Below are 96,793 nucleotides of genomic sequence, written 5' to 3'. Positions count from 1 at the left end.
CCCCGGGCCGGTCGCGGGGGGGGCGCCCCCGGTCCCGGGTGACCCGGGGGTCGGGGCTGCCCTGCGCGGGGGCGGCCCGGCCCCCCCCCCCGCCGCTACTTCTGCAGCACCGACAGGTCTTCGTCCGCGTTCGGCACCGAGACCGTGCCCCGGTCGTCGGGGAGGGTCTGGACGGTGAAGGCCGCCACGTCGTCGTCCGAACCCGTCAGGGTGCGGGACGCGTGGACGGGACCGCCCGAGACGGTCTCGACGGTCAGCGCGTAGGAGCCCTTGAGCCCGGCGGGAACCGGTGCGTCGACGTTCTGGGTCGTGCCCGCCTTCACCGTGTACGTCTTGGTCGCGGTCGTGCCGCCCTCGGTGCCCGCCGACGCCGTGACCTTGACCTTCGCCGCCTTGCCGGGCGCGGAGAGGGCCAGCGTGGTGCTCTTGGCGCGGTTGTCCGCGACGGTCGCGCGCGCACCGACCGGGTCGGAGGCCGGGATGAACGCGGACTCCTGCTCGTCGCCCTTGCCCCGCACGACCCGGACCGCGGCCACGACCGGCACGGACCGGTCCGCCGGCGTCAGCACCAGCGAACCCGCCTCGCCGCGGGTGACCTCGCCGAGGTCGACACCGGTGGTCATACCCGCCTTGACGTGCACCGTCTCATGACCGGCGGGCGTGATCAGCCCGGACGGCGAGGCGAGCCGCACCTTCAGGTCGGCGTCCGTGCCGCCGGGTGTGAACAGCACCAGGCGGACGGCGGTGGCGTCCTTCGGGATGCCCGGCAGTACGAGATCGCCCGCCGGGTCCGCGGCCGCGGTCAGCCAGTCGCCGCCGGTCTTGTCGTCCAGGGCCTGCACCGCGGCGCCGAGCCGCCCGCTGCGCACGCCGACGTGCACGGTCAGGTCGGTCTGCTTCACGTCGCTGAGCGTGGACAGCAGGAGGGACTCGCTGCCGTGCGGCGGCACCGTGACGCCCTCCCCCACCGTGGACTTGAGGGCTCCGTCCTTGCCGTACAGCTCGATGTCGACGACGGCCGCCGAGTCGTCGGGGTTCGTCAGGTGCACGTAGTCGGTGCGGCCGGCCGCCGTGCTGGCGCCCGGGAACCAGAACTCCGTGTCCGGGGCGGTGCAGTTGACTCCTTGCAGGCCCCGGCCCGTCCCGGCGGCGACCTCCGTCGTCTGCTGGACCGTCCAGCCGGGCGCGCTGCTTCCCTCGGCGGTGCCGATGAGCGCCGGGGTGTCGGCGCCGGTGGCCTTCCCGGCGACGGGAGTGCCGGGCGCCTTGGGCTGGAGGACCGGCTTGTCCTGCTCGCCGTCCTTCTCGTCCTTGCCGCCCTTCTCGTCGGACTCGCCGCCGTCCTTGCCGTCCTCGGTGGCGTCGGCCGACTCCGCCGTCACGAGGGCGGCGGTGCCCTTCTCGTCGGCACCCTGCGTGACGGGCGTGAAGGACGTGTACGCGGTCTCGGCGAGGTCGGAGGTGCTGGGCGCCGGGCACAGCAGGCCGGTGCGCTCCACGGGCAGCCGGGCGGCCGGTGCGGCCGTGTCCGTGCCGGAGTCTCCCGGGGCGGACACCGCCGCGAACCCGGTGACGGCGGCGAGCGCCGTCGCACAGGCGATCAGGGACAGGGTCGTGCGCTTCACTGCTGGCTCCCGTCGGGACGCTCACTGCCCGTGCCGTGGGGCTGCTGGGGCTGCTGGGGCTGGGAAGGGTCGTACGGCGTGTCGTATCCGCCCTGTCCGTACGCCTGGTCGTAGGCGGGGTCGTACCCGCCCTCCTGACCCTGCGTCGGGTCGCCGTAGGCGTAGGGGTCGTACTGGCCCGCCCCGTACTGCGCGCCCTGACCGCCCTCGCCGCCGTGACCGCCCTGGTAGGCGTCCGCCTGGTACGGGTCCGCCGCCTGGTACGGCTGCTGTCCGTACGCGCCCGGGTCGTACTGCTGGGCGCCCTGGTACTGCTCACCGCCGTAGCCGCCGTCGTAGGAGCCGTAACCGGCGCCGGTGTAGCCCGTCGCGTCCCATTCGCCGTACGCCTGCTGCTGCGGGACCGGCACGGGGGCCTGCACCGGTGGCTCGGGCACCGCGGCGGCGTCACCCGCCGCCTCGGGGTCCGGCTCCGACTCCGCGAAGGCCCCGGCCCCGGCCTCCGCTTCGGCCTCTGCCTGGGCCCGCAGTCGCCGGGCCCGGCGTCCTTCGCCCTCGACGGGCTGGGCGGGGACGAGCGGTTCGTCGGGCAGGTCGTCGTCAACGTCGCGGCGCCTGCCCGGCAGGGCGAGGACGACCAGGACGACGGCGAGGAGTCCCTGGGCCCACAGCCAGACCGTGTGCGTGAACGGGTCGTCGTAGGTGACGTCCAGCCGGCCGCCGGAGGCGGGGAGTTCGAAGCCCTGGGCCCAGCCGTCGACGGTGGTGCGGGCCAGCGGCTTGCCGTCCAGGGTGGCCGTCCAGCCCTCGGCGGCGGTGTCGGCGAGCCGCAGCACCCGGCCCTCGGTGCCCGCCTCGATGTCGGTGTGGATCTCCACGGGTCCGGCCGCCACGGGTTCGGGCCCGCCGCCGCCGGACTTCCCGGCTCCGGCCTTGTCGCCGGTCACGATGGTCGCGCGCGCAACCTCCTGGTCCACCCGCCACAGTCCGCTGCCGTCCTGCTGGCTGAGCCTGCTCAGTCCGGGCGTGGCGTCCAGCACGCGGGTGACCTCGCGGGGGGCGCCCTTGTGCACGAGCACGTAGCGCACGGCGAACCCGCCGAGCTGGTCGGCCTGGTCGGCGCCGGAGCCGGCCACGAGGTTGGCGACGACCTTGTCCAGCGTGCCGTTCCCGCCGTCGCCGGAGGCCAGTTCGCCGTCGCCGAGGCGGGCGCCGGAGCCGCGGACCAGCATGTAGCCCACGTGCGCGGCGGAGTCGCTGTCGAGGACGAGGGTGCGGGCCTGGTCGCGGGTGTGGCTCTCCTCGGCGACGAACGCGGGCACCTGCACGGGATCGCGGCGCTCCACGGGGCCGTCGGCGCCGCCGAACATCCAGCCGGCGGCGGCGATCAGCGGGCCGAGGGCCGAGGCGAGGGCGATCAGGGCGGCGACCGGCTGGCGCCAGCCGAAGCTCTGCTCGGCCACGCGGAAGCGCGCCCCGTCGGCGCCGAGGGTCGCGGCGGACAGCAGGGCGATGCCGTAGACGAGGGTGGCGGGGCCGGCCCAGGCGGACCGGTTGGACAGCACCGAGAAGACCAGGGCGACCAGGGCGACGGCCCAGGCGGTGCGGACGCCCAACTGCCGCTCGGAGCGCAGCAGGGCGGCCAGCGCGGCCAGCACGATGCCGAGGAGGAGCAGCCCGCCCACCGTGCCGGGGCCGCCGGGGCTGGCGCCGAGCAGGTCGAGGGCGGAGGCGGCCGAGGAGCCGTATTCGAGCCCGGCCTCGTCGAAGAAGCCGAACGGCAGCAGCGACAACGACCAGGGGGCGAGCAGCAGCAGCGGGGTGCCGAGCTGGGCGAGGAAGCGCGGCCCGTACGCCGTGATCTCGCCGCGGCGCAGGGCGAGCACCCCGATGCCGAGGACCAGCGCGACGGGCCACACGACGGGCGTGAAGGCGGTGGTGACGGTGAGGAGCAGGGCGTACGCCCAGGTGGCGCGCCAGCTGCCGCGGGCGCCGGAGGAGCCCGACAGGCCGGCCGCCGCGACGCCCGCGCGCGCGATGAGCGGCAGCAGTACGGCGAGGACGGCGGTGCCGATGCGGCCGCCGGCGAGCGCGCCGGTGGCGGCGGGCAGGAAGGCGTAGGCGACGGCGGCCCAGGCGCGCAGCAGCCGGGACGGGACCAGCGGGCGGGAGGCGAAGTACGCGGTGGCACCGGCCAGGGGCACCGAGCAGACCATCAGCAGGGTGACGGCGAGTCCGGTGGAGCCGAGCAGCAGGGAGGCGACGGTGGCGACGATCGCCAGGTAGGGCGGTGCGGAGGCGGTGCCGCCGGTGCCGACCGTGTGCCAGGCGTCCGCGTACCGCGACCACAGCTCACCGGCGCCGGCCGGTGCGGGCAGCAGCGCGCCGCCCGCCAGGGCGCCGCCGCCGAGGAGCGCCCGGCAGGCAGCCAGCGAGACGAGGAGCAGCACCAGGAAGAGCACCGGTCCGGGCTTGCGGGCGATGCGTTTGAGGCGGGCGAACTGCTCGATCTCCAGGAAGTCGGCGTCGTCGCCGCCCGGTCCGGACTCGATGCCGCCACCGTGCCGTCCGGCGCCCGCGGCGGCCTCGGCGTCGGAGCTGCCGAAGAGGTCGCCCGCGACCTGCTCGACGGTGGCCCGGACGGTCGCGCCCGGGGGCGGGAACAGGGGCCGCAGTTCGTCCTTCTCGACCTGCGGGCGGCCGCGTTCGCGACGGCCCGCGATGATCCGCTCGGGCCGCAGCAGGACGCCCAGCAGGCCCCGGATCTCGTCGAGGGCCTGACCGGGGACCTTGCCGACGAGGTAGGCGACGGTGCGCAGCAGCGTGCCGAGGACGACGCGCAGCAGCACCCACGGCAGGACGGCGGTGCGGACGTTGACCAGGAGGGTGTGGACGGCGCCGGCCTTGTCCACCTTGTGCGGTGAGGCGGTGGTGCGCCCCGCGCAGTCGACGGCGCGGCGTTCGCGCGAGGCCGCCTCGGCGTGGCGGACGACCGCCTCCGGGGCGACGAGGACGCGCAGTCCGGCGGCGTGCGCGCGCCAGCACAGGTCGACGTCGTCGCGCATCAGGGGCAGCCTGCGGTCGAATCCGCCGAGCCGCTCGAAGACGTCGCGCCGGATCAGCATGCCGGCGGTGGACACCGACAGCACGGTCCTGACGTGGTCGTGCTGGCCCTGGTCCTGCTCGCGGCGGTCCAGGCCGGTCCAGCGGCGGCCGGAGTTGGCGATGGAGACGCCGACCTCCAGCAACTGCCTTCGGTCGTACCAGCCGCGCAGTTTGGGGCCGACGACGGCGACGTCTTCGCGGCCGAGTTCGTACTCGGTGTCCACGACGCGCAGCAGCTGGGCGAGGGCCTCGGGTTCGGGGGCGCAGTCGTCGTGCAGCAGCCACAGCCACTGGACCGGTTCTCCGTGGGGAAGCTCCGGCAGGTCGTAGGCGTCGTCGCGCCAGGAGCGGGTGACGGGGTCCCAGCCGCTGGGCCGCCTCAGGTACGGCAGGTCCTCGGGGGTGAGGACGGGGGCGGTGCGGGCGGCCTCCTCGACGGCCTGGCCGAAGCCGGTGCGCCGGGCGAGGTGGAGCACGCGGTCGTCGCCGAGGGCTTCGGCAACCAGCCGGGAGGAGTCGTCGGCGCTGCCGGTGTCGGCGGCCACGGCGTACTGGACGGGGCGCTCCTGGCCCAGCAGCCCGGCGAGCGCGTCGGGCAGCCAGCGGGCTCCGTCGTGGGCGACGAGGACCGCGGTCACCACGTGACGCGGGAACTCAGGTGCGGCAGCGAGGTCTTGCTGGGCTGCCGTGTGACTCTGCACGGACATCGAGGTACGGGCCCCGGTTCGGTGGACTGCGGTGGACGCCCGTGCCCGTTGAGGGTGGCGGGGCGTCTCGGACGAGCGCCCACACTATCGGCTGGGCAGCAAGAGGGCCCGCCGCCTGTGGACAACCCACCCGCGACGGGCCGTTCTCGCTGTTCGGGCCGTTTCTGCCGCTGCGTCGGGCGGCGCTTTCAGACCGCGGCCTTCTTGAGGCGGCGGCGTTCCCTCTCGGACAGGCCGCCCCAGATGCCGAAGCGCTCGTCGTTGGCAAGGGCGTACTCGAGGCATTCGGAGCGGACCTCACAGGCGAGGCAGACCTTCTTGGCCTCGCGGGTGGAGCCGCCCTTCTCGGGGAAGAAGGACTCGGGGTCGGTCTGGGCGCACAGTGCGCGCTCCTGCCAGCCGAGTTCCTCGTCCGCGTCGTCGACCAGCAGTTGCTGCACCAGCTCGGTCATGTGCGCCCCTCGTCTGTCTTTCGCGTCCCCGTGATCTAGCCGTTACCGATTCCGGCTGAACGACACGAGTGAAATTACAAGTGTGCTGCTCCGGGCGAGTCAAGCCGAGATCTGCTATTGGGCCCCTTATTCACTCTGCGGAACCAAGCCCATGCAGTAAGTGTTCAAATCGCCATAAACTTCGACATACCAATGAGGTCCACCGGGACACCGGCCCCGATTCGCACCCACACCAGGAAGGACGCCCCGGCGTTCGATCCCGTTCCGATACACGCGCCGAAGCGAACCTGATCACATTCGGATCACGGGATCGCAACGGGGGTTGTGCGCCCCGCTTGTGCGCCATGTGTCCCGGAAGCCGTCTGAGCAAACCTTTCGGCAGGACGATCAACCGGATGAGGTGAAACATGTCCCACATAACGGTCATCGAGTTGACAGTGCCTGTGTGAACCGCTGTCCTTGTGGGCATGCTCGCGAACTTGGCGCTCGCCTCGACCCGCATCGCCGGGTCCCACGGTGCTGCCCGCGCTCGCTGTAGCTGTTGCCGCTGTTCCAGCTGTTGAGCCAACCGCGCTCCGGCTGTCCCCGAGTCCACGCGACTCGACTGCTCCGTTCCCGCCCCACCAGGGCGTGCTCGTCATTCGCTCCGCTCAGCCGCACTCTTCCGTTGAGGAACCCCCGCACCCATGAACAGCGACAGCGACCTCCAGATCGCCGGCGACATCCTCGAAGTCCCCCACCTGCTGCAGGCTCCGCGCGAGCACCCGGCCACCGTCGCCGAGTTCGCCGGCCTGCTCCGCTCCGTCGCCGCCGACCGCTCCGAGTGGGGCCACCTCGTCCGGTACGACGCGACGACCCGCTGGTACCACCGGCTGCGCACCGGCCCCGGGTACGAGGTCTGGCTGCTGTCCTGGGTGCCGGGACAGGGCAGCGGACGCCACGACCACGGCCCCTCCTCCGGCGTGTGGACGGTCCTCGAGGGCACTCTCACCGAACACACGGAGCGCGGCACGCGCGCGTTGGACGCCGGTACGCAGCGCGTGTTCGCGCCGGGGTACGTGCACGAGGTGGTCAACGACGCGCTGGAGCCGGCGGTCAGCCTGCACGTCTACCACCCGGGCCTGACCGAGATGCCCATGCACTCCCCGCAGTGCTCGGCCGCCGCGGCGACGACCGGCTGACGCCGTGACGACCAGCTGACGCCGTGACGACCGGCTGACGCTGTCACGACTGGCTGACGCGCTGTCGTACCCGCCTGCAAGACTGGGGCCATGCGCATTGTGGTTCTGGCAGGCGGCATCGGTGGTGCCCGGTTCCTGCGTGGTCTCAGGCAGGCCGCGCCGGACGCGGACATCACGGTCATCGGCAACACCGGGGACGACATCCACCTCTTCGGGCTGAAGGTCTGCCCGGACCTCGACACGGTGATGTACACGCTCGGCGGCGGCATCAACGAGGAGCAGGGCTGGGGCCGGGCCGACGAGACCTTCCACCTCAAGGAGGAACTGGCGGCGTACGGCGTCGGCCCCGACTGGTTCGGCCTCGGCGACCGCGACTTCGCCACGCACATCGTGCGGACGCAGATGATCACCGCGGGCTTTCCGCTGAGCGCGGTGACCGAGGCGCTGTGCGACCGCTGGAAGCCCGGTGTGCGACTGATCCCGATGACCGACGACCGCGTGGAGACGCATGTCGCGGTCGAGCTGGACGGGGAGCGCAAGGCGGTCCACTTCCAGGAGTACTGGGTGCGGCTGCGCGCCTCCGTGCCCGCCGAGGCGGTCGTGCCGGTCGGCGCCGAGCAGGCCAAGCCGGCCCCCGGCGTCCTGGAGGCCATCGGGGAGGCGGACGTGATCCTCTTCCCGCCCTCCAACCCGGTCGTCTCCATCGGCACGATCCTCGCCGTGCCCGGCATCCGCGAGGCGATCGCCGACGCCGGGGTGCCGGTGGTGGGCCTCTCCCCCATCGTCGGCGACGCGCCCGTGCGCGGGATGGCCGACAAGGTGCTCGCCGCGGTCGGCGTGGAGTCCACGGCCGCCGCGGTCGCCGAGCACTACGGCTCGGGCCTGCTCGACGGCTGGCTGGTCGACACGGTCGACGCGGACGCCGTCACCCGGGTCAGGGCGGCCGGCGTCCTCTGCCGCGCCGTACCGCTGATGATGACCGACCTCGACGCGACGGCGCAGATGGCCCGGGAGGCGCTGACGCTGGCGGAGGAGGTGCGGGAGGCATGAGCGACGAGACGCGCGACGACGCCCCCGGCCGCCGGGGCGGCGACCGGGACGGCTACCGGGTGTGGGCCCTGCCCGGGCTGCCCGAGGTGCGGCCCGGCGACGACCTGGCCAAGCTGATCGCGGCCGCCGAGCCCGCGCTGGCCGACGGGGACGTGCTGCTCGTCACGTCCAAGATCGTGTCCAAGGCCGAGGGCCGGGTCGTCGAGGCCGCCGACCGGGAGGCCGCGATCGACGCGGAGACCGTACGGGTGGTGGCCCGGCGCGGCCCGCTGCGCATCGTCGAGAACCGCCAGGGCCTGGTCATGGCGGCCGCGGGCGTCGACGCCTCCAACACCCCGGCCGGGACCGTACTGCTGCTCCCCGAGGACCCCGACGCCTCCGCGCGCGGCATCCGCGAGGGACTCCGCGACTCGCTCGGCGTGGACGTCGGCGTCGTCGTCACCGACACCTTCGGGCGCCCCTGGCGGGCCGGGCTCACGGACGTGGCGATCGGTGCCGCGGGCGTCCGCGTCCTCGACGACCTGCGCGGCGGCACGGACGCGTACGGCAATCCGCTCGGCGCCACCGTCGTCGCCACCGCGGACGAGCTGGCCGCCGCGGGCGACCTGGTCAAGGGCAAGGCCGCGGGCCTGCCCGTCGCCGTCCTGCGCGGGCTGCCGCAGCTGGTCGCCGAGGACGGCGGCGAGGGCGCGCGGGCGATGGTGCGCGGCGCGCGCGACGACATGTTCCGCCTCGGCACCTCGGAGGCGGTACGCCAGGCGGTCACCCAACGTCGTACGGTGCGGGCCTTCACGGACGAGCCGGTCGATCCCGGTGCCGTACGGCGGGCGGTGGCCGCGGCGGTGACCGCGCCGGCGCCGCACCACACGACGCCGTGGCGGTTCGTGCTCCTGGAGTCCGACGACTCCCGCACCCGGCTCCTCGACGCGATGCGCGACGCCTGGATCGCGGACCTGCGGCGCGACGGCAAGAGCGAGGAGTCCGTCGCCAAGCGCGTGCGGCGCGGCGACGTGCTGCGCAACGCGCCGTACCTCGTCGTCCCGTGCCTGGTCATGGACGGCTCGCACACCTACGGGGACGCGCGGCGCGACGCGGCCGAGCGGGAGATGTTCGTGGTCGCCACCGGCGCGGGGGTGCAGAACCTGCTCGTCGCGCTCGCCGGGGAGCGGCTGGGCTCCGCGTGGGTGTCCTCGACGATGTTCTGCCGGGACGTCGTGCGGGAGGCGCTGGGGCTGCCGGGCGACTGGGACCCGATGGGGGCGGTGGCGGTCGGCCATCCCGCCGAGGAGCCGAAGGCGCGGCCGGAGCGGGACGCGGAGGCGTTCATCGAGGTGCGGTGAGCCCTCTACTCTCGTAAGGGCTCCCTTCTCCTCATTTTCTCTTCCCTTCTCCTCTTTTTCTCTTCCCTTCGCCCAAGTCTTCCTCTTCCCCTTTCGCCCAAGGACCTCACTCGTGGCAGGACGTTTCGCTCCCCGCCCCCCGCGGGCCGTCGTGCGCGACGGGATACCCCGGCAGGCGCTCGCGCCGGGCCGGGTACGGGTGTGGGTGCCGGACGGGCCGCTGGATCTGGGGCTGGTGCTCGGTCCGCTGCGGCGCGGGCCGGGCGATCCGACGTTCCGGACGATGCCGGACGGCTCGGTGTGGCGGGCCGGCCGGACGCCCGCCGGGCCGGGCACGCTGCGGGTCGCCGCGCGCGGCGGCGAGGTACGGGGCGAGGCCTGGGGGCCGGGGGCCGAGTGGCTGCTGGAGCAGCTGCCGCTGATGCTGGGCGCCGAGGACGACCCGTCCGCGTTCGTGCCGCGGCACCGGCTGCTGGCGGTCACGGCCCATCGGCGGCCGGGGCTGCGGCTGACGCGGACCGGGCTGGTGCTGGAGTCGTTGATCCCCTCGATCCTGGAGCAGAAGGTCACGACGCTGGAGGCGTACCAGGCGTGGCGGCTGCTCGTACGGAAGTTCGGGGAGCCGGCGCCGGGGCCCGCACCCGGGCGGATGTGTGTGATGCCGGCGGCGCGGACGTGGGCGCTGATCCCGTCCTGGGAGTGGCATCTGGCCGGGGTGGACGACAAGCGGGCGTCGACGATCCTGCGGGCCGTGCGGGTCGCCGCGCGGCTGGAGGAGGCGGCGGGGATGGAGCCGGCGGCGGCGCGGGAGCGGCTGGAGGTTCTGCCGGGGGTGGGACCGTGGACGTCGGCGGAGACGGTGCAGCGCAGTCATGGGGCGGCGGACGCGGTGACTGTGGGGGATCTGCATCTGCCGGGGATCGTGGGGTTCGCGCTGGGTGGGGACCGGTACGCGGATGACGCGGAGATGCTGCGGTTGCTCGAGCCGTATGCGGGGCAGCGGCATCGGGCGGCTCGGTTGGTGTTGCTGAGTGGGCGGGTGCCGGGGAGGCGGGCGCCGCGGATGGCTCCGCGGGGTATCGAGCGGTTGTAGGTGTCCGGCGTTCCCTTGGCGCCCTGGGTGCGGTGTGGGCGGGGGTTGGTCGCGCTGCCCGGCGCTGACGGGGTGCCGCCTGCGCCCACCCGTGCCGCCCCAGCGGCACGACTGCCCGCAGTCGGGGGGGATTACGTGTCCGGGGAGAAGCGTAGGGATGCCGGGGGGATGTGGGCGTTGCACCAGATTCGGGCGCCGGAGCGGAGTTCGTTGTCGGCGCCGATGACCGCGCCGTCGCCGATGACCGTGTCGGCGAGGACCGAGCGGGTGCCGATGCGGGCGCGGGTGCCGATGAGGGAGTCGGTGATGACGGCCCCCGGCTCGATGACGGCGCCCGGCAGGATCGTGCTGCCGAAGACGCGCGCCCCCTCCGCCACGAAGGCGCCCTCGCCGACCACCGTGCCGCCGGTCAGCTTGGCGTCGGGGGCGACCTGTGCCGTGGGCAGCACGAGGCGGTCGCCGCAGCGGCCCGGTACGGCCGGGGACGGGGCGCGGCCCAGGACCAGGTCGGCCGAGCCGCGGACGAAGGCCGCCGGGGTGCCCAGGTCCAGCCAGTACGTGGAGTCGACCATGCCCTGGAGGTGCACGCCGGTGGCGAGGAGTTCCGGGAAGGTCTCGCGTTCGACCGAGACCGGGCGGCCCGCCGGGATCGTGTCGATGACGGAGCGGCGGAAGACGTACGCCCCCGCGTTGATCTGGTCGGTGACGATCTCCTCGGGCGTCTGGGGCTTCTCCAGGAAGGCGAGCACCCGGCCCGTGTCGTCCGTGGGGACCAGCCCGTACGCCCTCGGGTCGGTCACCTGCGTCAGGTGCAGGGAGACGTCCGCGCCCGTCGTCTCGTGGGTGCGGACCAGCGCGCCGATGTCCAGGCCCGTCAGGATGTCGCCGTTGAAGATCAGCACGGACTCGTCGGGGCCCGAGTGCAGCCGGGACGCCACGTTGCGGATCGCGCCGCCGGTGCCGAGCGGCTCCTCCTCCGTGACGTACTCCAGGTGCAGGCCCAGTGCCGAGCCGTCGCCGAAGTACGGCTCGAACACCTCGGCCAGGTAGCTCGTCGCGAGCACGATGTGCTCGACGCCGGCCGCTTTGGCCCGCGCCAGCTGGTGCGTGAGGAACGGCACTCCGGCGGCCCGGACCATGGGCTTGGGCGTGTTCACCGTGAGCGGGCGCAGCCGCGTGCCCTTGCCGCCGACCAGGAGGATCGCTTCTGTCACCTGTCGTCTCTGCTTCCTGCCGGGACCGGCCGAACTGTCTTTCGGCGGGCCAGTGTATGCAGACCGTTCCACGGTGCCTTCGACGACCGCGCGGTGCCCGCCCTCAGCGGCCCTGGTACTGCGCCGCCTTCGAACGGGCGGTGCCGAGCCTGGCGTAGAGCTTCGTGCCGGGGCAGTTCGTCGCGAAGCCGTCGCGGTGACCGGAGATGACGTTCAGCCGTACCTTCTTGCCCTTTCGGTAGAGGTTGCCACCGCCGGACTTCAGGTATGTCTTCCCGCGCGGATTCATGCCGTAGAGCCCGACCTTCCACGCGGTGAGCCGGGCGATCGCCTTCAGCGCGGCCGACGACGGCTTCTTCGAGCTGTACGTGCCGAGCACGGCGATTCCCATGCTGTTGGAGTTGAACCCCAGGGTGTGGGCGCCCAGCACCGGCTTGGACACGCCGCCGGCCCGGCCCTCGTAGATGTTTCCGCACTTGTCGACGAGGAAGTTGTAGCCGAGGTCGCGCCAGCCCATGCTGCGGACGTGGTAGCGGTAGATACCGCGGATGACCGACGGCGCCTGCGAGCAGCGGTAGTTGTTGCCGGTGGCCGAGTGGTGCACGAAGGCCGTCTTGACCTTCTTCGTGTACACGAACCCCTTCTCGCGCAGCTTCTCGTCGGCGCCCCAGCCGCGGCGCGTGGTGATGTCCGGGCGGGGCCCGATGTGCGGCCCGGCCTTCCGTCGCGCGGGAAGCGCGGGGAGTACGGCGGGTTCCGTCCGGGTCTGCGCGCGGTTCGTCGGCGGCGGGGCGCCCTCGCCGGGGTCGACGAGTTCGAGGCGCAGGCCGGCGGGGAGCGGCGAGGCGGACCGGGCGGTACCGGGCTTGTGCCCGGCCCGTACCCGGACCTCGACGCCGTCGGACTCGCCCACCCACAGCGGTGCGGTGGCTCCGCGGACGTGGCCCGAGGCGCTCTCCGGGGTGCCCGGGTCGGCGGCGTGGTCGGCGTTGTGGGTCTCCAGTTCCTGCCAGCCGGACCAGGCGCCGGTGGCGGTGGCACGGGTACGGATCTCGACCCGGCCGTGGAGTTCGGTGGCGGGGCTGTCCCAGACGACGCCGACGAGCGAGAAGTGCCGTACGTCCGAGCGTCGCAGGCCTTGTTCGGCCGCACCGGGTGCGCCGGGTGCACGGTCGCGGGCGAGAGGGGCGAGGGGCAGGGACTGGGTGCCGCCGGGGGCGTACGCGCCGGGCCGTGCGGTCGAACTCGTCGCGGGTGGGGCCGAGGAGGTGGCGGCTGCCGCGGGCGGGGCGAGCGGGAGGGCCAGGGCCGCCGCGCACGTGACGCCGGTCGAGGAAGCTAGGAATCCACGCATGCCCCTGATACTGGACATGGTCGTACAAATATGTCCATTTGAGATCTGACGGGTCGTAGGGTGCCTTGGTCCGATCCGGTGGTGGCCCGGTCCGCCGTGCGCTCGGTGCGCGTCGCCCGTCCCGCGTACGCTTGTGCGGGTGAACGCGACCGACCGCACCCCTGCCGACCTGCTGAGTTCCGCGCTCGCCGCGGACCCGGGACGCCCCCTGGTGACCTTCTACGACGACGCCACGGGCGAACGCGTCGAACTGTCCGTGGCCACCTTCGCCAATTGGGTGGCCAAGACCGCGAACCTGCTCCAGGACGAACTCTCCGTCGAACCCGGCGACCGGGTGGCGCTGCTGCTGCCCGCGCACTGGCAGACGGCGGTGTGGCTGCTGGCGTGCGCGTCGGTGGGTGTCGTCGCCGACGTGGCGGGGGATCCGGGGGCGGCGGACGTGGTCGTGAGCGGGCCGGAGCCCGAGTCGCTGGAGGCGGCGCGGGCGTGCTCGGGCGCGCGGATCGCGCTGGCGTTGCGGCCGCTGGGGGGTCGGTTCGCGCCGGCCCCGCCGGAGGGCTTCGCCGATTACGCGGTGGAGGTGCCGGGGCAGGGGGACCGGTTCGTGCCGTACGTGCCGGTGGATCCGGAGGCGCCGGCGCTGATCGTGGCCGGGCGGGAGTTCAGCGGGGCGGAGGTCGTGGAGCGGGCTCGGGCGGAGGCGTCGGGGCTGGGGCTCACGGGGCCGGGGGTGCGGATTCTGTCGGGGTTGCCGTACGACACGTGGGAGGGGTTGAGCGCGGGGTTGTACGGGCCGCTGGCCAGTGGGGGGTCGGTGGTGCTGTGCCGGCATCTGGAGCTGGCGGGGGTGGGTGTGGTGGATCAGCGGATCGAGGCGGAGCGGGTTTCGGCGACGGCGCGGTGAGGTTCTGCCGGGTGGTTGGTGAACCGGCGTTGAGGTGACGTCGGCGGGTCGGTGACCGGCGCCGGCCGGTGCTCGGCGTCGGTGCCGGCGCGGGGTGGGGTGCGCGGCCCGGCGCTGACGGGGCGCCGCCTGCGCCCACCCGTGCCGCCCTAGGCGGCACGAATGCCCGCAGCTTGGGCACCTCGCGTGCCCACAGCTTGGGGGCGCGGCGCGTGCCCGCAGCTTGGGGCGCGGCGCGTGTCGGCAGCTTGGGGGCCTCGCGTGAGCGCAGGTTGTTGGCAGGCGTCTTGCGTGCCCGCGGGTTGCGGGGGCGCCTCGCGTGAGCGCAGGTTGCGAGGGGGGCCGCTCGTTCGGCCTACCTGGGTGCTGTCCTTTCGGACTGCTCGGGGCATGGTCGTAGCAGCGTGCGGGTGTGGACGGAGGCAGGTGTGGGCGACGACGCGGGCACGACGGGCTCCGGCGGGGGTCCGGGGGACGGGGCGTCCGCGAGCGGGGTCGGGCTGAAGCGGCGGCGTCGCAGGCGGCGGCTGGGGATCGCCGGGATCGTGGTCGTCGCGCTGGCCGGGGGCGCGGTGGGCGTCGGGTGGGCGGTGTACGCCAAGCTGAGCGGCAACATCACCGCGGACGAGGCGGCCGCGGCCGAACTCGCCCGGTACGAGAAGGAGCGGCCCACCTCGCTGGTGCGCGGCGCGCAGAACGTCCTGCTGATCGGGTCGGACTCGCGGGCCGGGGACGGCAACGCCCGCTACGGGCGGGACTCCGGGACCGAGCGGTCGGACACCACGATCCTGCTGCACCTGGCCGCGGGCCGGGACAGCGTCACCGCCGTCTCCCTCCCCCGCGACCTGATGGTGCAGGTCCCCGGCTGCCACCGGCCGGACGGGTCACTCACCCAACCGGCGCTCCAGCAGTTCAACTACGCCTTCGCCGCAGGCGGTTCGGCGTGCTCGATCCGTACGGTGGAGAAGCTGACCGGCATCCGGATCGACCACCACGTCGTCGTCGACTTCGAGGGTTTCAAGGAGATGGTCGACGCGCTCGACGGCGTCGAGGTGTGCCTGCGAAAGCCGGTCGACGACAAGGACGCCAAGCTGAAACTGCCCGCGGGCCGGGTGACGCTCGACGGGGAGCAGGCGCTCGGGTACGTCCGGGCGCGGAAGTCGCTCGGCGACGGCAGCGACACCGACCGGATGGACCGGCAGCAGCGCTTTCTCGGCGCGCTCGTGAGCAAGGTGCAGAGCAATGACGTGCTGCTGAATCCGGTGAAGCTGTACCCCGTTCTGGACGCCGCCACCTCGTCGCTCACCACGGATCCGGGTCTGGCGAGTCTGCGCGATTTGTACGACCTTGTGCGCGGGCTGCGCGGCATTCCCACCGAGCGCGTGCAATTCCTGACCGTCCCCCGGGAGTCCTACTCGGGCGACGCCAATCGGGACCAGCTCGTGCAGCCCGCCGCGGAGAAGCTGTTCACCCGCCTGCGGACGGACGAGCCCGTGACGGTCACGGCTTCCCGACGGGACTCGACGGACGGTACGGCGAATTCCGGCGAACCCCGGGCCGCCGATTCCCCGGCGCCCACGTTCAGCGGGAACACCGCCGACGAGGACGTCTGCGAGTAAAGCGCATTCCAAGAAGGAGCCACCCGCACGCAAGGCGGACACGAACGCGCGGACAATTGTCCAAGAAATGCGCCGGATTGCCCAGTTGTAAGGTTCGTGGAATGCGTCACTGCCGTCGCCCTACGACGAAGAGGGCGGTTAGTGTGAGCGATCCGGTGTGCCCGGCCGCGGACTTCTGCCCCGGCCACGCACTGAACTGACGTGAGCGAGACCGGGCGCCCGGAGGGGAGGGCGCCGCGTGGCCCCGACGGAGGATTCGGACAACCGTGGACGCGCAAGGCCGTGGGCGGGCGGAGGACATCGACCCCGCAGACCAGTGGGTACTCAATCCGGACACCGGTGACTACGAACTGCGACTACCCCCTTCCGCACCGCAGTCACCCGTCTCCGCACCGCAGTCACCCGTCCCGAGGCCCCGCCGGGCCACCTCCGCACCGGCCCCCGAGGTTCCCGCGCCTCGCAGACGCCGCGCGACGCCCGAGGAGCCGCCGCCGCCCGGCCGGCGCGATCGCCGGCGGCCGGCGAAGAAGAAGTCGAGGGGCAAGAAGATCCTGCTGTGGACCGGCGGCACGATGGCGTTCGTCGTCCTCGCCGTCGGCGCCGCCGGATACCTCTACCTGCAGCACCTCAACGACAACATCGAGTCCCTCCCCGACGACGGCGCGAGCACCGGCGGGTTCAAGAAGGACCAGGCCATCAACATCCTGCTGATCGGCACGGACAAGCGCACCGGTTCCGGCAACGACGGCTACGGCGACAAGGGCAGCGCGGGCCACGCCGACACCACGCTCCTGCTGCACGTCTCCAAGGACCGCTCCAACGCGACCGCCCTCAGCATCCCGCGCGACCTGATCGTCGACATCCCCGACTGCCCGACCACGCAGGAGGACGGGAGCACGAAGGTCATCCCGGGCTCCACCGGCGTCCGCTTCAACACCAGCCTCGGCCAGAGCGGCCGTACGCCCAGCTGCACCATGCGGACCGTCACCGAGCTGACCGGCGTCACGCCCGACAACTTCATGGTGGCCGACTTCAACGCGGTCAAGACCCTCTCCTCGGCGGTCGGCGGGGTCGAGGTCTGTCTGGCGAAGGACATCAACGACCCCGACTCGCACCTGAACCTGTCGGCGGGCAAGCACACCGTCGAGGGGGAGGAGGCGCTCGCCTTCGTCCGCACCCGGCACTCCGTCGGATTCGGCGGCGACCTGAGCCGTATCGAGCTCCAGCAGCAGTTCCTCAGCTCGCTGATGCGCAAGCTGAAGTCCAACGACACGCTCACCAGCCCGACGAAGATGGTGAAGCTGGCCGAGGCGGGCACCGACGCGCTGACCGTCGACAGCAAGCTGAAGAGCATCGGGAAGCTGAAGGACCTCGGTCTGGAGCTGGGCAAGCTCGACACCAAGAACCTCACCTTCGCCACGGTCCCGGTGAAGGACAACCCGGCCGAGAAGACACCGGTGACCGTCGTCCTCAAGGACGGCCCCGCCCAGCAGGTCTTCGACATGGTCAAGAACGACGTCTCCTTCACCGAGGTCAAGAAGAAGGAGAAGGCGAAGAAGGACAAGGAGGACGCCGCGGTCGCCGCCCGCCTGGAGGGCGAGAAGTCCGAGCCCTCCGAGGTCCGCGTCCGCGTCCTCAACGGCGGCGCCTCGTCCGGCAGCGCGGGGCGGGAGCTGACCTACCTCCAGAACGAGGCGGGCGTCACCAAGTCGGAGAACGCGGGCAACGCCCCCGCCGACATCGCGAAGACCACCTTGGAGTACGCCCCCGACCAGGCCGACCAGGCCCGCGCCCTCGCCGAGATCCTCGGCCTGACCGGCGCCGCCATGAAGCCCGGAAAGAGCGTCACCAACTCCCAGGGCCTGCCCGCCATGACCCTCACCCTCGGCAAGGACTTCAAGGGCGCCGGCGTCAAACTCGACGCCACCTCCGCGAAGGCACCGGAGGACCTCCAGAAGTCCACGGCGGACAAGGTCGAGTGCGCGAAGTGACCTGAGGGGCCCCGCACGCGTCTGACAGTACGACAGTCCATCGGTCGACCGGTCCAACCGCGAACAAACCACCGGGCGTCGTACAGCCAACGCGCGGCTTCGTACGTCCAACTGTGCGAACAGGTCGCGTGCGGGAGCACGTTCGCGGGTCCGAGGGTGGGAGAGGCATGACGCAGAGCAGTGTGCGCGGGGAGGGAACGCGACCCGACACGGTCCGGCACGCCCGCGGCAGGCGAGCCGGACGCCGCGGCCGTGACGAGAGCGGAACGGGAACGGGAACGGGAACGGCCGGGCACAGCGGCTCGGACGGCAGCAGCGGCAGCGGCAGCAACGGCGGACGCTCCGGGCGGCGGCGCGCAGGAGGGCGCCGGCGCCGGGCGTTGCGATGGTCCGCGACGACCCTCGCGGTGCTGATACTCGGCACGGCCGGCGCCGGATACCTCTACTACCAGCACCTGAACGGCAACATCGACAAGGGCGAGCGCAGCAGCGGCGACTCCAAGGCGCACAAGGCCGAGCCGAACGCGGCCGGACAGACCCCGATGAACATCCTGCTGCTCGGCTCCGACAGCCGCGCCTCCGACGCCAACGTGGCGCTGGGCGGCGGCAAGAACCACCGCGACAACCCGCCGCTGGCCGACGTGCAGATGCTGATCCACCTGTCCGCCGACCGCAAGAGCGCCTCGGTGGTGAGCATCCCCCGGGACACCCGGGTCGACATCCCGGCCTGCAAGGACCCCGACAGCGGGGAGAAGTTCCCGGCGACCAACGCCATCATCAACACCTCGCTGGCCCGCGGCGGCGCCGGCTGCACCCTGGCCACCTGGGAGAACCTCACCGGGGTCTACATCGACCACTGGATGACGATCGACTTCGCGGGCGTGGTGTCGATGGCGGACGCCATCGGCGGGGTCGAGGTGTGCGTGAACCAGAACGTGTGGGACCGCCCGCTGCCCGGCGTGCCCGGCGGCTCCGGCCTGAAGATGACGGCGGGCCGGAAGAAGGTCGAGGGCGAGCAGGCGCTGCAGTGGCTGCGCACCCGGCACGCCTGGGGCAGCGACCCGCTGCGGGCCCGGGCCCAGCACATGTACATGAACTCGATGATCCGCACGCTGAAGAGCCAGAACGTCTTCACGGACGCGGGCAGGCTGATGGACCTGGCCGAGGCCGCGACGAAGTCGCTGACGGTCTCCGAGGAGATCGGCACCGTGAAGAAGCTGTACGACCTGGGCATGCAGCTCAAGACGGTGCCCACGGACCGCCTCACCATGACGACGATCCCCACCGTCGAGGACCCCGAGGACAAGAACCACCTGCTTCCGGCCCCCGACGCCGACAAGATGTGGGCGATGCTCCGCGACGACGTGTCCTTCGACGACAAGGGCAAGAAGGAGAAGAAGGGCACGGGCACGGGCGACGGCAAGGACGCCGCCGGAGACGACGCCGCCGCGCCGGGCGACGCCGGGCAGCCCTCCGACGAGCCCGCCGCCGACTCCGAGATCGGCGTCCTCGTCCAGAACGCCACCCGCTCGGCCACCCTCGGCCCGGTCACCGGCCGGGCCGGTGACATCGCCGGGACGCTGGTGGACAAGGGCTTCGCCAAGGCGGTCAAGGACACCTCGGCGGCGCTCTCCGAGGAGCGGACCGTAGTCCGGTACCCGGGCGACGAGTTGGCGGGCGACGCGCGGCGCGTCGCCGAGGCGCTGGGAATCCCCGCGAACGCGGTGCGCAAGTCCGCGGACGTGTCCGGGATCACTCTCGTCGTGGGAGCTGACTGGCGCGAGGGGACGTCCTATCCGAAGCAGAAGACGCCCGAGGCAGGAGACCTGCCGGAGACCAGCGACGCCATCAACGGCTCGGACACCAGCAAGTGCATGGACGTCTACAAGCCCTACCGATGGTAGGAGTTCACGAAAATAGGAGGGAATGCCCTGTTGTAGGGGTGACGATCGTGACACCAGAGTCGTTCGAGGCCGAACCGGGCGGATAGTGTGAGCGCTCCGGTGCCCCCGGCCGCGAGGTCCGCCCTGGCGTCCTGCACTTGTTGACTCTTTACCGGGCGCCTTCAGAGGAAGGCGCCGCGTGGCCCCCGACGGAGGATTGGGAGACCGTGGACGCGCAAGGACGTGGGCGGGCAGACGATGTCGATCCCGCGGATCAGTGGGTGCTGAATCCGCGGACCGGTGAGTACGAACTGCGACTGTCCCCCTCCGCACCGGAATCGTCCGCGCCGGAGTCGTCCGCGCCGGAGTCGTCCGTCCCGGGGCCCCGCGCGGAAGGACCCGGCACGGAAGGTCCCCGCACGGCGGGGCGCCGTACGACCGCTCCGGGCCGTGAGGTGCCGCCCCAGCGGCGGCGCCGTCCGGAGCCCGAGGCGCCGGCGCCCGGACGGCGCGGACGCCGGCCGGAGAAGAAGAAGTCCAGGGGCAAGCGGGTCCTGCTGTGGACCGGCGGCAGCATGGCCTTCGTCGTCCTGGTGGCCGGTGTGGGCGGCTACGTCTACCTCAAGCACCTTGAGGGGAACGTCTCGACGACGGACGTGGGCACCGCCGGAAGCAGCAGCTTCAAGAAGGACGAGGCCTTCAACATCCTCATCATCGGCACCGACAAGCGCACCGGTGAGGGCAACGAGGGCTACGGCGACAAGGGCAGCGCCGGGCACGCGGACACCAACATCCTGCTGCACGTCGCCGAGGACCGCTCCAACGCCACGGCGCTGAGCATCCCCCGCGACCTGATCGTCGACATCCCCGACTGCGAGACGACGCTGGAGGACGGGACGAAGAAGGTCATCCCCGGTACCTCCGGCGTCCGCTTCAACCAGAGCCTCGGCGACTTCGGCCGGGACGCGGGCTGCACGATGCGCACGGTGGCGGAGACGACCGGCATCAAGCCGGACCACTTCATGATGGCCGACTTCAACGCGGTCAAGACGCTGACCACGGCGGTCGACGGGGTCGACGTGTGCGTGGAGCACGCCGTGGACGATCCGAAGTCCCATCTCAAGCTGCCCGCGGGCGAGTCCAAGGTCGAGGGCGAGCAGGCCCTGGCCTTCGTCCGCACCCGGCACGCCTTCGGCAACGAGGGCGACCTGGACCGCATCAAGGTGCAGCAGCAGTTCCTGGGCTCGCTCATGCGCAAGATGGCCTCCGGCGACACCCTCACCAGCCCCACCAAGCTGGTGAAGCTCGCCGAGGCCGCGACCAAGGCCCTCACCGTGGACAGCGCCATCGGCAAGGTGGGCACGCTCAAGGACATCGCCCTGGAGCTGAAGAAGGTGCCGACGAAGAACATCACGTTCACCACGGTGCCGGTGATCGACAACCCTGCCGAGAAGGTCAAGGCGACGGTGGTCGTGAACCAGGCGAAGGGCCCCCAGGTCTTCGACATGATCAAGAACGACATCTCCTTCACCGAGGTCGAGCAGAAGAAAAAGAAGGAGAAGGCCGCGGTCGCCGCCCGGCTCAAGGGCGAGAAGTCCGAGCCCGGCGAGGTCCGGGTCCGTGTCATGAACGGCGGCGCCCCCGCCGGCAGCGCCCAGCAGGAACTGGCCCACCTGCAGACCCAGGCCGGGGTCTCCAAGTCCGAGAACGCGGGCAACGCCCCCGCCGACATCGCGAAGACCACCTTGGAGTACGCCCCCGACCAGGCCGACCAGGCCCGCGCCCTCGCCGAGATCCTCGGCCTGACCGGCGCCGCCATGAAGCCCGGAAAGAGCGTCACCAACTCCCAGGGCCTGCCCACCATGACCCTCACCCTCGGCAAGGACTTCAAGGGCGCCGGCGTCAAACTCGACGGCTCCGTCGAGAAGCCGGACCTGGACACCGAGTCCACGGCCGACCAGAAGCTGTGCGCCAGTTGACCTGAGGGGCCTGTCGTACGTCTGACAGGGCGGCGACGGGCCGACGCGGTGGCCCGGGGGCGGGGAGGGACGCGGAAGTGACGCGGAGCAGTGTGCAGGGGGAGGACACGGACGAGGGCGCGGCAGACGCCCCCGAACGTGCGGAGACCGTCCGGAGGGACGGCGACAACGGTGTCGACGGCACCAAGGACGACACCGAGAGCGAGCCCGACGCCCCCCGTCCGCGCAGGCGACGGCGGGTCCTGCGGTGGACCGCGGTGGTGCTCGCCGTGGTCCTGGCCGGCACGGCCGCAGCGGGTTACCTCTACTACGAGCACCTCAACGGCAACATCAAGCAGGACGCCCTGAACCTGGGCGACAACAAGGTCGCCGAGCCGACGCCGAACGCGGCCGGGCAGACTCCGCTGAACATCCTCGTCATCGGCTCGGACGCCCGGGACAGCGAGGAGAACCAGCAACTCGGCGGCGCCCGCGAGACGTTCGGCTCCACCCCGCTGGCGGACGTGCAGATGCTGGTGCACCTGTCCGCCGACCGCAGCAACATGTCGGTGGTCAGCATGCCGCGCGACACCCTGCTGGAGATACCCAGGTGCACCGACCCGGACGACGGTGAGGTGTACCCGGCGAGCGAGGGCCGGGTGATGACCAACCAGAGCCTCGGCCACGGCGGCCCGGGCTGCACGGTGGCCACCTGGCAGGAGCTGACCGGCATACACATCGACCACTTCGTGATGGTCGACTTCGCGGGCGTGGTCTCGATGGCCGACGCCGTCGGCGGCGTCCCGGTCTGTGTGGACGCCAACATCCACTCGCGCGACAACTCGGGCCACGGCTCCGGTCTGAAGCTGGCGAAGGGCACGCACCCGGTCAAGGGCGAGCAGGCCCTGCAATGGCTGCGCACCCGGTACGGCTTCGAGGACGGCAGCGACCTCGCACGGGCCAAGGCCCAGCACATGTACCTGAACTCGATGGTCCGGGTGCTGCGCGAGAACGCGACCCTCAGCAGCCCGAACAAGCTGCGCAGGCTCGCCGAGGAGGCCACCGAGGCGCTCACCGTCGACCCGGGCCTGGACTCCGTCAAGAAGCTGTACGACCTCAGCAACGAGCTGCGGAAGGTGAAGCCCGAGCGCATCACCATGACCACGATGCCCAACCGGTACGTGGGCGCCCGCGTCGAGCCGACCGAGGACGCGGAGCAGTTGTTCCGGCTGGTGCGCGAGGACATCGCGCTGGACGGCAAGGACCCGAAGAAGAAGCCGGACGCCGAGCCCAAGCTCCCGGCCGACCCGGCCGCACCCGACGACGAGATCGCGGTGCAGGTCCGCAACGGCACCCGCACCGACGAGCTGGGCAGCGCCCCCGGCCGCGCGAACACGGTCACCGGGCTCCTGGTGGAGCGGGGCTTCACGAAGGCGGTCGCGGACCCGTCGGTGCTGCCGAGCGAGGACCGTACGATGATCCGCTACCCGAGCGCCGACCTGGAGGGCGACGCACGCCGCGTCGCCAAGTCCCTCGGGATACCGGCGAGTTCGGTGAAGCGCTCGACGGACGTCTCCGGCGTCACGCTCGTCGTGGGCGCCGACTGGCGCGAGGACACGGCGTACCGGGCGCCCGAGAGCGACGACCGGACCCCCGAGTCGGCCGAGGCACTCAACGGCGCGGACGACAGCGCCTGCATGCACGTGAACCCGGCGTTCACCTGGTCCTGACCGCCGTCACCGCGGACGGGGCCGGCGCCGGTACCCCGGCCTTCACCGGCGCTCCCGTTACCGCGAACGGGGGACACGGGTGCGCGCCGCGGGGTCACAGCCCCGGGCAGCAGATCGTATGGGCCTACGGTGCTCACGAATCCCGCGTCACTCCCCTGTCCGGCCGCACGGTCCACGCCCTGGGCCCGTCCCCGCGGAGGTGTTCCCCTTGCCCACGCCGCCCCGCTCGTCCCGGGTCCCGGCCTCGACCAACCGGGGCGGGCCCCCGCCGCAGCGCGGCGGCCCCCGGCCGTCCGGGCGTCCGCCGAGGCCCCCCGTGCGGCGGAAGAAGCCGCGCTGGGCCATGCGGGCGGTGACCGCGCTGTCGGTGGTGGTGCTCGCCTCCGCCGGGATCGGGCACGCGGTGCTCTCCAGTCTGGACTCGGACATCTCGCGGTTCGACGCGTTCAAGGACATGAAGAACCGGCCGCGGGCGGGCGACGGCATGAACGTCCTGATGGTCGGCACCGACGGCCGGGACGAGATCACCGAGGAGGAGCGGCGCAAGTACCGGCTGGGCGGCGCCCCCTGCCACTGCACCGACACGATCATGATCGTGCACATCTCGGAGGACCGGGAGCGCGCGAGCGTCGTCAGCCTGCCGCGCGACTCGTACGCCGAGACGCCCGGCCACACCGACCGCACCACCGGCGAGCACCACAAGGGGCACCCGCTCAAGCTGAACGCGGCCTATGCCGAGGGCGGCCCGCAGCTGACGATCCGCACCGTGGAGAACATGACCCGGGTGAAGATCGACCACTATCTGGAGGTCGACTTCACCAGCTTCATGAAGACCGTGGACGTCCTCGGCGGGGTGCGGATCTGCACGGTCCAGCCGCTCAAGGACAGCTACACGGGACTCGACCTGCCGGCCGGCTCCCACACCCTGATGGGCGGGCAGGCGCTGCAGTACGTGCGGGCCCGCCACCTCGACGGCGCCTCGGACCTGAGCCGGATGAAGCGCCAGCAGCGTTTCCTGGCCGCCCTGATCGACCGGGCGACCTCCTCGGGAATCCTGCTGAACCCGCTGAAGTTCCGCGACGTCACCCGGGCCGTGCTCGGCTCGGTCCGGGCCGACCAGGGCTTCGGCACCGACGAGCTGCTGACGCTCGGGCGGGCGATGCGGAACTTCTCGCCGTCGTCCTCCGAATTCACCACCGTGCCGATCGGGCAGATGGGCTACGCGGTCAAGGGCGTCGGTTCGACGCTGAAGTGGGACCCGGCCAAGTCGGAACGGCTCTTCGACGCCCTGCGCGAGGACAAGCCGCTGGCCGCGCCGAAACCGAGGCCGAAGGGGCCGGCGCCGGTGCGGGTCCCGGTGGACCCGAAGCAGATCCGCGTCCAGGTGGAGAACGGCACCCGCACCTCCGGGCTGGGCAAGCGGGTGGACGCCGCGCTGGCGGCGACCGGGTTCCGCACGACCAAGGCACCGCGGAACGCCAAGGACCGGGCGGTCGGGCGGACCGTCGTCGCCTACGACCCCCGCTGGGACCAGTCGGCGAAGTCACTGGCCGCCGCGCTGCCCGGCAGCGAGCTGAAGCCGGTCAAGGGGCAGGGCGCCACGCTGAAGGTGATCGCGGGCGCCGACTTCGAGAAGGTGGCCAAGGTGCGGCCGGCCGACCCGCCGCAGGAGTCGGGCACCGTGGTGCGGGGCGACGAGGTGGTCTGCGGCGAGGAGTGAGGCGCGCCGGGGTCCACCGGCGCGCCCGGGCTCAGTTGTTGCCGGAGACGGTGACCTTCTCGTCGTTCTTCAGTTCCTCGACGAGCTTCTTCACCTTCGCGTCGTCCCACTTGAGGTTGCCGCCGACGCTGCCCGAGATCGGCATGTTCATCGAGGTGCCCTCGCCGCCGCTGACGCTCTTCATCGCCCAGAACATGCTCGCCAGGTCGAACAGGCCCATGTCCTTGTCGACGACCAGGGAGTCCAGGCCGGCGCCCATGGTCGGGTAGAGCTTGAACGGGTTGAGGATCGTCGACGGGGTGGCCACCTGGCTCGCCAGCGCCGACAGGAACTTCTGCTGGTTCTTGGTGCGGTCCAGGTCGGAGCCGGCCAGCGCGTACCGGGTGCGGACGAAGGCGAGGGCCTCCTGGCCGTCCAGGGTCTGCTTGCCCTTCTTGAGGTCGGCGCCGGACTTCTTGTCCTTGATGTCCTGCGGGATGTCGATCTCGACGCCGCCGACCGCGTCCACGATGTTCGCGAAGCCGCCGAAGCCGATCTCCACGTAGTGGTCCAGGCGCAGCCCGGTGTTGTGCTCGACGGTGCGCACCAGCAGCTCGGGGCCGTCCTCGGCGTAGGCGGCGTTCAGCTTGGTGTGCCGGCCCGTGCCCGGGTACTTCTTGCCGGACTCGGAGCCGACGAAGCTCGGGATCTCCACGTCCGAGTCGCGGGGCAGGGAGATCAGCGTCGACCCGTTGTCCCCGGTGTGCAGGATCATCATCGAGTCGGTGCGCTTGCCCTCGGCGTAGCCGGTGTGCAGGTCCTTCATCTGGTCCTTGGACATGCCCTCGCGGCTGTCGGACCCGACGATGAGGTAGTTCGTGCCCTCGCCGGCCTCGGGCCGCTCGATGACCTTGGACAGGTCGACCTCGCGGTTGAGCTTGGAGTCGGCCCAGAAGTAGGTGCCGACGGTGGTGACGACCAGCACGGTCACCACCGTGATCGCGGTCCACTTGATCCGGCGGCGCCAGTTCGGCGCGGGCCGGCCCGGTGCCTGGCGGCCGGGCCCCTGGCCACCGCCGCCGCCGTAGACCTGGCCGGTGTTGTAGCCGCTGTCGTACCCGTCGCCGCCGTGCCCCTGGCCGTCGGTGTACGACGGCTGCTGGGGCACCCCGGCGCCGTACGGCGGGGCCGACGGGCCCGGGCCGGGCGGCGGCGTCGCGCCGCGGCGGACCTGACGCATCACGCGTGCGCTCTCCGGCCGTGCGCTCGCGCTGCCGCGCCCGTAGCCGCTGCCGCGGTTGTCACCGGACCATCCCTCGGGCCAATCATTCATGCGCACCAGTGTGCAGGGCCGCCCTGTGGGCCTTACAAGGTATGTCGGAAAATCAGGGCAGTGCTGTTGCGAACCCGACACAAAATCAAGCCCGTGTGCCCCCGGCATAAGGTGGAGGCCATGACAGACCAGGCAGAACAGGCCTCGGCCGCGCAGTCGACGGCCCCGGAGATCCCGGGCAAGCCGACCTCGGCGTCCCGCACCACCCTCAGTCACATCATGACGCACAGCGACACCAACCTTCTGGGCACGGTGCACGGCGGTGTGATCATGAAGCTCGTCGACGACGCGGCGGGCGCCGTGGCCGGACGGCACTCCGGCGGGCCCGCCGTCACCGCCTCCATGGACGAGATGGCGTTCCTCGAACCGGTCCGCGTCGGCGACCTCGTCCATGTGAAGGCCCAGGTCAACTGGACCGGCCGCAGTTCCATGGAGGTGGGCGTCCGGGTCCTGGCCGAGCGCTGGAACGAGTCCACCCCGGCCACCCAGGTCGGCTCGGCCTACCTGGTCTTCGCGGCCGTGGACGCCGACGGCAAGCCGCGCACGGTGCCGCCGGTGCTGCCCGAGACCGAGAAGGACAAGCGGCGCTACCAGGAGGCCCAGATCCGCCGCACCCACCGCCTGGCCCGCCGCCGGGCCATCATGGAACTGCGGGAGCGGCGGGTGGCGGAGGGGTACGAGGACTGACCTCCGCCCGGGGCCCCACCCACCCGGGCGTCGGCTGCGTCAGAGCATGAGCAGGAGCCGCGTGTTCGGTACGAGCTTCCGGTTCACGCTCGTGCTCTGCACGAAGATCGTGAATTCGTCGTTGTGGTCGGGCTTGATGCGGACCTCCACGTCCGGCAGGCCGAGCAGGGCGCGGGCCTCGGGCCCCGTGTACACCCGGTCCGTCTTCTTCTCCAGCACCGATATCTGCTTCTTCGGCTGGACCTTCTCCGACTTGCTCAGCTGGTAGAAGGCACCACCGGTGCGGTAGGTGTGCCCGCGCTCGACGACCCAGTCGCGGATCGCCACGTCGCGGGTGACGTCGATCAGCTGGTACTTCGACGACTCCACCGGGGTGAGGCCGGCCGCCCTGATGGTGTCCTTGTTGACCGCGTCCCCGCCCGTGGAGAACACGGCCCGCGACCCGCGGATGCCCTTGGTGCGGCCCACCATGAACTTCTCGGTGGCCTCCTGGATGACCTGTCCGGCCTCCTCCAGGCCCTGGGTGCTCGTGGCGTCCCAGATGGCGATGTTGTCCTTCGGGAACCCGTACTGCATGGCCTCGCGCTTGCCCATCTGGTCCGGCACGAGGACGGCCAGCGTCCAGTTGTCCGCCTGCGTCTCGATCATCCGGGACACGGCCTCGACCAGTGCGCGCGGGTCCCTGGCGGGGGCGTCCGGGCAGCGGTGGCTCACGTTCTCCTGGCCGTCCGTGAGGACGAAGGTCAGGAAGCTGTGGTCGCCGTACAGCTGGGCCGTCTGCGCCAGCTCCCGCTGCGACTTGAGCGTGGCGGCCAGCAGCGCCGTCATGCCGCCGACCCGGTACATCTGCCGCAGCGACGGCATCCGCAGCACGTCCTTGTCGTAGATGACGCACTCCACCTGGTCGGCGAAGACGTACACCGTGACGCGGGTCTCCTGGTCCAGCTCCTGCGACCGGCGGGCCAGGTAGGCGATCTGCTGGTCGGCGACCTCGACCACCTTGTGGCTCAGGCGCCGCATGGACGAACTGGCGTCCAGCACGAGAGCGACGTGGTTGATGTAGTTCTGGCTCTTGGACATGGCGGCTCCCCCTACTACGTACCGATTGCCGCTCGGCGGCTTCCCGACTCGATGGATCCACCGTCTCACCCACCACTGACAATCGGTCACGACGAGCGAGGGGCGCCCGGCCTGCGGACGCCCCTCGCTGACAAGTCCCCGACCGCTACGGCAGGTTGCGCGCCATGACGATGCGCTGGACCTGGTTGGTGCCCTCGTAGATCTGCGTGATCTTGGCGTCGCGCATCATGCGCTCCACCGGGTAGTCCCGGGTGTAGCCGTAGCCGCCGAGCAGCTGGACGGCGTCCGTGGTCACCTCCATGGCCACGTCCGAGGCGAAGCACTTGGCGGCAGCCCCCTGGAAGGTCAGGTCGCTGTCCCCACGCTGCGACTTGGCGGCCGCCGCGTAGGTGAGCTGGCGGGCGGCCTCGATCTTCATGGCCATGTCGGCCAGCATGAACTGGATGCCCTGGAAGTCGGCGATCGGCTTGCCGAACTGCTTGCGCTCCTTGACGTAGCCCTTGGCGTAGTCGAGGGCGCCCTGGGCGATGCCGAGGGCCTGGGCGGCGATGGTGATGCGGGTGTGGTCCAGCGTCTGCATCGCGGTGGCGAAGCCGGTGCCCTCCGCGCCGATCATGCGGTCGGCGGGGATGCGGACGTTGTCGAGGTAGACCTCGCGGGTCGGCGAGCCCTTGATGCCGAGCTTCTTCTCCGGGGCGCCGAAGGAGACGCCCGCGTCGGACTTCTCGACCACGAAGGCGGAGATGCCCTTGGAGCGCTTGTCCGGGTCGGTGACGGCCATCACCGTGTAGTACTCGCTGACGCCCGCGTTGGTGATCCAGCGCTTGACGCCGTTGAGCACCCAGAAGTCGCCGTCGCGGACGGCCTTGGTCTTCATGCCGGCCGCGTCCGAGCCCGCGTCGGGCTCGGAGAGGCAGTAGGAGAACATGCCGTCGCCCTTGGCGAGCGGGGTCATGTACTTCTTCTTCAGCTCCTCGGAGCCGGAGAGGATCACCGGCAGCGAGCCGAGCTTGTTGACCGCCGGGATGAGGGAGGAGGAGGCGCAGGCGCGGGCCACCTCCTCGATGACGATCACCGTGGCGAGCGCGTCGGCGCCCGCGCCGCCGTACTCCTCGGGGACGTGCACCGCGTGCAGGTCGTTCGCGGTGAGCGCGTCCAGCGCCTCCTGCGGGAAGCGCGCCTCCTCGTCCACCGCTGCGGCGTACGGCGCGATCTTCGCCTCGGCCAGCGAGCGGACGGCGTCCCGGAGCATGTCGTGCTCCTCGGACGGGCGGTACAGGTCGAAGTCAGCCGATCCGGCCAAGGTGTCTCACGCTCCAAAACGCTGTGATGCTGGGCACGCTAACTACCGTTAAGTAACCCAAATTTTAGAGCCCCGGCCGGTCCATGGATAGGTGAGCTTGACGACAGCCGGCCCAAAGCCCGCGAACGGCTTTTCCGGCGCTCCGGATATGCTCGGGCGCGCAACCGTGCCGTACACCTCTGGAGCGCATCCATGGCCCTGAAGATCACCGTGATCGGTACCGGCTATCTCGGCGCCACCCACGCGGCGGCCATGGCCGAGCTCGGTTTCGAGGTGCTGGGTCTCGACGTGGTGCCCGAGAAGATCGAGATGCTCCAGCGGGGCGAGGTCCCGCTGTACGAGCCCGGTCTGCGGGAGCTGCTGGGCAAGCACGTCGCCGGGATCGAGGGCGCCAGCGGGCGGCTGCGCTTCACCACCGACTTCGCCGAGGTCGCGGCCTTCGGCGACGTGCACTTCCTGTGCGTGAACACCCCGCAGAAGCACGGCGAGTACGCCTGCGACATGTCGTACGTCGACTCCGCGCTCGCCTCGCTCGCGCCGCACCTGACCGGCCCCGCGCTGGTCGTCGGCAAGTCGACCGTGCCGGTGGGCTCCGCCGACCGGCTGGCCGCCTACCTGGCCGAGCACGCGCCGGCCGGCGACGGGGCCGAGCTGGCCTGGAACCCGGAGTTCCTGCGCGAGGGCTTCGCCGTCGAGGACACCCTGCACCCCGACCGCCTGGTGGTCGGCGTGCGCAGCGAGCGGGCCGAGCGGCTGCTGCGCGAGGTGTACGCGACGCCGATCGGGGAGGGCTCGCCGTTCGTCGTCACGGACTTCCCGACGGCCGAGCTGGTGAAGACCGCCGCGAACTCCTTCCTCGCCACCAAGATCTCCTTCATCAACGCGATGGCGGAGGTCTGCGAGGCGGCGGGCGGCGACGTCGCCAAGCTGGCGGAGGCGATCGGGTACGACGACCGGATCGGGAAGAAGTTCCTGCGGGCCGGGATCGGCTTCGGCGGCGGCTGTCTGCCGAAGGACATCCGGGCGTTCATGGCGCGCGCGGGCGAGCTGGGCGCCGACCAGGCGCTGACCTTCCTGCGCGAGATCGACTCCATCAACATGCGCCAGCGCGGCCAGATGGTGGAGCTGACCCGGCAGGCGCTGGGCGGCGGCCCCTTCCTCGGCAAGCGCGTGGCGGTGCTCGGCGCCACCTTCAAGCCCGACTCGGACGACGTACGGGACTCCCCCGCGCTGAACGTCGCCGGGCAGGTGCACCTCCAGGGCGCCCAGGTGACGGTGTACGACCCCAAGGGCATGGACAACGCCCGGCGCCTCTTCCCGACCCTCGGCTACGCCGACTCGGCGCTGGAGGCGGTGCGGGGCGCGGACGTGGTCCTGCACCTCACCGAGTGGCGGGAGTTCCGCGAGCTGGACCCCGAGGTGCTGGGCGAGGCGGCGGCGGCCCGGGTGATCCTGGACGGCCGCAACGCCCTGGACCCGACGCTGTGGCGGAAGGCCGGCTGGACGTACCGGGCGATGGGCCGCCCGACCGCCTGAGGGCTGTCCGAGGGCCGTCCTGAGGGAGGCGAAGGCGACGCCGGTTCGGCCGAGGCTCAGTCGGCCGAACCGGCGTCGCTCGCATTGTGCCGCAGTGCGCGGCCGGCCGGCCGGTGAAGCGGGCGGTGTTTACGACTCCTTGGCCCGGTACCGGCGCATCTTGGCGCGGGCCCCGCACACCTGCATGGAACACCAGCGACCGCGTCCCGCCGGGCTGCGGTCGTAGTACGCCCAGTGGCAGTCGGCGGCCTCGCACGCCTTGAAGCGGCTCCAGGTGCCGGCCACCAGTGCCTGGGCGACGGCGGCGGCGACGCGGGCGGTCAGCGAGCCCTCCCCGGCCGGGGCGAGGGCGGCGGAGCCGTCGGCCGGGTCGACGGCGACGACCAGCGGGGCGGCCGCCAGCAGCTCCCCCAGCGGGGTCACCGCGCGGTGCGGCGGGTGGCCGGCGTGGGCGAGCAGGGTCGCGCGCAGGGACTCGCGCAGCTCACGGGCGGCCGGTACCTCATCCTCCGCCAGGCCGAAACGCGCCCGAACCGCCGGGGTGTCCAGCGAGTCGGCACCCGTCTCGATGTCCAGCAGCGTGTTCACCAGGGCCTCCACCAGCTCCAGGCCGCCGGGTGCGGGCGATCGCTCACTCATGCTTGCGACGTTACCGCCAATACGGCAACATGCAGTAACCGTTACCGGTTACCCGCATAGTGCTGGTAACCATGCCGGTGACCGAAGACCGCGTACTTCAAGGAGGAAGTCATGGCTGTCGCCGAACTGGGCCCCGTCGTCCTGGACTGTCCCGAGCCCCGTGCACTGGCCCGCTTCTACGCCGGCGTGCTCGGCGGCACCGTCGAGGGCGAGGGCGAGGGCGAGGGCGACTGGGTCGACCTGGAGCTGCCGGGCGGCCGGGCGCTGGCCTTCCAGGCGGCGCCCGGGTTCGTGCCGCCTAAGTGGCCCGCGCCGGACGACTCGCAGCAGTTCCACCTCGACCTCACGGTGAAGGACCTGGACGCGGCCGAGAAGGCGGTGCTCGAGCTGGGCGCGCGTCCGCTGGACGCGGAGGACCGCACCCGTACCTTCCGGGTTTACGCCGATCCGGCCGGGCACCCGTTCTGCCTCTGCGCCTGCTGAACACCGGCCCACGAGCACTCGGAGGACTCCCATGGCACCCGCGGCAGGTTTCCGTTCCGTCGTCGTCGACTGCCCCGACCCCCGTGAGCTGGCCCGCTTCTACGCGGCGGTCGGGGGCGGCACGCCCGACGAGGGGGACCCGGACTGGGTGGTCCTCCAGGTGCCCGGCGGACCCCGCCTGTCCTTCCAGCGGGCCCCGGACCTCACCCCGCCCGAGTGGCCGCGCTCCGACCGCAACGCCCAGCAGTTCCACCTCGACTTCGACGGCGGGGCGACCTGGGCGGAGATGGACGCGGCGCACGAGCGGGTGCTCGCGCTGGGCGCCCGGCCGCTGGACCTGGAGGACCGGGAGAGGAAGGACTTCATGGTGTACGCCGATCCGGCGGGGCATCCGTTCTGCCTGTGCCGGATCGAGCACACGTGACGCTCGCGCGGGCTATCCGTCCAGGTCGGCGATGGTTGCCGTGGACGGCTCGCGGCGCAGCTGGGCCGCCTTCGCGGTGAAGGCGGCGGCACGCAGGACCCGCTGGACGTTGCCCCAGGTCAGCAGGGCGACGTCCGCCTCGTCCCAGCCGCGCCTGAGCAGTTCGGCGATGAGCCGGGGGTAGCAGGAGGGGTCGCCCAGCTCCAGCGGGTGCGCGGCGCCGCTGTCGTAGGTGCCGGACAGGCCGACGCTCTGCGGGCCGGCCACCGTGCGGACGTGGTCGAGGTGGTCGGCGACGTCCCGGACCGTCGGGCCGGTCTGCTCGGCGGTCAGCGGCACCATGCACAGGCCGCCGGCCGCGCCCAGCTCCACCAGCAGGTCGTCGGGGAGGTTGGCGGGGTGCGGGCGCAGGGCGCGGGCGGCGGAGCGGGTGCACAGCGCCGGCGCCTTGGACACCGCGAAGGTACGGCGGATGGTCTCGGCCGAGGCGCCGGAGAGGTCGGCGACGACACCGAGCCGGTTCATCTCCCGGACGACCTCCTCGCCGAACCGGGTCAGCCCCGCCTCGCTCGCCCAGCTCACCCCGGACAGCGTCAGGACGCGCAGGCCGAGGGCGTGCAGCGAGCGCAGGATGCCGAGGCGGTCGCCGAGGGCGGCGGCGCCGGCGGGGCCGGGCAGTACGGCGACCCGGCCGCAGTTGCGGGCGTCGATGGCCTGCCCCGCGTCGTAGGCCAGGCGCAGTCCCTCCGGGTGGGCCCGCACGACCGTCTTGACCAGGTCGAGCTGCTCCAGCGTGGCGCCGACCGCACGGTCCCCGTCGAGGGACTCGGGCAGGTGCAGCGACCACAGCAGCGCACCCACGTGCCCCTCGCGCAGCCGCGGCACGTCGGTGTCGACCGCGCTCTCGCCCAGCTCCAGGTCGTACCAGGGCAGGTGCTTGAGCGCCCAGGGCAAGCCGCTGCAGCCGTCGGCGACGGGGTGGGCGGCCAGCACGGCGAGCGCCCGGGTCAGCGGCTCGTCGTCGGGGTCGGACACGGGAGCGTAGGGCTCCGGCGGAAAGGCCTCCGCGGCGAGCGGCACGGGCAGGTCGTCGAGCCCACCGGCCTCGGTACCGGTGTGCAGGTCGTCCTGGAGGTCTGCCATGACGGGCTCCGTACGGTCGTCGTGAGGTACGGCCACCGTCGCACGGAGCGGAAAGGGCTTCCTGGTGGGTGGGGCGTTCGGGGGTACGCGGCTCAGCCCCTCGCGGCGTCGATCACCTCGTCGAGGGTGTCCCGGGAACGGAGCAGATCCGTGATCGTCCGGTCGATGCGGGCGCGTTCGGCGGTGAGGTCGGCGAGCAGCTTCGGCGTCGCCACGACCGAGGGGCCGCCGTCGCCGTCGCGCATGCACGGCAGCAACTGCGCGATCTTGCTGCTGCACAGCCCGGCCGCGTACAGCTCCTGGATGCGGATGACCCGGTCGACGGCCGCCTCCGCGTACTCTCGGTGCCCGCCGGGCGTACGCTCGGCCGCGAGCAACCCCTGCTTCTCGTAGTAGCGCAGCGAGCGCTCGCTGACGCCCGTGCGCCGGGCCAGTTCCCCGATCCGCATCCGCCGTGCCTCCCGGTCCCGGACTTGATTCTGACACCGGTGTCAAGTTTTAGCGTACGGACATGTCGAACACAACAGAGCTCTTCGCGTCCGCCCCGCTCGGCCCGCTCACCCTGCCCAACCGCCTGGTAATGGCCCCGCTGACGCGCAACCGTGCCGAGGCCGACGGCACCCCGACCCGGCTCATGGCCGCGTACTACGCCCAACGCGCCTCCGCGGGACTGGTCATCGCCGAGGCCGCGACGCCGAACGCGGTCGGGCAGACGTACCCGAACATCACCGCCGTGCACAGCGCCCGGCACGTGGCGGGCTGGCGGCGGGTCACCGACGCCGTCCGGGAGGCAGGCGGGCGGATGTTCCTCCAGCTCCAGCACGGCGGCCGGGTCGGGCATCCGGCGACGAGCGGCCTGACGCCCGTCGCGCCCTCACCCGTACCGCTGCCCGAGACGATCTTCACGCCCGACGGGCACCGGCCGGCCGTCGTCCCCAGGGAGATGACCACCGAGGACATCCGCACCACCGTCGCCGACTTCGCGCGGGCCGCCCGCAACGCCCTCGACGCCGGGTTCGAAGGGGTGGAGGTGCACTCCGCCAACGGGCACCTGCTGCACCAGTTCCTGTCCGCCAACACCAACCTGCGCACCGACGGCTACGGCGGCTCCGTCGCCGCGCGCGTCCGGTTCACCGCCGAGGTGGTGGAGGCGGTGGCCGCCGAGATCGGCGCCGAACGGGTGGGGCTGCGGGTCTCCCCCGGCAACACCGTCAACGGCATCGCCGAGGGCGAGACCGAGGAGATCTACCCGGCCCTCGCACAGCGGCTCCGCGGACTCGGGCTCGCGTATCTGCACCTGGTGCACGCCGACCCGGACGCCCCGGTGTTCGGGAAGCTGCGCGCGGGGTGGCCGGGCGTGCTGATCGGCAACCCGGTGCTGGGCGACGAACTCACCACGGACGCCGTGCGCCGCGCCTCCGAGCGGCTGCTGGCCGCGGGCGCCGACCTGATCGCCCTGGGCCGGCCCTTCCTCGCCAACCCCGACCTGGTGGCACGGCTGCGGCTGGGCGCCCCGCTGAACCCGGTGCGGGACCGGTACTTCATGTACGTGGGCGGGGCGACCGGATACACCGACTACCCCGCCCTCGGAGAGGTGACGGCTCAGCCGTCCAGCTCCTCCAGCGACGCGTTGGACGGCCCTCGCGTCGCCTGAAGCCCCCGGGACACGTCCTCGGCGCTGTCGAGGACGCGGACCGCGTTCTTCCAGGTGAGCTTGGCCAGGTCGGACTGGGACCAGCCGCGGTCGAGCAGCTCGGCGATCAGGTTCGGGTAGCCGGAGACGTCGCCGAGACCGTCCGGGGTGAAGGGCGTGCCGTCGTAGTCGCCGCCGATGCCGAGGTGGTCGACGCCGGCGACCTCACGCATGTGGTCGAGGTGGTCGGCGACCGTGGAGACGGTGGCGACGGGGCGCGGGACGCGCTCCTCGAAGGCCGCGTGGACCTTCATCGCCTCGGGGCTGCTGTCCAGGTGGTGGAAGCCGTGCGTGCGCATGTTGTCGTCGGCCTGGGCGGTCCAGTCGACGGCCGCCTGGAGCACGAACTTCGGCACGAACGTCACCATCGCCATGCCGCCGTTGGCGGACAGCCGCTCCAGGACGTCGTCCGGGATGTTGCGCGGGTGGTCGCACACCGCGCGGGAGGACGAGTGCGAGAAGATCACCGGCGCGGTGGAGGTGTCCAGCGCGTCGCGCATGGTCGTCGCCGCGACGTGCGAGAGGTCGACCAGCATGCCCTCGCGGTTCATCTCCCGCACGACCTCGCGGCCGAAGGCCGACAGGCCGCCGACGCCGGGCTCGTCGGTCGCCGAGTCCGCCCACGCGACGTTGTCGTTGTGGGTGAGCGTCATGTAGCGCACGCCGAGCGCGTACAGGGCGCGCAGGGTGGCCAGCGAGTTGTCGATGGAGTGGCCGCCCTCGGCGCCCATGAGGGAGGCGATACGGCCTTCGGCGCGGGCCGCCTCCATGTCTGCGGCGGTCAGCGCGGCCCGCAGCTCGCCGGGGTGGCGGTCGATCAGCCGCCGTACGCAGTCGATCTGCTCCAGCGTCGCCGTCACCGCGCCGGGCAGGTCGGAGCGGACGTACACCGACCAGTACTGCGCGCCGACGCCACCGGAGCGCAGCCGGGCCAGGTCGGTGTGCAGGTGGGCGGACTGGTCGGCGGCGATGTCGCGGGCGTCGAGGTCGTAGCGGACCTGCTCGCGCAGCGCCCAGGGCAGGTCGTTGTGACCGTCGACGACGGGGAACTCGCGCAGCAGTTCCCGGGCCTTCTCCAGCGATGTCATCCGCGTCCCTTTCGTCACTTTCCGAATCCGAAGCCGGCCGCGGAGCCCTCGACCTTGGTGCGCAGCCGCTTGCCCTTCTCGGTGGCCTGGTCGTTGAGGTCCTGCTGGAACTCGCGCATCCGCCCGAGCAGTTCCTCGTCGTGGGTGGCGAGGATACGGGCGGCCAGCAGACCGGCGTTGCGAGCGCCGCCGACGGAGACCGTGGCAACGGGGACACCGGCCGGCATCTGCACGATGGACAGGAGGCTGTCCATGCCGTCGAGGTACTTCAGCGGCACCGGGACCCCGATGACCGGCAGCGGGGTGACCGAGGCGAGCATGCCGGGCAGGTGGGCGGCGCCCCCGGCCCCGGCGATGATCGCCTTGAGGCCGCGTCCGGCGGCCTGCTCGCCGTACGCGATCATCTCGTGCGGCATGCGGTGCGCGGAGACGACGTCGACCTCGTAGGGCACCTCGAACTCGTCGAGCGCCTTGGCGGCGGCCTCCATGACGGGCCAGTCGGAGTCCGACCCCATGACGATGCCGACGACCGGGCTCACCGGGCTGGGCTGGCTCATTCGGTGATCGTGCCTCTCAGGTAGCCGGCAGCGTGACGGGCGCGCTCCAGCACGTCGTCCAGGTCGTCGCCGTAGGTGTTGACGTGGCCGACCTTGCGGCCGGGCTTCACGTCCTTGCCGTACATGTGGATCTTGAGCTGCGGGTCGCGGGCCATGCAGTGCAGGTACGCGGAGTACATGTCCGGGTAGTCGCCGCCCAGGACGTTGACCATCACCGTCCACTTCGCGCGCGGGCGCGGGTCGCCGAGGGGGAGGTCGAGGACCGCGCGGACGTGGTTGGCGAACTGCGAGGTGATCGCGCCGTCCATCGTCCAGTGGCCGGAGTTGTGCGGGCGCATCGCCAGTTCGTTGACGAGGACGCGGCCGTCGCGGGTCTGGAACAGCTCGACGGCGAGGTGTCCGACGACGCCCAGCTCCTTGGCGATGCCGAGCGCCATCTCCTCGGCGCGCAGGGCCAGCGCCTCGTCCAGCTCGGGGGCGGGGGCGATCACCGTGTCGCAGACGCCCTTGACCTGCTGGGACTCGACGACGGGGTAGGCCACCGCCTGGCCGTGCGGGGAGCGGACCACGTTGGCGGCCAGCTCGCGGACGAAGTCGACCTTCTCCTCCGCCAGCACCGGCACGCCCGCGCGGAAGGGCTCGGCCGCCTCCTCGACGGAGTCCACGACCCACACGCCCTTGCCGTCGTACCCGCCGCGGACCGTCTTGAGGACGACGGGGAAGCCGTCGCCGCCCTCGACGGCGCCCTCCGCCGCGAAGGCGGCCACGTCGGCCGGATCGCGCACGATCCGGTGCCGTGGGCAGGGCACGCCGATCGCGACGAGCTTCGCGCGCATCACGCCCTTGTCCTGGGCGTGCACGAGCGCCTCGGGACCGGGGCGGACGGGGATGCCGTCCGCCTCCAGGGCCTTGAGGTGCTCGGTCGGCACGTGTTCGTGATCGAAGGTGATCACGTCACAGCCGCGCGCGAACTCGCGCAACGTGTCCAGATCGCGATAGTCGCCGACGACGACTTCGTTCACGACCTGCGCCGCAGAGTCCTGGGGAGTGTCACTGAGAAGCTTGAACCTGATGCCGAGCGGGATGCCCGCCTCGTGTGTCATACGAGCGAGCTGGCCACCGCCGACCATACCGACTACCGGGAACGTCACACCCCTAGCGTATCGGCCGCGCGGGGCCCACCTGTTTACCGGCCGTTTCCGGCCGGTCCAGCCGCCCGTTCCGGCTCCCGTGCGTCCGTCCGCAGGAAGATCGCGCGTCCGGGTGGTTAGCATGAACAGATTGACGCCAACCGACGGACGGGGGCCTGCACGGCCATGGAACATGGTTCCTCGGGTGCTCAGACTGCTCCCGCCACGCCTCAGGCGCCGCGCGCCGGAGTGCGGGAACGGGTCGACCGGCTCGTGCGAGAGGTCGTGAAGTTCGGCGCCGTGGGCGGCGCGGGGGTGCTGGTCAACCTCCTCGTCTTCAACCTCGTACGGCACACGACCGACCTCCAGGTGGTGCGGGCCAGCATCATCGCCACGGTCGTCGCGATCGCCTTCAACTACGTGGGCTTCCGGTACTTCACCTACCGCGACCGCGACAAGAGCGGCCAGACCCGCGAGATGTCGCTGTTCCTGCTGTTCAGCGCCGTCGGCCTGGTCATCGAGAACGGCGTGCTCTACACGGCGACGTACGGCTTCGGCTGGGACAGCCCGCTGCAGAGCAACATCTTCAAGTTCCTCGGCATCGGGATCGGCACGCTGTTCCGCTTCTGGTCGTACCGCAGCTGGGTCTTCCGCGCGCTGCCCGCCCGTGAGCCGGTGACGCGGGCGGAGACCTTCCTGGAGCACGAGCACCCGACCGCGGTCCCCCGCGCGGACGGCGCCCCCGCCGGCCACCGCTGACCCGCTCCCCCTCCTGCGGCGCGCTCAGCGCACCGTCCGGTCGCCGTCTCCCGGGGACTTCTTCGACGGCGGCGTGCGGGACAGGAACAGCCCGAAGACCGGCGGACGCCCCTGGAGCAGCTCCAGGCGGCCGCCGTCCGCCTCCGCGAGGTCGCGGGCGACGGCGAGGCCGATGCCGGTGGAGTTGCGCCCGCTGATCGCGCGCTCGAAGATCCGCGCCCCCAGGTCGCCCGGGACGCCGGGGCCCTCGTCGGTGACCTCGACCACGGCCTGGTTGCCGGTCACCCGGGTCCGCAGGGCCACCGTGCCGCCGCCGTGCATCAGGGAGTTCTCGATCAGCGCGGCCAGCACCTGCGCCACGGCGCCCGGGGTGCCCACGGCGGTCAGATGGCGCTTGCCGGAGCTGACGATGGCCCGTCCCTCGCTGCGGTAGGCGGGGCGCCACTCGGCGATCTGCTGCTGGATGACGTCGTCCAGCTCGAAGGTGACGGCGGAGCCGCTGCGCGGGTCGCGGGAGTTGGTGAGCAGCCGGTCCACGACGTCCGTCAGCCGTTCCACCTGGGACAGCGCGATCGTCGCCTCCTCCTTCACCGTCTCCGGCTCGTCGGTCAGGGTGATCTCCTCCAGCCGCATCGACAGCGCGGTCAGTGGCGTGCGCAGCTGGTGGGAGGCGTCGGCGGCCAGTCGGCGCTCGGCGGTGAGCATCCGGGCGATGCGCTCGGCGGAGGAGTCCAGGACGTCCGCGACCCGGTCCAGCTCGGGGACGCCGTACCGCTTGTGCCGCGGGCGCGGGTCGCCGGAGCCGAGACGCTCGGCGGTCTCGGCGAGGTCGGTGAGCGGGGAGGAGAGGCGGTTGGCCTGCCGGATCGCCAGCAGTACGGCGGCGATCACCGCGAGCAGCGCCACCAGGCCGATGATCAGCAGGGTCCGCCCGACCTCCCGGGTCACCGAGGAGCTGGGCTCCTCGACGAGGACCGTCTCGCCCTCCTCGCCGGTGGCCCTGCCCTGCAGGACGTCGCCGGTCGGCTTGCTGCCGACCTCGACGACCGGCTCGCCGGGGATACGGATCACGGCGTACCGGGCGTCGCGGATCTGCTCCCGCAGGAAGTCCTCGTCGACGGAACCGGTGCCGATGAGCCGGCTGTCGACGATGCTGGCCAGCCGCACCGCTTCCAGGTCGACCCGCTCCTGGGCCGTGCTGCTGATGGTCCGGGTCTCGACGATGACGAGGGAGACGCCGAAGACGGCGATCACCACGAGCACCACGGCGAGCGTGGACTGGATCAGTCGACGGCGCATGTCCTCTTACCCGCAAGGCCCGCTCGGGGCTCGCTCAGTTCTTCTCGAAACGGAAGCCCACGCCGCGCACGGTGGCGATGTAGCGCGGGTTGGCCGCGTCGTCGCCCAGCTTCTTGCGCAGCCAGGAGATGTGCATGTCGAGGGTCTTGGTCGACGACCACCAGGTGGTGTCCCAGACCTCGCGCATCAGCTGGTCGCGGGTGACGACCCGGCCGGCGTCGCGCACCAGGACCCGCAGCAGGTCGAACTCCTTCGCGGTGAGCTGGAGCTCCTCCTCGCCCATCCAGGCCCGGTGCGACTCGACGTCGATGCGCACACCGTGGGTGGCGGGCGGCTGCGGCGGCTCGGCGGCACCGCGCCGCAGCAGGGCCCGGACCCGGGCGAGCAGCTCGGCGAGGCGGAAGGGCTTGGTGACGTAGTCGTCGGCGCCCGCGTCCAGGCCGACGACGGTGTCCACCTCGTCGGCGCGCGCGGTCAGGATCAGGATCGGCACGGCGTGGCCCTCGGACCGCAGCCGGCGGGCGACCTCGAGTCCGTCCATGCCCGGCAGGCCCAGGTCCAGCACGACCAGGTCGATGCCGCCCTGCAGCCCCGCGTCGACCGCGGTGGGTCCGTCCTCACGCACCTCGACCTCGTACCCTTCCCTGCGCAGTGCGCGGGCCAGCGGCTCCGAGATGGACGCGTCGTCCTCGGCGAGCAGTACACGGGTCATGGGCTGATGGTAGACCGCTCGGAGCAACGCCCGGGGCAAGATCGCCCCGAGGGCCGCCCCGCCCCGCCACCCCCGCGTCCGGACCTGCGGCTGTGGGGTGCCATCCTGGGGGAAACCTTCGAAAGATCGTTCACGGTTCCACTATTACCTGTGATCCGCGTCTCAAGTCCTTCCATACCGGGCGGTGTCCTGCCGTATGGTGAATCAGCGCCTGTAGCACCCAGCGGACCTTTGGCGACAGTTCGACGCTGAAGGTCTCTTTTGTGTGCGGGCCGACCCCCACCGTCGGCCTTGAAAGGAATGACCTGTGGCCGGGCCTCACCGCGTGCAGTGACGCGCACAGAGGCGTGGATCCCGGTGGCCGCCGCCCACCGCTTCGCAATCCGGAGCGGATCCCTCAGGCGTGGGAGGGGCGGGACGGGCCGCCGGTGCCGGCCGCCCCCCACCGGGCGCGCATCGCCTCATGAGCGCGTCCCGACCAGCAAGGATCGACCATGGCGTCCAGCCTGACGAAGGACTCGGTCACCCCGGGCACCCCCGGCACCGAGAAGACCTTCTTCGGCCACCCCCGCGGACTGGCCACACTCTTCATGACCGAGATGTGGGAGAGGTTCTCCTACTACGGCATGAGGGCTCTGCTCCCGCTGTACCTCGTCGCCCCGGGTGGTCTCGGCCTCGGCGCCGGCACCGCGACCGCGATCTACTCGGTGTACCTCTCGCTGGTGTACCTGCTCACGATGCCGGGCGGCTGGTTCGGCGACCGCGTCTGGGGTCCCCGCAAGACCGTCGCCATCGCCGGCGGCGTGATCATGCTGGGCCACCTGACGCTGGCGCTGCCGTCCTCCGGCACGTTCTACGCGGGCCTCGGCCTGGTCGCCATCGGCTCGGGTCTGCTGAAGGCCAACATCTCCACGATGGTCGGCCAGCTCTACGACGGTCCCGACGACCCGCGCCGCGACGGTGGCTTCACCGTCTTCTACATGGGCATCAACCTCGGTGCCTTCGCCGCGCCGCTGACCATCGGCACCATCGGCGAGAACGTCAACTGGCACCTGGGCTTCGCGCTCGCCGCGGTCGGCATGGGCCTGGGCGTGCTCCAGTTCCTCATCGGCAGCCGCCACCTGGCCCCGCACTCCAGCGCGGTCCCGAAGCCGCTGTCCGTCGAGGAGAAGACCTCGACACTGCGCAAGGCCGCCTTCTGGGCCGCGCTGGCCGTCGTCTTCTACGCGATCGTCGGCTTCTCCGGCCACTACACCCTGAACTGGATCCTGGTCCCGCTGACCCTGCTCGGCGTGATCATCCCGGTGCTGGTGCTGACCAACATCAAGCGCGACAAGTCCCTGGACCGCGCCGAGCAGTCCAAGATGTCGGCGTACATCTGGTTCTTCGTCGCCGCCGCCGTGTTCTGGATGATCTACGACCAGGGCGGCTCGACCCTGTCGCTGTTCGCCGACTCCTCGACGGACACGAGTGTCTTCGGCTGGGACTTCCCGGTCTCCTGGTTCCAGTCGGTCAACCCGGTCATCATCATGGCCCTGGCCCCGGTCTTCGCCACGGTGTGGCTGGCGCTCAACCGCCGGGGCAAGGAGCCGAGCACGGTCGTCAAGTTCTCCTTCGGCCTGGTCCTGGTCGGCGCGTCCTTCTTCCTCTTCCTGGCCCCGCTGGGCATCGCGGAGGGCGGCCACAAGACGGCGGCCCTGTGGCTGGTGGCGATCTACTTCGTCCAGACCTGCGGTGAGCTGATGCTCTCCCCGGTCGGCCTGTCGGTGACGACGAAGATGGCGCCGGTGAAGTACGCCTCGCAGATGATGGGCGTCTGGTTCCTGGCCGTCACCGCCGGTGACGCCACGACCGGCCTGCTCTCCATCGCCGGCGTCGACCTCGACAAGACGGGCATCGTCGCCGCGGAGGCCACCCTCGCGGTGGTCGCCGGCGTCGCGATCTGGATGTACCGCAAGCGCGTCAAGGAACTCATGGGCGACATCCGCTGAGCCCTGCGGGCCCGGTGGGCCCGGTGGGCCCGGTGGGCCCGCCCGCTTCTTCTCGGAGGGTCACCTCATCCTGTGGATGGGGTGGCCCTCCGGGCGTTCTTACCCCGACCGCAGAGCCACGTACGAGGCGAAGTCGGCCCACGTGGCGGGAAGCAGGACGAGGCGCAACCCAGTCGGGTCCTTCGAGTCCCGGACCAGGATGGTCGTCGGGGTGGCGGCCATCTCGACGCAATTCGACCCGTCGGGGCTGTAACTGGACTTGCACCACTGGCGGATGTCCGTATCGGCCTCTTTCACGACTGGACCTCCGCGTCGAGACACCCTCAGTCAGAGACTACGCGCGACTTCGCCGCGTGGTGAAGGAAATCCGCCCAAACGGCGCGCGGGAAGGCGAGGCGTGATCCGGTGGGGGCCTTGGAGTCGCGAACCAGGATCTTCGCCGGGGCGGTGGCTATCTCGACGCAGTTCGAACTGTCGCCGCTGTACGTGGACTTCCGCCACTGGTGGATGTTCATGCCGACCTCTCTCACAAGTCCCGCCCGAGCTTCTGAATGAAGTCGCGCGATGCGGTGGTGTCGAGCGCGCAGGACTCCATGTGGTCCAGCACGGCACGGTACTTGGCCAACTGAGCCTCCGCGTCGAGAAATCCGCAGCCGCCGTGGTGGGTGTCCAACTGCACGGTGTCGAGTTGGGGCACGGCTCCCTCGACGTAGTCGAAGGACTGTCCAGTGCTGGGGTAGTACTCCGCCCCGAAGGGGATGACGCGAACTGTGACGTTCGGCAACTCGCCCATGTCCAAGAGGTGCCTGAGCTGACCGCGCGCGACCTCGGGGCCACCGAAGCCCATTTGGAGAGCTGACTCGTGGATGATCGCCGAGTACGGGGGCGGACTCTCCTTGTGGAGGATGCCCTGCCGCTTGATGCGGTGGGTGAGGCGGTGCTCGATCTCGTACTGCCGCATCGACGGGACCACGGCTCGAAAGAGCGCTCGTGCGTGGTCCGTGGTCTGCAGGAGCGCAGGGATGTGCATGGCGAGAGCCACGCGCAGGCCTGTGGCGTGGTGCTCCAGTTCGGCCAGGTCGATCAGGGCCGCATGCAGGTGCTCGCGGTACTCCTCCCACCAGCCACGGGTCCGGCGCCCGGTCATCGCCGACAAAGCCGAGACCAGGTCTTCGTCGACACAGTCGTAAGCCGAAGCCATCGCCGCGACGCGGTCGGCGCTGAGCGGACTGCGGCCGGTCTCGATCATGCTGACGCGCCCCTGGTTGACGCCCAGGTGTGCGGCTGCCTGCGTGACCGTGAAGCCTGCACGTTCGCGCAGTTTGCGCAGCTCGGCACCGAGGCGCCGCTGGCGCAGAGTGGGGTTGCTTACAGGCGGCAAGACGCCTCTCCTCAGGACGCCGCGTGGCGCAGTCGTAACTCACACGAGGTAATTACAGGTGCATCTTCTCAATTTGGGAGATGAATCTCCCAAATGGGCTCTACGGTAGTTGCCATACCGCCCAACTCCCCGCCCCCGTAAGCCGGAAGCGCACCCCCTGGGCACAGCCACCGCCCGGCGCGGCCGTTGGGCAGCCGAACCCCCTCCCTCCCGAAAGGCTGCTTCATGGGCACCGTATCCCCGTCCGACACCTGGGCGTACGCACTCCGCCTGCCGCACGACCCCAGAGCCGCACGCGTCGCACGCGTGACCGTACGGGCCGCCCTCGGCGGGCACGGGCGACACGAAGTACTGGACAGCGTCGAACTGCTGACGTCGGAGCTGGTCACCAACGCCTACCGGCACACCCGCGGCCCGTGCTCGCTGCGGCTCACCGCGCTGAGTGACGGGCGGCTGCGGGTCGGGGTGTGGGACAGCAGCCCGCACGTACCTTCCCCCTTCGCGGAACCGCCGGGAGGCTCCCGCACGGCTCCCGACCCGCAGGGGACCGCCGAGGGCGGACGCGGGCTGCGCCTCGTACAGGCGTGTGCGGACTCCTGGGGCGGGTGGTCGCTGGGTGACGACGTGCTTCCGCTCGGTGCCGGGAAGTTGTTGTGGTTCGAGGTGCGGGGGTAGCGCGGGGCGCGCGGTCCGCGCCGGGGTCCGGGGCGGAGCCCCGGGGACGGCGACCTCTTGGCCGACCGAGACGGGTGGGTGGGCGGGCAAAAAGACCCGCGCGAGCGCCGCAGGCCTACGCCGGGGCGCCCAGCTCCGCCCAGACCCGCTTGCCCGCGACCCCCGGCGTCCGTACGACGCCCCAGTCCAGGCACAGCCGCTGCACGATGAACATGCCGTGACCGCCGGGGCGCCCCGCGCGGTGCGGGGTCCGCGGCGCCGGCTGACCCGTACCGCGGTCGGAGACCTCCAGCCGGATCACCTTCTTCTCGCAGGTGATCGACAGCTCGTCCGGGCCCTCCGCATGGAGACACGCGTTGGTGACCAGCTCGGAGACCACGAGCAGGACGTCCTCCGCGGCGGCACGCTGGTCCGCGGTGGCGGAGGGCAGCCAGCCCCAGGCGTACAGCGCCTCGCGGGTGAAGTCACGGGCCAGCGGGACGACCCCGCTCGCGTCCTCGAAGCTCAGCCTGCGGGACTGCCGCCCGCCGCCCTCCCCGGACGCGGGCGCGGACGCCGTCCCGGAAGCGCCGCCGGGCTCCGGACCGCGGTCGCCCGGCGGGTAGGGCCGGGTGGTGCTCATCAGCGCTTCACCTCACCGATTCACCAGTTCACGTTTCAAAGTCGTAGACAGCCGTGTCGTACACAGCCGGTTCAGGGTGTCTCCTGCCCGAGCGGATCGCACGAACACCCCTGTATTGCGCACGAAACCCGGCGCGGGGCTGAAACACCCGCTCCGGGAAGCACACGCACCCCTCCGTCGGCCGGACAAGGACGGCTCAGTCGGACGCGTCGGCCAGGGCGGCCGCAAGCGTGTCATGAAGGGTGAAGACCGCTTCGGCCCCCGTGATCTCGAACACGCGCGCCACTACCGGCTGCATGGCCACCAAATGCACTCCGCCCCCCGCGGCTTCCGCTTTCAACCGAGCGCCGAGCAGGACGTTGAGCCCCGTGGAGTCGCAGAACTCCAACCGTGAGCAGTCCACGACGAGCCGGTTGAATCCCTTGTCGAGACAGTCCTCCAGCGGCTCGCGCAACAGATCGGCGGTGTGGTGATCCAGCTCACCCGCCGGGGTCACGACGGCGCTGGGTCCCTCTTCCCGTACCTCGACCAGAAGCCGGCCCGACTGGGCACTGCCGACCGTCCCGCGGTCCATGCCGTTTCTCTCTCCCGAGGTCGTGACTGCTGCTGACGCACTCGAACACTACGCCTTCCCACCGCACTCCGACACCCGAACAACCGCACACAAACGGACATACCCACACAGAACACACTTGCGGTCAGCTCGGTAAACCCGGTAGGGCTAGTAGGACACGTAAACCGACACGGCCGGCTTTGGAGGCGCCGCACACCGCAGTGCACGAATTTGGCTTCGGCAGCCGTATGCCGAGAACGATGGAGGACATCATGTCACCCCGGCTCGACGGATCGCGTACCCAAGAAGCGACGTCGACACTCCCTCCGGAACATCTGGATCCCATCGAGCACCATGAAGCGGTCGTCGACCACGACGGCGCACTCGCCGGGCTTCCGGACATCCCCGCGTACGACGAGGTCGCTCCGGCGGACGCCAGGGCCCTGTCCAAGACCCTCTTCGAGCGGCTGGAGTCGCTGGAGGAAGGCACCCACGAGTACGCGTACGTACGCAACACGCTCGTCGAGCTGAACCTCGCGCTGGTCAAGTTCGCCGCCTCCCGCTTCCGCTCGCGCAGCGAGCCGATGGAGGACATCATCCAGGTCGGCACCATCGGCCTGATCAAGGCGATCGACCGCTTCGAGATGTCGCGCGGTGTGGAGTTCCCCACGTTCGCGATGCCGACCATCATCGGCGAGATCAAGCGCTTCTTCCGCGACACCTCGTGGTCCGTGCGCGTGCCGCGCCGCCTCCAGGAGCTGCGGCTGGACCTGGCGAAGGCCGGTGACGAGCTGGCCCAGCGCCTCGACCGCGCCCCCACCGTCTCCGAGCTGGCCGAGCACCTCGGCCTGTCCAAGGACGAGGTCGTCGAGGGCATGGCGGCGTCCAACGCCTACACCGCCTCCTCGCTGGACGCCCAGCCGGAGGAGGACGACGCGGAGGGCGCGCTCGCCGACCGCATCGGCTACGAGGACCACGGGCTCGAGGGCATCGAGTACGTCGAGTCGCTGAAGCCGCTGATCGCCGAGCTGCCTTCCCGGGACCGGAAGATCCTCTCCCTCCGTTTCGTCGCCGGCATGACCCAGTCGGAGATCGGCGAGGAGCTGGGCATCTCCCAGATGCATGTCTCGCGTCTGCTGTCGCGGACCCTCGTACGGCTGCGCAAGGGGCTCACGGTCGAGGAGTAGTCCTCGGACCCTGACCGGGTGTCGCTTGCCCTCCAGGGGGGTGGTCCGAAATCGGGCCGCCCCCCTTCGGGTTGTTCACGGGGGGTTGGCGATCAGCCCGGCCGTCATCGGCAGGAACGGCACCAGGACGCACAGCGGCCAGAACGAGCGCGGGGCGAGGGTGGTCCAGCGCCCCAGAGGTTCGTTGACCAGCCACCAGATGATCCCGAACAGCGCGACCACCGGGACGTCGACCACCAGCATGGGCAGCAGGCCGTCGTTCTCCGTCGGGTTGCGCATGGGCCCTCCGAACTCGGCCAGCGGCCCGTTCGCCAGCAGGTACCAGACCAGCCAGATCGGCACCACGGCCGGAACGCCGAGCAGCAGGTTCACCAGGAACGGCGCCCCCCAGGCCCGCCAGTGCCTCGCCATCCGCCCCGTCCCCCCGCTCCCGCCGACGTTCGTACGCTCACACCTTACGTACGCCCCGCCGCCACACTCCCGCGACCAGCGGCACCCCCGGCCGGTAGGCCAGGTGGACGTGGCTCGGGGCGTCGAGCAGCGTCAGGTCGGCGTAGGCCCCCGGGACGAGGCGGCCGACGTCCTCGCGGCGCAGGGCCGCGGCGCCGCCCGCGGTGGCCGACCAGACCGCCTCGTCCGGCGTCATCCCCATGTCCCGCACCGCGAGCGCGATGCAGAAGGGCACGGACGACGTGAAGGACGAGCCGGGGTTGCAGTCGGTGGAGAGGGCCACCGTGGCGCCCGCGTCGATCAGGCGCCGGGCATCCGGCCACTGGGCGCGGGTGGAGAACTCGGCGCCGGGCAGCAGGGTCGCGACCGTACGGCTGTTCGCGAGGGCGTCCACGTCGGCGTCGGTGAGGTGGGTGCAGTGGTCGGCGCTGGCGGCGTCGAGTTCGACGGCGAGCCGGACGCCGGGGCCGTAGGAGAGCTGGTTGGCGTGGATGCGGGGGTGCAGACCCTTGGCCTTGCCCGCGGTGAGGATGGTGCGGGCCTGGTCGCCGTCGAAGGCGCCCTTCTCGCAGAACACGTCGATCCAGCGGGCGTGCGGGGCGCAGGCGTCGAGCATCTCGCCGGTGACGAGGTCGACGTAGGCGGCGGGGTCGTCGGCGAGTTCGGGGGCGACGATGTGGGCGCCGAGGAAGGTGACCTCGTCGGTGTGGCGGGCGGCGACGCGCAGGGCGCGGGACTCGTCGGCGGTGGTCAGGCCGTAGCCGGACTTGGTCTCGAAGGTGGTGGTGCCCTGGCGCAGGGCCTCGGCGAGGTAACGGGTGAGGGACGCCTCCAGTTCCGCGTCGCTCGCGGCGCGGGTGGCGGCGACGGTGGTGCGGATGCCGCCCGCGCTGTAGGGGCGGCCGGACATGCGGGCGTTGAACTCCTCGGTGCGGTCGCCCGCGAAGAGCAGGTGGGAGTGGGAGTCCACGAAGCCGGGGAGGACCGCCCGGCCCTCGGCGTCGACCCGATTGTCAGTGGCGGGTGCTTTGCTTGATTCACCGGTCCACACGACGCGGTCGCCCTCGATGACGACGGCCGCGTCCCGGACCAGACCGAGCGGGGAGTGGTCGCCGAGGGAGGGGTCGTTGGTGACGAGTGCGGCGATGTTGGTGATGACGGTGCTGCTGCTCATGGGATCCCTGGTGTCCTCGTGGGTGCGGGGGCGGGGGCGGAGGCTGGGGCGCGGGCCGGGCCGCGGGCGGGCGCCGGTGGTCAGGCGCGCAGGGTTTCGACGGCCCGCGCGAGGGCCTGCGGCACATCCGGTACGAGGGCGTGCGCCCCGTCGCGTACGACGTGCCGCCCGCCCACGACCGTGTGCCGTACGTCCGCTGCCGTCGCGGCGAATACGGCCGTCTCGGCGCCGAGCCTGGGCAGCGGCCCCGCTGTTCTGACCGAGTCCAGCGCGACCGTCGCGAGGTCGGCGCGGGCCCCGGCCTCGATGCGGCCGGTGTCGTCCCAGCCGAGGGCGGCGTGCCCGTCGGCGGTGGCGGCCCGCAGCAGGGCGGCGGCGGTCCAGTGGCCGCGGGCGCGGGTGCGCAGGCGCTCGTTCAGCTCCATGGCGCGTGCTTCTTCCAGCAGGTCGATGACGGCGTGGCTGTCCGAGCCGAGGGAGAGCGGCGAGCCCGCCCGCTGGAGCGCGGCCGCCGGGCCGATGCCGTCGGCCAGGTCCCGTTCCGTGGTGGGGCACATGCAGGTGCCGGTGCGGCTGCCGCCGAGCAGGGCGATGTCCTCGTCGGTGAGGTGGGTGTTGTGGACGCCGGTGGTGCGGGGTCCGAGCACCCCGTGGTCGGCGAGGAGGCGGGTCGGGGTGCGGCCGTGGGCCTGGCGGCAGGCGTCGTTCTCGGCGGTCTGCTCGGACAGGTGCACATGCAGCGGGGCCCGCCGCGTCTCGGCCCACTGCGCCACGGTCGCCAACTGGTCCGCGGGCACGGCCCGCACGGAGTGGATCGCGGCCCCGATCCGCGCGTGATCCCGTTCCTTGAGAACTGAACAGCGTTCGGCCCAGGCCTGGGCCGTGCCGTCGGAGAAGCGTTGCTGGTGGGTGTTGGGGGGTTCACCGAAGCCGGAGGACAGGTAGCAGGTGTCGAGGAGGGTGATGCGGACACCGGCTTCGGCGGCGGCCTCGATCAGCGCCTCGCCCATCGCGTTGGGGTCGGCGTAGGGGGTGCCTCCGGGCGCGTGGTGCACGTAGTGGAACTCGCCGACGGCGGTGATGCCGGCCAGCGCCATCTCGGCGTACACGGCGCGGGCGAGGGCGTGGTAGGTGTCCGGGGTCAGCCGGTCGGCGACGGAGTACATGACCTCGCGCCAGGTCCAGAAGGTGCCCGAGCCGACCTGGACGGTGCCGCGCAGGGCGCGGTGGAAGGCGTGCGAGTGCGCGTTCGCCAGTCCCGGCAGGGTCAGTCCGCGCAGGATCTCGGCGCCGGGCGGCGGGGTGGCGACGCCCTGGTGGACGGCGGTGATGCGGCCGTCGCCCACGTCCACGGCGACGTCCGGCTCGACGTGCGTGCCGAGCCAGGCGTGCTCCAGCCAGTACGTGCGGATCCGCTCGGAGGAGGTCACGTGCAGGCCAGCCCTTCCAGTACGTCGGCGAGTGCGTTCACCCCGGCCACGCAGTCGTCCTCGGCGGCGTACTCGGCCGGGGAGTGCGAGACGCCCGTGGGGTTGCGTACGAACAGCATGGCGGTCGGGATGCGGTCGGAGAGGATTCCGGCGTCGTGTCCGGCGCCGGTGCCGAGGACGGGCACCTTCAGCTCCGTCTGCGTGCCGAGGAGGCGGGCGAGTTCGTCGCGCAGCGCGTGGTCGAACTCGACGACGGGCGTGAAGGACTCGCGGACCACGTCGAGATCCACGCCCTGGGCGGCGGCGTACTCGCGGGCGGCCTTCTCGATGCCGGTGACCACGGTGTCCAGGCTCGCCTGGTCGGCGGCGCGGGAGTCGAGCCAGCCGCGTACCAGGGAGGGGACGGCGTTGACGCCGTTGGGCTCCACACCGATCTTGCCGAAGGTGGCCACGGCACCGGCGAGTGCGGCCTCGCGGCGGGCGGCGAGGACGGTCTCGGCGTACGGCAGCATCGGGTCGTGCCGGTCGGTGAGGCGGGTGGTGCCGGCGTGGTTGGCCTCGCCCCGGAAGTCGAACCGCCAGCGTCCGTGCGGCCAGATGGCGGAGGCGATGCCGATGCGGTCGCCGGACAGGTCGAGGGCGCGGCCCTGCTCGACGTGGAGTTCGACGAAGGCGCCGATGCGGGCGAGGCGTTCGGGGTCGGGGCCGAGGGTGTCCGGGTCGTATCCGGCCGACTCCATGGCCTGCGGGAGGGTGATGCCGTCGCCGTCGGTGAGGCGGTGCGCCTGCTCGACGGTGAGCGCGCCCGCGGTGAGCCGGGAGCCGACGCAGGCGAGGCCGAAGCGGGCGCCCTCCTCGTCGCCGAAGTTGACGACGCCCAGCGGCCTGGTGAACCGCGCTCCCCGCCCGCGCAGTTCGTCGAGGGCCGCGAAGGCGGAGACCACGCCGAGGGGGCCGTCGAAGGCGCCGCCGTCCGGCACGGAGTCCAGGTGGGACCCGGTGACGACGGCGTTCCCGGCCGCCGGGTCGCCGAGCCAGGCCCACTGGTTGCCGTTGCGGTCGGTCTCGTAGGCGAGGCCGCGTGCCTCGGCCTGCTCCTGGAACCAGGTCCGGCAGTCGGCGTCGGCGCCGGTCCAGGCGGAGCGGCGGTAGCCGCCGGAGGCGGAGCTGCGGCCGACCGGCAGCAGCTCCGCCCACATGCTGTGGAAGCTCACGCGCCGTCACCCTCGCGCGCCGTGTCGCTCTCGCGCGTCTGCGCACCCTCGCGGCCTTCGCGCATCGGCACCCGCACGTCGCGCTCGGCCGCCACCGACTCGGCGATGTCGTACCCGGCGTCGACGTGCCGGATGACGCCCATGCCGGGGTCGTTGGTGAGCACCCGGCGGATCTTCTCCCCCGCGAGCGGGGTGCCGTCGGCGACGGTGACCTGCCCGGCGTGGATGGAGCGGCCCATGCCGACGCCGCCGCCGTGGTGGAGGGAGACCCAGGAGGCGCCGGAGGCCACGTTGACCATGGCGTTGAGCAGCGGCCAGTCGGCGATGGCGTCGGAGCCGTCGAGCATCGCCTCGGTCTCGCGGTACGGGGAGGCGACGGAGCCGCAGTCGAGGTGGTCGCGGCCGATGACGATCGGGGCGGCCAGCTCGCCGCTCGCGACCATGTCGTTGAAGCGCTCACCGGCCTTGTCGCGCTCGCCGTAGCCGAGCCAGCAGATGCGGGCGGGCAGGCCCTGGAAGTGGACCCGCTCCCCCGCCATCTTGATCCAGCGGGCCAGCGACTCGTTCTCCGGGAAGAGGTCGAGGATCGCCTTGTCGGTCTTGGCGATGTCGGCGGGGTCGCCGGACAGGGCGGCCCAGCGGAAGGGGCCCTTGCCCTCGCAGAAGAGCGGGCGGATGTAGGCGGGGACGAAGCCGGGGAAGGCGAAGGCCCGGTCGTACCCGGCGAGCTGGGCCTCGCCGCGGATGGAGTTGCCGTAGTCGAAGACCTCGGCACCGGCGTCCTGGAAGCCGACCATGGCCTCGACGTGCCGGGCCATGGACTCGCGGGCCCGGGTGGTGAAGCCGGCCGGGTCCTTGGCGGCGGCGTCGGCCATGTCCTCGAAGGCGATGCCGGTGGGCAGGTAGGCCAGCGGGTCGTGGGCCGAGGTCTGGTCGGTGACGATGTCGATCGGGGCGCCCATGGCGAGGAGCTGCGGGACCAGCTCGGCGGCGTTGCCGAGGACGCCGATGGACAGCGGCTTGCGCCGGTCGCGGGCCTCGGTGGCCAGCTGGAGGGCGTGGTCGAGGGAGTCGGCCCTCACGTCGAGGTAGCGGTGCTCGATGCGGCGGTCGATGGCGCGCGGGTCGCAGTCGACGCAGATCACGACGCCGTCGTTCATGGTGACGGCCAGCGGCTGGGCGCCGCCCATTCCGCCGAGGCCGGCCGTGAGGGTGATGGTCCCGGCCAGGGTGCCGCCGAACTTCTTCGCGGCGACGGCGGCGAAGGTCTCGTAGGTGCCCTGGAGGATGCCCTGGGTGCCGATGTAGATCCAGGAGCCGGCCGTCATCTGCCCGTACATGGTCAGGCCGAGGGCCTCCAGGCGGCGGAACTCCTCCCAGTTGGCCCAGTCGCCGACGAGGTTGGAGTTGGCGATGAGGACGCGCGGGGCCCATTCGTGGGTCTGCATGACGCCGACCGGGCGGCCGGACTGGACGAGCATCGTCTCGTCCTGCTTGAGGGTGCGCAGGGTCCGCACCATCGCGTCGAAGGAGCGCCAGTCGCGGGCCGCCTTGCCGGTGCCGCCGTAGACGACGAGCTTGTCGGGGTGCTCGGCGACCTCCGGGTCGAGGTTGTTCTGCAGCATCCGCAGGGCGGCCTCCTGCTGCCAGCCCAGGGCGCTCGGCTCGGTTCCGCGTGGCGCTCGGACAGGACGAGGTCCGGACATGGTCTGCCTCCTGGTGGCTGTGCTCCCGGCGGATTGTTGCTATGGATATTCATATCCTCACCTCCTGAATAGAACTAGTCAACAGGGTCGCGTCCGTGCCCGCTCGCAAACGAGCGCGGGGCCCCCGGTCGGGGGCCCCGCGCTCGGACTGCCGGACGTCGCTCAGACCGCCGCCGGCGTCTTCCGCCTCGCTCCACCCGGTGCCGCGTCGCCCGCCGCGATGCCGGTGCTGCGGTAGGCCTTGACCGCCTTGCCCGCGGGGCGGCCCGCGTTGTCGGCGAGCCAGTCCACACGGACCCACAGCAGGGCGTCCCCGGCCTGTTCGCGGCGGCCGATCCAGGCGGACTTGAGCCACAGCCCGGCACCGCAGCCGGCCAGCAGCAGCCCGCCCGCGGCGGGCAGGGCGAAGGCGCTGCCGAGGGCGGCGAGGAAGGCGAGGAGCAGCCACCAGCGGTGGCCACGGCGCCAGTTGCGTACGGTGACCCCGCGATCCTGGAGCACGTCGTGCTTGCCCGCGCGGACCACCGAACCGGCCAGGGCCGTGTAGCGCCGCCTGCGCGCCCACGCCACGACGGCCGTGGCGACGATGAAGAGGGCGGCGCCCGCCAGCACACCGATCCGGCGTCCGGTGATTCCCGGCACCAGCACGCCGACGCCCGCCGCGAAGACGCCCAGCCACCACAGTGGTGCGGCGCCCGCCCGTACGACGACGGCGACCCGAGCCAGTCCCACCTGTCCTCCGCGCGCCACGTCCTGCCTCCTGTCCCGTTCCTGCCTGTGCGATGCGTCTGAAGGGTGTGTCAGGCGCCGCACTGTAACGGGGCAAGCTGAGACGAATCTGAGAACCCGTCCGCCGTCCGGGTCACCTCGGGGGTGCCCCGGGTCAGTCAGGCCAGTCGGGTCAGTCGGTCAGTCGGTCAGTCGGGTCAGTCCACGAAGAGCCCCCGCGCCGCGGCCTTGGCGTCGAACTCCTCCAGCCGGGCCTGCGCGTCCGGCAGGTCGTCGCACATCGCCTCGAGGAGCACCCGGCCGAGCAGCATCGGCGCGCAGGCGGTGTCGAAGGCGAGGCCCGTGCCGACGGCGGCGGGCAGCAGCAGGTCGGACACCTTGGCGACCGGCGCGAAGGCGGAGTCGGCGACGGTCACCACCGTGAGCCCGGCCTCCTTGGCGTGGGCGAGCGCCTCGACGACCTCGCGCGGGTGCCGGGGCAGGGCGAAGCAGAGCAGTGTGCCCGCCCCGGCCCGGACGGCGGCGTCGATGCGGTCGCGCAGCATCGTGCCGCCCTCGCCGAGCAGCCGGACGTCCGGGTGGACCTTGGCGGCGAAGTAGGCGAAGCCGTGCGCCTGGGCGGCGGCGGCCCGCAGCCCGAGCACCGGCAGCGGCCGGCTCGCGGCGAGCAGGCGGCCCGCCTCCCGCACGGGCCCCGGGTCGGCCAGCACCTCCGCGAGGTGCCGCAGGTTCTCGATCTCGGCCGCCACGGCCTGCTGGTACTCGTTGACGGCACCGGTGTCCGCGACCGGTTCGGCGGGGGCGACCTCGCGCAGGTGACGGCGCAGCGCCGGGTAGCCGTCGAAGCCGAGGGCGACGGCGAAGCGGGTCACGGACGGCTGGCTGACCCCCGCCAGCTCGGCCAGCTCCACGCTCGACAGGAAGGGCACGTCAAAGGCGCGGCGCACCATGCTGTGCGCGATGCGCCGCTGGGTCGGCGTCAGCCGGTGCCCCTCGAAGAGCGTCTGCAGCCGCGCGGCCGGACTGTCGGTCCCGCTCGCCCCGCTGGTCCCGCTCGCCCCGCCGGTCCCGCCGGTCCCGTTCATGACGTGGCCCCCTCGACCTATTCACGCACCCCGACTTTTGCATACCGTTATACAGCGAGGCGGCGGCGCGGGCCGACCCGTACCGGCCCGCCCCCGCCGAGAACGGGGGGTTGTCCCCAGTGCCGACGGCGCCCCCGCTGCCTACCGTGGGATCCATGACGGGAATGGACGCACGCGACGCCGATCTGAAGAAGGAACTCGACGCCACCCTGCGGACCCGCAGGGAGCTCGGCGAGGAGTACGAGTCCGCGCTGGTCGACTCGTTCCTGGAGAAGGTCGACCAGCGCATCGACGGAGCGGTGGAGCGCCGGGTGCGCCGACAGCTCGCCGAGCAGCAGATGACGGCGGCCCGGGACAGCCGGTCGCCGCGGCCCACGGACTCCTTCGGCGAGCGCTTCGGCTTCGGCATCGTCTCGCTGGTGCTGGCGATCCCGCTGTCCGCGATCGGGGGCGGCGTGGCGCACCTGCCCGGGATGCTGGTCGCCTGGGCGGGCATCGTCGGGGTCAACGTGGTCCAGGTCGCCCGCACCAACCCGGACCTGTTCGGGCACCGTCGCGGCGCCGGGCGCGGTGACGCCTGGGAGGACTGAGAAGAGACGCCCGGAAGGGCCGGGAGGGCCGGGAGGAGCGGGCGAAGACTGCGCGGGGACCGCCGCACCCCCATCGCTGGGGGGCGGGACGACGGCGGTCCCCGCGGGGGACGCGCGCGGTGCCGGGCCTCACGGCCGGGGGCGGCGCGTCCGAGGCGTCGTTGGAGGTCCGGGAGCCGCTCCGGAAGGTCCGTGACGCCGTTCGGCGCCGGCGGGACCGGGGAGCCTCCCCCAGGGCTGAACGCCTGGGAGGTACCCCCACCAGTCCCTGCCGACATCCCTTACTCTGCCGGTCCCGTGTTAAGCGACTGCTGCGCGCACATGACGCGCGCGTACCACTTCCGCGAAGTCCACGAAGATCACCGGCCGGGCCACCACGGACCCAGTCCGCCCCGCTCGTCCTACGCCCCGCGCGCCCTACTTGCCTTACTAGCCCTACTTGCCTTACTAGCCCTACTTGCCCTTTGCGAGGAAGGACAGCAGGTCCTGCCGGCTCACCACACCGGTCGGCTTGCCCTCGACGAGGACGATCGCCGCGTCGGCGGCGCCGAGCACCGACATCAGGTCCGCGACCGGCTCGCCGGAGCCGACCTGGGGCAGCGGGGCGGACATGTGCTTCTCCAGCGGGTCCTCCAGCGAGGCGCGCTTGGCGAACAGCGCGTCCAGCAGCTCGCGCTCCACCACCGAGCCGACGACCTCGGCGGCCATCACGTCCGGGTGACCGGCGCCGGGCTTGACGATCGGCATCTGCGAGACGCCGTACTCGCGCAGCACCTCGATGGCCTGGCCGACGGTCTCGTCCGGGTGCATGTGGACGAGGGAGGGGATGTGGCCGCCCTCCTTGTGGTTCAGGACCTCCGCGACGCGGGCGCTGGGTCCCGCGTCCTCCAGGAAGCCGTAGTCGGCCATCCACTCGTCGTTGAAGATCTTGCTGAGGTAGCCGCGCCCGCTGTCCGGCAGCAGGACGACCACCACGTCGTCCTCGCCGAGCCGCGCCGCCACTTCCAGCGCGGCGACGACCGCCATGCCGCAGGAGCCGCCCACCAGCAGGCCCTCCTCCTTGGCGAGGCGGCGGGTCATCTGGAAGGAGTCCTTGTCGGAGACGGCGACGATCTCGTCGGCGACCTCGCGGTCGTAGGCCGTCGGCCAGAAGTCCTCGCCGACGCCCTCGACCAGGTAGGGGCGCCCGGAGCCGCCGGAGTATACGGAGCCCTCGGGGTCGGCGCCGATCACCTTGACCGCGCCGTCACTGGCATCCTTCAGGTACCGGCCGGTGCCGGAGATGGTGCCGCCGGTGCCGACCCCGGCCACGAAGTGGGTGATCTTCCCCTCGGTCTGCTCCCACAGCTCGGGGCCCGTGGAGTGGTAGTGGGAGAGCGGGTTGTTCGGGTTGGAGTACTGGTCCGGCTTCCAGGCGCCCGGCGTCTCGCGGACCAGCCGGTCGGAGACGTTGTAGTAGGAGTCCGGGTGCTCCGGGTCGACGGCGGTCGGGCAGACGACGACCTCGGCGCCGTACGCGCGCAGCACGTTGATCTTGTCGGTGGACACCTTGTCGGGGCAGACGAAGATGCACTTGTAGCCCTTCTGCTGGGCCACTATGGCGAGGCCGACGCCGGTGTTGCCGCTGGTCGGCTCGACGATGGTGCCGCCCGGCTGCAGCTCTCCGCTCTTCTCCGCGGCCTCGATCATGCGCAGGGCGATGCGGTCCTTCACCGAGCCGCCCGGGTTGAAGTACTCCACCTTGGCCAGGACGGTCGCCCTGATCCCCTTGGTCACGCTGTTGAGCCGCACCAGCGGGGTGTTGCCGACGAGGCTGATCATCGAGTCGTGGAATTGCACCGTGGTCTCCGGATGCCGCAAATGAAGGGTCGATATCGGTCCGGCCAGCCTATGGCCTGCGGGCCCGCGGGTGCCCCGTGACAGTCGTTCACCCTGCGTGGGGATTGGGCGACCGTCCGTACGGGGCAAGGAGTGGGTGTACGGGTTGGAGGAGGTGGCGGCTACGCATGACGAGCATGTCGAGGGCGAGGGTGGCGCGGCGGATCGCGGCCGGCGCGGCGTACGGCGGCGGCGGTATCGGCCTGGCGGGCGCGGCGGCGGTCGGTCTGGTGGTGGCGGAGGTACAGCTGGCCAGACGCCGGGTGGGGGTGGGCACGCCGACCCGGGTGCCGAACGCGCAGGGACTGTACGGCGGCACCCTGCCCACGGCCGGTGACCCGCCGCTGCGGCTGATGATGCTGGGCGACTCCACGGCCGCCGGGCAGGGCGTGCACCGGGCCGGGCAGACGCCGGGCGCGCTGCTGGCGTCCGGGCTCGCGGCGGTGGCGGAGCGGCCGGTGCGGCTGGGGTCGGTCGCGCAGCCGGGGGCGTGCTCGGACGACCTGGACCGGCAGGTGGCGCTGGTGCTCGCGGAGCCGGACCGGGTGCCCGACATCTGCGTGATCATGGTCGGCGCCAACGACGTCACCCACCGGATGCCGGCGACCCGCTCGGTGCGGCACCTGTCCTCGGCGGTACGGCGGCTGCGCACGGCCGGTGCGGAGGTGGTGGTCGGCACCTGTCCGGACCTGGGCACGATCGAGCGGGTGCGGCAGCCGCTGCGCTGGCTGGCCCGGCGGGCCTCGCGGCAGCTCGCGGCGGCACAGACCATCGGCGCCGTCGAGCAGGGCGGGCGCACGGTGTCGCTGGGCGACCTGCTGGGCCCGGAGTTCGCGCAGAACCCGCGGGAGCTCTTCGGCCCCGACAACTACCACCCCTCCGCCGAGGGGTACGCCACCGCCGCGATGGCGGTACTGCCCTCGGTGTGCGCCGCGCTCGGCCTGTGGCCGGCCGAGGAGGAGCACCCGGACGCGCTGCGCCGCGAGGGCTTCCTGCCGGTGGCGCGTGCGGCGGCGGAGGCGGCGTCCGAGGCGGGTACGGAGGTGGCGGCGGCGCTGCCCACGGGGCCGCGGGGGCCTTGGGCGCTGCTGAAGCGGAGGCGGCGGCGTCGGGTGGCGGAGGCGGAGCCGGCGGCCCCTTCGGGACAGCCGGGGTAGGGGCCGGGGGCGCTCGCCGGCGCTGACCGGTGCCGCTGCGCCCACCCGTGCCGCCCCAGCGGCACGACTGCCCGCAGCTACGGCGACGCCAAGCAAGCGCTTAGACAGTTGCGGTCCATGTCACATGCCCATAGCCGTGACCCGGGCCATACGGCCGGGTAACTTCCCAACCAGCCCTGCCCGCCCCGTACCGCCTCGCCACTGGAGCCGTGATGCCCGAAGCCGTGATCGTCTCTGCCGCCCGTTCCCCCATCGGCCGCGCCTTCAAGGGCTCCCTGAAGGACCTGCGCCCCGACGACCTGGCCGCCACGATCATCCAGGCGGCCCTCGCGAAGGTGCCCGAGCTGGACCCGCGGGACATCGACGACCTGATGCTCGGCTGCGGTCTTCCCGGCGGCGAGCAGGGCAACAACCTCGGCCGGATCGTCGCCGTCGAGATGGGCATGGACCACCTGCCGGGCTGCACCGTCACCCGGTACTGCTCCTCGTCCCTGCAGACCTCCCGCATGGCCCTGCACGCCATCAAGGCCGGTGAGGGCGACGTCTTCATCTCGGCCGGCGTCGAGATGGTCTCCCGGTTCGCCAAGGGCAACTCCGACAGCCTCCCGGACACCCGCAACCCGCTCTTCGCCGAGGCCGAGGCCCGCACCGCGGAGGTCGCCCAGCAGGAGGGCACCACCTGGCACGACCCGCGCGAGGACGGCCTCGTCCCCGACCCGTACATCGCGATGGGCCAGACCGCGGAGAACCTCGCCCGCGCCAAGGGCATCACCCGGCAGGACATGGACGAGTTCGGCGTCCGGTCCCAGAACCTCGCCGAGGAAGCCATCAAGAACGGCTTCTGGGAGCGCGAGATCACCCCGGTGACCCTGCCCGACGGCACGGTCGTCAGCAAGGACGACGGCCCGCGCGCCGGCGTCACCCTGGAGGGCGTCCAGGGCCTCAAGCCGGTCTTCCGCCCCGACGGCCTGGTCACCGCCGGCAACTGCTGCCCGCTCAACGACGGCGCCGCCGCCCTCGTGATCATGAGCGACACCAAGGCCCGCGAGCTGGGCCTGACCCCGCTGGCCCGCATCGTCTCCACCGGCGTCTCCGGCCTCTCCCCCGAGATCATGGGCCTGGGCCCGGTCGAGGCCAGCAAGCAGGCCCTGTCCCGGGCCGGGCTGGGCGTCGGCGACATCGACCTGGTCGAGATCAACGAGGCGTTCGCCGCGCAGGTCATCCCCTCCTACCGCGACCTCGGCATCCCGCTGGAGAAGCTGAACGTCAACGGCGGCGCCATCGCCGTCGGCCACCCCTTCGGCATGACCGGCGCCCGCATCACCGGCACGCTGATCAACTCCCTCCGGACACACGACAAGCAGTTCGGCCTGGAGACCATGTGCGTCGGCGGCGGCCAGGGCATGGCCATGGTGATCGAGCGCCTGAGCTGACCCACGCCGAAGGGCACTGAGGGACCGTCAGTAACGCCTCGCGGACCCAGTGTGACAGCCCGGTCCGGAACCCGTTCACCCCAGGGTTCTGGGCCGTTTTGTGACCCAAACTCCCCCAGGATGTGACCTACCTCTCCTGCCCCATGGATTTACGCAGGTCAGACCATCCCCACCCCTACCTCGCGGGCCCAAAGTCCTGTCCGTTTCGTGACGTTACGCACTGACAGACGGTTAGTCCTCCCTTCAAGCTGATGTAGGAAGTCGGGGGTCGACTTTGAACCGGGAGTACGTCAGTGAGCGCCATGCCGATCGCCCTGCTGCTCACCACGGCCGCCACCGGCGCCGTGGGCGTCGCCGTCCTGCGCAGCATCCTGGTGCTGCGCCGCCAGGTGACCGCCTTGCGCGCCGAGCTGGCCGAGAGCCGGGCCACCGCCACGCGGGGCCGGGTGCCCGCCGCCCGCACCACCGCCGACGCCGAGGAGATACGCGCCGCCGTCGCGGAGGCGCTCGCCGAGGAGCGCGAGCGGGAGCTCGCCGAGGCGCGCGCCTTCTGGGCCGCCCAGGAGACCCGGGACGCGTCCGACGCGCCCCTGCTGCTCGGTCTGTCCGACAGTGAGCTGTTCCTGCCCCGCCAGGCGGACCTCGTGGGCCTGGAGCCGGTGACCGAGCCGGCCGCGGACGCCGACGAGCCGTCCGCGCAGGACGCGGGTCACGCCGGTCCCAGGGAGTCCGCCGAGCTGGCCGCCGCCCGCCGTCGGCACCCCTCGCACCCGGACTTCGTGCCGAACCCGTCCCCGGCCGTGAACGATCACGACCGCACCGTGGCGACCCTGGAGGGGCTGGCCGAGTCGAGCGTCGCGCTGGCCGACGTCCGTCCGGGTCCGCTGGGCACCCTCGACGTGTACGTCTTCGCCGACGGCACCACCCTGTGCATGACCCCGGGCCACCGCGAGACCGCGGAGCGCCTGGCCGCCGCGCTCGGCGCGGGTCAGACGCCGTACCTCCTCGGCGGCTCCGGCATCTCCGGTGCCTACACGCTGACCTTCGCGTGCGGCGAGGAGAACGTGTACATCCTGGCGGACCGCGTCATCGCGTCCCTGTAGTAACGCCAGTAACGCCAGTAACGCCGGTCGGGCCGGTCACGCCGGCCCCGCCGGTCGCATCAGACCCCGGCCCGCTTGCGGGCCTCCTCGACCAGCGCCGCCGCTTCTTCCACCTGGCCCTCGTCCTCCAGGACGAGGGCCAGGTCGTGTGCGGCGACGGCGATCTGGTCGGCGGCGGCGAACATGCCCGCGTCCGGCATCTCCCGGGGCTCGGCCCCGGGCTCCTCCACGAGCTGGGCGCGCCGGGCCAACTCCCTGGCCAGGCCGAGCGCCTCGGCGGCGGCGCCGCGTTGCAGCCTGCTCTGCGGGGCGGCCCGCAGACGGTCGGCGAAGTCGTCCACGGCACGGGTCAAAGGCGTCGTATCAACCACGGCGCGAGCGTACGCGGCCGTCCGGGACTGTTGCCAACGGACGAACGCTCAGGCACGGTGACCTGAAGGACCGGCTCACATCCCCTTTCGCCCGGAGGCGCCGATGTCCCAAGTCTTCTCCGAGGAGACCCATCGCAATCTGCTCGCCCGAATCCCCCAGTGCACCGGCCGTGAGATCTCCGACTGGCTGCGCGCCGTCGAGGACGGCCCCTCCCTCTTCCGCTTCGAGGAGAAGGTCAGCTGGCTCCGCCACGAACACAACCTCGCCTACGGCCACGCGAAGGCGATCGTCCACGAGTACGACCTGAGAAGGGCCGCACGCAAGCTGCGGTGAGCGGCACCGGCCCCACGACGCCGAAGGGCCCCGGGCACGAAGCCCGGGGCCCTTCGGATGTGCGGTCCTGCTAGTCGTTGCTGTTCAGGATCGCGATGAGGCGCAGGAACTCCAGGTAGATCCAGACCAGCGTCAGCGTGAGGCCGAACGCGGCGAACCAGGCCTCCTCGCGCGGGGCGCCGTAGGCGAGGCCGTCCTCGACCTGCTTGAAGTCGAGGGCCAGGAAGCACGCACCGAGGATGATGCCGACGATGCCGAAGACGACACCGAGCGCGCCGCTGCGGAAGCCGAGGCCGTCACCGCCGCCGAAGACGGCGAACAGCAGGTTCACCATCATCAGGAAGACGAAGCCGAGCGCGGCCGCCATCACGAAGCCGTAGAAGCGCCGGTTGACGCGGATCCAGCCCGCCTTGTAGGCGATCAGCACACCGGCGAAGACCGCCATCGTGCCGATCACGGCCTGCATGGCCGCGCCGTCCGCGATGCGGTTGTCGACGACGCTGGAGACGACGCCGAGGAAGACACCCTCGAACGCCGCGTAGGACAGGATCAGCGCCGGCGTGGGCTTGCGCTTGAAGGACTGGACGAGCGCCAGGACCATGCCGATCAGCGCGGCACCGATGCCGATGCCGTACGAGCGGCTGATGTTCGCGTCGTCCACCGGCAGCAGCGCCCACGCGAGCGCGGCCGTCACCACGAGCACGCCGAGCGTGCTGGCCGTACGGATGACGACGTCGTCCATCGTCATCCGGCCGGTGGTGGCGGGCGCCTGCGGCGGCGCGCCGAACTGCTGGTCCGGCTGGGCGTACGGGTTCTGCGCGTACGGGTTGCCGGCGGGCTGCTGGGCGTACGGGTTGCCCTGGGTGCCCTGCGCGTACGGGTTGGCCTGCGTGGCGACGGCGGGTCCCCCGGCCTGCGGCGCGGCGTTGAAGCCCGCGTAGCCGTTGTCGCGGCTGAACCCCCGTCGCGAGAAGACCGGGTTTCTGCTCCTCATTTCACTCCTCCATGGCCACACGGCGCAGCCTTGGCTCAAGAGTAATAGAACGGCAAAGGAATGACCCTACTGCTTGGGGAGGATCTTTCCCTCGCCTTGCGACTCAACACGCTACGCCGATCAGTGATTCCCCTCACGGCCGGGGGTGCCCGGGCCGCCCGGCCCCGCTCACCCGATCGGGAACCCGGTGTAGGCCTCGGCGAGGTCGGTCTCGGCGGCGCGGGAGGACGTGATCCGGTCGAGGCGGGCCGACTGGAGCCGGTCCTCGAAGGGCGTGGCGTCCGGGGCGGTGTGCAGCAGCGTCGTCATGTCGTACGAGAACCGCTCGGCCTGCCAGACCCGGCGCAGACAGGTCGCGGAGTAGGCGTCGAGCAGTTCGCCGGAGCCGGTCGCGGTGCGGTGGGCCAGCGCCCGCGCGAAGGTCACCACGTCGCCGACGGCCAGGTTGAGGCCCTTGGCTCCGGTGGGCGGCACGATGTGCGCGGCATCGCCGGCCAGGAAGAGGCGGCCGTGCCGCATGGGCTCGTGGACGTAGGAGCGCATCGGCGTGACCGACTTCTGGGTGATCGGCCCCCGGCGCAGGGTCCAGTCGTCGGTCTCGAAGCGGCGCTCCAGCTCGTCCCAGATCCGCTCGTCGCTCCAGTCGTCGGCGTCCGTGTCCGCGGGGACCTGGAGGTAGAGGCGGGAGACGGACGGGGAGCGCATGGACAGCAGGGCGAAGCCGCGGGCATGGCGGGCGTAGACCAGTTCGTCGTGCGAGGGGGCGACGTCGGCGAGGATGCCGAGCCAGGAGAAGGGGTACGTCCGCTCGAAGGTGCGCCCGCCCGGGACCGCGCTCCGGGCCACTCCCCAGAAGCCGTCGCAGCCGACGACGTAGTCGCACTCCAGCACGTCCTCGACGCCCTCGCGGCGGAAGCGGACCCGCGGCCGGTCCGTGTCGGCGCCCTCCACCGCCAGCGCCTCGGTCTCGAACAGCAGCGGGCCGCCCTCCTTGAGCTGGAGGGCGATGAGGTCCTTGCAGACCTCGGTCTGGGCGTAGACCATGACGGACCTGCCGCCGGTGAGCGCCGGGAAGTCGACGCGGTGGCGGCGGCGGTCGAACCTCAGCTCGATGCCGTCGTGGCGCAGTCCCTCCCGGTCCATCCGCTCCCCGGCCCCGGCCGCGCGCAGCACGTCCACCGTGCCCTGCTCCAGGATCCCGGCGCGCTGCCTGCGCTCGACGTAGGCACGGTCGCGGCTCTCCAGGACGACCGAGTCGATCCCGGCGTTGTGCAGCAGCCGGGCCAGCAGGAGCCCGGCGGGGCCTGCCCCGATGATGCCGACGGTGGTGCGCATCGGTCGTTCCCTTCGATCGGCGTCGTTGCCTTGCTCGAACCCAGTCGCTTGTTCGCATAGTGAAATTTCTTTCACCAATACGTCGAGTTTCAGCCCGATCGCACATCACTGTCAACGGGCGAATCGGGCATTCTTGTGGAGTTCCCTCGACGACACGGAGGGCGAGGGCTCGCTCCGGTCGGCCAACTCGGCGGCCTGCGGCCCACGTTGCGGCCAAGGAGTGCGACCGTCGGGTAACCGATGCCACCAAGAAGGCCGTTGGCCGGAATCGACGCATTCCCGCCACTCATCGGGAGAAGCCGACGACTGGGCTTTCACGTTCCGAAAGGAAGCGCCGCGCGTGGTCACCGACTACGTCACATCACCGTCGACCGCGAAGTCATGATTCACGTCACAGGCCCGCGGGATCGCCGAACGGGACGTCAGGTCATGCGCCTAACATATGAACTGTTCGTCAGTGTATCCTGCCTCATCTGTCAACCACGCGCCTGCCCTCCAGGCCCCCAGGATGACGAAGGACTCAGGACCCGAACCGGAACCCGGACAGCGAACCGGTGCGGTCGAAGGATTGGAAGAGCAGGGCGTGTCGAAGCCGCGTATCAGCGTGATTGTGCCGATTTACCAAGTTCAGCCCTTCTTGCAGGAGTGTCTCGACTCCATCCTCGACCAGTCCTTCCGTGACATCGAGGTAATCGCCGTCAACGACCGCTCGCCCGACCGCTGCGGAGAGATCGTCGACGAATACGCCGCGGCCGACGAGAGGGTGCGGGCACTGCACCTGCCCGAGAACGTGGGCCTGGGCCGGGCGCGGAACGCCGGCATGGAGATGGCGCGCGGCGACTATCTCTTCTTCCTCGACAGCGACGACACGCTTACGCCCGGCTCGCTTCAGCTCATTGCGGACCGGCTGGATCAGACCACCGACCCGGATGTTCTGATCTTCGACTACGCGCGCACATTCTGGTGGGGCGGGGAGACGCGCAACAGTCTGGCATCCGTCTTCAAGACGCAGGGGCCGGAGGTCTTCACTGCAAAGCAGAGACCGGAGTTCCTCACCCTGATCATGGTGGTGTGGAACAAGGTCTACCGGCGTGAGTTCATCGAGCAGCGCGGCTTCGAATTCCCCCCGGGGTACTACGAGGACACTCCCTGGACCTTCCCGGTCCTGATGGCGGCCGACCGGATCGCCGCCCTCGACCACGTGGTCGTCCACTACCGCCAGCGTCGCCAGGGCAACATCCTTCGCACCGTCAGCCGCAAGCACTTCGACATCTTCGACCAGTACCAGCGGGTCTTCGCCTTCATCGACAGCGACCCGTCCCTCGGTGAGTGGCGGGCCCAGCTCTTCACCAAGATGATCGACCACTTCATCGCCATTCTGGCGAAGAGCAACCGAGTGCCCGAAGAGCTGCGCGCCGAATTCTTCGCACAAGCACATCGTCACTATCGGCGCTATGTGCCGACCGGCTACGTGCGGCCCGAGGGGCACACAGGCATACGGCACGCACTCATCGCGCGCGGCGCCTACCCGGTCTACCAGACTCTGAAGGTCGCCAACAACGGCCGACGCAAAGTCCGCAAGACGGTGCGCGAGACCCGGAAGAAGGCGGCCGTCAAGCGGATGGACCGCCTTTACGAGGCCGCGCTGAAGCAGCCCGTCGACCAGAATCTGGCCGTCTACTCGTCCTACTGGGGTCGCGGTTACGTGTGCAACCCCGCTGCTTTGCACGCAAAGGCCAAGGAGATAGCCCCGCACATCAAGGGCGTGGTCGTCGCCAAGCCGGACGAGGTGAAGAAGCTCCCGCCCGGCACCGATTACGTGATCCCGGGGACCGCCAGGTACTGGGAGATCATGGCGCGCGCCAAGTACTTCTTCAACAACGTCAACTTCGAAGACCGCTTCGTCAAGCGGCCAGGCACCGTCCACGTGCAGACGCAGCACGGTACGCCGCTCAAGACCATGGGCATCCACTTGCTGCCGCACCCGGTCGCCGCCAAGGGCACCAACTTCAGGAAACTCCTGGAGCGCTCGGACCGCTGGGACTACTGCATCTCCTCCAACCGGTTCTCCTCGGAGATCTGGGAGCGGGCCTTTCCGTGCTCCTTCGCACCGCTGGAGAGCGGCTACCCGCGCAATGACGTCTTCTACACGTCGACTGCCGCCGACGTCCGTCGCATTCGGGAGGGGCTCGGCATTCCGCGGGGGAAGACCGCCGTTCTCTACGCGCCGACCCACCGGGACTACACCAAGAGCTACGTCCCCCAGCTCGACGTCGCCCGTCTCGCCGAAGCCCTCGGAGACGAGTTCGTGGTGCTGATGCGGGGCCACCACTTCTACGAACAGACCGCGGAACTGCGAGCGTTGCAGGATTCGGCCCAGGTCATCGACGTCACCTCCCACACCTCCTCGGAGGAGCTGCAGCTCGCCGCGGACGTGCTGCTGGCGGACTACTCGTCGATCATGTTCGACTACGCCAACCTCGACCGGCCGATCGTGATCTACGCCAACGACTGGGACGCGTACAAGATCTCCCGCGGTGTGTACTTCGATGTCACGGAGGAGCCGCCCGGGCACGTCGCTCGCACCCAGAACGAACTGCACGAGATCTTCGTCAGCGGCGCTTGGCGCAACGAGCAGTCGGACACCCTGCGCGACACCTTCCGCCGCAAGTTCTGCGAGTACGACGACGGCCGGGCGGCCGAGCGGGTCATACGGCAGATCATGCTGGGTGAGTCGGCGGACAAGCCGCCGGTCGTGCCGTTGGACGAGCGGACGCCAGCCCCGTCGCCGGAGGCCGCCGAGGCGGCCGAGACGGACGTCATGAAGTCACCCGTGGTCGGCCCCAGGGCCGCCGCCTAGCCTCCTCCCGGTCGGAGCGTCGGCGCGTTCCTCAGTGGCGTGCCGACGCTCGGTGTCGAGACGTCGACGCCGACTGTCTGGCGCCGCTGCTTTGCCTGACCTCTCCGCCTCCCCAGGGGGTGGGCCATTGACGGGAACAGAAGAGAAGGTGGCCATGCAAGCCAGTGCCGGGGAACGGCCGCACGCCGAGATCAGACGGGTCTGGCCGCGCGACGGTCACATTCGCATCCTGGGGACGATCGTCACTGGCGGGGTGTCGGACGACGTCCCCGTGGACAAGTCGTGGACGTTGCGCCTCACCTCTCGCGAACGGCCCGAGCTTCCCGTCCTGTCCGGCACCGAGCGGCTCAAGGGCCGGTTCGTGCGTACGGTGACCCGTACCGCGGCGCCCACACCGCGACAGCTGTTCTTCCCCGTCGTCAACGACGGCGCGCGCTTCGAGACAGTCGTGTCCGTCGGCAAGCTGGCCGTCTGGGACGCGCTGCCCCGAGAGCACTGGGACCTGCACGTGCTCGCGACACGCGGCGGCAAGAAGGTGACCCTTCGGGTCGGCCGCCACCTCGACGACATGCCGGGCAAGAAGCAGATCGTCAAGTTCCCGGAGCAGTACAGCTCAGGTGTCGCCGTACTGCCGTACTACACCGACGGCGACGACCTCTCCATACGCTGCGCCCGACGCGACGACGCCAACCGGAGCGCCGCATGAAGCTCACTTACCTGATCTACAACGCGTTCGGCGTCGGCGGCACCGTCCGTACCGTGTTCAACCAGGCCAACGCCATGGTCGAGCGCGGCCACGAGGTAGAGATCGCGACCATGCTGCGCTACCACGAGGAGCCGCCCTTCCCGCTGGACCCGCGGGTGAAGGTGACCGCGCTCGTGGACAACCGGTCCGGCTCGTACGTGGACTGGGACCGGTACGCGGGCCCCGAGGACACCTCCTGGCACGAACGGTTCCCGGCGGGTGTCTCCAAGAACGCCGACAGCCGTCGCCGTATCGGCGCGATGATCCGCTTTCTTCGTGGCCTGGAGGACCGGATCGTGATCGGCACCCGGCCCACGATCAACCTGATCGTCGCCGAGTACACCGACCCGGCGCTGGTCCGGGTCGTCCAGGAGCACGCGGGTCTGTCCACGCACAAGGGCGAGTGGCGCGAGGCCATCGACGCCGCCTACGTGAAGATGGACGCGCTCGTCTGCCTCACCGAGGCGGACCGTGCCGCGTATGCCGAGGCGTTCCCCCAGGTCCGCGTCGAGCGCATCCCGAACGCGCTGCACTCCCTGGACGTGCCACGCAGCGACCTCTCAAGACCCCAGGTCGTCAGCGCCGGCCGACTCGACGGCAACAAGGGCATCGACAAGCTGATCGCGGCGTTCGGCCAGGTCGTGGAAGCCCACCCGGAGTGGACCCTGCGCGTCCACGGCGACGGCCCGGAGATGGAGGCCCTGCGCAAGGCCGTCCGGACCAGGCACCTGTACAACCACGTGTTCCTCATGGGTCCGACGCGCACGCTCGACGAGGAGCTCGCCAAGGGCTCCATCTTCGCGATGAGCTCCAAGTCCGAGGGCTTCGGCATGGTGCTGCTGGAGGCCATGAACGTCGGTCTCCCCGTGGTCAGCTTCAACTGTCCGGTCGGCCCGCGGGAACTCGTCGCGGACGGCGTGGACGGTCTGCTCGTCCCCGAGCTCGACGTGGCGGCCCTGGCGGCGGGCATCATCCGTCTGATCGAGGACGAGCAGCTGCGCCGCAAGTTCTCCCGGGCGGCCCTGCAGAAGGCCGCCGCATACGGACCCGACGTCGTCACCAAGTCCTGGGAAGACCTCTACGAGGTCCTGACGACAGCAAAATAGTACCGAGCGAGGCCGCCGGCCACCGCCCCGGCGGCCGGCGGCCTCGCCGTGCCTGCTCGTCGAGTGCGCAGGTGCGAGGAGAGTGCCCGGAGCCGGACTTGAACCGGCACGCCCTCGAAGGGGCAGCGAGGTTTAAGCTCGCCGTGTCTGCATTCCACCATCCGGGCAGGCCGTGGGCTCCGCTTCGCGCGCCTTGAGCCTATCGGGACGCTCCTCCCGACCTCGGGCGGGACGGCCGATGTTGTCTTATTTTATTGGCGCCTGAGGGTGCATCAGTTACCGGGTCAGGCCAACAGCACATGCCAACAGCCTTGCGTGCGACCGCCCGCGCCGTATGCGGAATGACGGGATTTCACCGTCTCGACAAGGGCGCCCGCCCCGTTCTCACCCGCCCGGCCGTCGGGGTCGGCCGTCATCCGCAGGTATGACACCGGCCCGGCCCGTCCGACCGAAGTCGCCCCCCTGAACCGGAACAGCGGCTGACTACAGGGCGCCGTACGGCCGGGACGATGGATGACGTCCCCGAGCACACACCGTGCCGACCGCACCCGCCGTACCGACAGGAGCGCCCTTCCCGTGACCACCGCACCCATCGCCGACCGGTCCACCCTCGTGGCCGCGCGCGCCACGGAGCTTTCCAAGATCTACGGCCAGGGCGAGACCCAGGTGGTCGCCCTGGACCGGGTCTCCATCGACTTCCGGCAGGCCGAGCTCACCGCGATCATGGGCCCCTCCGGCTCCGGCAAGTCCACGCTGATGCACTGCGTCGCCGGCCTGGACACCTTCTCGTCCGGCTCGGTGCGCATCGGCGAGACCGAGCTGGGCTCGCTCAAGGACAAGCAGCTCACCAAGCTGCGCCGGGACAAGATCGGTTTCATCTTCCAGGCGTTCAACCTGCTGCCGACGCTGACGGCGCTGGAGAACATCACCCTTCCGATGGACATCGCGGGCCGCAAGCCCGACAAGCAGTGGGTGGACTCCGTGATCCAGATGGTCGGGCTGTCCGGACGGCTCGGGCACCGGCCCGCCCAGCTCTCCGGCGGGCAGCAGCAGCGGGTCGCCGTGGCCCGGGCGCTGGCCTCCCGGCCGGAGATCATCTTCGGGGACGAGCCGACCGGCAACCTCGACTCCCGTTCCGGCGCCGAGGTGCTGGGCTTCCTGCGCAACTCGGTGCGGGAGCTGGGCCAGACCGTGGTGATGGTGACCCACGACCCGGTGGCCGCCGCCTACGCGGACCGGGTGGTCTTCCTCGCGGACGGACGCATCGTCGACGAGCTGTACGGGCCGACGGCCGACTCGGTGCTCGACCGCATGAAGCGGTTCGACGCCAAGGGCCGCACCAGCTGACGTTCCCCGGCCGCTGCCGTCCGCGACTGCGCCCGCTGCCGTCCGCGCCCCGTCCGCCCCCACCCCGTACCCCGTACGCCGTACGTCTGGACAGAGAAGACCCCCATGTTCCGTACCGCCTTGCGCAACGTCTTCGCGCACAAGGCCAGGCTGTTGATGACCGTGCTCGCCGTGATGCTCGGCGTGGCGTTCGTCTCCGGCACCCTGGTCTTCGCCGACACCCTCTCCAACGCCTTCCGCAACCAGTCGGCGAAGAGCTACCAGGACGTCGCCGTCGCCGTCACCTCGTACGCCGACTCGGACAACTCCGAGGAGGAGTACGGCCTCTCCCGTGAGGTCCTCGACAGGATCTCCGCCGTGGACGGCGTCGCCGGGGTGTACGGCCGCGTGGAGGGCTTCGCCGGCGTCGCCGACCCCGACGGCAAGCTCATCGGCGTCGGCTGGTCCAACAAGGGCTCGAACTTCGCGCCCGGCAAGGACGGCAAGGACACCGCGTACACGTTCACCGACGGCTCAGGCCCGGTGAAGGACGACCAGATCGCCCTGGACGAGGAGTCCGCCGGCAAGGGCGAGTACGAGGTCGGCGACCGGGTGCGGGTCGCGACCAACGGCCCGGTGAAGGAGTACACCCTCAGCGGTGTCTTCACCACCGAGGACGGCGCCGTCAACGCGGGCGGCAGCCTCGTCCTCTTCGACACCGCCGTCGCCCAGAAGCAGTACCTCCGGCCGGGCTACTTCGAGGAGGTCACCGTCACCGCCGCGCCCGGCGCGGACGACGCGCGGATCCTGAAGGCGGTCGAGCCGCTGCTGCCCGAGACCGCCGAGGCCCAGACCGGCCGGGCACTCGCCGACGAGCAGGCCGACCAGATCGAACAGGGCATGGGCAACCTCAAGCAGGTCCTGCTCGGCTTCGCGGGCATCGCGCTCTTCGTCGGGATCTTCCTGATCTCCAACACCTTCACGATGCTGGTCGCCCAGCGCACCAAGGAGATCGCCCTGATGCGCGCCGTCGGCGCGTCCCGCAGGCAGATCACCCGCTCGGTGCTCGCCGAGGCCGCGCTGGTGGGCCTGGTGGCCTCGGCCGTCGGCTTCGCCCTCGGCGTCGGTCTGGCCGTCGGACTGCGCTCCGGCATGGCCGCGTTCGACATGAAGATGCCGGCCGGTCCGCTGGTCCTGTCCGCCACGCCGGTGGTCGCGGCGTTCGCGGTGGGCGTGCTGATCACGGTGTTCGCCGCCTGGCTGCCCGGCCGCCGGGCCGCGAAGATCCCGCCGGTGGCGGCCATGAACAGCGTCCACGCGGTGGCCACCACCAAGTCGCTGGTGGTGCGCAACTCCATCGGCGCGGCCATCACCGCCCTCGGAGCGGTGGGGATCGTGGCGGGCGCCTCGGCCGGCGGCGACGACGGCCGGATGTACATCGGCGCGGGCGCGTTCTTCGCGCTGATCGGCGTGATCGTCCTCATCCCGCTGCTGTCCCGGCCCGTGATCGCGCTCGTCCGTCCGCTGCTCGTCGGCCCCTTCGGGGTGGCGGGCAAGCTGGCCGGCCAGAACGCGGTCCGCAATCCGCGCCGCACCGGCGCCACCGCCTCGGCGCTGGCGATCGGACTGACGCTGGTGACCGCTCTGTCGGTGCTCGGCGTCACGGTCGGCGCGGCCATCGACAAGATGACCACGGACAACATCAGGGCCGACTACATGGTCTCGATGGCCAACGGGGGCGACCTCGACCGGTCCGCGCTGACGGCCCTGGAGAAGGCCGACGGCGTGTCCGCGGTGTCGCCGCAGCAGGACGCCTACTTCCGGGTCGACGGCGACTACGTGTCCGCCTCGGCGGTCACCCCCGGTGACATCGAGAAGGTCCTGACGGTCGACGTCGTCAGCGGCGACGCGGGCTCGCTGGCCCGGGGCCGGATCGCGGTCGCCGAGAAGACGGCCGAGAACAGGGGCTGGAAGCCCGGCGACACCGTCCCGGTCACCTTCGACGACGACGAGAAGGCCACGCTGACGGTCGGCGCCGTCTACAAGGACAGCGAGTTCCTCTCCCCCGTCCTCGTCGACCGGAAGGTCGTGGACCGGCACGAGGCGAAGCCGTCCATCCGGCAGATCTTCGTGAAGACCGACGGCGGCCAGACCGCGGCGAACGAGAAGGTCCTCGTCGACGCGCTCGGCGACAACCCGGCGATCACCGTGATGGACCGGCAGGACATCCGCGACGAGTTCGGCGGCGCCATCAACACCCTGCTGAACGTCATGTACGGCCTGCTGGCGATGGCCCTGATCATCGCGGTCCTCGGCGTCGTCAACACCCTCGCGATGTCCGTCTTCGAACGGCAGCAGGAGATCGGCATGCTGCGCGCGATCGGTCTCGACCGGCGCCGGGTGAAGCGGATGGTGCGGCTGGAGGCCGTCGTCATCTCGGTGTTCGGCGCGGTGGTCGGCATCGGCCTCGGCACGTTCCTCGGCTGGGCGATCGGCGAGACCGTCGCGGACAGCATCCCGGGGTACGCGCTGGTCCTGCCCTGGGACCGGATCGGGATCTTCGTGCTGCTGGCCGCTCTGGTGGGCGTCCTGGCCGCCCTGTGGCCGGCCCGCAACGCCGCCCGGCTGAACATGCTGAACGCGATCAAGGCCGAGTGACCTCGCCGGCGACGCGGAACACCGAAGGGCCGGGCCCCCGCGCGGGGGCCCGGCCCTTCGGGTCGGGTGCGGATCAGGCGCGGCCGGGCGCGCCCCACACGCGGGCCCGCAGCGGCAGCCCGGAGGCGCCCGAGTCGGGCGTCTTCACCGCGAGGACCTGGTTGACGCCGATGCGGTTGCGTTCGAAGGCGAGCGCGGAGGCGGCCATGTACAGCTGCCATACCCGGGCACGGCCGGGGCTGACGAGCCGGACGGCACTCGCCCAGTCGGACTCCAGGTTGGCGACCCAGCGGCGCAGGGTGAGCGCGTAGTGCTCGCGGATCGACTCCACGTCGCGCACCTCGAACCCGGCGCGCTCCAGTTGGGTGACGGTGGTGCCGACGGGGGCCAGTTCGCCGTCGGGGAAGACGTAGGCGTCGATGAACTCGTCGACGTTGTAGGAGGACTCGTCCCGCTGCGGGCGGCGGGCGATCTGGTGGTTCAGCAGCCGTCCGCCGGGCTTGAGCAGCTTGTGCAGGTCGGTGGCGTACTCCAGGTAGCGCTCGGCGCCGACGTGCTCGGCCATGCCGATGGAGGAGATGGCCTCGTACGGCCCGTCCGCGACGTCCCGGTAGTCCTGGACGCGGATCTCCACCCGGTCGGTGAGCCCCTCGTCCGCGACGCGCTTGCGGGCGTAGGCGGCCTGTTCCTGGGACAGGGTCACGCCGACGACGCTCACGCCGTGCTCGCGGGCCGCGTGGATCGCCATCGAGCCCCAGCCGCAGCCGACGTCGAGGAGACGCTGACCGGGGCTCAGGTCCAGCTTGCGGCTGACGAGTTCGAGCTTGTCGCGCTGGGCGTCCTCCAGGGTGCCGCCCTCGGCCGGCGGGGCGGGCCAGTAGGCGCAGGAGTACACCATGGAGGGGCCGAGGACGAGTTCGTAGAAGTCGTTGCCCACGTCGTAGTGGTGGCTGATGGCCCGCTTGTCGCTGCGCTTGGTGTGCAGGTGGCCGCGGGCCCGGCGGACCTCCTCGGGCGGCGGGGCGGGCGGCAGCGGCGGCCCGGCGAGCTTCACCAGTCCGCGTGCGGCGGCCCGGACCTCCGGGTCGCGCAGCGCCTCGACCAGGCCGCGGGCGTCCTCGCCGCGCTCCCAGATCAGGCCGGCCATCAGACCGAGGGCGGTGTAGAGGTCTCCCTCGATGTCGATGTCGCCGGCCACCCAGGCGCGGGCCAGGCCCAGTTCACCCGGTTTGAACAACAGGCGGCGCAGGGCCCTGCGGTTGCGGACGACGAGGGTCGGCGCGCCCGGCGGACCCGCCTGCGAGCCGTCCCAGGCGCGGATGCGCACCGGAAGTGGTGCTCCCAGCAACTGTTCGAAGAGGTTCTGCAGCCGCAGCGCGGCGTCAGCCATGGCGTACCTCCGTGACGAGCGATCCCGGAATGTCCAACACCACGTAAACACCTGGGAGCCCCCGGTACAGTCCCCGGCGCGCATTACGACTCGGCAAAATAGCTGTACACACCAACGGACTTGTCGCCCCGACGGCGCGGCACGCGCGCAGCGCGAAGGGGCCGTCCGCACCACGGATGGCGGACGGCCCCTTCGGGAACCGCTGGGTACTGCTGGGTACTGCTGAGTACTACCGGGCGCCGCTACGGCTGCGCGCAGGCGGGAGTCAGGAGGCCTTGGCCTCGGTCTTCTCCTGCTTCGCGGCCTTCTCGCTCTGGTCGCCCTTGTCGGCGGCCTTCGCCGCGGCGGGCTTCGGGGCCGGCTTGGCGGCCTCGTAGAACTCCTCGCGCGGGGTCTCCATCGCGCCGAGGGAGACGACCTCGCGCTTGAGGAACATGCCGAGCGTCCAGTCCGCGAAGACGCGGATCTTGCGGTTGAAGGTCGGCATGGCCATGCCGTGGTAGCCGCGGTGCATGTACCAGGCGAGACGGCCCTTGAGCTTGATCTTCATCTTGCCCATGACGATCATCGCGACGCCCTTGTGCAGGCCGAGGCCCGCCACCGCGCCCTTGTTGGCGTGGCTGTACTCCTTCTGCGGGAAGCCCCGCATACCGGAGATCACGTTGTCGCCGAGGACCTTGGCCTGGCGCAGCGCGTGCTGGGCGTTCGGCGGGCACCAGGCGTTCTCGTTGCCCGCCTTGCGGCCGACGAGGTCCGGCACCTGGGCGTTGTCGCCCGCGGCCCAGATGTAGTCGGTGCCCTGGACCTGGAGGGTCGCCTGGGTGTCGACGTGACCGCGGGGGCCCAGCGGCAGGCCGAAGCGGGCCAGCGCCGGGTTGGGCTTGACGCCGGCCGTCCACACGACGGTGTTGGAGTCGACCTCGAGACCGTTCTTCAGCACCACGTGGCCGTCGACGCAGGAGTCCATGGAGGTGGACAGGTAGACCTCGACGCCGCGGCCCTCGAGGTGCTCCTTGCCGTACTGGCCGAGCTTGGGGCCGACCTCGGGGAGGATCTTGTCGGCGGCGTCCACGAGGACGAAGCGCATGTCCTCGCGGGAGACGTTGTTGTAGTACTTGGCCGCGTCCCGGGCCATGTCCTCGACCTCACCGATGGTCTCCGCGCCGGCGAAGCCGCCGCCGACGAAGACGAAGGTGAGCGCCTTGCGGCGGATCTCCTCGTCGGTGGTGGAGTCGGCCTTGTCGAGCTGCTCCAGCACGTGGTTGCGCAGGCCGATGGACTCCTCGATGCCCTTCATGCCGATGCCCTGCTCGGCGAGGCCGGGGATCGGGAAGGTGCGGGAGACCGCGCCCATCGCGATGACCAGGTAGTCGAAGGGCAGCTCGTACGCCTCGCCGACCAGCGGCGCGACGGTGGCGACCTTGCGGTCCTGGTCGATGGTGGTGACCCGGCCGGTGAGGACCTCCGCCTTCGGAAGCACGCGCCGCAGGGGGACGACGACGTGCCGCGGGGAGATGCTGCCGGCGGCGGCTTCGGGGAGGAAGGGCTGGTAGGTCATGTACGACCGCGGGTCGACGACGGTGACGGTCGCCTCGCCGTAACGCATCTTCTTCTGGATGCGTCGAGCTGCGTACAGGCCTACGTACCCACCGCCTACTACGAGGATCCTGGGACGCTCCGTGGTGCTCATGCCATCGAGTATCCACCCGGTTGAGGGGGGTGGATCGTGCGCCCCTTCACAAGCTTCAGTGGGTGCTGTGCTACCATCCGCCACCCACGTGACGGAGATCATGGCGGACGAAGGAACCAGCGTGTAGAGGACCCCGTTGTCAATGCCGCGTGAGCTGCACCTCCGCGCTTCGGGAGCGATGGACCACCCTTCCGCGAGGGCTCTGCGGGACCCCTCCGCGACACCGACCTGAACACGTTCAAAGGGCAGTTGAAACCCCAAAAGGGTCAACGCGCGCGCTTTCGTCGTCCGGCAGGGCCCAATTCCTTGTGAAGAACTTCACGAACTTTCCCGACGGGACGTCACCGGGGGGCCCGAAAGACCCCCCGGCACCCGCTCAATCGTCGTCCGTCCTGCTCAGACCGCTACCGGTACCGCTACCGCACCGCCACCGCCACCGCCACCGCCACGGCGAGCGCCCTACGCGATCGACCACGCGATGCCGTCGAGGATGTCGTGCTCGCTCACGACGACCTCCGCCGCGCCCGTCCGCTCCATGATCGCCAGCAGCGTCAGGGAGCCGGCCGCGATCACGTCGACCCGGCCCGGGTGCAGGGAGGGGACCGCCGCGCGCTCGGCGTGGGTGGAGGCCAGCAGCCAGTCGGTGATCTCCCGGACCCGGTCGCGAGAGACACGGGAGTGGTGGATGGCGGCCGAGTCGTACTCCGGCAGCTCCTGCGCGATCGCGGACACCGTCGTCACCGACCCGGCCAGACCCACCAGCGTGCGCGCCTCGCGCAGCGGCACCGTCTCCTCGGCCAGGTCCAGGGCGGCCTCGATGTCGGCCCGCATCGCGGCGACCTGCTGAGCGGTGGGCGGATCGGTCACCGCGCCGTCGCGCACCAGGTGCCGCTCGGTCATCCGGACGCAGCCGACGTCCACGGAGCGGGCGGCGCGCACGTGGTCGTCGCCGACCACGAACTCGGTGGAGCCGCCGCCGATGTCGACGACCAGGTAGGGCTTGTCCAGATGGTCCCGCCCGGCCAGCTCCCTGGTCGCGCCGGTGAAGGAGAACTCGGCCTCCTGGTCGCCCGAGATGACCTCCGGCTCGACGCCCAGGATGTCCAGCACACCGCGCACGAAGTCGTCCCGGTTCTCCGCGTCGCGGGAGGCGGAGGTGGCGACGAAGCGCAGCCGCTCGGCGCCGTGCGCCTTGATGATCCCGGCGTACTCCCGGCAGGCGGCGAAGGTCCGCTCCAGCGCCTCGGGAGCGAGCCGCCCGGTGCGGTCGACGCCCTGGCCGAGCCGCACGATGGTCATACGGCGGTCCAGGTCGGTCAGCTCGCCCGTGGCCCCCGCGCCGGAGGCGCTGTCGGACACAGTCGTGTCGGCCACCAGGAGGCGGATGGAGTTCGTACCGCAGTCGACGGCGGCGACCCGGGTCACTGGGCGTCCTCCCCGTCGGTCCGGCCGGTCAGGTCGGTGGGCGTCACGCAGGGGCCCTTGCGCCACCACTCGGGCAGCATCGCGATCGCCTCGTCGCCCAGCGGGTTGACGCCGGGGCCGGCGGCCAGCGAGTGGGCGACCAGCACGTGCAGGCACTTCACGCGGTCCGGCATGCCGCCCGCGCTCGGGAAGCCGGTCAGCTCCTCGATCTCGTCGCGGCGCCGGACGTAGTCCTCGTGCGCGGCGCGGTAGGCGGCCGCCAGCTCCGGGTCGGAGCCCAGCCGCTCGGTCATCTCCTTCATCACGCCGTTCGCCTCCAGCGTGCCGATGGCGGAGGCCGCCTTGGGGCACGTCAGGTAGTACAGCGTGGGGAAGGGCGTGCCGTCGGGCAGCCGCGGCGCCGTCTCCACGACGTCCGGCTGTCCGCACGGGCAGCGGTGCGCGATGGCCCGCAGTCCGCGCGGCGGACGTCCGAGCTGCTGCTTGAAGGCCGCCACGTCCGCGTCGGTCGGCTCGGTGCGCGGGGTGGTCGGCGGGGGAGTCTGCATGACTGTCTTCTGCTGGTCTTCCTGTTGAGTCACTGCCGGCGGGCGGCGGCGTCGGCCTTGTCGACCCCGTCCCACACGTTCCGGTACCAGGGGCGGTCGGCGGCACCGGCCCGGACGCGGGTCTGCTCGGCCGCCTCCGGGTCGACGACGACGAACCCCGTCTCCCCCGGCATCACGTAGTGCAGCCGCAGCCGGACCTGCTGCTCGGCGTAGGCGTCGTCCTGCCAGCGTGCCTTGAGGTCGCGCAGGTCCTCGACCCGCTGCCGGGTCTCCCGCTGCTCCCGCTGGAGATCGGCGATCTCGGCGCGCTGGGCGACGTACTGCCGTATCGGGTAGGCGAGCGCCACGACGAGCGAGCAGAGCACCATCGCGAGCAGCGCGGCCCGGCCGGTCAGCCGGGAGCGCCGGGCCTGGCGCCTGGTCTGCGAGCGGTAGACCCGGGCCGCGGTCTGCTCCCCGATGATCCGGATCCTGGTCGCGGTGGAGAAACGGTCCCGGTCCTTCACCGCCATGTCTGTCCCCGCCTCCGCCTTCACGTCGTCATACGTGCGTACGTCCCCGCACACGGTACGGGACCGAGTACGGGGACGTACGTACGACGCCGCCTCTTGCGGGCGGGTCAGCCCTCGACGGCGGGGGTCAGCCCTTGAAGCGGGGGAAGGCGCTGCGGCCGGCGTACACCGCGGCGTCGTCGAGGATCTCCTCGATGCGCAGCAGCTGGTTGTACTTGGCGACGCGCTCGGAGCGGGCCGGGGCGCCGGTCTTGATCTGGCCGCAGTTGGTGGCGACGGCCAGGTCGGCGATGGTGACGTCCTCGGTCTCGCCGGAGCGGTGGGACATCATGCACTTGAAGCCGTTGCGCTGGGCCAGCTCGACGGCGTCCAGGGTCTCGGTCAGCGAACCGATCTGGTTGACCTTGACGAGCAGGGCGTTGGCCGAGTTCTCCTCGATGCCGCGGGCCAGACGCTCCGGGTTGGTGACGAACAGGTCGTCGCCGACCAGCTGGACCTTGTCACCGAGCTTGGCGGTGATGGTGTTCCAGCCGTCCCAGTCGTCCTCGAACAGCGGGTCCTCGATGGAGACCAGCGGGTACGCCTCGACCAGCTCGGCGTAGTACTCGGTCATCTCGGCGGCCGTGCGGGTCTTGCCCTCGAAGGCGTAGGAGCCGTCCTTGTAGAACTCGGACGCGGCGACGTCGAGCGCGAGGGCGATCTGCTCGCCGGGGGTGTAGCCGGCCTCCTTGATCGCCTCGAGGATGAGGTCGAGGGCCTCGCGGTTGGAGCCCAGGTTCGGGGCGAAGCCGCCCTCGTCGCCGAGGCCGGTGGCCAGGCCCTTGCTCTTCAGGACCTTCTTGAGGGTGTGGTAGACCTCGGCGCCCCAGCGCAGCGCCTCGGAGAAGGACTCCGCGCCGATCGGGGCGATCATGAACTCCTGGATGTCCACGTTGGAGTCGGCGTGCGAGCCGCCGTTCAGGATGTTCATCATCGGCACCGGCAGCAGGTGCGCGTTCGGGCCGCCCAGGTAGCGGAAGAGCGGCAGGTCGCTGGCCTCGGAGGCGGCGTGCGCGACGGCGAGGGAGACGCCGAGGATGGCGTTGGCGCCGAGCGAGCCCTTGTTGTCGGTGGCGTCCAGGTCGAACATGGCCTGGTCGATCAGGCGCTGCTCGGTGGCGTCGTAGCCGACCAGCTCCGGGCCGATCTGCTCGATGACGGCCAGCACGGCCTTCTCGACGCCCTTGCCGAGGTAACGGCTCGGGTCGCCGTCACGCAGTTCGATGGCCTCGAAGGCACCGGTGGAGGCGCCGGACGGAACGGCGGCACGACCCGTGCTGCCGTCGTCGAGGCCGACCTCGACCTCGACCGTGGGGTTGCCTCGGGAGTCCAGGATTTCCCGGGCTACGACGACGTCGATGGACGGCACGAGCATCTCCTTCTTCAATGTGACGCTTCACTGTGACGCTTCACTGTGACGCTTCGGTCTGCCGCGGTCCCTCGGGGCCGCGACGGCTCTGCGGGACCGAGCCTAACCGGCTCCGGGCGATCGGCCAGCCGATCGCCCACCCGCTGGACAGAACCGAGAGTAAATTGTTTCCGAACGGAACAAAGGCGGAACATGAAAAGTCCCGCCCCGGTGCGTACGGGGGAACACGCACCGGGGCGGGAGTCGCGGGGCCGCCGCCCCTTACTTCAGGTGCAGCTGCTGACCCGGGTAGATCAGGTCGGCGTCGTCGACGATGTCGTCGTTCAGCTTGAACAGCTTCGCCCAGCCGCCCTTGACGTCGTGCTCCTCGGCGATCGAGCTGAGGGTGTCGCCCTTGACGACCTTGTACTCGCCGTCGCCCTTCTCGACCTTCTTGCCGGTCGGGGTGGTGACGGTCTTCTTGGCGGGCTTCTCGGCCTTCGGCTCGGCGGCCGGACGCTCGGAGGAGCGGGAGGCCTTCTGCTCGGTGGAGCGCTCGGCGGTGGAGCCGCCGCTCTGGCTCTGCGAGCTCTCGGAGCTGCCGGAGCCGCTGTCCTCGGAGCCGCCACCGGTGTAGGCGGCGCCCGACAGGCCGGTGCCGCAGACCGGCCAGGCACCCTTGCCCTGGCCCGCGAGCACCTTCTCGGCGATCTCGATCTGCTGGGACTTGCTCGCCTGGTCGGCGCTGGAGGCGTACTGCGTACCGCCGTAGGCGGCCCAGGTGGAGGCGGAGAACTGCAGACCGCCGTAGTAACCGTTGCCGGTGTTGATGGACCAGTTGCCGCCGGACTCGCACTGGGCGACGGCGTCCCACTCGGACGCGGTGGCGGCGGAGGCGTTGCCGGCCGCCATCAGCGGGGCGGCGACGGCGGCACCGGTGACGCCGGCGACGGCGATGACACGGGTGGCCTTGGACGGGCGACGGTGCTTGCCCTTGCCGGAAAACAGCATGGTTGATCCCCTCACCGACGCCTGCGAGGTGAGCTGTCGGGTTCGGGCCGGTTGAGTTGCCCGGCCGGGTTCCTCCCGGAACTCGGCTTCACCCCTAGCCGCTCCGGCTCAACTGCCCGGTGCGGCACTTACCTTGGGTCCCCCGCTCCTGCCTGCGGCGCTTGACGCGACGACTGTTCCCGTACGGCCGCTGGCAGGATTCGGCGTTGCGGCTGTCGGGGCCCGCGGTGGCGAGCGGTCATGACCGTAGACACGCGCTCCGCGGATTTTCAAAGACGATCACGGCTTCTGAGACCTATCTCTCACGAGATCCAAAAGGGACATACGGTCTCTAACCGTGACGCGAACTCCCCCTACTTTTCGCCCGATTCGCCCGTGACCGTGAGCGTCTGACCGGGCAGGATGTGGTCGGGGTCGGCGCCGACGACGGTCTCGTTGTCGGCGTAGAGCGCGTGCCACCCGCCGTCGATGTCAAGGGAGTCGGCGATGGCCCAGAGACTGTCGCCGGTGCGTACGACGTAACGCCCGTCCCCGGCCGCTGGCTCGTCACCGTCGCGCGAGGCATGCCGGCCCGACGTCGGGTCCGTACGGCCCTCTCCCGTCGCGTCCTCGTCCGCGCTGCCGCCGCGGTGCTTGCCGGAACCGGACGAGCCCTCGGCGCCCTGCGGTTCGGCACTGCCGGAGGGGTCGGATTCGACGGAAGTGTCCGGCTTGGCGGATTGGTCCGCACCGTCGGACGAGTCGCCCGACACGCCGCTCGAACCGTCGGACGGGGCGTCAGACGACGAAGAGGAGGGCGACGAAGAGGCCGAAGAAGACGGCGAAGGGGACGAAGAGGACGCTCCGGACGTCGACTCCGACGTCTCGGACGAGCCGGTCGAGCCGGACGACTCGGATGACTCGGATGACTGGGACGACTCGGGCGTTTCGGTGGTCGCGGGCGATTCGGACGACTTGGTGGTGTCCTGCTCCCCCGAGGTGTCGGAACCTTCCGACGCCCCGTCACCGGCCGTGCCGGAACCATCGCCCGTGGCCCCGGAGTCGTTGCCCAGGCCGGCGAGCAGACCGCAGGTCGGCCAGGCGGCGATGCCCTGGTCCGCGTGTATCTTCTCGGCGATTCTTATCTGCTGGGAGCGACTGGCCTGGTCGGCGCTGGGGGCGTAGTCCAGACCGCCGTACTGCTCCCAGGCCTCCTGGGACAGCTGCAGGCCGCCGTAGTACCCGTTGCCGCTGTTCTGGCTCCAGGCGCCGCCGGTCTCGCACTCGGCGACCTGGTCCCAGTTCGCGGAGTCGGCCGCGTGGGCGCCGGTGGCGCCGAGCAGCGGGATCGCGATGGCGGAGCCGGTCACTCCGGCGGCGACGACCAGTGCGGGTGCCTGGCGGGGGCGGCGGTGACGACCGTTCCCGGAGAGCATGCGACGACCTTTCACGAGACGACGGGGACCGCGCGGCGGATGACGCTCTACACCACGCTGATCCGTGAACGTATAGGGAGATCATCGCTTGTCACAAGTTCATGCCGCGCAGATCACGTGAAGATCACAGAGGTGAGCGCGTGTCACTTTTGCGTCGGCGACGGACCGTTGCCGGCCGATGACGCGAGCGGTGTGAACGAGACGGGCAAGGTGCGCAGACCTCGCATGATGAGGCCGCCGCGCCACCGGAGTTCGGCCGGGTCGGCGGCGAGGCGGAGGTCCGGCAGCCGGGTCAGCAGCGTGGCCAGCGCCGTCTGCCCCTCCAGCCGGGCCAGCGGGGCGCCTAGGCAGTAGTGGATGCCGTGGCCGTACCCGAGGTGCTGGCTGTCGCGGCGGGCGAGGTCCAGGGTGTCCGGGTCGGTGAACCGCTCGGGGTCCCGGTCGGCGGCGGCCAGGACGACGAGGACCGGGTCGCCGGCCGCGACGTCCTGGCCGCCGATGGTCAGCGGCCGGGTGGCGAAGCGCCAGGTGGCCAGCTCCACCGGGCCGTCGTAGCGCAGGAGTTCCTCGACGCCGGTCTCCAGCAGGCCGCGCTCCCCGGCGGCGAGGGAGGTCTGCAGGCGCTCCCGCTGCCCGGGGTGGGTGAGCAGCGCGTAGAGGCCGTTGCCGACCAAGTTGACCGTGGTCTCAAAGCCTGCGAAGAGCAGGATGAAGGCCATGGCCGCGGCCTCGTTCTCGGTGAGGTGCTCGCCGTGGTCGGAGGCGCGGATCAGACCGGAGATGAGGTCCTCGCCGGGGGCGGGCTCGGGCGGCAGTGCGGCGCGCTTGCGGTGGATGAGGTCGGCGAGGTAGCCGCGCATCTTCTTCACCGACCGGGCGACGCCGCCCCGCGGGCCCCCTTGGTGACGGATCATCATGCCCGCCCAGTCCCGGAAGTCGTCCTGGTCCTCGCGGGGGACGCCGAGCAGGTCGCAGATGGCGTAGATGGGCAGCGGGAAGGCGAACTCGTGGATCAGGTCGGCGGAGCCGGTGGCGGCGAACCGGTCGATGAGGCCGTCGGCCAGCTCCTGCACCCGGGGCGCGAACTCGGCCACGCGGCGCGGCGTGAACGCCTTGCTGACCAGCCGTCGCAGCCTGGTGTGGTCGGGCGGGTCGATGTTGAGCAGATGAGTCATCAGCTCGGCCTTGCGCTCCCCCGGGATGCCGGTCTTGCCCTTGGCGTGCGCGGGCTCGGCGTGGTGGGCCGGGTTCTTGGACAGCCGCGGGTCGGCGAGCGCCTCTTTCGCGTCGGCGTACCGGGTGACCAGCCACGCCTCCACTCCGCTGGGCAGCCGGGTGCGGTGCACGGGGGCGTGCTCGCGCAGCCAGGCGTAGGCGGGGTAGGGGTCGGTGGCGAACTCCCAGGTGAACAGCTCGGGTGCGGGGCCGGAGGCGGGGCCGGGGACGGATGGGCGACCGGTCATCCCTCGACCGCCCGGATCGCGTCCCGGTAGGCGCGGGCCGCCGCTCTCAGGGCCGCCTCGGGGTCGGTGCCCTCGGACTCGGCGCGGGCGGCGAGGGCGAGCAGGTCGTAGCCGATGCCCTCGCCGGCGGGCAGCGGGACGTCGAGGCCCGCGGTGCGGACGCGGGAGTGGAGCTTGGCGGCGAGGGCCAGGCCGGGCTGGCCGAGGGGGACGCCCTCGGTGACCGAGGTGCGCTGCTTCTCGGCGGCCTTGGTGCGCAGCCAGTGCTCCCGGACCTCCTCGGGGGTGTCGGCCCTCTCGTCGCCGAAGACGTGCGGGTGGCGGTGGACGAGCTTGTCGACGATGGTGCCGGCCACGTCGTCCACGGAGAACGGGGCGTCGGGGTCCTCCTCGGCGATGCGGGCGTGGAAGACGACCTGGAGGAGCACGTCGCCCAGTTCCTCGCGCAGTTCGTCGCGGTCGCCGTCCTCGATGGCCTCGACGAGTTCGTAGGCCTCCTCGATGGCGTACTTGGCCAGGCCCTTGTGGGTGCGCTGCGAGGACCAGGGGCATGCGAGGCGGATGCGGTCCATGACCTGGACGAGGTCGAGGAGGCGGGCGCCCGGGAGGTCGTAGGAGGCGGGGAGCAGCTCGAGGTCGGGCATCCGGACCCGTCCGGAACCGGCGAGACGGGCCAGTGAGTCGGTGAGCGCGGGCTCGCCCTCGCCGGTCGCGACGACCACCGCCGTGCGGCCGCCGGCGCAGGCGTCCACCAGTTCCTCGGCGGCCATCGCCGCCTCCTCCACCCGTATCCCCGCCTCGCGCAGATAGGGCAGCTGGGGGTGGGCTCCGTCGGCGCACAGGACGCGGTCGGCGGTGCGCAGGGCCTGCCAGGCGGGCCAGGACAGCAGGCCGGGGGCGACGCGGTGGCTGGTGGTGAGCAGGACGATGCGGCCCTGGTCGGGGGCGGTCGGGCCGGCGGTGGTTGCGTTCACTCCTCGAACCTAACGCACACCGCCGACGGCCCCCCGAGTTGTCCACAGGGGGCCGTATCGCCGCTGTTCAGGGGTGCTACGCCGGCTGCTGGGACCCCGCCGCCGTGATCTCCCGCACCCACGGTGTCCGGGTGTCGACGCGGCTGCTCTTCTGGACGTCCCAGGCGCCGTAGCGCGGGTTGAGGTCGACGTCGAGCTTCTTGGAGGCCTCGGACAGGGCCTGCCAGAACTCGGGGCGGCTGGTGTCGGTGCCGAGGCTCTGGGCGAGCTTCTGGGCCTCGATCTGGACGAGGAGGTTGTCGTCGAGGCGGTCGGGGGCGACGCCGTACTGCTGGAGCCAGACCGTCTCCAGCTGCTCGGGGCCCCCGGCCTGCTTCTCCAGCTCGCCGCGCATGTCCTGCACTTCCTTGCGGCTGACGCTCACCCCGGCGTCCTGGGCGGCGCGGTGCAGGACCCGGTCGAGGACCATGCCGTGCAGGGTGTCGCGGGTGAGGGTGCCGGTGCGGGCGACGACCTGCTGGTACTGGGTGTCGTCCGGCACGGCGGCGCGCTGGGCCTCGCGCACCTCGTCCACGCGGTTCTCCAGCTGGGCGACGGTGATCCGCTGGTCGCCGACGACGGCCGCCGCGCCCGGATGCGCGTCGTTGCCGCAGGCGGCGAGCAGGGGTGCCGCGGCGGCGATCGCGGCGGTGAGGAGGAGCGCGGAGCGACGGCGGCGGTGCAAGGGAACCTCCCGTTGGAGATTGTGCGACGGTGCACAAAGTCTTGCGATGATCGATGTTAGGCAGTGGCCCGGCTCTGGCCAACCCATTGGACCAACGATTCATCAGGACTTCGGGCACCGCCTCGCGCCCGGTCCGCGTGGCGGCGGTGGTCAGCCGTGCATCCGGCCCAGCCACTGGAGCGTGCGCCGGATGTCGGCCGCGAGCGGATGGCCGGGGCCGTGGACGCGCTCCACGTCGTGCAGCAGCCGGGCCAGCGTGTCGTGGGCGGCGGCGCGGTCGCCGAGGGCGAGCAGGAGGTGGCCGATGCGGCGGCGGACGTCGTGGGCGAGGTCGGGGTCGCCGGCGACGTACTGGTTCTCGTAGTACGGCAGCAGCGCCCGGTACTCGGCGAGGGCGGCGGCCGGTTCGCCGAGCTGTTCCAGGCACTGGGCCGCGTCGTAGCGGTGGCGCAGGCACTGCGGGTCGGCCTGGCCGGCCTCGGCGGCGCGTTCGTCGGCGAGGCGGCGCAGTTCGGGCAGGGCGCGCCGGTACTGGCCGTCGTCCATGAGGGTCGCCGCGTACTGCCTGCGCAGGGTGCGCACGACCGGGGAGCGTTCGCCGTGCTGTTCGGCGGTGGCGGGCAGGATCGCGCCGAGGACGTCGACGGCCTGGGTGATGCGGCCCTCGCCGAGGAGGCGCTTGACGTCGTCGACGGCGCGGGCGACGTCCGGCTTGGCGGCCTCGGCGGCGGGCGGTACGGGGGCCGGCTGCGGCGCGGGGGTGCGGGCGCGGTCGGGCCAGGGGGCGTGCGGGCGCACGAAGGGGCGGGTGGGGTCCAGGGGGCCGCCGGTGGGCACGCCGAGCGCGGGGAGCAGCAGCGCGAGGTGCTCGTAGACCTCCTGCGCGGAGTCGGGGCGGTGCTGCGGGTCCTTGGCGAGCAGGCGCAGGACCAGGGCTTCGAGCGCCTCCGGGACCTCGGGGCGAATGCGGCGCACGGGCAGCGGGGGCTCGTACAGGTGCCGGTGCAGCACGCCGAGCGCCGTGGAACCCGCGAACGGGACGTCGCCGCTGAGCAGTTCGTGCAGCAGCACGCCGAGTGCGTACAGGTCGGTGTACGGGCCGACGGCGCCGCCCATGGCCTGCTCGGGGGCCATGTAGGCGGGCGAGCCGATGGGGGTGCCGGTGTGGGTGAGGCGGGTGGTGTCGGCGTCCATGACGGAGGCGACGCCGAGGTCGAGGACGGTGACGGTGCCGTCCTGCTTGACCATGACGTTGCGCGGCTTGAGGTCGCGGTGGACGATCGGCACGGCGTGCACGGCGCTGAGGACGGCGCACAGCTGGGCGGCGACCGCGACGGCCCACTGCCACGGGTACGGGTCGTGCTCGGCGAGGTGGTCGGAGAGGTCGGCGCCGTCGACGTACTGCATGACGAGGAACAGCTCCTCGCCCTCGCTGCCCGCGTCGTGCACCGTGACCAGGCCGGGGTGGTCGACCTGTGCGGTGATGCGGCACTCGCGCACGAACCGGCGGCGCAGTTCGTCGGCCTCCGCCCCGGCGACCTTGTCGGGGCGCAGCAGCTTCACCGCCACGCGCCGGTCCAGGCGCCGGTCGTAGGCCGTCCAGACCTGTCCCATGCCGCCCTGGCCGATGAGTGTGGACAGCTCGTACCGGCCGGCGACGACGCGTCCGGCCGCCACGGTCACCTTCCGCCCCGGTGGCCGCCGTCGCGGCCGTCGTGGTTGCGCAGGTAGTCGCTGAGCTCGTCGAGTTCGGCGCGGACCTGGTCGATGCGGGCGGGCGCCGGGTGGTGCTGCGGCGGGGCGACGGGGTGCTGGAGGGGGGCAGGAGGCGTGTACGGCCCGACCGGATGCCCCGGACCGTAGTGCGGTCCTGCGAAGTGGGCGTGGGGCGGCGGGTTGCCGACGAAGGGCCGCGGGGCGGCGTGCACGCGTATGTCGATCACGAGGAAGTACGCGGCGGCCGCCGCCCCTGTCAACAGCAGCCCGGCCAGCGCGGCGTCCGTCCGGTGGTCCGTCTCGGGCAGCGAACCGACCACGGCGAGGCAGGCGATGGACAGCGGCAGGCTCACCCAGGCGGCCGTCCAGTCGTACCAGCGGCCGCGCAGGACGGCGACCCGGAACAGCGGTACACAGGCGAGCAGACCGCAGGTCAGGAAACCGGCGGCGGCGTACAGCACCCGCAGGGTGATGACAGTGGCCGCGCCGCGGGTGGGCGGCGGCCCGGCGCTGTTGCCGTACATGACTGCTCCTGGACCGGTGATGCCGAGGACTCGTCGAACGGACCGGGCCGTTCGGAGTGGGAGTCCGAGCGTATCGGCCCGGACGGACAACGGGTCACGGTTGTACCGAACCGTTGCCGTCCTGGTCACTCGGCCCGCGCGGGCGGCTCAGCCGGGGGCGACCGTGCCGTCCGTGAGCCCGTCGTACATGCCCCGCACCAGTTGCTCCCCCAAGCGGCCCGCGAGGCGCAGCGCGCGCTCGAACTCGTCGAGGGCGCGGAAGCGGTCGCCGTAGCCGCGCTGGGCGTCGAGGGGCAGCCGGGGCAGTTGGAGGCGCCGTACGTCGAGGCGGGTGGCGGTGGAGGCGTAGCTGCTGGCCTGCCGGTGGTTGGCGGTGCCGCGCAGGAACCCGGCCAGGAACCAGGGGTCGAGGGCGGCGGGGTCGGGGCGCAGGAGCACGAGGTTGCGCCCGAGGGCGGCGCCGGCCGTGTCCGCGTCGATCACGCGCGCGACGGAGCCGCCGCCGAGGACGGGCACGACGACGTCACCGGGTTCGGTCAGGACGGGTTCCTCGTCGCCCTCCGGGAGGGTGCCCGAGGGGCCGGTGCCGGTGAGGACGTCGTGGTCGGTGAGCAGGGGCACGCGCGCGTGGCCGCCGTTCGTGCCGGTGCGCAGCACGAGGGCGCCGCCGCGGGCGAGTTCGCCGACGGTGGTGAGCGGCCTGCGCGGTGCGGCGCGTCCGGTGCCGGGTGCCGCGGGGGTCAGCTCCGCGGTCAGGCGCAGGGTCTCGTCGAGGCGCTCGCGGACGTCCGTGAGCCGTTCGGTGCCGCCGGTGGCGGTGGGGGGCGGCAGGTGGCGGGCGGGGGCCAGGTCGATGTCGTCGTCGAGGAGTTCGATGACGGGCAGGCAGCGGGCGAGGCCCGGCCGGTCGTCGAGCCGGCCGGTGCGGTCGAACGCGGTCCAGGCGTCGAGTACGGCGTCCCGCACGGACCGCCAGTCCGGCCCGCCGCGCCCCTCTGCGGCGAACTGCCCCGTGTCGGCGAGCAGCACCCCGGGCTGTGCGGGCGCCCGCTCGGGCCGGCGCAGCACCCACAGGTGCAGGGGGAGGTTGTACGGCGGTGCCGCGCCGGCCGGCAGGGCGATCACGGCGTGCAGCGCGCCCCGGCGCAGCAGGTCGGCGCGGACCCGGCGGCCGGAGCGGCGGGAGGCCGCGGCGGGCGGCATCAGGACGACGACGGTGCCGCCGTCCCTGACCCGGGCCAGGGCGTGCTGCACCCAGGCCAGTTCGGACTCGGTGCGGGCCGGGAAGCCGTACTCCCAGCGGGGGTCGTAGGCGAGTTCGTCGTGGCCCCAGTTGCGCTCGTTGAACGGCGGGTGGCACAGCGCGGCGTCGGCGCGCAGGTCGGTGCGGGCGTCGGCGCGCAGGCTGTCACCGGCGGCGATGCGCACGGCGGCGTCCGTGCTCAGGGCGAGCCGCAGCGCGGTGAGGGCGGCCAGCGCGGGGTCGCTGTCCTGGCCGCACAGCTCCTGCCCGGGCCGGGTGGTGGCGGCAGCGGCGCGGAGCAGGGAGCCGGTGCCGCAGGCCGGGTCGAGCACCGTGCGGGCGGGACCGGCGAGTTCGGCCATCAGGTCGGCGAGCGGGTCCGGGGTGAGCGTGTACTGCCGCGGGTTGGCGTCGAGGTGCCGGCCGAGCAGGAACTCGTACGCCTTGCGGGCGCCCGGTCCGGCGGCGAGTTCGGCGGCGCCGCGCAGGAGCGGTACGGAGGGGAGCAGCCGGGGGGCGGCCGGGGTGGTGACGACGCGCTCGGGGCCGGTGCCGAAGCGGGCGTCGAGTACCTGGTCGAGGGCGGCGGGCAGCAGGTCGGCGAGGCGTTCGTCGGAGCCGGCGCTCGCGTCCAGCCAGAGGGTGGGGCGGTCGTGGATCAGCAGGAGGACGCAGCCGGCCTGCACCAGGGCGGCGACCGGGCCCTCCGGGTGCCCGGCCAGTTGCTGCCAGACGCGTTCGCGCGGGGGGACCTCGGCGAGTTTGCCCTGGGCGCGCAGCCATGCCTCGACGTCGGCGAGGGCGAAGGACGGGCTGGTCTCGGTGCCGCCGACCGGTCTGGGGAAGTCCGCGTGGCGACGGCGCCAGTTGCTGACGGCGGCGCGGCCGACGCCGGCGAGCCGCGCGATACCGGCGGCGGTCACCTCTGTCCCGTGGTCCTGCACGCTCGGGGCCCCCTCGTCCTGGTGTGTGGGGCCGATCCTACCGATGAACGCGATCCGACCCCGTTCACATCGTGTACCTGCACGGCCCCGTGAACCGTGTTGACTCGGTTCACAAGCTCTGTTCTTATTGACCCATCGAACCGGCCGAGGCGACGGGCTTCGGTTCACGGTCGACCGATCTGTCTCTGGGGAGAGGACCGACGTCATGGGGATGAAGACCAAGATCGCGCTGGGCGCCGTGGTGGGGATCGCCGTCATCGGCGCGCTGTCGGCGAACGCGGGCGACGGGGACGGCGACGCCAAGAGCGGCGACCGGACCTCGGCGAGCGCGGGCGAGAAGCAGGACGGCGCGGACGCGGACGACGCGAAGACGGACGGCGCCGGCGCGGACGGCGCGAAGACGGACGGCGCCGGCGCGGACGGCGCGTCCGAGGCGAAGCCCGCCGAGGACAAGGCCGTCGAGAAGGCGTCCCAGGCCGAGCGGTTCAAGGCGTTCGTGCAGAAGAACGGGACGCCCAAGGAGAAGGACGCCGTCTCCCACGTCACCAAGGTGCAGGGCGCCGACGAGCAGAACGACATCCTCGACGCCGCCGACGTCTACACCGACTTCACCGGCGGCATCATGGGCCCCGGCACGGGGCCGGCCAAGCTCATCGCCTCCGCGTTCGCCGACTGGAAGGACAGCGAGAACGGCCTCGTCACGATCTACGACGCCGACGGCGAACTGCTCGGCAACGGCCAGTTCTGAGCGCCGGACCGCGCTCACCGTTCACCGAGAATCCCCGGGGGGATCCACCATGCGCCGTCGCGCGCGCCGCACCGCACTCACCGCTCTTCTCCTCGCCGCCGGCGCCACCGCCTGCCTGACCGGCTGCCAGTCCGGCCAGGACGGCGACGGCACCTCCGACGGGGCCGCCCGGTCCGCCGCGTCCGGCGGATCCTCGACCGCGTCGCCGTCCGCCACCGCCCCCGGCTCGACCGCAACACCGGCCGAGGCGTCCGCGTCCGCCTCGGCGCCGTCGCCGGACGAGCCGTTCGCCGGGCTGACCGGCGCGGAGATATCCGAGCGGGCGCTGGAGGCCACCACCGGGGCACGCTCGCTGCGCATGACCGGCAGCGTCCCCGACGACGAGAGCGGCGGCACCATAGAGATCGACCTCGCCCTGGACCGGCGGGGCGACTGCGCCGGGACGATGAGCATGGACGGCCAGGGCGAGGCCGAGTTGATCAAGACCGGCGACACGCTCTACCTGAAGTACGACGAGCGGTTCCTGCGGGCCCAGAGCAAGGGCGAGCCGCAGGCCGACACCGAGGCCCTCGTGTCACTGCTGGCCGGACGGTGGACCAGCATGTCCGCCGACGGCGCGGACGCGAAGGAGATGGCCGGGTTCTGCGACCTGGACAGGCTGCTGGAGGACGCCGGGGGCAGCGGCGACGACGCCCCGGCGAAGGTGACCCGCGGCAGGGCCACCACCGTCGACGGCAAGCCCGCGTTCACCCTGTACGAGACGGACGACTCCGTGCGCGACACGGTGTACGTCGCCACCGAGGGCAAGCCGTACCTGCTGCGCTTCGAGAGCGGATCGAAGCAGGAGCCCGGCGCCCTGTCCTTCACCGGGTACGACGAGCCGGTGCCCGCCGAGTCCCCCGCCGGAGAGGTCCTCGACCTGGACGGCCTGGACGACATGGACGGGACGAGCACCTGAGCCGCGGGAGCCGGGCCCCCTCACCCCCGGGCCGCGGCGATCCCGAAGCCGTCCATGCGGTCGCGGGCCAGGGCGATCAGCCCGTCGCGCACGTGGAGCACCGGGTCGGTGAGCCGCGTCAGCCCCGGCACTGCTTCGACATCATCGCCCGGTCCGCCTCCGTCACCGCCAGCTCGTACTTGACGGCGACCTGGGCGAAGCGGACCGCGTACGCGCACCGGATCGACTTGGCGGGCGGCAGCCAGGAGGCCGGGCCGGAGTCGCGCTTGGCGGAGTTGGCGCGGCCCTCGACGGGGAGCAGGTTGAGCGGGTCGTTGGCCAGCTGCTCGCGCTTGCTCTCCGGCCACCGCGAGGAGCCCATCTGCCAGCTGTAGGACAGCGGCACGACGTGGTCGATCTGGACCTCGCTCGCCTTCTGCTTGCGCCACTCGATGCTCGTCCCGGTGTACGGGTCGTCCAGCGTCATCGCGATGACCACACAGTCCGAGCCGGACTTGAAGCGGACCTCCTGGCCATCACGTTTGAGCAGGTCGTTGCGGGTGTCGCAGCCGTTGCGGGCGAGCGGGACGCCGTCGGCGGTGTCCATCCAGGCATAGCCGAACTCGTCGCGGTCGTACCCGGTCTTCGGGCCGCGTCCCTTGGTCCGCAGACCGTCGATCAGCTTGCGGGCGGCCGCCTGCGGGCTGTCGCCGGTGACCGGGGCGAGGCCCGGCTCGGTGCCGTCCGGGTTGTCCAGCGGGCTGACCGCGTGGCCCGCGGCGGGGGCCTCGGCGCCGCTGCCCGGGGTCGGGGCGCCGTCGTCGGCCTCCAGGCCTTCGCAGCCGGTCACCAGGGCCAGGGCGAGGGCCGCCCCCGCGGCCCAACCGGTACGGATCCTGCTGTGCCGCGTCATGCGCGCCCCTCCCTTGCCGTTCGCAGCCACCACCGTAGCGAGGGAGAGGTCCGGCCCATAGGGGGCCTTAAGCGGGCGTTAGTGGGCACCCGGGACATATCTGTCGTACCTTCGACAGTGAGTCACGCCTCGGAAGGAGCTCTGCATGGGCATCCTCGACAAGATGAAGAGCATGGCCGGCAAGGACAAGGACAGGTCACGGAAGATGTCCGACGCCGCCGAACGCCAGGTCAACCAGAGGACCGGCGGCAAGTACGAGAAGCAGGTCGACGCCGCGCAGCAGCAGGCCGAGGGCAAGCTCGGCTTCGGACGCGAGCAGGGCGGCGGCCGGGAGCAGCAGTAGAAGCCACTCCCCGTACCCCGTACCCCGTACTCGGACACGTCGAAGCCGTCCACGGAACCGACCCGTGGACGGCTTCGCCGTGAGCCGGCCCGGACTTCGGGTTACGTGAGCCGGCGCGGACTTCGGGCTACGACCCGAGGATCGAGGTCAGGAACTCGCCCACCCAGCCGAGCAGTTCCCGCCCGACCAGCGGCTTGCCGCCCACCTTCGCGGTCTTCGGGCGCGGCACGAGCACCTGGTGCGTACCCGACTTGATGACGCTGCCGGGGTAGAGCCGCTTGAGCCTCAGCTCCTGGGACTCGCGCAACTCCACCGGCGCGAAGCGGATGTTGTTGCCCTGGAGCACGATCTCGCCGACGGCGCACGCCCGCGCGAGCATGCGCAGACCGGCGACCAGCAGCAGGTTCTCCACCGGCTCCGGCAGCTTGCCGTAGCGGTCGACGAGTTCCTCGCGTACGGCCTTGACGTCCGCCTCGCTGTTGGCCGAGGCGATGGACCGGTAGGCCTGCAGGCGCAGCCGCTCGCCGGGCGCGTAGTCGTGCGGGACGTGCGCGTCGACGGGCAGCTCGATCTTGACCTCCAGCGGCGGCTCCTCCTCGACGCCGCCCTCCAGGGAGGCGCGGTAGTCGGCGACGGCCTCGCCGACCATCCGCACGTACAGGTCGAAGCCGACACCGGCGATGTGGCCGGACTGCTCGCCGCCGAGCAGGTTGCCCGCGCCGCGGATCTCCAGGTCCTTCATCGCCACGTACATGCCCGCGCCCATCTCGGTGTGCTGGGCGATGGTGGCGAGGCGCTCGTGCGCGGTCTCCGTCAGGGGCTTCTCCGGCGGGTACAGGAAGTAGGCGTAACCGCGCTCGCGGCCACGGCCGACGCGGCCGCGCAGCTGGTGGAGCTGGCTGAGGCCGAAGTTGTCGCCGCGCTCCACGATGAGGGTGTTGGCGTTGGAGATGTCGATGCCGGACTCGACGATGGTGGTGGAGACCAGCACGTCGAACTTCTTCTCCCAGAAGTCGACGACGACCTGCTCCAGCGCCTGCTCCGACATCTGGCCGTGGGCGGTGGCGATGCGGGCCTCGGGGACGATCTCGCGCAGCTTGGCCGCCGCGCGGTCGATGGACTCGACGCGGTTGTGGATGTAGAAGACCTGGCCCTCGCGGAGCAGCTCGCGGCGGATGGCGGCGCCGATCTGCTTGTGCTCGTAGGGGCCGACGAAGGTCAGCACCGGGTGGCGCTCCTCCGGCGGGGTGGTGATCGTGGACATCTCGCGGATGCCGGTGACCGCCATCTCCAGGGTGCGCGGGATGGGGGTCGCGGACATGGTGAGCACGTCGACGTTGGCGCGCAGCTTCTTCAGCTGCTCCTTGTGCTCGACGCCGAAGCGCTGCTCCTCGTCGACGATGACCAGGCCGAGGTCCTTGAACTTCGTCTCCGAGGAGAACAGGCGGTGGGTGCCGATGACGATGTCCACCGAGCCCTCGCGCAGCCCCTCCAGGGTCGCCTTCGACTCGGTGTCGCTCTGGAAGCGGGACAGCGCCCGCACGTTCACCGGGAACTGGGCGTAGCGCTCGCCGAACGTCCCGAAGTGCTGCTGCACCAGCAGGGTGGTGGGGACGAGCACGGCGACCTGCTTGCCGTCCTGGACAGCCTTGAACGCGGCGCGGACCGCGATCTCCGTCTTGCCGTAGCCGACGTCGCCGCAGATCAGGCGGTCCATCGGGACCGTCTTCTCCATGTCGTCCTTGACCTCGGCGATGGTGGTGAGCTGGTCCGGCGTCTCCGCGTAGGGGAAGGCGTCCTCCAGCTCGCGCTGCCAGGGGGTGTCCGAGCCGAACGCGTGACCGGGCGCCGCCATCCGCGCGCTGTAGAGCTTGATCAGGTCGGCGGCGATCTCCTTGACCGCCTTCTTGGCGCGGGCCTTGGTCTTGGTCCAGTCGGCGCCGCCCAGGCGGTGCAGGGTGGGGGCCTCGCCACCGACGTACTTGGTGATCTGCTCCAGCTGGTCGGTGGGGATGTACAGCCGGTCGCCGGGCTGGCCGCGCTTGGCGGGGGCGTACTCCACGACCAGGTACTCGCGGGTGGCGCCCTGGACGGTGCGCTGCACCATCTCGATGTAGCGGCCGACGCCGTGCTGCTCGTGGACGATGTAGTCGCCCGCCTCCAGGGTGAGCGGGTCGATGGTCTTGCGGCGCCGGGCGGGCATCCGGGCGCCCTCGCGTCCGGCGGCCTTCTGGCCGGTCAGGTCGGTCTCGGTGAGCACGGCCAGCTTGAGGGCCGGGTCGACGAAGCCGTGGTCGATCGAGCCGCAGGAGACGTGCACGACGGAGGGGCTGAGGGCTTCGAGGTCGTTGTCGAGGCGGGCGGCGATGCCCTCGCCGCCGAGGACCTCGACGGTGCGGGAGGCGGGGCCGTGGCCCTCGGTGACGTAGACCGCGCGCCAGCCGTCGGCGAGCCAGCCCTTGGTGTCGGCCAGCGCCTTCGCCGTGTCGCCGCGGTAGGTCTCGGGGGCGTGCATGCCGAGCTTGAGGGTGTCGGCCTCGGCGAACGCGTCGTCGGCGGCGAAGGGCGAGACCGACCACCACATCATGTCCAGCTCGCGGGCCCGCTCCCGGACGTCCGCGATGGACCACAGGGAGGCCGCGTCCACGTCGATCGGTGCCTCGCCCCCGCCCGCGGTGGCCGCCCAGGACGCCTGGAGGAACTCCTGCGAGGTCGCCACCAGGTCGGCGGCCCGCGTGCGCACCCGCTCGGGGTCGCAGACCAGCGACATCGAACCCTTGGGCAGCACGTCGAGGAGCAGTTCCATGTCGTCGACGAGGACGGGCGCCAGGGACTCCATGCCCTCCACCGCGATGCCCTCGGCGATCTTCCCGAGCAGCTCGCCCAGCTCGGGGTGGTCCTCGGCGAGGACGCGGGCGCGCTCGCGCACGTCGTCGGTGAGGAGCAGCTCCCGGCAGGGCGGGGCCCACAGGCCGTGCTCGGCGACCTCCAGGGAGCGCTGGTCGGCGACCTTGAAGTAGCGGATCTCCTCGACGTCGTCGCCCCAGAACTCGACCCGGAGCGGGTGCTCCTCGGTCGGCGGGAAGACGTCCAGGATGCCGCCGCGCACGGCGAACTCGCCGCGCTTCTCCACCAGCTCGACGCGCGCGTACGCCGCTGCCGCCAGCGCCTGGACGATCTCTTCCAGGTCGGCGCTCTGTCCGGTGCGCAGCGCCACGGGCTCCAGGTCGCCCAGGCCCTTGACCTGCGGCTGGAGCACGGAGCGTACGGGTGCGACGACGACGGAGACCGGGCCGGTCTCGGGGTCGTCGGGGCGGGGGTGGGCCAGGCGCCGCAGGACGGCGAGGCGGCGGCCGACGGTGTCGCTGCGCGGGCTGAGCCGCTCGTGCGGGAGGGTCTCCCAGGAGGGGTACTCCACGATGCCCTCGGGGGGCAGCAGGGAGCGCAGGGCCGCCGCCAGGTCCTCCGCCTCGCGTCCCGTCGCCGTCACCGCCAGCACCGGGCGGCCCGTCTCGCGGGCCAGGGCGGCGATCGCGAAGGGGCGGGCCGCGGGCGGGCCGACCAGGTCGACGTGCATGCGGTTGCCGTCTGCGGCCGCCGCGATCGCTTCCGCGAGGGCGGTGTCCTTGACTACGGCGTCGAGCAGACCGTGCAGGCTCATTCGGGGCGCTTTCCGTGCGGGGGTGTACAACACGACGGGCCCGACGCGCGCTGCGGGCCGGGGTGTCTCCAGCGTACGTCTCCGCATGCGCGGGCGTCGGGGGCTGTGGATGACGCCGGGGGCGTGGTGGCCGGCGCCGCGGTGGCCGTACCAGGGGGCTCCGCCCCCTGGACCCCCGGGCCTGTGCCCACCCACCACCCGACTCGGTGGGCTGAAAGGCGAACGCCCGGCTGACGGACGACTCGGGGGGGGGAGGGGCTCGGGGAGGGGCGGGGGCTCGGGGAGGGCGGAGGCTCGGGGAGGGCGGAGGCTCGGTGGGATAGAGAACTCCGAGCCCACGATAATGATGCTAATGGGGTGTGACGGG

At 71.7% G+C, this 96,793-nt stretch carries 81 protein-coding genes, 1 tRNA gene and 1 riboswitch; of the genes, 33 read left to right on the top strand and 49 right to left on the bottom strand.

The window, feature by feature from the left end; translation table 11 throughout:
• Positions 1–95: 95 nt before the first annotated feature.
• From ACFV9J_RS31330 to ACFV9J_RS31320, 3 genes are all read right to left on the bottom strand, one after another.
• On the bottom strand, positions 96–1,625 hold the full coding sequence (locus tag ACFV9J_RS31330) for a DUF5719 family protein (protein WP_385359747.1): 1,530 nt from the start codon (positions 1,623–1,625) through the stop codon (positions 96–98).
• A complete protein-coding gene (locus ACFV9J_RS31325) occupies positions 1,622–5,437 on the bottom strand; it encodes a glycosyltransferase (RefSeq protein WP_385359745.1) in 3,816 nt (1,271 codons plus the stop codon). Before ACFV9J_RS31325 ends, ACFV9J_RS31330 begins: the two co-directional genes overlap by 4 nt.
• Before the next feature lie 188 nt (positions 5,438–5,625).
• Positions 5,626–5,889: a WhiB family transcriptional regulator gene (locus ACFV9J_RS31320; RefSeq protein WP_003975777.1), complete on the bottom strand. Its 264-nt coding sequence runs from the start codon at positions 5,887–5,889 to the stop codon at positions 5,626–5,628.
• 686 nt (positions 5,890–6,575) lie between these two features.
• Between ACFV9J_RS31320 and ACFV9J_RS31315 the strand changes: the two genes are divergently transcribed.
• The 4 genes from ACFV9J_RS31315 to ACFV9J_RS31300 all read left to right on the top strand — a co-directional run bounded on the left by ACFV9J_RS31315 (position 6,576) and on the right by ACFV9J_RS31300 (position 10,553).
• Complete coding sequence (locus tag ACFV9J_RS31315; protein WP_385359737.1) at positions 6,576–7,070, top strand: cysteine dioxygenase; 495 nt, start codon at positions 6,576–6,578, stop codon at positions 7,068–7,070.
• A 90-nt stretch (positions 7,071–7,160) separates the two neighbouring features.
• On the top strand, positions 7,161–8,120 hold the full coding sequence (gene cofD, locus ACFV9J_RS31310) for a 2-phospho-L-lactate transferase (RefSeq protein WP_385359735.1): 960 nt from the start codon (positions 7,161–7,163) through the stop codon (positions 8,118–8,120).
• On the top strand, positions 8,117–9,460 hold the full coding sequence (locus ACFV9J_RS31305) for a coenzyme F420-0:L-glutamate ligase (RefSeq protein ID WP_385359733.1): 1,344 nt from the start codon (positions 8,117–8,119) through the stop codon (positions 9,458–9,460). The genes cofD and ACFV9J_RS31305 overlap by 4 nt, the downstream gene beginning before the upstream one ends.
• 112 nt (positions 9,461–9,572) lie before the next feature.
• A complete protein-coding gene (locus ACFV9J_RS31300) occupies positions 9,573–10,553 on the top strand; it encodes a DNA-3-methyladenine glycosylase family protein (protein ID WP_385359730.1) in 981 nt (326 codons plus the stop codon).
• Positions 10,554–10,684: 131 nt separating this feature from the next.
• Here ACFV9J_RS31300 and ACFV9J_RS31295 read toward each other — a convergent pair whose 3' ends face one another.
• The gene (locus ACFV9J_RS31295; RefSeq protein WP_385359727.1) at positions 10,685–11,767 is read right to left on the bottom strand and encodes a sugar phosphate nucleotidyltransferase; all 1,083 of its coding nucleotides are present in this window, start codon (positions 11,765–11,767) and stop codon (positions 10,685–10,687) included.
• 103 nt (positions 11,768–11,870) lie between these two features.
• Positions 11,871–13,121 (bottom strand): peptidoglycan recognition protein, encoded by a 1,251-nt coding sequence (locus ACFV9J_RS31290; RefSeq protein ID WP_385359724.1) that lies wholly within the window; start codon positions 13,119–13,121, stop codon positions 11,871–11,873.
• A gap of 139 nt (positions 13,122–13,260) precedes the next feature.
• Here ACFV9J_RS31290 and ACFV9J_RS31285 point away from each other — a divergent pair, with 139 nt between their 5' ends.
• From ACFV9J_RS31285 to ACFV9J_RS31255, 7 genes are all read left to right on the top strand, one after another.
• Positions 13,261–14,025 carry a TIGR03089 family protein gene (locus ACFV9J_RS31285; RefSeq protein WP_385359722.1) on the top strand — a complete coding sequence of 255 codons (765 nt, stop codon included), beginning with the start codon at positions 13,261–13,263 and terminating at the stop codon, positions 14,023–14,025.
• Positions 14,026–14,453: 428 nt separating this feature from the next.
• A complete protein-coding gene (locus ACFV9J_RS31280) occupies positions 14,454–15,644 on the top strand; it encodes an LCP family protein (protein WP_385359720.1) in 1,191 nt (396 codons plus the stop codon).
• Between the two features lie 266 nt (positions 15,645–15,910).
• On the top strand, positions 15,911–17,635 hold the full coding sequence (locus tag ACFV9J_RS31275; protein ID WP_385359717.1) for an LCP family protein: 1,725 nt from the start codon (positions 15,911–15,913) through the stop codon (positions 17,633–17,635).
• A gap of 167 nt (positions 17,636–17,802) precedes the next feature.
• Positions 17,803–19,539 (top strand): LCP family protein, encoded by a 1,737-nt coding sequence (locus tag ACFV9J_RS31270; RefSeq protein WP_385359715.1) that lies wholly within the window; start codon positions 17,803–17,805, stop codon positions 19,537–19,539.
• A gap of 206 nt (positions 19,540–19,745) precedes the next feature.
• Positions 19,746–21,497 (top strand): LCP family protein, encoded by a 1,752-nt coding sequence (locus ACFV9J_RS31265; RefSeq protein WP_385359712.1) that lies wholly within the window; start codon positions 19,746–19,748, stop codon positions 21,495–21,497.
• Positions 21,498–21,574: 77 nt separating this feature from the next.
• Positions 21,575–23,206 (top strand): LCP family protein, encoded by a 1,632-nt coding sequence (locus ACFV9J_RS31260; protein ID WP_385359710.1) that lies wholly within the window; start codon positions 21,575–21,577, stop codon positions 23,204–23,206.
• A gap of 118 nt (positions 23,207–23,324) precedes the next feature.
• Positions 23,325–24,926, top strand: a complete 1,602-nt coding sequence (locus ACFV9J_RS31255; RefSeq protein WP_385359709.1) for an LCP family protein — start codon at positions 23,325–23,327, stop codon at positions 24,924–24,926.
• Between the two features lie 31 nt (positions 24,927–24,957).
• On the opposite strand, the gene ACFV9J_RS31250 is transcribed toward ACFV9J_RS31255, so the two are convergent.
• Positions 24,958–26,238, bottom strand: a complete 1,281-nt coding sequence (locus ACFV9J_RS31250) for an LCP family protein (protein WP_385359707.1) — start codon at positions 26,236–26,238, stop codon at positions 24,958–24,960.
• Between the two features lie 120 nt (positions 26,239–26,358).
• On the opposite strand from ACFV9J_RS31250, the gene ACFV9J_RS31245 reads away from it, so the two are divergent.
• A complete protein-coding gene (locus tag ACFV9J_RS31245; RefSeq protein ID WP_030873063.1) occupies positions 26,359–26,925 on the top strand; it encodes an acyl-CoA thioesterase in 567 nt (188 codons plus the stop codon).
• Positions 26,926–26,964: 39 nt separating this feature from the next.
• Here ACFV9J_RS31245 and ACFV9J_RS31240 read toward each other — a convergent pair whose 3' ends face one another.
• On the bottom strand, positions 26,965–28,005 hold the full coding sequence (locus ACFV9J_RS31240) for a vWA domain-containing protein (RefSeq protein WP_385359704.1): 1,041 nt from the start codon (positions 28,003–28,005) through the stop codon (positions 26,965–26,967).
• Positions 28,006–28,150: 145 nt separating this feature from the next.
• Positions 28,151–29,308: an acyl-CoA dehydrogenase gene (locus ACFV9J_RS31235; RefSeq protein ID WP_385359703.1), complete on the bottom strand. Its 1,158-nt coding sequence runs from the start codon at positions 29,306–29,308 to the stop codon at positions 28,151–28,153.
• A 192-nt stretch (positions 29,309–29,500) separates the two neighbouring features.
• Here ACFV9J_RS31235 and ACFV9J_RS31230 point away from each other — a divergent pair, with 192 nt between their 5' ends.
• Complete coding sequence (locus tag ACFV9J_RS31230; protein ID WP_385359700.1) at positions 29,501–30,844, top strand: UDP-glucose dehydrogenase family protein; 1,344 nt, start codon at positions 29,501–29,503, stop codon at positions 30,842–30,844.
• 129 nt (positions 30,845–30,973) lie between these two features.
• Here ACFV9J_RS31230 and ACFV9J_RS31225 read toward each other — a convergent pair whose 3' ends face one another.
• Positions 30,974–31,483, bottom strand: coding sequence for a CGNR zinc finger domain-containing protein (locus tag ACFV9J_RS31225; RefSeq protein WP_385359698.1), 510 nt, complete (start codon positions 31,481–31,483; stop codon positions 30,974–30,976).
• A gap of 111 nt (positions 31,484–31,594) precedes the next feature.
• Between ACFV9J_RS31225 and ACFV9J_RS31220 the strand changes: the two genes are divergently transcribed.
• Together ACFV9J_RS31220 and ACFV9J_RS31215 are read left to right on the top strand one after the other, a co-directional pair.
• Positions 31,595–31,966 carry a VOC family protein gene (locus ACFV9J_RS31220; RefSeq protein WP_385359696.1) on the top strand — a complete coding sequence of 124 codons (372 nt, stop codon included), beginning with the start codon at positions 31,595–31,597 and terminating at the stop codon, positions 31,964–31,966.
• Between the two features lie 31 nt (positions 31,967–31,997).
• Positions 31,998–32,390: a VOC family protein gene (locus ACFV9J_RS31215; RefSeq protein WP_385359693.1), complete on the top strand. Its 393-nt coding sequence runs from the start codon at positions 31,998–32,000 to the stop codon at positions 32,388–32,390.
• Positions 32,391–32,402: 12 nt separating this feature from the next.
• Here ACFV9J_RS31215 and ACFV9J_RS31210 read toward each other — a convergent pair whose 3' ends face one another.
• Together ACFV9J_RS31210 and ACFV9J_RS31205 are read right to left on the bottom strand one after the other, a co-directional pair.
• Entirely contained in the window at positions 32,403–33,533 is a 1,131-nt protein-coding gene (locus tag ACFV9J_RS31210) for a dipeptidase (RefSeq protein ID WP_385359691.1), read from the bottom strand.
• Between the two features lie 92 nt (positions 33,534–33,625).
• A complete protein-coding gene (locus ACFV9J_RS31205; protein ID WP_385359689.1) occupies positions 33,626–33,982 on the bottom strand; it encodes a MerR family transcriptional regulator in 357 nt (118 codons plus the stop codon).
• A 62-nt stretch (positions 33,983–34,044) separates the two neighbouring features.
• Here ACFV9J_RS31205 and ACFV9J_RS31200 point away from each other — a divergent pair, with 62 nt between their 5' ends.
• Complete coding sequence (locus tag ACFV9J_RS31200) at positions 34,045–35,187, top strand: alkene reductase (RefSeq protein ID WP_385359687.1); 1,143 nt, start codon at positions 34,045–34,047, stop codon at positions 35,185–35,187.
• Here the strand turns inward: ACFV9J_RS31200 and ACFV9J_RS31195 are convergent.
• From ACFV9J_RS31195 to ACFV9J_RS31185, 3 genes are read right to left on the bottom strand one after another with little or no spacing between them, the layout of a single operon-like run.
• Positions 35,136–36,314: a dipeptidase gene (locus ACFV9J_RS31195; RefSeq protein WP_385359685.1), complete on the bottom strand. Its 1,179-nt coding sequence runs from the start codon at positions 36,312–36,314 to the stop codon at positions 35,136–35,138. The two genes, ACFV9J_RS31200 and ACFV9J_RS31195, sit on opposite strands and share 52 nt — an antisense overlap.
• A gap of 14 nt (positions 36,315–36,328) precedes the next feature.
• Positions 36,329–36,871, bottom strand: a complete 543-nt coding sequence (gene purE / locus ACFV9J_RS31190; RefSeq protein ID WP_385359683.1) for a 5-(carboxyamino)imidazole ribonucleotide mutase — start codon at positions 36,869–36,871, stop codon at positions 36,329–36,331.
• A complete protein-coding gene (locus tag ACFV9J_RS31185; protein ID WP_385359680.1) occupies positions 36,868–38,022 on the bottom strand; it encodes a 5-(carboxyamino)imidazole ribonucleotide synthase in 1,155 nt (384 codons plus the stop codon). Before ACFV9J_RS31185 ends, purE begins: the two co-directional genes overlap by 4 nt.
• Positions 38,023–38,187: 165 nt before the next feature.
• Between ACFV9J_RS31185 and ACFV9J_RS31180 the strand changes: the two genes are divergently transcribed.
• Complete coding sequence (locus tag ACFV9J_RS31180) at positions 38,188–38,760, top strand: GtrA family protein (RefSeq protein ID WP_385359678.1); 573 nt, start codon at positions 38,188–38,190, stop codon at positions 38,758–38,760.
• 24 nt (positions 38,761–38,784) lie between these two features.
• On the opposite strand, the gene draK is transcribed toward ACFV9J_RS31180, so the two are convergent.
• Positions 38,785–40,059, bottom strand: coding sequence for a two-component system sensor histidine kinase DraK (draK, locus tag ACFV9J_RS31175; RefSeq protein ID WP_385359676.1), 1,275 nt, complete (start codon positions 40,057–40,059; stop codon positions 38,785–38,787).
• 34 nt (positions 40,060–40,093) lie between these two features.
• Positions 40,094–40,771, bottom strand: coding sequence for a response regulator transcription factor (locus tag ACFV9J_RS31170; RefSeq protein WP_003975748.1), 678 nt, complete (start codon positions 40,769–40,771; stop codon positions 40,094–40,096).
• Positions 40,772–41,265: 494 nt separating this feature from the next.
• On the opposite strand from ACFV9J_RS31170, the gene ACFV9J_RS31165 reads away from it, so the two are divergent.
• Entirely contained in the window at positions 41,266–42,762 is a 1,497-nt protein-coding gene (locus ACFV9J_RS31165) for an MFS transporter (protein ID WP_385359673.1), read from the top strand.
• A gap of 99 nt (positions 42,763–42,861) precedes the next feature.
• Here the strand turns inward: ACFV9J_RS31165 and ACFV9J_RS31160 are convergent, their stop codons facing one another.
• Genes ACFV9J_RS31160 through ACFV9J_RS31150 form a run of 3 tightly spaced genes read right to left on the bottom strand, consistent with a single transcriptional unit; the run spans position 42,862 to position 44,143 of the window.
• Positions 42,862–43,059: a DUF397 domain-containing protein gene (locus ACFV9J_RS31160; RefSeq protein ID WP_385359671.1), complete on the bottom strand. Its 198-nt coding sequence runs from the start codon at positions 43,057–43,059 to the stop codon at positions 42,862–42,864.
• A gap of 26 nt (positions 43,060–43,085) precedes the next feature.
• Positions 43,086–43,277 (bottom strand): DUF397 domain-containing protein, encoded by a 192-nt coding sequence (locus ACFV9J_RS31155; RefSeq protein WP_385359669.1) that lies wholly within the window; start codon positions 43,275–43,277, stop codon positions 43,086–43,088.
• 11 nt (positions 43,278–43,288) lie between these two features.
• Complete coding sequence (locus ACFV9J_RS31150; protein WP_385359667.1) at positions 43,289–44,143, bottom strand: helix-turn-helix domain-containing protein; 855 nt, start codon at positions 44,141–44,143, stop codon at positions 43,289–43,291.
• A gap of 225 nt (positions 44,144–44,368) precedes the next feature.
• On the opposite strand from ACFV9J_RS31150, the gene ACFV9J_RS31145 reads away from it, so the two are divergent.
• The gene (locus tag ACFV9J_RS31145) at positions 44,369–44,818 is read left to right on the top strand and encodes an ATP-binding protein (protein ID WP_385359665.1); all 450 of its coding nucleotides are present in this window, start codon (positions 44,369–44,371) and stop codon (positions 44,816–44,818) included.
• A 115-nt stretch (positions 44,819–44,933) separates the two neighbouring features.
• Here ACFV9J_RS31145 and ACFV9J_RS31140 read toward each other — a convergent pair whose 3' ends face one another.
• Both ACFV9J_RS31140 and ACFV9J_RS31135 read right to left on the bottom strand, forming a co-directional pair.
• Positions 44,934–45,440, bottom strand: coding sequence for an ATP-binding protein (locus ACFV9J_RS31140; protein WP_109034589.1), 507 nt, complete (start codon positions 45,438–45,440; stop codon positions 44,934–44,936).
• 196 nt (positions 45,441–45,636) lie between these two features.
• Positions 45,637–46,014, bottom strand: coding sequence for an STAS domain-containing protein (locus tag ACFV9J_RS31135; RefSeq protein WP_003975744.1), 378 nt, complete (start codon positions 46,012–46,014; stop codon positions 45,637–45,639).
• A gap of 251 nt (positions 46,015–46,265) precedes the next feature.
• On the opposite strand from ACFV9J_RS31135, the gene ACFV9J_RS31130 reads away from it, so the two are divergent.
• Positions 46,266–47,180, top strand: a complete 915-nt coding sequence (locus ACFV9J_RS31130) for an RNA polymerase sigma factor SigF (RefSeq protein ID WP_385359661.1) — start codon at positions 46,266–46,268, stop codon at positions 47,178–47,180.
• A 75-nt stretch (positions 47,181–47,255) separates the two neighbouring features.
• Here the strand turns inward: ACFV9J_RS31130 and ACFV9J_RS31125 are convergent, their stop codons facing one another.
• The 7 genes from ACFV9J_RS31125 to ACFV9J_RS31095 all read right to left on the bottom strand — a co-directional run bounded on the left by ACFV9J_RS31125 (position 47,256) and on the right by ACFV9J_RS31095 (position 54,968).
• Entirely contained in the window at positions 47,256–47,591 is a 336-nt protein-coding gene (locus ACFV9J_RS31125) for a hypothetical protein (protein ID WP_385359659.1), read from the bottom strand.
• Positions 47,592–47,628: 37 nt separating this feature from the next.
• The gene (gene hutI, locus ACFV9J_RS31120) at positions 47,629–48,804 is read right to left on the bottom strand and encodes an imidazolonepropionase (RefSeq protein WP_385359656.1); all 1,176 of its coding nucleotides are present in this window, start codon (positions 48,802–48,804) and stop codon (positions 47,629–47,631) included.
• Between the two features lie 80 nt (positions 48,805–48,884).
• Positions 48,885–50,234, bottom strand: a complete 1,350-nt coding sequence (locus tag ACFV9J_RS31115) for a formimidoylglutamate deiminase (protein ID WP_385359654.1) — start codon at positions 50,232–50,234, stop codon at positions 48,885–48,887.
• Complete coding sequence (locus ACFV9J_RS31110) at positions 50,231–51,448, bottom strand: allantoate amidohydrolase (protein WP_385359652.1); 1,218 nt, start codon at positions 51,446–51,448, stop codon at positions 50,231–50,233. Before ACFV9J_RS31110 ends, ACFV9J_RS31115 begins: the two co-directional genes overlap by 4 nt.
• Positions 51,445–53,154, bottom strand: coding sequence for a urocanate hydratase (hutU, locus tag ACFV9J_RS31105; protein ID WP_385359650.1), 1,710 nt, complete (start codon positions 53,152–53,154; stop codon positions 51,445–51,447). The genes ACFV9J_RS31110 and hutU overlap by 4 nt, the downstream gene beginning before the upstream one ends.
• Positions 53,155–53,316: 162 nt before the next feature.
• Entirely contained in the window at positions 53,317–53,904 is a 588-nt protein-coding gene (locus tag ACFV9J_RS31100; RefSeq protein WP_385359648.1) for a hypothetical protein, read from the bottom strand.
• Positions 53,905–54,080: 176 nt separating this feature from the next.
• On the bottom strand, positions 54,081–54,968 hold the full coding sequence (locus ACFV9J_RS31095; RefSeq protein WP_385359646.1) for a MurR/RpiR family transcriptional regulator: 888 nt from the start codon (positions 54,966–54,968) through the stop codon (positions 54,081–54,083).
• A 164-nt stretch (positions 54,969–55,132) separates the two neighbouring features.
• Between ACFV9J_RS31095 and ACFV9J_RS31090 the strand changes: the two genes are divergently transcribed.
• Positions 55,133–55,558, top strand: a complete 426-nt coding sequence (locus tag ACFV9J_RS31090) for a hypothetical protein (protein ID WP_385359769.1) — start codon at positions 55,133–55,135, stop codon at positions 55,556–55,558.
• Positions 55,559–56,011: 453 nt separating this feature from the next.
• Here the strand turns inward: ACFV9J_RS31090 and ACFV9J_RS31085 are convergent, their stop codons facing one another.
• Positions 56,012–57,397: a cystathionine beta-synthase gene (locus ACFV9J_RS31085; RefSeq protein WP_385359643.1), complete on the bottom strand. Its 1,386-nt coding sequence runs from the start codon at positions 57,395–57,397 to the stop codon at positions 56,012–56,014.
• Between the two features lie 167 nt (positions 57,398–57,564).
• On the opposite strand from ACFV9J_RS31085, the gene ACFV9J_RS31080 reads away from it, so the two are divergent.
• From ACFV9J_RS31080 to ACFV9J_RS31070, 3 genes are all read left to right on the top strand, one after another.
• Positions 57,565–58,593: an SGNH/GDSL hydrolase family protein gene (locus ACFV9J_RS31080; protein ID WP_385359640.1), complete on the top strand. Its 1,029-nt coding sequence runs from the start codon at positions 57,565–57,567 to the stop codon at positions 58,591–58,593.
• Between the two features lie 212 nt (positions 58,594–58,805).
• The gene (locus ACFV9J_RS31075) at positions 58,806–60,026 is read left to right on the top strand and encodes an acetyl-CoA C-acetyltransferase (RefSeq protein WP_385359638.1); all 1,221 of its coding nucleotides are present in this window, start codon (positions 58,806–58,808) and stop codon (positions 60,024–60,026) included.
• A gap of 293 nt (positions 60,027–60,319) precedes the next feature.
• Positions 60,320–61,129 carry a hypothetical protein gene (locus ACFV9J_RS31070; RefSeq protein ID WP_385359636.1) on the top strand — a complete coding sequence of 270 codons (810 nt, stop codon included), beginning with the start codon at positions 60,320–60,322 and terminating at the stop codon, positions 61,127–61,129.
• A gap of 59 nt (positions 61,130–61,188) precedes the next feature.
• Here ACFV9J_RS31070 and ACFV9J_RS31065 read toward each other — a convergent pair whose 3' ends face one another.
• Positions 61,189–61,500 carry a hypothetical protein gene (locus tag ACFV9J_RS31065; RefSeq protein ID WP_167469766.1) on the bottom strand — a complete coding sequence of 104 codons (312 nt, stop codon included), beginning with the start codon at positions 61,498–61,500 and terminating at the stop codon, positions 61,189–61,191.
• Between the two features lie 103 nt (positions 61,501–61,603).
• Between ACFV9J_RS31065 and ACFV9J_RS31060 the strand changes: the two genes are divergently transcribed.
• Positions 61,604–61,834 (top strand): DUF4287 domain-containing protein, encoded by a 231-nt coding sequence (locus ACFV9J_RS31060; protein ID WP_385359633.1) that lies wholly within the window; start codon positions 61,604–61,606, stop codon positions 61,832–61,834.
• A gap of 70 nt (positions 61,835–61,904) precedes the next feature.
• Here the strand turns inward: ACFV9J_RS31060 and ACFV9J_RS31055 are convergent, their stop codons facing one another.
• A complete protein-coding gene (locus tag ACFV9J_RS31055) occupies positions 61,905–62,828 on the bottom strand; it encodes a Bax inhibitor-1/YccA family protein (protein WP_356859353.1) in 924 nt (307 codons plus the stop codon).
• A gap of 168 nt (positions 62,829–62,996) precedes the next feature.
• Positions 62,997–64,163 (bottom strand): 4-hydroxybenzoate 3-monooxygenase, encoded by a 1,167-nt coding sequence (locus ACFV9J_RS31050; RefSeq protein ID WP_385359629.1) that lies wholly within the window; start codon positions 64,161–64,163, stop codon positions 62,997–62,999.
• Positions 64,164–64,746: 583 nt separating this feature from the next.
• On the opposite strand from ACFV9J_RS31050, the gene ACFV9J_RS31045 reads away from it, so the two are divergent.
• The 3 genes from ACFV9J_RS31045 to ACFV9J_RS31035 all read left to right on the top strand — a co-directional run bounded on the left by ACFV9J_RS31045 (position 64,747) and on the right by ACFV9J_RS31035 (position 68,874).
• Positions 64,747–67,023, top strand: coding sequence for a CDP-glycerol glycerophosphotransferase family protein (locus ACFV9J_RS31045; protein ID WP_385359627.1), 2,277 nt, complete (start codon positions 64,747–64,749; stop codon positions 67,021–67,023).
• 154 nt (positions 67,024–67,177) lie between these two features.
• Complete coding sequence (locus tag ACFV9J_RS31040) at positions 67,178–67,729, top strand: hypothetical protein (protein WP_385359624.1); 552 nt, start codon at positions 67,178–67,180, stop codon at positions 67,727–67,729.
• Positions 67,726–68,874, top strand: coding sequence for a glycosyltransferase family 4 protein (locus ACFV9J_RS31035; RefSeq protein WP_385359622.1), 1,149 nt, complete (start codon positions 67,726–67,728; stop codon positions 68,872–68,874). The genes ACFV9J_RS31040 and ACFV9J_RS31035 overlap by 4 nt, the downstream gene beginning before the upstream one ends.
• Before the next feature lie 83 nt (positions 68,875–68,957).
• Here the strand turns inward: ACFV9J_RS31035 and ACFV9J_RS31030 are convergent.
• Positions 68,958–69,041: transfer RNA gene (locus ACFV9J_RS31030), tRNA-Leu, on the bottom strand.
• 409 nt (positions 69,042–69,450) lie between these two features.
• Between ACFV9J_RS31030 and ACFV9J_RS31025 the strand changes: the two genes are divergently transcribed.
• Together ACFV9J_RS31025 and ACFV9J_RS31020 are read left to right on the top strand one after the other, a co-directional pair.
• Positions 69,451–70,221, top strand: a complete 771-nt coding sequence (locus tag ACFV9J_RS31025) for an ABC transporter ATP-binding protein (protein ID WP_087790666.1) — start codon at positions 69,451–69,453, stop codon at positions 70,219–70,221.
• Between the two features lie 105 nt (positions 70,222–70,326).
• The gene (locus ACFV9J_RS31020; protein WP_385359618.1) at positions 70,327–72,858 is read left to right on the top strand and encodes an ABC transporter permease; all 2,532 of its coding nucleotides are present in this window, start codon (positions 70,327–70,329) and stop codon (positions 72,856–72,858) included.
• 73 nt (positions 72,859–72,931) lie between these two features.
• Here the strand turns inward: ACFV9J_RS31020 and ACFV9J_RS31015 are convergent, their stop codons facing one another.
• From ACFV9J_RS31015 to ACFV9J_RS30950, 14 genes are all read right to left on the bottom strand, one after another.
• A complete protein-coding gene (locus ACFV9J_RS31015; protein ID WP_385359616.1) occupies positions 72,932–74,248 on the bottom strand; it encodes a class I SAM-dependent methyltransferase in 1,317 nt (438 codons plus the stop codon).
• A gap of 265 nt (positions 74,249–74,513) precedes the next feature.
• Positions 74,514–75,938, bottom strand: a complete 1,425-nt coding sequence (locus ACFV9J_RS31010; protein ID WP_385359614.1) for an NAD(P)/FAD-dependent oxidoreductase — start codon at positions 75,936–75,938, stop codon at positions 74,514–74,516.
• Between the two features lie 459 nt (positions 75,939–76,397).
• Entirely contained in the window at positions 76,398–77,363 is a 966-nt protein-coding gene (locus tag ACFV9J_RS31005) for an exopolyphosphatase (RefSeq protein WP_385359612.1), read from the bottom strand.
• The gene (locus ACFV9J_RS31000; protein WP_385359610.1) at positions 77,360–77,911 is read right to left on the bottom strand and encodes a DUF501 domain-containing protein; all 552 of its coding nucleotides are present in this window, start codon (positions 77,909–77,911) and stop codon (positions 77,360–77,362) included. The genes ACFV9J_RS31005 and ACFV9J_RS31000 overlap by 4 nt, the downstream gene beginning before the upstream one ends.
• A 29-nt stretch (positions 77,912–77,940) precedes the next feature.
• Positions 77,941–78,423, bottom strand: coding sequence for a cell division protein DivIC (gene divIC, locus ACFV9J_RS30995; protein WP_385359608.1), 483 nt, complete (start codon positions 78,421–78,423; stop codon positions 77,941–77,943).
• Between the two features lie 127 nt (positions 78,424–78,550).
• Positions 78,551–79,831, bottom strand: a complete 1,281-nt coding sequence (gene eno / locus ACFV9J_RS30990) for a phosphopyruvate hydratase (protein WP_385359606.1) — start codon at positions 79,829–79,831, stop codon at positions 78,551–78,553.
• 261 nt (positions 79,832–80,092) lie between these two features.
• Positions 80,093–80,821, bottom strand: coding sequence for a resuscitation-promoting factor protein RpfA (gene rpfA, locus ACFV9J_RS30985; RefSeq protein ID WP_381377064.1), 729 nt, complete (start codon positions 80,819–80,821; stop codon positions 80,093–80,095).
• Between the two features lie 3 nt (positions 80,822–80,824).
• Positions 80,825–80,991, bottom strand: a riboswitch (cyclic di-AMP (ydaO/yuaA leader).
• A gap of 183 nt (positions 80,992–81,174) precedes the next feature.
• Complete coding sequence (locus tag ACFV9J_RS30980) at positions 81,175–82,236, bottom strand: transglycosylase family protein (protein ID WP_385359603.1); 1,062 nt, start codon at positions 82,234–82,236, stop codon at positions 81,175–81,177.
• A gap of 143 nt (positions 82,237–82,379) precedes the next feature.
• Positions 82,380–83,699, bottom strand: a complete 1,320-nt coding sequence (locus ACFV9J_RS30975; RefSeq protein WP_385359600.1) for a cytochrome P450 — start codon at positions 83,697–83,699, stop codon at positions 82,380–82,382.
• A complete protein-coding gene (locus ACFV9J_RS30970) occupies positions 83,696–84,673 on the bottom strand; it encodes a nucleoside triphosphate pyrophosphohydrolase (protein ID WP_385359598.1) in 978 nt (325 codons plus the stop codon). The genes ACFV9J_RS30975 and ACFV9J_RS30970 overlap by 4 nt, the downstream gene beginning before the upstream one ends.
• A gap of 76 nt (positions 84,674–84,749) precedes the next feature.
• A complete protein-coding gene (locus ACFV9J_RS30965; RefSeq protein WP_385359596.1) occupies positions 84,750–85,397 on the bottom strand; it encodes a SurA N-terminal domain-containing protein in 648 nt (215 codons plus the stop codon).
• Positions 85,398–85,547: 150 nt separating this feature from the next.
• Positions 85,548–87,038 (bottom strand): serine/threonine protein kinase PkaE, encoded by a 1,491-nt coding sequence (gene pkaE / locus ACFV9J_RS30960; protein ID WP_385359766.1) that lies wholly within the window; start codon positions 87,036–87,038, stop codon positions 85,548–85,550.
• Positions 87,039–87,076: 38 nt separating this feature from the next.
• Positions 87,077–87,637 carry a hypothetical protein gene (locus tag ACFV9J_RS30955; RefSeq protein WP_385359594.1) on the bottom strand — a complete coding sequence of 187 codons (561 nt, stop codon included), beginning with the start codon at positions 87,635–87,637 and terminating at the stop codon, positions 87,077–87,079.
• 147 nt (positions 87,638–87,784) lie between these two features.
• Entirely contained in the window at positions 87,785–89,824 is a 2,040-nt protein-coding gene (locus ACFV9J_RS30950) for an N-6 DNA methylase (protein WP_385359592.1), read from the bottom strand.
• A 205-nt stretch (positions 89,825–90,029) separates the two neighbouring features.
• Here ACFV9J_RS30950 and ACFV9J_RS30945 point away from each other — a divergent pair, with 205 nt between their 5' ends.
• Positions 90,030–90,572: a hypothetical protein gene (locus tag ACFV9J_RS30945; RefSeq protein WP_385359590.1), complete on the top strand. Its 543-nt coding sequence runs from the start codon at positions 90,030–90,032 to the stop codon at positions 90,570–90,572.
• Positions 90,573–90,621: 49 nt separating this feature from the next.
• Positions 90,622–91,530 carry a hypothetical protein gene (locus tag ACFV9J_RS30940; protein WP_385359587.1) on the top strand — a complete coding sequence of 303 codons (909 nt, stop codon included), beginning with the start codon at positions 90,622–90,624 and terminating at the stop codon, positions 91,528–91,530.
• A gap of 118 nt (positions 91,531–91,648) precedes the next feature.
• On the opposite strand, the gene ACFV9J_RS30935 is transcribed toward ACFV9J_RS30940, so the two are convergent.
• Positions 91,649–92,422: an HNH endonuclease family protein gene (locus ACFV9J_RS30935; protein ID WP_385359584.1), complete on the bottom strand. Its 774-nt coding sequence runs from the start codon at positions 92,420–92,422 to the stop codon at positions 91,649–91,651.
• Positions 92,423–92,567: 145 nt separating this feature from the next.
• On the opposite strand from ACFV9J_RS30935, the gene ACFV9J_RS30930 reads away from it, so the two are divergent.
• On the top strand, positions 92,568–92,765 hold the full coding sequence (locus tag ACFV9J_RS30930; RefSeq protein WP_102931350.1) for an antitoxin: 198 nt from the start codon (positions 92,568–92,570) through the stop codon (positions 92,763–92,765).
• A 127-nt stretch (positions 92,766–92,892) separates the two neighbouring features.
• Here the strand turns inward: ACFV9J_RS30930 and mfd are convergent, their stop codons facing one another.
• Complete coding sequence (gene mfd / locus ACFV9J_RS30925; protein WP_385359581.1) at positions 92,893–96,426, bottom strand: transcription-repair coupling factor; 3,534 nt, start codon at positions 96,424–96,426, stop codon at positions 92,893–92,895.
• Between the last annotated feature and the right edge of the window lie 367 nt (positions 96,427–96,793).

This window comes from Streptomyces sp. NPDC059906, assembly GCF_042730645.1.
In the GTDB taxonomy this organism is placed as follows: domain Bacteria; phylum Actinomycetota; class Actinomycetes; order Streptomycetales; family Streptomycetaceae; genus Streptomyces; species Streptomyces rubrogriseus.
This window is presented reverse-complemented; position numbering and strand designations above follow the sequence as displayed.

What these genes read in the sequence shown, in the direction of transcription:
- ACFV9J_RS31170 (WP_003975748.1), bottom strand. Translation starts at nt 40,771, where the DNA reads ATGACCCGTGTACTGCTCGCCGAGGACGACGCGTCCATCTCGGAGCCG.
- mfd (WP_385359581.1), bottom strand. Translation starts at nt 96,426, where the DNA reads ATGAGCCTGCACGGTCTGCTCGACGCCGTAGTCAAGGACACCGCCCTC.
- ACFV9J_RS31155 (WP_385359669.1), bottom strand. Translation starts at nt 43,277, where the DNA reads ATGAACATCCACCAGTGGCGGAAGTCCACGTACAGCGGCGACAGTTCG.
- ACFV9J_RS30930 (WP_102931350.1), top strand. Translation starts at nt 92,568, where the DNA reads ATGGGCATCCTCGACAAGATGAAGAGCATGGCCGGCAAGGACAAGGAC.
- hutI (WP_385359656.1), bottom strand. Translation starts at nt 48,804, where the DNA reads ATGAGCAGCAGCACCGTCATCACCAACATCGCCGCACTCGTCACCAAC.
- ACFV9J_RS31225 (WP_385359698.1), bottom strand. Translation starts at nt 31,483, where the DNA reads ATGAGTGAGCGATCGCCCGCACCCGGCGGCCTGGAGCTGGTGGAGGCC.
- ACFV9J_RS31145 (WP_385359665.1), top strand. Translation starts at nt 44,369, where the DNA reads ATGGGCACCGTATCCCCGTCCGACACCTGGGCGTACGCACTCCGCCTG.
- ACFV9J_RS31320 (WP_003975777.1), bottom strand. Translation starts at nt 5,889, where the DNA reads ATGACCGAGCTGGTGCAGCAACTGCTGGTCGACGACGCGGACGAGGAA.
- ACFV9J_RS31220 (WP_385359696.1), top strand. Translation starts at nt 31,595, where the DNA reads ATGGCTGTCGCCGAACTGGGCCCCGTCGTCCTGGACTGTCCCGAGCCC.
- ACFV9J_RS30945 (WP_385359590.1), top strand. Translation starts at nt 90,030, where the DNA reads ATGGGGATGAAGACCAAGATCGCGCTGGGCGCCGTGGTGGGGATCGCC.
- ACFV9J_RS31035 (WP_385359622.1), top strand. Translation starts at nt 67,726, where the DNA reads ATGAAGCTCACTTACCTGATCTACAACGCGTTCGGCGTCGGCGGCACC.
- ACFV9J_RS31270 (WP_385359715.1), top strand. Translation starts at nt 17,803, where the DNA reads ATGACGCAGAGCAGTGTGCGCGGGGAGGGAACGCGACCCGACACGGTC.
- divIC (WP_385359608.1), bottom strand. Translation starts at nt 78,423, where the DNA reads ATGGCGGTGAAGGACCGGGACCGTTTCTCCACCGCGACCAGGATCCGG.
- rpfA (WP_381377064.1), bottom strand. Translation starts at nt 80,821, where the DNA reads ATGCTGTTTTCCGGCAAGGGCAAGCACCGTCGCCCGTCCAAGGCCACC.
- ACFV9J_RS31020 (WP_385359618.1), top strand. Translation starts at nt 70,327, where the DNA reads ATGTTCCGTACCGCCTTGCGCAACGTCTTCGCGCACAAGGCCAGGCTG.
- ACFV9J_RS31315 (WP_385359737.1), top strand. Translation starts at nt 6,576, where the DNA reads ATGAACAGCGACAGCGACCTCCAGATCGCCGGCGACATCCTCGAAGTC.
- ACFV9J_RS31210 (WP_385359691.1), bottom strand. Translation starts at nt 33,533, where the DNA reads ATGGCAGACCTCCAGGACGACCTGCACACCGGTACCGAGGCCGGTGGG.
- ACFV9J_RS31090 (WP_385359769.1), top strand. Translation starts at nt 55,133, where the DNA reads ATGGACGCACGCGACGCCGATCTGAAGAAGGAACTCGACGCCACCCTG.
- ACFV9J_RS30975 (WP_385359600.1), bottom strand. Translation starts at nt 83,699, where the DNA reads ATGACCGGTCGCCCATCCGTCCCCGGCCCCGCCTCCGGCCCCGCACCC.
- ACFV9J_RS31240 (WP_385359704.1), bottom strand. Translation starts at nt 28,005, where the DNA reads ATGTCCAAGAGCCAGAACTACATCAACCACGTCGCTCTCGTGCTGGAC.
- ACFV9J_RS31290 (WP_385359724.1), bottom strand. Translation starts at nt 13,121, where the DNA reads ATGCGTGGATTCCTAGCTTCCTCGACCGGCGTCACGTGCGCGGCGGCC.
- ACFV9J_RS31010 (WP_385359614.1), bottom strand. Translation starts at nt 75,938, where the DNA reads ATGAGCACCACGGAGCGTCCCAGGATCCTCGTAGTAGGCGGTGGGTAC.
- ACFV9J_RS31130 (WP_385359661.1), top strand. Translation starts at nt 46,266, where the DNA reads ATGTCACCCCGGCTCGACGGATCGCGTACCCAAGAAGCGACGTCGACA.
- hutU (WP_385359650.1), bottom strand. Translation starts at nt 53,154, where the DNA reads ATGTCCGGACCTCGTCCTGTCCGAGCGCCACGCGGAACCGAGCCGAGC.
- ACFV9J_RS30955 (WP_385359594.1), bottom strand. Translation starts at nt 87,637, where the DNA reads ATGTACGGCAACAGCGCCGGGCCGCCGCCCACCCGCGGCGCGGCCACT.
- ACFV9J_RS31250 (WP_385359707.1), bottom strand. Translation starts at nt 26,238, where the DNA reads ATGAATGATTGGCCCGAGGGATGGTCCGGTGACAACCGCGGCAGCGGC.
- cofD (WP_385359735.1), top strand. Translation starts at nt 7,161, where the DNA reads ATGCGCATTGTGGTTCTGGCAGGCGGCATCGGTGGTGCCCGGTTCCTG.
- ACFV9J_RS31050 (WP_385359629.1), bottom strand. Translation starts at nt 64,163, where the DNA reads ATGCGCACCACCGTCGGCATCATCGGGGCAGGCCCCGCCGGGCTCCTG.
- ACFV9J_RS31245 (WP_030873063.1), top strand. Translation starts at nt 26,359, where the DNA reads ATGACAGACCAGGCAGAACAGGCCTCGGCCGCGCAGTCGACGGCCCCG.
- ACFV9J_RS31135 (WP_003975744.1), bottom strand. Translation starts at nt 46,014, where the DNA reads ATGGACCGCGGGACGGTCGGCAGTGCCCAGTCGGGCCGGCTTCTGGTC.
- ACFV9J_RS31215 (WP_385359693.1), top strand. Translation starts at nt 31,998, where the DNA reads ATGGCACCCGCGGCAGGTTTCCGTTCCGTCGTCGTCGACTGCCCCGAC.
- ACFV9J_RS31040 (WP_385359624.1), top strand. Translation starts at nt 67,178, where the DNA reads ATGCAAGCCAGTGCCGGGGAACGGCCGCACGCCGAGATCAGACGGGTC.
- ACFV9J_RS31140 (WP_109034589.1), bottom strand. Translation starts at nt 45,440, where the DNA reads ATGAGCACCACCCGGCCCTACCCGCCGGGCGACCGCGGTCCGGAGCCC.
- ACFV9J_RS31165 (WP_385359673.1), top strand. Translation starts at nt 41,266, where the DNA reads ATGGCGTCCAGCCTGACGAAGGACTCGGTCACCCCGGGCACCCCCGGC.
- ACFV9J_RS31015 (WP_385359616.1), bottom strand. Translation starts at nt 74,248, where the DNA reads ATGGCTGACGCCGCGCTGCGGCTGCAGAACCTCTTCGAACAGTTGCTG.
- ACFV9J_RS31180 (WP_385359678.1), top strand. Translation starts at nt 38,188, where the DNA reads ATGGAACATGGTTCCTCGGGTGCTCAGACTGCTCCCGCCACGCCTCAG.
- ACFV9J_RS31000 (WP_385359610.1), bottom strand. Translation starts at nt 77,911, where the DNA reads ATGCAGACTCCCCCGCCGACCACCCCGCGCACCGAGCCGACCGACGCG.
- ACFV9J_RS31075 (WP_385359638.1), top strand. Translation starts at nt 58,806, where the DNA reads ATGCCCGAAGCCGTGATCGTCTCTGCCGCCCGTTCCCCCATCGGCCGC.
- ACFV9J_RS31325 (WP_385359745.1), bottom strand. Translation starts at nt 5,437, where the DNA reads ATGTCCGTGCAGAGTCACACGGCAGCCCAGCAAGACCTCGCTGCCGCA.
- ACFV9J_RS31095 (WP_385359646.1), bottom strand. Translation starts at nt 54,968, where the DNA reads ATGAACGGGACCGGCGGGACCGGCGGGGCGAGCGGGACCAGCGGGGCG.
- ACFV9J_RS30980 (WP_385359603.1), bottom strand. Translation starts at nt 82,236, where the DNA reads ATGCTCTCCGGGAACGGTCGTCACCGCCGCCCCCGCCAGGCACCCGCA.
- ACFV9J_RS31060 (WP_385359633.1), top strand. Translation starts at nt 61,604, where the DNA reads ATGTCCCAAGTCTTCTCCGAGGAGACCCATCGCAATCTGCTCGCCCGA.
- ACFV9J_RS31230 (WP_385359700.1), top strand. Translation starts at nt 29,501, where the DNA reads ATGGCCCTGAAGATCACCGTGATCGGTACCGGCTATCTCGGCGCCACC.
- ACFV9J_RS30935 (WP_385359584.1), bottom strand. Translation starts at nt 92,422, where the DNA reads ATGACGCGGCACAGCAGGATCCGTACCGGTTGGGCCGCGGGGGCGGCC.
- ACFV9J_RS31080 (WP_385359640.1), top strand. Translation starts at nt 57,565, where the DNA reads ATGACGAGCATGTCGAGGGCGAGGGTGGCGCGGCGGATCGCGGCCGGC.
- ACFV9J_RS31125 (WP_385359659.1), bottom strand. Translation starts at nt 47,591, where the DNA reads ATGGCGAGGCACTGGCGGGCCTGGGGGGCGCCGTTCCTGGTGAACCTG.
- ACFV9J_RS31055 (WP_356859353.1), bottom strand. Translation starts at nt 62,828, where the DNA reads ATGAGGAGCAGAAACCCGGTCTTCTCGCGACGGGGGTTCAGCCGCGAC.
- ACFV9J_RS31195 (WP_385359685.1), bottom strand. Translation starts at nt 36,314, where the DNA reads ATGACATCGCTGGAGAAGGCCCGGGAACTGCTGCGCGAGTTCCCCGTC.
- ACFV9J_RS31255 (WP_385359709.1), top strand. Translation starts at nt 23,325, where the DNA reads ATGGGCCTACGGTGCTCACGAATCCCGCGTCACTCCCCTGTCCGGCCG.
- draK (WP_385359676.1), bottom strand. Translation starts at nt 40,059, where the DNA reads ATGCGCCGTCGACTGATCCAGTCCACGCTCGCCGTGGTGCTCGTGGTG.
- purE (WP_385359683.1), bottom strand. Translation starts at nt 36,871, where the DNA reads ATGAGCCAGCCCAGCCCGGTGAGCCCGGTCGTCGGCATCGTCATGGGG.
- ACFV9J_RS31200 (WP_385359687.1), top strand. Translation starts at nt 34,045, where the DNA reads ATGTCGAACACAACAGAGCTCTTCGCGTCCGCCCCGCTCGGCCCGCTC.
- ACFV9J_RS31305 (WP_385359733.1), top strand. Translation starts at nt 8,117, where the DNA reads ATGAGCGACGAGACGCGCGACGACGCCCCCGGCCGCCGGGGCGGCGAC.
- ACFV9J_RS31205 (WP_385359689.1), bottom strand. Translation starts at nt 33,982, where the DNA reads ATGCGGATCGGGGAACTGGCCCGGCGCACGGGCGTCAGCGAGCGCTCG.
- ACFV9J_RS30940 (WP_385359587.1), top strand. Translation starts at nt 90,622, where the DNA reads ATGCGCCGTCGCGCGCGCCGCACCGCACTCACCGCTCTTCTCCTCGCC.